General features: G+C 66.3%; 108 protein-coding genes and 3 pseudogenes (1 of these 111 running past the window's edge). 57 read left to right on the top strand and 54 right to left on the bottom strand.

Annotation, left to right across the window (positions count from 1 at the left end; translation table 11 throughout):
- Positions 1-381: the 3' portion of a hypothetical protein gene (locus K6T84_RS08355; RefSeq protein ID WP_224864650.1), read on the top strand. 153 nt of this gene lie to the left of the window's left edge; the window shows 381 of its 534 coding nt (coding positions 154-534); the start codon falls outside the window, past its left edge; it ends in the stop codon at positions 379-381.
- Here the strand turns inward: K6T84_RS08355 and pcrA are convergent.
- A complete protein-coding gene (gene pcrA / locus K6T84_RS08350; RefSeq protein ID WP_224864649.1) occupies positions 378-2,699 on the bottom strand; it encodes a DNA helicase PcrA in 2,322 nt (773 codons plus the stop codon). The two genes, K6T84_RS08355 and pcrA, sit on opposite strands and share 4 nt — an antisense overlap.
- A 72-nt stretch (positions 2,700-2,771) precedes the next feature.
- Here pcrA and K6T84_RS08345 point away from each other — a divergent pair, with 72 nt between their 5' ends.
- Together K6T84_RS08345 and pgi are read left to right on the top strand one after the other, a co-directional pair.
- Positions 2,772-3,023: a chorismate mutase gene (locus K6T84_RS08345; RefSeq protein WP_225401551.1), complete on the top strand. Its 252-nt coding sequence runs from the start codon at positions 2,772-2,774 to the stop codon at positions 3,021-3,023.
- Positions 3,024-3,036: 13 nt separating this feature from the next.
- Positions 3,037-4,698, top strand: a complete 1,662-nt coding sequence (pgi, locus tag K6T84_RS08340; RefSeq protein WP_225401550.1) for a glucose-6-phosphate isomerase — start codon at positions 3,037-3,039, stop codon at positions 4,696-4,698.
- Positions 4,699-4,787: 89 nt separating this feature from the next.
- Here the strand turns inward: pgi and K6T84_RS08335 are convergent, their stop codons facing one another.
- The 5 genes from K6T84_RS08335 to K6T84_RS08315 form a co-directional block, all read right to left on the bottom strand.
- Entirely contained in the window at positions 4,788-5,537 is a 750-nt protein-coding gene (locus tag K6T84_RS08335) for an SDR family oxidoreductase (protein WP_225401549.1), read from the bottom strand.
- Positions 5,538-5,546: 9 nt separating this feature from the next.
- Complete coding sequence (locus tag K6T84_RS08330) at positions 5,547-6,398, bottom strand: Fpg/Nei family DNA glycosylase (protein WP_225401548.1); 852 nt, start codon at positions 6,396-6,398, stop codon at positions 5,547-5,549.
- Positions 6,399-6,403: 5 nt separating this feature from the next.
- A complete protein-coding gene (locus tag K6T84_RS08325; RefSeq protein WP_224864644.1) occupies positions 6,404-6,796 on the bottom strand; it encodes a phage holin family protein in 393 nt (130 codons plus the stop codon).
- Between the two features lie 56 nt (positions 6,797-6,852).
- Entirely contained in the window at positions 6,853-7,128 is a 276-nt protein-coding gene (locus K6T84_RS08320; RefSeq protein WP_224864643.1) for a hypothetical protein, read from the bottom strand.
- 64 nt (positions 7,129-7,192) lie between these two features.
- Positions 7,193-9,937, bottom strand: a complete 2,745-nt coding sequence (locus K6T84_RS08315; protein ID WP_225401547.1) for a helix-turn-helix transcriptional regulator — start codon at positions 9,935-9,937, stop codon at positions 7,193-7,195.
- Positions 9,938-10,131: 194 nt separating this feature from the next.
- Between K6T84_RS08315 and K6T84_RS08310 the strand changes: the two genes are divergently transcribed.
- The 5 genes from K6T84_RS08310 to K6T84_RS08290 all read left to right on the top strand — a co-directional run bounded on the left by K6T84_RS08310 (position 10,132) and on the right by K6T84_RS08290 (position 15,132).
- Positions 10,132-11,034, top strand: coding sequence for an AurF N-oxygenase family protein (locus K6T84_RS08310; RefSeq protein WP_224864641.1), 903 nt, complete (start codon positions 10,132-10,134; stop codon positions 11,032-11,034).
- Complete coding sequence (locus K6T84_RS08305; RefSeq protein WP_225401546.1) at positions 11,031-11,744, top strand: DUF4873 domain-containing protein; 714 nt, start codon at positions 11,031-11,033, stop codon at positions 11,742-11,744. Before K6T84_RS08310 ends, K6T84_RS08305 begins: the two co-directional genes overlap by 4 nt.
- A 39-nt stretch (positions 11,745-11,783) precedes the next feature.
- Positions 11,784-12,656 carry a TIGR03619 family F420-dependent LLM class oxidoreductase gene (locus K6T84_RS08300; RefSeq protein ID WP_224864639.1) on the top strand — a complete coding sequence of 291 codons (873 nt, stop codon included), beginning with the start codon at positions 11,784-11,786 and terminating at the stop codon, positions 12,654-12,656.
- A 126-nt stretch (positions 12,657-12,782) separates the two neighbouring features.
- Positions 12,783-12,929: a hypothetical protein gene (locus K6T84_RS08295; RefSeq protein WP_224864638.1), complete on the top strand. Its 147-nt coding sequence runs from the start codon at positions 12,783-12,785 to the stop codon at positions 12,927-12,929.
- 64 nt (positions 12,930-12,993) lie between these two features.
- Positions 12,994-15,132 carry a cellulase family glycosylhydrolase gene (locus K6T84_RS08290; protein WP_225401545.1) on the top strand — a complete coding sequence of 713 codons (2,139 nt, stop codon included), beginning with the start codon at positions 12,994-12,996 and terminating at the stop codon, positions 15,130-15,132.
- A gap of 6 nt (positions 15,133-15,138) precedes the next feature.
- On the opposite strand, the pseudogene K6T84_RS08285 reads toward K6T84_RS08290, so the two are convergent.
- Positions 15,139-16,086: pseudogene (locus K6T84_RS08285) on the bottom strand (fumarylacetoacetate hydrolase family protein); the annotation flags it as partial.
- A 3-nt stretch (positions 16,087-16,089) separates the two neighbouring features.
- On the bottom strand, positions 16,090-18,354 hold the full coding sequence (locus K6T84_RS08280; RefSeq protein ID WP_225401544.1) for an ATP-dependent DNA ligase: 2,265 nt from the start codon (positions 18,352-18,354) through the stop codon (positions 16,090-16,092).
- Positions 18,355-18,390: 36 nt separating this feature from the next.
- Here K6T84_RS08280 and ku point away from each other — a divergent pair, with 36 nt between their 5' ends.
- The 5 genes from ku (at position 18,391) to K6T84_RS08255 (ending at position 23,250) form a co-directional block, all read left to right on the top strand.
- Positions 18,391-19,236, top strand: coding sequence for a non-homologous end joining protein Ku (ku, locus tag K6T84_RS08275; RefSeq protein WP_224864635.1), 846 nt, complete (start codon positions 18,391-18,393; stop codon positions 19,234-19,236).
- A 65-nt stretch (positions 19,237-19,301) separates the two neighbouring features.
- Positions 19,302-20,087 carry an alpha/beta hydrolase gene (locus tag K6T84_RS08270; RefSeq protein ID WP_224864634.1) on the top strand — a complete coding sequence of 262 codons (786 nt, stop codon included), beginning with the start codon at positions 19,302-19,304 and terminating at the stop codon, positions 20,085-20,087.
- Positions 20,088-20,153: 66 nt separating this feature from the next.
- Entirely contained in the window at positions 20,154-20,945 is a 792-nt protein-coding gene (locus K6T84_RS08265; protein WP_224864633.1) for an SDR family oxidoreductase, read from the top strand.
- A gap of 8 nt (positions 20,946-20,953) precedes the next feature.
- On the top strand, positions 20,954-22,030 hold the full coding sequence (locus K6T84_RS08260; RefSeq protein WP_224864632.1) for an NAD(P)H-dependent amine dehydrogenase family protein: 1,077 nt from the start codon (positions 20,954-20,956) through the stop codon (positions 22,028-22,030).
- Positions 22,030-23,250 carry an Nramp family divalent metal transporter gene (locus K6T84_RS08255; RefSeq protein WP_224864631.1) on the top strand — a complete coding sequence of 407 codons (1,221 nt, stop codon included), beginning with the start codon at positions 22,030-22,032 and terminating at the stop codon, positions 23,248-23,250. Before K6T84_RS08260 ends, K6T84_RS08255 begins: the two co-directional genes overlap by 1 nt.
- Here the strand turns inward: K6T84_RS08255 and K6T84_RS08250 are convergent.
- Positions 23,247-24,164: an acyl-ACP desaturase gene (locus K6T84_RS08250; RefSeq protein WP_408066074.1), complete on the bottom strand. Its 918-nt coding sequence runs from the start codon at positions 24,162-24,164 to the stop codon at positions 23,247-23,249. The genes K6T84_RS08255 and K6T84_RS08250 overlap by 4 nt on opposite strands.
- Before the next feature lie 179 nt (positions 24,165-24,343).
- On the bottom strand, positions 24,344-25,183 hold the full coding sequence (locus K6T84_RS08245; RefSeq protein ID WP_224864629.1) for an SDR family oxidoreductase: 840 nt from the start codon (positions 25,181-25,183) through the stop codon (positions 24,344-24,346).
- Positions 25,184-25,243: 60 nt separating this feature from the next.
- Here K6T84_RS08245 and K6T84_RS08240 point away from each other — a divergent pair, with 60 nt between their 5' ends.
- Positions 25,244-25,984: an SDR family NAD(P)-dependent oxidoreductase gene (locus K6T84_RS08240; RefSeq protein WP_225401543.1), complete on the top strand. Its 741-nt coding sequence runs from the start codon at positions 25,244-25,246 to the stop codon at positions 25,982-25,984.
- On the opposite strand, the gene K6T84_RS08235 is transcribed toward K6T84_RS08240, so the two are convergent.
- Positions 25,880-26,413, bottom strand: coding sequence for a DoxX family protein (locus K6T84_RS08235; RefSeq protein WP_225401542.1), 534 nt, complete (start codon positions 26,411-26,413; stop codon positions 25,880-25,882). The genes K6T84_RS08240 and K6T84_RS08235 overlap by 105 nt on opposite strands.
- 68 nt (positions 26,414-26,481) lie before the next feature.
- On the opposite strand from K6T84_RS08235, the gene K6T84_RS08230 reads away from it, so the two are divergent.
- On the top strand, positions 26,482-26,952 hold the full coding sequence (locus tag K6T84_RS08230) for a nuclear transport factor 2 family protein (RefSeq protein ID WP_225401541.1): 471 nt from the start codon (positions 26,482-26,484) through the stop codon (positions 26,950-26,952).
- A gap of 15 nt (positions 26,953-26,967) precedes the next feature.
- Here K6T84_RS08230 and K6T84_RS08225 read toward each other — a convergent pair whose 3' ends face one another.
- Complete coding sequence (locus tag K6T84_RS08225; RefSeq protein WP_225401540.1) at positions 26,968-28,179, bottom strand: acyl-CoA dehydrogenase family protein; 1,212 nt, start codon at positions 28,177-28,179, stop codon at positions 26,968-26,970.
- 209 nt (positions 28,180-28,388) lie between these two features.
- On the opposite strand from K6T84_RS08225, the gene K6T84_RS23875 reads away from it, so the two are divergent.
- The gene (locus tag K6T84_RS23875; protein ID WP_408066076.1) at positions 28,389-28,697 is read left to right on the top strand and encodes a PPE family protein, SVP subgroup; all 309 of its coding nucleotides are present in this window, start codon (positions 28,389-28,391) and stop codon (positions 28,695-28,697) included.
- Between the two features lie 43 nt (positions 28,698-28,740).
- Here the strand turns inward: K6T84_RS23875 and K6T84_RS08215 are convergent, their stop codons facing one another.
- Positions 28,741-29,136 carry a nuclear transport factor 2 family protein gene (locus tag K6T84_RS08215; RefSeq protein ID WP_225401539.1) on the bottom strand — a complete coding sequence of 132 codons (396 nt, stop codon included), beginning with the start codon at positions 29,134-29,136 and terminating at the stop codon, positions 28,741-28,743.
- A gap of 26 nt (positions 29,137-29,162) precedes the next feature.
- On the bottom strand, positions 29,163-33,326 hold the full coding sequence (locus tag K6T84_RS08210) for a cation-translocating P-type ATPase (protein WP_225401538.1): 4,164 nt from the start codon (positions 33,324-33,326) through the stop codon (positions 29,163-29,165).
- Positions 33,327-33,464: 138 nt separating this feature from the next.
- On the opposite strand from K6T84_RS08210, the gene K6T84_RS08205 reads away from it, so the two are divergent.
- Complete coding sequence (locus K6T84_RS08205) at positions 33,465-33,836, top strand: ArsR/SmtB family transcription factor (protein WP_224864622.1); 372 nt, start codon at positions 33,465-33,467, stop codon at positions 33,834-33,836.
- A gap of 141 nt (positions 33,837-33,977) precedes the next feature.
- Here K6T84_RS08205 and K6T84_RS08200 read toward each other — a convergent pair whose 3' ends face one another.
- A complete protein-coding gene (locus K6T84_RS08200) occupies positions 33,978-35,195 on the bottom strand; it encodes a TetR/AcrR family transcriptional regulator (protein ID WP_225401537.1) in 1,218 nt (405 codons plus the stop codon).
- 82 nt (positions 35,196-35,277) lie between these two features.
- Here K6T84_RS08200 and K6T84_RS08195 point away from each other — a divergent pair, with 82 nt between their 5' ends.
- The 3 genes from K6T84_RS08195 to K6T84_RS08185 are packed head-to-tail and all read left to right on the top strand — an operon-like array spanning position 35,278 to position 39,002.
- Positions 35,278-36,057 (top strand): enoyl-CoA hydratase-related protein, encoded by a 780-nt coding sequence (locus tag K6T84_RS08195; protein WP_224864620.1) that lies wholly within the window; start codon positions 35,278-35,280, stop codon positions 36,055-36,057.
- Positions 36,057-37,586, top strand: coding sequence for a fatty-acid--CoA ligase FadD5 (gene fadD5, locus K6T84_RS08190; protein WP_225401536.1), 1,530 nt, complete (start codon positions 36,057-36,059; stop codon positions 37,584-37,586). Before K6T84_RS08195 ends, fadD5 begins: the two co-directional genes overlap by 1 nt.
- A gap of 24 nt (positions 37,587-37,610) precedes the next feature.
- Entirely contained in the window at positions 37,611-39,002 is a 1,392-nt protein-coding gene (locus K6T84_RS08185; RefSeq protein WP_225401535.1) for a TIGR01777 family oxidoreductase, read from the top strand.
- Here K6T84_RS08185 and K6T84_RS08180 read toward each other — a convergent pair.
- The 7 genes from K6T84_RS08180 to K6T84_RS08150 form a co-directional block, all read right to left on the bottom strand.
- Positions 38,986-39,474: a TspO/MBR family protein gene (locus tag K6T84_RS08180; RefSeq protein ID WP_225401534.1), complete on the bottom strand. Its 489-nt coding sequence runs from the start codon at positions 39,472-39,474 to the stop codon at positions 38,986-38,988. The genes K6T84_RS08185 and K6T84_RS08180 overlap by 17 nt on opposite strands.
- A 27-nt stretch (positions 39,475-39,501) precedes the next feature.
- A complete protein-coding gene (locus tag K6T84_RS08175) occupies positions 39,502-40,842 on the bottom strand; it encodes a cryptochrome/photolyase family protein (RefSeq protein ID WP_225401533.1) in 1,341 nt (446 codons plus the stop codon).
- A gap of 38 nt (positions 40,843-40,880) precedes the next feature.
- Positions 40,881-41,267: a PPOX class F420-dependent oxidoreductase gene (locus K6T84_RS08170; RefSeq protein ID WP_225401532.1), complete on the bottom strand. Its 387-nt coding sequence runs from the start codon at positions 41,265-41,267 to the stop codon at positions 40,881-40,883.
- Between the two features lie 61 nt (positions 41,268-41,328).
- Positions 41,329-41,817, bottom strand: a complete 489-nt coding sequence (locus K6T84_RS08165; protein WP_225401531.1) for a MarR family winged helix-turn-helix transcriptional regulator — start codon at positions 41,815-41,817, stop codon at positions 41,329-41,331.
- Positions 41,814-43,487 (bottom strand): GMC oxidoreductase, encoded by a 1,674-nt coding sequence (locus K6T84_RS08160; protein WP_225401530.1) that lies wholly within the window; start codon positions 43,485-43,487, stop codon positions 41,814-41,816. Before K6T84_RS08160 ends, K6T84_RS08165 begins: the two co-directional genes overlap by 4 nt.
- A gap of 6 nt (positions 43,488-43,493) precedes the next feature.
- Positions 43,494-43,901 (bottom strand): hypothetical protein, encoded by a 408-nt coding sequence (locus K6T84_RS08155; protein ID WP_225401529.1) that lies wholly within the window; start codon positions 43,899-43,901, stop codon positions 43,494-43,496.
- The gene (locus K6T84_RS08150) at positions 43,898-44,650 is read right to left on the bottom strand and encodes an SDR family oxidoreductase (RefSeq protein ID WP_225401528.1); all 753 of its coding nucleotides are present in this window, start codon (positions 44,648-44,650) and stop codon (positions 43,898-43,900) included. The genes K6T84_RS08155 and K6T84_RS08150 overlap by 4 nt, the downstream gene beginning before the upstream one ends.
- 105 nt (positions 44,651-44,755) lie before the next feature.
- Between K6T84_RS08150 and K6T84_RS08145 the strand changes: the two genes are divergently transcribed.
- The gene (locus tag K6T84_RS08145; protein ID WP_225401527.1) at positions 44,756-45,322 is read left to right on the top strand and encodes an ester cyclase; all 567 of its coding nucleotides are present in this window, start codon (positions 44,756-44,758) and stop codon (positions 45,320-45,322) included.
- An 8-nt stretch (positions 45,323-45,330) separates the two neighbouring features.
- Here K6T84_RS08145 and K6T84_RS08140 read toward each other — a convergent pair whose 3' ends face one another.
- The gene (locus K6T84_RS08140) at positions 45,331-46,380 is read right to left on the bottom strand and encodes a zinc-binding dehydrogenase (protein WP_225401526.1); all 1,050 of its coding nucleotides are present in this window, start codon (positions 46,378-46,380) and stop codon (positions 45,331-45,333) included.
- Positions 46,381-46,461: 81 nt separating this feature from the next.
- Positions 46,462-47,334 (bottom strand): alpha/beta fold hydrolase, encoded by an 873-nt coding sequence (locus K6T84_RS08135; protein WP_225401525.1) that lies wholly within the window; start codon positions 47,332-47,334, stop codon positions 46,462-46,464.
- A gap of 80 nt (positions 47,335-47,414) precedes the next feature.
- Between K6T84_RS08135 and K6T84_RS08130 the strand changes: the two genes are divergently transcribed.
- A complete protein-coding gene (locus K6T84_RS08130) occupies positions 47,415-47,939 on the top strand; it encodes a CGNR zinc finger domain-containing protein (RefSeq protein WP_225401524.1) in 525 nt (174 codons plus the stop codon).
- A 67-nt stretch (positions 47,940-48,006) separates the two neighbouring features.
- Here K6T84_RS08130 and K6T84_RS08125 read toward each other — a convergent pair whose 3' ends face one another.
- Positions 48,007-50,274 carry a molybdopterin-dependent oxidoreductase gene (locus K6T84_RS08125; RefSeq protein ID WP_225401523.1) on the bottom strand — a complete coding sequence of 756 codons (2,268 nt, stop codon included), beginning with the start codon at positions 50,272-50,274 and terminating at the stop codon, positions 48,007-48,009.
- 102 nt (positions 50,275-50,376) lie between these two features.
- Between K6T84_RS08125 and K6T84_RS08120 the strand changes: the two genes are divergently transcribed.
- Complete coding sequence (locus tag K6T84_RS08120; RefSeq protein ID WP_225401522.1) at positions 50,377-50,892, top strand: winged helix-turn-helix transcriptional regulator; 516 nt, start codon at positions 50,377-50,379, stop codon at positions 50,890-50,892.
- 231 nt (positions 50,893-51,123) lie between these two features.
- Positions 51,124-52,194, top strand: coding sequence for a DUF6670 family protein (locus K6T84_RS08115; RefSeq protein WP_408066073.1), 1,071 nt, complete (start codon positions 51,124-51,126; stop codon positions 52,192-52,194).
- 5 nt (positions 52,195-52,199) lie between these two features.
- On the opposite strand, the gene K6T84_RS08110 is transcribed toward K6T84_RS08115, so the two are convergent.
- Positions 52,200-53,165 (bottom strand): TetR family transcriptional regulator, encoded by a 966-nt coding sequence (locus tag K6T84_RS08110; RefSeq protein WP_224864604.1) that lies wholly within the window; start codon positions 53,163-53,165, stop codon positions 52,200-52,202.
- Positions 53,166-53,355: 190 nt separating this feature from the next.
- Between K6T84_RS08110 and K6T84_RS08105 the strand changes: the two genes are divergently transcribed.
- Together K6T84_RS08105 and K6T84_RS08100 are read left to right on the top strand one after the other, a co-directional pair.
- Entirely contained in the window at positions 53,356-53,763 is a 408-nt protein-coding gene (locus K6T84_RS08105; RefSeq protein ID WP_224864603.1) for an MmpS family transport accessory protein, read from the top strand.
- A complete protein-coding gene (locus tag K6T84_RS08100; RefSeq protein ID WP_225401521.1) occupies positions 53,760-56,618 on the top strand; it encodes an MMPL/RND family transporter in 2,859 nt (952 codons plus the stop codon). Before K6T84_RS08105 ends, K6T84_RS08100 begins: the two co-directional genes overlap by 4 nt.
- 265 nt (positions 56,619-56,883) lie before the next feature.
- Here K6T84_RS08100 and K6T84_RS08095 read toward each other — a convergent pair whose 3' ends face one another.
- The 3 genes from K6T84_RS08095 to K6T84_RS08085 form a co-directional block, all read right to left on the bottom strand.
- Positions 56,884-57,036: a hypothetical protein gene (locus tag K6T84_RS08095; RefSeq protein WP_225401520.1), complete on the bottom strand. Its 153-nt coding sequence runs from the start codon at positions 57,034-57,036 to the stop codon at positions 56,884-56,886.
- A 156-nt stretch (positions 57,037-57,192) separates the two neighbouring features.
- Entirely contained in the window at positions 57,193-57,774 is a 582-nt protein-coding gene (locus tag K6T84_RS08090) for a nuclear transport factor 2 family protein (protein ID WP_225401519.1), read from the bottom strand.
- 320 nt (positions 57,775-58,094) lie between these two features.
- Positions 58,095-59,198 (bottom strand): CaiB/BaiF CoA transferase family protein, encoded by a 1,104-nt coding sequence (locus tag K6T84_RS08085; protein ID WP_225401518.1) that lies wholly within the window; start codon positions 59,196-59,198, stop codon positions 58,095-58,097.
- A gap of 227 nt (positions 59,199-59,425) precedes the next feature.
- Between K6T84_RS08085 and K6T84_RS08080 the strand changes: the two genes are divergently transcribed.
- Positions 59,426-59,899, top strand: a complete 474-nt coding sequence (locus K6T84_RS08080) for a Zn-ribbon domain-containing OB-fold protein (protein ID WP_225401517.1) — start codon at positions 59,426-59,428, stop codon at positions 59,897-59,899.
- 114 nt (positions 59,900-60,013) lie between these two features.
- Here K6T84_RS08080 and K6T84_RS08075 read toward each other — a convergent pair whose 3' ends face one another.
- Complete coding sequence (locus tag K6T84_RS08075; RefSeq protein ID WP_225401516.1) at positions 60,014-62,167, bottom strand: acyl-CoA dehydrogenase family protein; 2,154 nt, start codon at positions 62,165-62,167, stop codon at positions 60,014-60,016.
- A 404-nt stretch (positions 62,168-62,571) separates the two neighbouring features.
- Here K6T84_RS08075 and K6T84_RS08070 point away from each other — a divergent pair, with 404 nt between their 5' ends.
- Genes K6T84_RS08070 through K6T84_RS08060 form a run of 3 tightly spaced genes read left to right on the top strand, consistent with a single transcriptional unit; the run spans position 62,572 to position 64,831 of the window.
- The gene (locus tag K6T84_RS08070) at positions 62,572-63,738 is read left to right on the top strand and encodes a cytochrome P450 (RefSeq protein WP_225401515.1); all 1,167 of its coding nucleotides are present in this window, start codon (positions 62,572-62,574) and stop codon (positions 63,736-63,738) included.
- Positions 63,735-63,929, top strand: a complete 195-nt coding sequence (locus tag K6T84_RS08065) for a ferredoxin (protein WP_225401514.1) — start codon at positions 63,735-63,737, stop codon at positions 63,927-63,929. Before K6T84_RS08070 ends, K6T84_RS08065 begins: the two co-directional genes overlap by 4 nt.
- Before the next feature lie 20 nt (positions 63,930-63,949).
- Complete coding sequence (locus K6T84_RS08060) at positions 63,950-64,831, top strand: 3-carboxyethylcatechol 2,3-dioxygenase (RefSeq protein ID WP_225401513.1); 882 nt, start codon at positions 63,950-63,952, stop codon at positions 64,829-64,831.
- A 5-nt stretch (positions 64,832-64,836) separates the two neighbouring features.
- Here K6T84_RS08060 and K6T84_RS08055 read toward each other — a convergent pair whose 3' ends face one another.
- Positions 64,837-65,625 carry an SDR family NAD(P)-dependent oxidoreductase gene (locus K6T84_RS08055; protein ID WP_255613078.1) on the bottom strand — a complete coding sequence of 263 codons (789 nt, stop codon included), beginning with the start codon at positions 65,623-65,625 and terminating at the stop codon, positions 64,837-64,839.
- A 236-nt stretch (positions 65,626-65,861) separates the two neighbouring features.
- Between K6T84_RS08055 and K6T84_RS08050 the strand changes: the two genes are divergently transcribed.
- Entirely contained in the window at positions 65,862-67,073 is a 1,212-nt protein-coding gene (locus K6T84_RS08050; protein ID WP_225401512.1) for a CaiB/BaiF CoA transferase family protein, read from the top strand.
- A gap of 33 nt (positions 67,074-67,106) precedes the next feature.
- Complete coding sequence (locus K6T84_RS08045; RefSeq protein ID WP_225401511.1) at positions 67,107-68,261, top strand: acyl-CoA dehydrogenase family protein; 1,155 nt, start codon at positions 67,107-67,109, stop codon at positions 68,259-68,261.
- Between the two features lie 2 nt (positions 68,262-68,263).
- Here K6T84_RS08045 and K6T84_RS08040 read toward each other — a convergent pair whose 3' ends face one another.
- Genes K6T84_RS08040 through K6T84_RS08030 form a run of 3 tightly spaced genes read right to left on the bottom strand, consistent with a single transcriptional unit; the run spans position 68,264 to position 70,500 of the window.
- On the bottom strand, positions 68,264-69,601 hold the full coding sequence (locus K6T84_RS08040) for a TetR/AcrR family transcriptional regulator (RefSeq protein WP_225401510.1): 1,338 nt from the start codon (positions 69,599-69,601) through the stop codon (positions 68,264-68,266).
- Between the two features lie 27 nt (positions 69,602-69,628).
- Positions 69,629-70,069 (bottom strand): MaoC/PaaZ C-terminal domain-containing protein, encoded by a 441-nt coding sequence (locus K6T84_RS08035; protein ID WP_225401509.1) that lies wholly within the window; start codon positions 70,067-70,069, stop codon positions 69,629-69,631.
- Entirely contained in the window at positions 70,066-70,500 is a 435-nt protein-coding gene (locus tag K6T84_RS08030) for an FAS1-like dehydratase domain-containing protein (protein WP_225401508.1), read from the bottom strand. The genes K6T84_RS08035 and K6T84_RS08030 overlap by 4 nt, the downstream gene beginning before the upstream one ends.
- Before the next feature lie 78 nt (positions 70,501-70,578).
- Here K6T84_RS08030 and K6T84_RS08025 point away from each other — a divergent pair, with 78 nt between their 5' ends.
- Both K6T84_RS08025 and K6T84_RS08020 read left to right on the top strand, forming a co-directional pair.
- Positions 70,579-72,042: an aldehyde dehydrogenase gene (locus K6T84_RS08025; RefSeq protein WP_225401507.1), complete on the top strand. Its 1,464-nt coding sequence runs from the start codon at positions 70,579-70,581 to the stop codon at positions 72,040-72,042.
- Positions 72,043-72,060: 18 nt separating this feature from the next.
- On the top strand, positions 72,061-73,194 hold the full coding sequence (locus K6T84_RS08020; RefSeq protein ID WP_225401506.1) for an NDMA-dependent alcohol dehydrogenase: 1,134 nt from the start codon (positions 72,061-72,063) through the stop codon (positions 73,192-73,194).
- Between the two features lie 119 nt (positions 73,195-73,313).
- On the opposite strand, the gene K6T84_RS08015 is transcribed toward K6T84_RS08020, so the two are convergent.
- Positions 73,314-73,817: a cupin domain-containing protein gene (locus K6T84_RS08015; RefSeq protein WP_225401505.1), complete on the bottom strand. Its 504-nt coding sequence runs from the start codon at positions 73,815-73,817 to the stop codon at positions 73,314-73,316.
- Between the two features lie 131 nt (positions 73,818-73,948).
- Positions 73,949-75,037, bottom strand: coding sequence for a Gfo/Idh/MocA family protein (locus K6T84_RS08010; RefSeq protein WP_225401504.1), 1,089 nt, complete (start codon positions 75,035-75,037; stop codon positions 73,949-73,951).
- A 178-nt stretch (positions 75,038-75,215) separates the two neighbouring features.
- On the opposite strand from K6T84_RS08010, the gene K6T84_RS08005 reads away from it, so the two are divergent.
- From K6T84_RS08005 to K6T84_RS07985, 5 genes are read left to right on the top strand one after another with little or no spacing between them, the layout of a single operon-like run.
- On the top strand, positions 75,216-76,469 hold the full coding sequence (locus K6T84_RS08005; RefSeq protein ID WP_225401503.1) for a cytochrome P450: 1,254 nt from the start codon (positions 75,216-75,218) through the stop codon (positions 76,467-76,469).
- Positions 76,466-77,269, top strand: a complete 804-nt coding sequence (locus tag K6T84_RS08000; protein WP_225401502.1) for an enoyl-CoA hydratase/isomerase family protein — start codon at positions 76,466-76,468, stop codon at positions 77,267-77,269. Before K6T84_RS08005 ends, K6T84_RS08000 begins: the two co-directional genes overlap by 4 nt.
- A 2-nt stretch (positions 77,270-77,271) precedes the next feature.
- Positions 77,272-77,697: a Zn-ribbon domain-containing OB-fold protein gene (locus K6T84_RS07995; RefSeq protein WP_225401501.1), complete on the top strand. Its 426-nt coding sequence runs from the start codon at positions 77,272-77,274 to the stop codon at positions 77,695-77,697.
- Positions 77,694-78,617: an SDR family NAD(P)-dependent oxidoreductase gene (locus tag K6T84_RS07990; protein WP_225401500.1), complete on the top strand. Its 924-nt coding sequence runs from the start codon at positions 77,694-77,696 to the stop codon at positions 78,615-78,617. Before K6T84_RS07995 ends, K6T84_RS07990 begins: the two co-directional genes overlap by 4 nt.
- A 9-nt stretch (positions 78,618-78,626) precedes the next feature.
- Positions 78,627-78,890 (top strand): hypothetical protein, encoded by a 264-nt coding sequence (locus K6T84_RS07985; protein ID WP_225401499.1) that lies wholly within the window; start codon positions 78,627-78,629, stop codon positions 78,888-78,890.
- Between the two features lies 1 nt (position 78,891).
- On the opposite strand, the gene K6T84_RS07980 is transcribed toward K6T84_RS07985, so the two are convergent.
- Complete coding sequence (locus tag K6T84_RS07980; protein ID WP_225401498.1) at positions 78,892-79,197, bottom strand: hypothetical protein; 306 nt, start codon at positions 79,195-79,197, stop codon at positions 78,892-78,894.
- Between the two features lie 13 nt (positions 79,198-79,210).
- A complete protein-coding gene (locus tag K6T84_RS07975; protein WP_225401497.1) occupies positions 79,211-80,623 on the bottom strand; it encodes an amidohydrolase family protein in 1,413 nt (470 codons plus the stop codon).
- A gap of 157 nt (positions 80,624-80,780) precedes the next feature.
- On the opposite strand from K6T84_RS07975, the gene K6T84_RS07970 reads away from it, so the two are divergent.
- Complete coding sequence (locus K6T84_RS07970) at positions 80,781-81,389, top strand: TetR/AcrR family transcriptional regulator (RefSeq protein WP_304621324.1); 609 nt, start codon at positions 80,781-80,783, stop codon at positions 81,387-81,389.
- Between the two features lie 24 nt (positions 81,390-81,413).
- On the opposite strand, the gene K6T84_RS07965 is transcribed toward K6T84_RS07970, so the two are convergent.
- Both K6T84_RS07965 and K6T84_RS07960 read right to left on the bottom strand, forming a co-directional pair.
- Positions 81,414-82,778 carry a phosphotransferase gene (locus K6T84_RS07965; RefSeq protein ID WP_225401495.1) on the bottom strand — a complete coding sequence of 455 codons (1,365 nt, stop codon included), beginning with the start codon at positions 82,776-82,778 and terminating at the stop codon, positions 81,414-81,416.
- Between the two features lie 2 nt (positions 82,779-82,780).
- Positions 82,781-83,818 carry a TIGR03857 family LLM class F420-dependent oxidoreductase gene (locus K6T84_RS07960; protein ID WP_225401494.1) on the bottom strand — a complete coding sequence of 346 codons (1,038 nt, stop codon included), beginning with the start codon at positions 83,816-83,818 and terminating at the stop codon, positions 82,781-82,783.
- Between the two features lie 61 nt (positions 83,819-83,879).
- On the opposite strand from K6T84_RS07960, the gene K6T84_RS07955 reads away from it, so the two are divergent.
- Positions 83,880-84,965: a phosphotransferase family protein gene (locus K6T84_RS07955; RefSeq protein ID WP_225401493.1), complete on the top strand. Its 1,086-nt coding sequence runs from the start codon at positions 83,880-83,882 to the stop codon at positions 84,963-84,965.
- A gap of 7 nt (positions 84,966-84,972) precedes the next feature.
- Here the strand turns inward: K6T84_RS07955 and K6T84_RS07950 are convergent, their stop codons facing one another.
- Entirely contained in the window at positions 84,973-86,205 is a 1,233-nt protein-coding gene (locus K6T84_RS07950) for an FAD-dependent oxidoreductase (RefSeq protein WP_225401492.1), read from the bottom strand.
- Positions 86,206-86,279: 74 nt separating this feature from the next.
- Here K6T84_RS07950 and K6T84_RS07945 point away from each other — a divergent pair, with 74 nt between their 5' ends.
- Both K6T84_RS07945 and K6T84_RS07940 read left to right on the top strand, forming a co-directional pair.
- The gene (locus tag K6T84_RS07945; RefSeq protein ID WP_329786664.1) at positions 86,280-86,888 is read left to right on the top strand and encodes a TetR/AcrR family transcriptional regulator; all 609 of its coding nucleotides are present in this window, start codon (positions 86,280-86,282) and stop codon (positions 86,886-86,888) included.
- A complete protein-coding gene (locus tag K6T84_RS07940) occupies positions 86,878-87,222 on the top strand; it encodes a nuclear transport factor 2 family protein (protein ID WP_225401490.1) in 345 nt (114 codons plus the stop codon). The genes K6T84_RS07945 and K6T84_RS07940 overlap by 11 nt, the downstream gene beginning before the upstream one ends.
- 5 nt (positions 87,223-87,227) lie before the next feature.
- On the opposite strand, the gene K6T84_RS07935 is transcribed toward K6T84_RS07940, so the two are convergent.
- From K6T84_RS07935 to K6T84_RS07895, 9 genes are all read right to left on the bottom strand, one after another.
- The gene (locus tag K6T84_RS07935; protein WP_225401972.1) at positions 87,228-88,061 is read right to left on the bottom strand and encodes an NAD(P)-dependent oxidoreductase; all 834 of its coding nucleotides are present in this window, start codon (positions 88,059-88,061) and stop codon (positions 87,228-87,230) included.
- A 98-nt stretch (positions 88,062-88,159) separates the two neighbouring features.
- Positions 88,160-88,519: an acyl-CoA-like ligand-binding transcription factor gene (locus K6T84_RS07930; protein WP_225401971.1), complete on the bottom strand. Its 360-nt coding sequence runs from the start codon at positions 88,517-88,519 to the stop codon at positions 88,160-88,162.
- Between the two features lie 215 nt (positions 88,520-88,734).
- Positions 88,735-90,246 (bottom strand): class I adenylate-forming enzyme family protein, encoded by a 1,512-nt coding sequence (locus K6T84_RS07925; RefSeq protein WP_225401489.1) that lies wholly within the window; start codon positions 90,244-90,246, stop codon positions 88,735-88,737.
- A complete protein-coding gene (locus K6T84_RS07920; RefSeq protein ID WP_225401488.1) occupies positions 90,246-91,397 on the bottom strand; it encodes an acetyl-CoA acetyltransferase in 1,152 nt (383 codons plus the stop codon). The genes K6T84_RS07925 and K6T84_RS07920 overlap by 1 nt, the downstream gene beginning before the upstream one ends.
- Positions 91,394-92,416: an acyl-CoA dehydrogenase family protein gene (locus K6T84_RS07915; protein ID WP_225401487.1), complete on the bottom strand. Its 1,023-nt coding sequence runs from the start codon at positions 92,414-92,416 to the stop codon at positions 91,394-91,396. The genes K6T84_RS07920 and K6T84_RS07915 overlap by 4 nt, the downstream gene beginning before the upstream one ends.
- A gap of 19 nt (positions 92,417-92,435) precedes the next feature.
- Positions 92,436-93,608 (bottom strand): acyl-CoA dehydrogenase family protein, encoded by a 1,173-nt coding sequence (locus K6T84_RS07910; RefSeq protein WP_225401486.1) that lies wholly within the window; start codon positions 93,606-93,608, stop codon positions 92,436-92,438.
- Positions 93,609-93,769: 161 nt separating this feature from the next.
- Positions 93,770-94,540, bottom strand: coding sequence for an aldolase/citrate lyase family protein (locus tag K6T84_RS07905; RefSeq protein ID WP_225401485.1), 771 nt, complete (start codon positions 94,538-94,540; stop codon positions 93,770-93,772).
- Positions 94,537-95,361 (bottom strand): 2-oxo-hept-4-ene-1,7-dioate hydratase, encoded by an 825-nt coding sequence (gene hpaH / locus K6T84_RS07900; RefSeq protein ID WP_225401484.1) that lies wholly within the window; start codon positions 95,359-95,361, stop codon positions 94,537-94,539. Before hpaH ends, K6T84_RS07905 begins: the two co-directional genes overlap by 4 nt.
- 10 nt (positions 95,362-95,371) lie before the next feature.
- Entirely contained in the window at positions 95,372-96,283 is a 912-nt protein-coding gene (locus K6T84_RS07895; RefSeq protein ID WP_225401970.1) for an alpha/beta fold hydrolase, read from the bottom strand.
- 211 nt (positions 96,284-96,494) lie between these two features.
- Here K6T84_RS07895 and K6T84_RS07890 point away from each other — a divergent pair, with 211 nt between their 5' ends.
- From K6T84_RS07890 to K6T84_RS07825, 14 genes are all read left to right on the top strand, one after another.
- On the top strand, positions 96,495-96,749 hold the full coding sequence (locus tag K6T84_RS07890; RefSeq protein WP_225401483.1) for a hypothetical protein: 255 nt from the start codon (positions 96,495-96,497) through the stop codon (positions 96,747-96,749).
- Positions 96,750-96,781: 32 nt separating this feature from the next.
- The gene (locus K6T84_RS07885; RefSeq protein WP_225401969.1) at positions 96,782-97,900 is read left to right on the top strand and encodes a thiolase family protein; all 1,119 of its coding nucleotides are present in this window, start codon (positions 96,782-96,784) and stop codon (positions 97,898-97,900) included.
- The gene (locus K6T84_RS07880) at positions 97,897-98,346 is read left to right on the top strand and encodes a Zn-ribbon domain-containing OB-fold protein (RefSeq protein ID WP_225401482.1); all 450 of its coding nucleotides are present in this window, start codon (positions 97,897-97,899) and stop codon (positions 98,344-98,346) included. The genes K6T84_RS07885 and K6T84_RS07880 overlap by 4 nt, the downstream gene beginning before the upstream one ends.
- Positions 98,343-99,641, top strand: a complete 1,299-nt coding sequence (locus K6T84_RS07875) for an aromatic ring-hydroxylating oxygenase subunit alpha (RefSeq protein WP_225401481.1) — start codon at positions 98,343-98,345, stop codon at positions 99,639-99,641. Before K6T84_RS07880 ends, K6T84_RS07875 begins: the two co-directional genes overlap by 4 nt.
- A 3-nt stretch (positions 99,642-99,644) precedes the next feature.
- Complete coding sequence (locus K6T84_RS07870) at positions 99,645-100,160, top strand: aromatic-ring-hydroxylating dioxygenase subunit beta (protein WP_225401480.1); 516 nt, start codon at positions 99,645-99,647, stop codon at positions 100,158-100,160.
- A 5-nt stretch (positions 100,161-100,165) separates the two neighbouring features.
- Positions 100,166-101,785 carry a class I adenylate-forming enzyme family protein gene (locus tag K6T84_RS07865; RefSeq protein WP_225401479.1) on the top strand — a complete coding sequence of 540 codons (1,620 nt, stop codon included), beginning with the start codon at positions 100,166-100,168 and terminating at the stop codon, positions 101,783-101,785.
- On the top strand, positions 101,782-102,567 hold the full coding sequence (locus K6T84_RS07860; RefSeq protein ID WP_225401478.1) for an enoyl-CoA hydratase/isomerase family protein: 786 nt from the start codon (positions 101,782-101,784) through the stop codon (positions 102,565-102,567). The genes K6T84_RS07865 and K6T84_RS07860 overlap by 4 nt, the downstream gene beginning before the upstream one ends.
- 8 nt (positions 102,568-102,575) lie before the next feature.
- Positions 102,576-104,066, top strand: coding sequence for an aldehyde dehydrogenase (locus K6T84_RS07855; protein WP_225401477.1), 1,491 nt, complete (start codon positions 102,576-102,578; stop codon positions 104,064-104,066).
- Between the two features lie 26 nt (positions 104,067-104,092).
- Entirely contained in the window at positions 104,093-104,683 is a 591-nt protein-coding gene (locus K6T84_RS07850; protein ID WP_225401476.1) for a flavin reductase family protein, read from the top strand.
- Complete coding sequence (locus K6T84_RS07845) at positions 104,684-105,859, top strand: acyl-CoA dehydrogenase family protein (protein ID WP_225401475.1); 1,176 nt, start codon at positions 104,684-104,686, stop codon at positions 105,857-105,859. It begins immediately after the preceding gene.
- 22 nt (positions 105,860-105,881) lie between these two features.
- Positions 105,882-106,778 (top strand): TIGR03619 family F420-dependent LLM class oxidoreductase, encoded by an 897-nt coding sequence (locus tag K6T84_RS07840; protein WP_225401968.1) that lies wholly within the window; start codon positions 105,882-105,884, stop codon positions 106,776-106,778.
- Between the two features lie 20 nt (positions 106,779-106,798).
- A complete protein-coding gene (locus K6T84_RS07835; protein ID WP_225401474.1) occupies positions 106,799-107,536 on the top strand; it encodes an alpha/beta fold hydrolase in 738 nt (245 codons plus the stop codon).
- Positions 107,454-108,977, top strand: a complete 1,524-nt coding sequence (locus tag K6T84_RS07830; RefSeq protein WP_225401473.1) for a class I adenylate-forming enzyme family protein — start codon at positions 107,454-107,456, stop codon at positions 108,975-108,977. The genes K6T84_RS07835 and K6T84_RS07830 overlap by 83 nt, the downstream gene beginning before the upstream one ends.
- Positions 108,978-109,233: 256 nt before the next feature.
- On the top strand, positions 109,234-109,467 hold the full coding sequence (locus K6T84_RS07825) for a TetR family transcriptional regulator (protein WP_225401967.1): 234 nt from the start codon (positions 109,234-109,236) through the stop codon (positions 109,465-109,467).
- Between the two features lie 70 nt (positions 109,468-109,537).
- Here the strand turns inward: K6T84_RS07825 and K6T84_RS07820 are convergent.
- The 4 genes and pseudogenes from K6T84_RS07820 to K6T84_RS07805 form a co-directional block, all read right to left on the bottom strand.
- A pseudogene (locus tag K6T84_RS07820) lies at positions 109,538-109,762 on the bottom strand (transposase); the annotation flags it as partial.
- A gap of 43 nt (positions 109,763-109,805) precedes the next feature.
- Entirely contained in the window at positions 109,806-111,743 is a 1,938-nt protein-coding gene (locus K6T84_RS07815; RefSeq protein ID WP_024442491.1) for a site-specific integrase, read from the bottom strand.
- Positions 111,740-112,792, bottom strand: coding sequence for a tyrosine-type recombinase/integrase (locus K6T84_RS07810; RefSeq protein WP_225401472.1), 1,053 nt, complete (start codon positions 112,790-112,792; stop codon positions 111,740-111,742). Before K6T84_RS07810 ends, K6T84_RS07815 begins: the two co-directional genes overlap by 4 nt.
- Positions 112,793-112,903: 111 nt before the next feature.
- A pseudogene (locus K6T84_RS07805) lies at positions 112,904-113,155 on the bottom strand (transposase); the annotation flags it as partial.
- Positions 113,156-113,231: the final 76 nt, after the last annotated feature.

The following is a 113,231-nucleotide window of genomic DNA, read 5'->3' as shown; positions in this document are numbered from 1 at the left end:
CCGGTCGGTCTCCAACCCTCGTCGGCCGTCCTGCCGATCATCACGTGCGTGCTCGCCCTGCTCGGCTGCTGGGCCACCTCGGTGGTGTCCACCGACCTGATCGCCAGCTGGTGGCACACCGATCGGCTGTTCTGCGTCGCGGTGACATTTTTGAGCCTGGTGTTCGCGACGACGACGGTGTCCGGGGTGATCATGCTGCTGCTGCGCCGCCCGCTGGGCCGCTACCTGATCGCGGTCGGTGCTGTGGTGGCCCTGCTGACCTTCGGTAGCCTGTTCATCGCCGGTGCCCGGGTTCCGTGGATCGTGCAGGTGATCCCGGTCCTCGAGATCGCGACCGTGGTGGCCGCGCTGCACCCGGTCACCCGGCGGTGGCTGCTCTAGAGCTTGCTGACCGGCGCGTGGTTGTGCATCAGTTTGACCCGCCCGGAGCTGCCGAAATCGATCAGCGACATCGCCGACTCTCCCACCCCGGACACCTCCTCGACCCGGCCCAGACCGTACTTGTCGTGCGTGACCCGGTCCCCGGCCGCCAGCACCAGCAGCGGGCGGTTGCCCGACCGCGACGGTGCCGGCCGTGGTGAGCCGAACCGGCCGGCCCCGCTGACCGGGGCGCTCGGCCCGGCGGTGGCTTCGGTGCGCCGCCAGTCGACGAGCTGCTGCGGGATCTCCCGCAGGAAGCGTGATTCCGGGTTCAGCATCGGCTGTCCCCACGACGAGCGCACCTTGGCCCGGCTCAGGTAGAGCCGCTGCTGTGCCCGGGTAAGGCCGACGTAGGCCAATCGGCGTTCCTCGGACAGCTCGCGGGCGTCGCCGAGTGAGCGCATGTGCGGGAACATGCCGTCCTCCCAGCCGATCACGAACACCACCGGGAACTCCAGGCCCTTGGCGGTGTGCAGGGTCATCAACGTGACCATCCCGGAGCCGTGCTCAGGGATCTCATCGGTGTCGGCGATCAGCGAGACCCGCTCCAGAAAGGCTGCCAGCACCCCGACGTCGGGCACATCCTCCGCTTCGTCCATATCGGCGCCGCCGACGGCCTGCTCAGCGAGTGCATTGGCCCGATCGATGCTGAATTCGTGTGCGACGCTGACGAGTTCGTTGATGTTGTCCAGCCGGGCCAGGTCCTGCGGATCGGTGGAGGACTCCAGTTCGCCGCGGTAGCCGGTGCGGTCCAGCACCATCTCGACCAGCCCGCCGAGGTCGTCGTCGCAGGTGTTCAGGTGTGCTCGCAGTTCGTCGAGCATCGCGACGAAACCCGAGATCGCTTTCTGCGAGCGGGTATTGAGCATCGGCACCTGTCCGTCGGCGGCGGCGCGCAGGGCGGCGGCGAATCCGGTGCCGGTGTTCTCGGCGTGCACCGATACGCACGCCTCGGCGCGATCGCCGATGCCGCGACGCGGGGTGTTGAGAATTCGCCGCAGGCTCACCGCATCACCGGGATTGTCCAGCACTCGCAGGTAGGCGATGATGTCGCGGATCTCCTTGCGTTCGTAAAAGCGAACGCCGCCAACGACTTTGTACGGGATACCGGCGCGGATGAACACCTCTTCCAGTGACCGGGACGCATTGTTGGTGCGGTAGAAGATCGCTATGTCGGAGTAGTTGACCGTGCCGGCCTCGGTCAGCGCGTCGATCTCCTGGGCGATGAAGCGCGCCTCGTCGTGTTCGTTGTCGGCGACGTAGCCGACGATCAGCTCACCGTCGCCGGAGTCGGTCCACAGCCGCTTCTCCCGGCGGCCCGAGTTGTAGGCGATCACCGCGTTGGCCGCGGACAGGATGTTCTGCGTGGAGCGGTAGTTCTGCTCGAGCAGCATGGTGACCGCGTCCGGGTAGTCGCGTTCGAAGTCCTCGATGTTGCGGATGGTCGCGCCGCGGAAGGCGTAGATGGACTGGTCGGCGTCACCGACCACGCACAGCTCCGCCGGCGGGATGTCGCCCGTTTCAGAACCGTGCCCCGCCAGCTCGCGCACCAGCATGTACTGCGCGTGGTTGGTGTCCTGGTACTCATCGACCAGGATGTGCCGGAACCGGCGGCGGTAGTGCTGGGCGATCTCGGGGAACGCCTGCAGGATGGCGACCGTCTCGCCGATCAGGTCGTCGAAGTCCAGCGCGTTGGCCGAGCGCAGCCGGCGCTGATATTCGACGTAGACGCCCGCCACCACGCGGCTCAGGTCGTCGGAGTCCTCGGTCAGCTCGGCCAGCGCGCGGTCCGGGTCGATCAGTTCGTTCTTGAGGTTGGAGATCGCATTGGCCAACAGTCGCGGTGTGTGCCGCTTGACGTCCAGGCCCATGTCACGGCCGATCATCAACAGCAGCCGCCGCGAATCGTCGGCGTCGTAGATGGAGAAGTTGGAGTTCAGGCCGGGCACCACCGAGGCCTGGTTGCGCAGAATCCGCACGCAGGTGGAGTGAAACGTCGACACCCACATGACCCGGGCCCGCGGGCCGATCAACGACACCACCCGCTCCCGCATCTCCGCGGCGGCCTTGTTGGTGAAGGTGATCGCCAGCACCTGCCCCACGCCGACATCACGCGCGGCCAGCAGGTAGGCGATGCGCCGGGTGAGCACCGCCGTCTTGCCCGACCCGGCTCCTGCGACGATGAGCAGCGGCGAGCCCTCATGCACAACGGCCTGGCGCTGTTGCGGGTTGAGCCCCTCAAGGAGGTGGTCGGTCTGCTGGGTCGCGTGCACACTCATAACGCAACCCAACGTACCGCCGCACGGTGACACTCTTTGCGCTGGCACGGCCGTTGGTGGCAGACTCGATTCGTGCTCGCCACACCCAACATCGATGAGTTGCGCCGGGAGATCGATCGCCTCGACGCCGAGATCCTGGCCGCGGTGAAACGCCGCACCGAGATCTCGCAGGAGATCGGCAAGGCCCGAATGGCCTCCGGCGGCACCCGTCTGGTGCACAGCCGCGAGATGAAGGTGCTCGAGCGCTACAGCGAGCTCGGCGAGGACGGCAAGGATCTGGCGATGCTGCTGCTGAGGCTGGGCCGCGGCCGGCTGGGCCACTAGCTACTGTCGGAGTATGACTACCGTTCCCCAGATCCCCGACATCTCCACCACGCCGGCCTGGAACGCGTTGCTCAAACACCACCAGCAGATCAACGACACCCACCTCCGCGAGTTCTTCGCCGAAGATCCGGAACGCGGCACCAAATTCACCGTCACCGTCGGTGACCTCTACATCGACTACAGCAAGCACCGCGTCAACGACGAGACACTGCGGCTGCTGGTCGACCTGGCCCGGGCGGCCGGCCTGGAGGACCGCCGCGACGCGATGTTCGCCGGCGCGCACATCAACACCTCCGAGGACCGCGCGGTGCTGCACACCGCTCTGCGGCTGCCGCGCGATGCCGAGTTGAGCGTCGACGGCCAGGACGTCGTCGCCGACGTCCACGCGGTGCTCGACGCGATGGGTGACTTCACCGACCGGCTGCGCAGCGGGCAGTGGACCGGTGCCACCGGAAAGCGCATCAGATGCGTCGTCAACATCGGCATCGGCGGCTCGGACCTGGGCCCGGTGATGGTCTACCGGGCACTTCGCCACTACGCCGACGCCGCGATCTCGGCGCGGTTCGTCTCCAACATCGACCCGGCCGACCTCACCGCGAAGCTGGCGGACCTGGACCCTGCCACCACGCTGTTCATCGTGGCCTCCAAGACGTTCTCGACGCTGGAGACGCTGACCAACGCCACCGCGGCCCGCCGCTGGCTGACCGCCGCCCTGGGCGACGACGCGGTGTCACAGCATTTCGTCGCGGTCTCCACCAACGCCGAGCGGGTCGAGGACTTCGGCATCGACACCGCGAACATGTTCGGCTTCTGGGACTGGGTCGGGGGACGCTATTCGGTGGACTCGGCGATCGGCCTGTCGGTGATGGCGGTGATCGGCCGGGAACGCTTCGCGGAGTTCCTGTCCGGTTTCCACCTCGTCGACTCCCATTTCCGCTCCGCCCCACTGGAATCCAACGCACCAGCCCTGCTCGGCCTGATCGGGGTGTGGTACTCCAACTTCTTCGGCGCCCAGTCCCGCGCGGTGCTGCCCTACTCAAACGACCTGGACCGCTTCGCGGCCTACCTGCAGCAGCTCACCATGGAGTCCAACGGCAAGTCGACCCGCGCCGACGGATCTGCAGTGGTCACCGACACCGGTGAAATCTATTGGGGGGAACCGGGAACCAACGGCCAGCACGCGTTCTACCAACTGCTGCACCAGGGCACCCGGCTGGTGCCGGCCGATTTCATCGGATTCGCAACGCCGGTCGATGACCTGCCCACCGCCGACGGCAGCGGCAGCATGCACGACCTGCTGATGAGCAATTTCTTCGCCCAGACCCAGGTGCTGGCGTTCGGCAAGACGGCCGAGGAGATCGCGGGTGAAGGCACACCCGCCCAGGTTGTTCCACACAAGGTGATGCCCGGAAACCGGCCCAGCACTTCGATTCTCGCCGACAGGCTGACACCGTCGGTACTGGGCCAGCTGATCGCGCTCTACGAGCATCAGGTGTTCACCGAGGGCGTGGTGTGGGGTATCGACTCGTTCGACCAGTGGGGCGTGGAACTGGGCAAGACGCAGGCCAAGGAGCTGCTGCCGGTACTGACCGCCGATGCCGCCCCGCAGCCGCAGACCGACAGCTCCACCGACGCTCTGGTCCGCCGCTATCGCGCCGAACGCGGCCGGGCCTGACACCGCCCCCACCGCGACCGTGCAGAATTGTCCGCCAAAACCCCAGGTGAGGCTGGATATTTCTGCACGGTGGGCGGAAAAATGGGGGCTCAGGCGAAGCGTTTGGTGAACCGCGCCGGCATCAGGCGCAAGAGCCACACCAGCGGAGCCCACGGCCACGGTGGTACCGCCGCCCGCCCGGTTTCGCGCTCGATCGCGCGCACCATCGCCTTGACCCCGGTCTCGTTGTCCACCATCAACATGGTCGAGCCCGACTTGGCCGTCATCTCCGATTCGATGTAGCCCGGCTCCAACACCGTGACCTTGATCGGGCCGTGCGAGTACTCGGCGCGCAGCGACTCCCCCAGCGACGACACCCCGGCCTTGCTGGCGGCGTAGGCGGTCTTGACACCCGGCACGCCCCTGGTGCCCAGCACCGAAGAGATCAGCACCAGGTGGCCGCCGCCGGCGGCGTTGAACATCTCGATCGCTGTCTCGATCTGCACCAGCGCGGCAACCAGGTTGGTCTCGATGGTGGCCTTGTTGGCCCACAGCTTGCCCGACCCCAGCCGGGCGCCCTTGCCGATGCCGGCGTTGACGATTACCCGGTCGATCCCACCGAGCTCATCAGCAAGCTGGGTGAACACCCGGGGCACCTCGTCGTGATCGTTGACGTCGAGCGCCGCCACCGCCACCGTGATCTCGGGATACTTCTGCGTCAGTTCGCTTTTCAGCTCATCGAGCCGGTCGGTACGACGCGCGCACAAGGCCAGGTCACGTCCACGCGCGGCGAATGCGCGGGCCATGCCGGCACCCAGACCGGAGCTGGCCCCGGTGATGAGGATCTTCTGACGGGTCACGGCGGCAGCCTACTTGAGCAGCCGCGACATCCGCCGGTCGGCGAGCACCTTGCCGCCGGTCTGACACGTCGGGCAGTACTGGAAGGACTTGTCGGAGAACGACACCTCGCGCACCGTGTCACCGCAGACCGGGCAGGGCAGCCCGGTGCGCGCGTGCACCTTCAGCCCCGAACGCTTCTCACCCTTCAACGTCGCGGCCTGCTGCCCCACCGAGCGCGTCACCGCGTCAGCGAGCACGGACCGCATCGCGTCGTGCAGAGCGGCAAGCTGTTCGGCGGACAGCTTGGATGCGGTGGCGAACGGAGAAATCCTTGCGGTGTGCAGAATTTCGTCACTGTAGGCGTTGCCGATGCCGGCCATCACTTTCTGATCGGTGATGACGTTCTTGATCCGCCCGGTCTGGCCGGCCAGCAGTCCAGCCAAGTCCTCGGCCGTCAGCGCCAGCGCGTCGGGACCGAGCCCGGCGATGCCGGGCACTGTGGCCGGGTCGTCGACCAGCCACACCGCCAGCCGTTTCTGAGTGCCGGCCTCGGTGAGGTCGAAGCCGGGACCACCCAGGTGCACCCGCAGCGCGATCGGCCCCTTTCCGGGCCGCAGCGGCGCCGGCGCCAGCGCATCCGACCAGCGCAGCCAGCCGGCCCGCGACAGATGAGTGATCAGATACAGCGGGCCGGCCTGCATGCCGAGGTACTTGCCCCAGCGGTGCGCGTCGGTGACGGTCTGGCCGTGCAGTGCGTCGATCGGCGGGGCGAAGGTCTTGAGCACCGACAGCGCCGCCACATCGATGCGGCTGACCACCGAGCCGACCGCATGCCGACGCAGATGGTCGGCAAGTGCTTCGACTTCGGGCAGCTCCGGCACCGCCGTCAGGCCCGGGCCGCGCGCCCCGCCACCAGTGAGAGCACCCAGCTCACCAGGGACAGCACGATCGCCGCCCAGATGGCATCCCACCAGAAGTCGGCGATGTGCAGCCCCCAGTGCGTGGTGTTGTCGGTGATCCACGCAGTGATCCACAGCATCAGCGCGTTCACCACGATGTGGAACAACCCCAGCGTGAGGATGTACAGCGGGATCGACAGCAGCTGCACGACCGGTTTGATGAAGGCGTTGACCAATCCGAAGACCAACGCCACCACGAAGATGATGCCCACCCGCTGCAGCGTGGTGTCACCGCCGACGAACGTGACCCCCGAGACGATCTTGGTGACCACCCACAGTGCGAGTCCGGTGAGGCATGCGCGAACGACGAATGTTCCCATGGGCGCAAAACTACTCGGTGCGGCGTCGGTGCGGGGTGAGTTCGTAGCCGCTCTCGCTAGCCGCCGATCCGGGCCCGCACCCCGGCGGTGATCCGATCGACGTGCCATCCGGCCTGCCGGCACATCGCGATTACGACCTCAGCGGAATCCGCGACGATGACCCCGAACAGCGTTTCGTCGCTGGGCGAGGTCAACGTGAGGAGCAACTGCGCGTGCACGGCAGCCGCGGCGCCTACGAGCCGATCGATGGCAGCATCCACGGCCGATTCGAGAGGATCGGGTTGGTACCACTCGACCAGGAAACACTGACGCGCCGACCGGCTGTCACCCATGGCGCTGACACTAGGGGGAAAACCCTCTCAGCGAACCAGGGATTTCCCTGGCATTGGCTGGACGTCATTCAGCGTTGAGCGCCGCGAACAGTCCACCACGAGACCGGATTCCCAACTTGCGGTACACGCTGCCGAGCGCCATCTCCACGGTCTTGGGGGCGATGAACAACTCGGCGGCGATCTGCTTGTTCGACAGTCCTGCCGCGGCCAGCTGCGCGACTCGATGCTCGGCTGGGGTCAGCCCGCCACCCCCGGCCGCGCGAGTCAGCCGCGCCAACTCCGCACGGGCGCGTTGCGCCCACAACGGCGCACCCAACAACTCGAAGGTCTCCAGCGCCGCACGCAACGTCGCCTCCGCGACCTGCCGGCGCCGGCGTCGGCGTTGCACCTGCCCCAACAACAGCTGAGTCCGCGCCTTCTCGAACGGCATCGGCAGCCGTTCATGATGTCGCAGCGCTTCCTGGGCAGCCTGTTCGGCGGCATTGAGCTCACCACGCGCGGCCAAGAGATGACTGCGGCCACGGGCGCCCACCGCCAGCATCCACGGCCGATCAAGCCGGGCACCGTTACGCTCCAGCGCGGCGACCAACGGCTCGGCCTCAGTTGCGCGCCCCACCGCTGCCAATGCCTCCACGCCGTCAGGCAGATACGAGCCGACGACGATCTCGGTGCCGTGCTCTGGATCGAAGGAAGCCAGCAGCGGCTCCAACAGTTTGATCGCAGCCGCATGATCGCCCAGTGACACCTCGAGAAACGCGCACGTCGCCGTCACCGCCGCGGTGTGCAGTGCGTCGCCGATGGCTCGGGCTGCCTCCAGTGCCGTGCGCGCAACCGAGCGGGCCTCATCGACGCGCCCGGTGTACGCGGCCACCGATGCCTGACGCGCCCACGCGCAGACCAGCACCATCTTGGTGCCCATCAGCTCAGCGCGCTGCACGGCCTCGTCGGCAATGGCTCCCGCCTCGCCGTAGTTGCCCAGCCAGAGTTCGACCATCGCGGCGTAGTCGTCCATCCATAGGATGTCGGTCTCGGTTCCGCCTTCGGCAAGCCGCTGGCGCAGCGCGCGGATCTGTCCGGGAGCATCGACGAGTTCTCCCGCCCAGGAACGGATCACCGGCGCGACGACGCCGGCACGGTACGCCGCCGCGGGACCGCCGGCAGGGTCCTCGGAATCCACCGCCAGCTGCAGCGAGTCCGGGTCCAGTCCCTGACCGAACCAGAAGCGCACCAGGGCCTGAATCGTCAATGCCTGGCTGCGCAATCCGGCTATGCCAAGTTGATCAGCTTGCGCCACAGCAATATTCGCGAGTTCAATCGACTCCTGGCCGTGGCCGATAACCCTGGCCACCGGTACCATCAGCAGGCGGGCCTGTAGCTGTAGCAGTGGGTAGTCGGCGGCCTTGTCGATAGCCTGAGTCAGCAGATCAGCGGCCACCACCAAGCTGCCTTCGTAGCCGGTGATCGCTGCCAGCGCGATCAACGCCGTGCAGCGCAATTCGCTCGAAGTCGACGCCTTGTCCAGGATCGAGTGCAGGTGGGTACGCGCCGACGCGAAGGCTCCGGAACGAAATTGCTGTTCGGCGGCCCGCATTCGCCGCGCCGGCGTGTCGTCGCCGAGTTTGATGGCCAATTCGATCAGTTCGGCGGCGACCGCCGGGGCACCGCGTGTTCGGGTGAACTCGACGGCCACGTCGAGCGCCTCGACGGCGTCCGGATCGTTGGTCGTCGCCGCCAACGCCATGTGCCGCGCCTTGAGCTCGGGCTCGTGGACGAACTCGCTGTACCGGCGATGCATTGCCCGGCGTGCCGACGGCCCGGCCGCGTGGACGACACCGGTGGCGAACAGTGGATGGCGAAATCGGATCCGGCTGCCGTCGATCTGGACCACCCCGCGCGCCTGCGTGGATTCGATCAGTTCGACGACCCGATCGGGGTTGAGCTCGGTGGCCAGACCCACCCGCTGCACGGTCGGAAACGCTGCACAGGCGGCGGCCAACAACACCGCAGCGACCTCCTCGTCGGGCTGACCGATGCGCTCACGCACCAGGGCCGCCAGGCTGTCGGGTAGTTGTACGTCGGACTGTTCCGGGGCCTCCGAGATGAACCGAGCCAGTTCGAGGGCGAAAAATGGGTTCCCACCGGATATTTCGTGAATCCGCGTGATCGCCGGGCGCGGCAAGGTGTGTCCCAGCCGCGCTGACACCACAGTGTGCACACCGCCCAGAGTCAGCGGACGTATCGGCAGACGTACCACAGCGTCGGGGCGCGCGGCACTCAACCAGCTCATGTCGACGGGGTTCACCGAGCCGGTCCGAATTGCGAGCAGCAACCCGACCCGCCCGGTCAGCCGTCGCGCGGCGTACCCGATCACCGCCTGGCTGGAGGCGTCCAACCAGTGGGCGTCGTCGATGCAGAGCAACACCGGCGCTTGCGAACCCGACGCACGTATCACCGCCAGGAACGCGGTGGCCACCATCCGCTCATTGCCGGCGGGTCCGTCACCACCACCAAGCTGGATCTGCTCCAGCGCGGCGCGTTGCGCCTCCGGCAAGTCCCCCGGTATCACGACAGTCGCCAGCAGATCGGCCACCGCGGCGTAGGCGTAGCTGACTTCGGTCGGTGCGCCCGAAGCGGACAGCACCCGGAACCCTCGCTCGGTTGCGGCCTCGGCTGCCTCCCACAACAGGGTGGACTTACCGATACCGGCTTCGCCTTCGAGCACCAGCACTCCGGGCTTTGACAGCGTGCGATCAAGGAAGGCTGTCAGGGCCGTTGACTCGGCCCTTCGATCTGCCAAACCAGCCCGCATGCGCAATATTTTTACAGACAAAAGCCCGTCTTGTTAACAACAATTCCAAGATTTTGGACGATAACGCTCCTGGGCCGCCGAACTGCCGTGACGGCCGTCACGCAAGAACCGAAAGTATCCGGTACCGTCGGTATTGACATGCGGGGTGACGGCTCCTAATTTCTTCAGAACCGAAGCGAGAGAGGACTCCTGCGATGACCACTGTGGTGCGACCCAGCGAACCGACTCGGGAGGAATTCGCCGAGCGGCTCTTGAAGGGTTCGGTCAAGAAGTCCTACGCGCCGGTGGTCGACATCGACTGGGACGCCCCGGTGGACCCGGACAAGTTCTTCCTGCCGCCGCGGATGTGCACCCTCTACGGCACGCCACTGTGGGAGGCGATGACCCGCGAGCAGCAGATCGAGATGTCGCGCCAGGAACTGGTCAACGTGCTGTCGGCCGGGGTGTGGTTCGAGAACATCCTCAACCAGGCACTGCTGCGCGACATGATGCACAAGAACCCCACCGCGCGGACCACGCATTACTCGCTGACCGAGCTGGGCGATGAGACCCGGCACATGCTGATGTTCGGTAAGACCATCGACCGGATCGGCGGCGTACCGGTGCGCCCGAAGCGCTACCAGCGCATCGCCATCAACGCCCTGCCGTTCCTGTTCCGCGGCAGCATCCTGTGGGGCGCAGCGCTGGTCGGCGAGGAGATCTTCGACGCGCTGCAGCGCCAGATCCTCGACGACCCGGACATCCAGCCGATCGTGCGGCGGGTGATGCGCATCCACGTCACCGAGGAGGCCCGCCACATCCAGTACGCCCGCGACGGTCTGCGTCGCAGCGTGCCGGTGATGCCGCGCTACCGCCGGATGCTGCTGGCCAATCTGCAGGGTGTCGGCGGACCGTTCTACCGCCACCTGTTCACCCTGCCGATCGTCTACAGCCGGGTCGGGCTCGACGGTCGCGAGGCCCGCCGGGTAGCGCGGGCCAACCCGCACTTCCATGCCGCGTCCCGCTCGGCGTTCGCGCCGCTGGCGGCGTTCTTCGAAGAGGTCGGGCTGATGGGCGGCCTGGCCCGGCGGATGTGGCGGCGGGCCGGCTTCCTGTGAGCCCGGATGTGATCGTGCTGGGCGACCCGGCACGCCTGCACGGGTTGCTGGAAGGCGCGCTCACCGTCGAGTCGGCGACGAGCACCCGCTTCGACAGCGACACCGAGACGTGGACGGTGACCACCACCGACGGCGACGAGGTGACCGCCCGAGTTCTCATCGACGCGGTCGCCTCGGCCGACGACGTCGTCGCCGCGCACGGCATCCCCAACCGGTTCCGGATCCCGGGGCCGCACACCCGCCGGCAGGCCCGGTACGTGGCCCGGCTCGTCGACGCCCTGCAGCGCAGCGGGGCCGCCCGCATCGAATCCCGCTCGCCAAGGCTGCGGGTTCGGCCCCTGTTGCCGACGCGGGGGCTCTCCCGGTTCTATCTCACCGGGTTGGCGGGCTCCCGCGACGACGACGTCTACGACGGGCCGGCCGTGGTCACCCACAATGGCCAGGACTACCCCTCCCGGGTTCAGCTGGCCGGGCATTTCGACCCGATCGACGGTCAATACCATTGGCAGGGAATGTTTTTCACTGATCTTCCGGGCGCCAATGTGACCGGCTCCAAGGTCAGCATCCGGGTAGGCGAGCACACCGCGCAAGGGCGCATCGCCGAGCGGACACCGTGGGGCACGCTGACGGTGGTGGGTGCCGCGGGCTACCCGCCGTATCCCCTGGAGGACCCCGAACAGGTGCGGATCGCGATACCGCCTCGGGGCTAAGCTGCGGGGAATACCCGTAGCGACCATCGAGGAGACCACGTGCGCTTCACCTACGCCGAGGCGATGACCGACCCGAGCTACTACGTTCCGCTCGCCAAGGCCGCCGAGGCCGCCGGATACCACAGCATGTCGATCCCGGACAGCATTGCATATCCCTTCGAGTCGGACTCGAAGTATCCCTACACCCCCGACGGCAACCGAGAGTTCTTGGACGGCAAGGCTTTCATCGAGACGTTCGTATTGATCGCAGCGCTCGGCGCGGTGACCAGCACGCTGCGGTTCACCCCGTTCGTGATCAAGCTGCCGATCCGCCCGCCGGCCCTGGTGGCCAAGCAGGCCGGCTCGCTGGCCTCGATGATCAACAACCGGCTGGCACTGGGCGTGGGCACCAGCCCCTGGCCGGAGGACTACGACCTGATGGGCGTGCCGTTCGCCCGGCGTGGCAGGCGGATGGATGAGTGCATCGAGATCATCCAGGGCCTCACCACCGGCGACTACTTCGAGTTCCACGGCGAGTTCTACGACATCCCCAAGACCAAGATGGCCCCGGCCCCGACTCAGCCGATCCCGATCCTGATCGGCGGCCATGCCGAAGCCGCGCTGCGCAGGGCGGCACGCCACGACGGTTGGATGCATGGCGGAGGCGACCCGGCCGAGCTCGACGGCCTGATCGCCCGGCTGGGGCAGCTCCGGGAAGAGGAGGGCCGCGCCGGCGATCCATTCGAGATCCATGTCATCTCGGTGGACGGATTCACCCTCGACGGAATCAAGCGCCTGGAGGACAAAGGCGTCACCGACGTCATCGTGGGTTTCCGGGTGCCCTACATCATGGGGCCCGACACCGAGCCGCTGGAGAACAAGATCCGCAACCTTGAGCGGTTCGCCGAGCACGTCATCGCCAAGGCCGGGTGACACCGGTCACACCATGACGCCCGGCGTGGGCAGGCTCACTGCGTCGGTGGGATAGATTTCGCGCCCGCCGACGTTGGATGGGTCGAATAGTGCCGATCTCATCGCATGACCTGCGGGAGGTACACGATGAAGACCCAACCCTGCCTGCCGACTCCCCCCCGGGCCGCTGAGGGCGACTACCAACGAGCCGTTCACGTGCTGCGGGCCGCCGCGTCCGAGGCCGGCCAGAGTGATGCGCGGCGCCAGTGGATCCGCGACGCCACCCAGTGCTGAACCCTTCCGTTTTGTGAGACGAATCGTTTAACATTCTCAGACGCAACTCAGAATTCTCCGCGTCATGGGAAGTGGGGCCACCGGGATGGTTCGTCGCCGCAGCAAGGTCGTCGGTACCCAGGTTGCCGGGATCGCAGCGTTTTTGGCACTGTCGCCTCTGGCCCCCGCGCCGGCCCGAGCCGACGTCGACGACATGATGGACATGCTGTTCGCACCGTTCCTGACCGCCGCGGGCACTCTCGACGGGGACGCGCTGTTCGATGCGGGCGCGTGGGACACCTTCCTGGCCGCCGGGCACTGGGACGCCGCGCTGACCGCCCTGGCCGAGGTGCCCGGGACGGCGGTGGGATTCGACTTCTACACCGGGCTGCATGACGCCGCCGAACAGTGGATCGCCAGCCCGCTGGGCACCCAGGTCAACGCCGTCATCAACCAGATCTTCGGATCGACCGTCATCGGCGACGGCGCGCCCGGCACCGAAACCCACCCCGACGGTGCGGCAGGCGGCTGGCTGTTCGGTGACGGCGGTGCGGGCTGGAGCAGCACCACCGACGGCGTGGCCGGCGGCCACGGCGGTTCCGCCGGGCTCTTCGGCGAGGGCGGCGCGGGCGGAGACGGGGGCGTCGGAGCCGCCGGTGGTGACGGCGGTACCGGCGGTTGGCTGATGGGCAACGGAGGACACGGCGGCGACGCCGGTGACGGTGCCACCGAGGCGGGACTGCCCGCACTCGGCGGCGCCGGCGGCAACCCCGGACTCTGGTACGGAACCCACGGCGCGGCCGGTGATTTCGGCACGCTTCCGGGCGGCATCAGCGGGACGACGGCTCCGCCAGTCGAGGTGTCGGGCGGCTGGCTCACCAATGCCGACGGCCAGGTCGTCATGCTGCACGGACTCAACCAGGTCTACAAAATTCCGCCGTATGAGCCCTCTGCCGACGGATTCAGCGATGACGACGCGGCGTTCCTGGCCGCCAACGGCTTCAACGCGGTGCGGCTGGGTGTCATCTGGTCCGGGGTCGAGCCGGAGCCCGGGGTGATCGACTACACCTACCTGGCGTCGATCCAGAGCACCGTGGACATGCTGGCCCGGCACAACATCATCGCGATCCTCGACATGCACCAGGACCTCTACAACGAGGAGTTCGGCGGCGAGGGTGCACCCGACTGGGCGACCGACGGCGGCGGGCTCTACAACCCCGACATGGGTTTCCCGGGCAACTACTTCCTCAACCCTGCGCAGAACCATGCCTGGGATGCGTTCTGGGGCAACGACAAAGCATCCGATGGCATTGGATTGCTGAACCACTACGCGTTGACGATGCAGGCCGTCGCGAACTACTTCAAGGGTGACCCGAACGTGGGCGGCTACGAGATCATGAACGAGCCGTGGGCGGGAACGAATTGGCTGGGGAGCCTATTCGGCAATCCGTACTTCGAGGCCCAGCAGCTGACCCCGTTCTACAACCAGATCGACGCGGCGATCAGGTCCGTCGACCCGAACAAGACGGTGTTCTTCGAGCCCACCACGCTGTTCGGCAGCCTGCCGGTGCCGACTCACCTCGGCAAGGTCGACGACGAGAACTCCGTCTTCTCGTTCCACAGCTACTGCATCACGACGTCTCTGATCCCCGACGCCAGCTTCGGTTGCGATCTGAACGCCGACGTCGTGTTCGGCAACGCGGCGGATTACGCTCAGGCGCACAACATCCCGGCGCTGCTGACCGAGTTCGGCGCCACCAACACGATTCCGACCATCACCGCGAGCATGCAGGCCGCCAACAAGTACCTGTGGGGCTGGACCGAGTGGGCCTACACCGGCAACGACATCACCAGCGCATCACCGAACGGCCAGGCCCTGGTGCTGGACCCCAGCCAGCCGCCGGTCGGTGACAATGTCAACTTCGACAAGCTGACCGCGCTGTCGGAGCCCTACCCGCAACTGATCTCGGGCACCCCGACCTCGGTGTCGTTCTTCGACGGCGTGTTCTCGTTCAGCTACTCCACCGATCACGCCGACGGCTCCGGTGCGTTCGGCGCGGGTTCGACGACCACCATCTCGGTGCCGACCAGCCAGTACCCGAACGGCTACACCGCGACGGTCACCGGCGGACACGTCACCTCGGGACCGAACGCGTCGGTGCTGACCATCAGCTCCGACTCCGGTGCGTCCACGGTCAGCGTGACGCTCAACCCGCGGTCATAGTGTCTGGGGCCGGGGGCGCTCGGCCAGCGGCACCGGAGCAGCTCCGGCACGCACCGTCTGATGCACCTCACCCAGGCCCTGCACCTGCAGGGTCACCACGTCACCGTCGGTCAGCCAGCCCGGAAATGACTGCGGCGCACCAGGATCGAGATGCTCGATGAGCGTGCAGGTGGGCACCGTGCCGGAGCCGATGACGTCACCGGGTGTCAGCGGCACACCGCGCGAGACGTAGCTGATGATCTCGGCGAAGCTCCAGTCCATGGCGCCGGTGGATCCCATGCCCACGATCACGTCGTTGACGATCGCGGTGGCGTGCAGGCTCAGCCGGCCTTCGCGGTAGTACGGCTCAAGTTCGTCGGGAGTCACCAGGTAAGGCCCCAGCGTGACACCGCTGTCCTTGCCTTTGCCCTGACCGATCGCCAGCCGGCCTTCCATGCCCTGCAGATCGCGTGCCGACCAGTCGTTGAAGATGGTGTAGCCGATGATGGCCCGCTCGGCCTGCTCCACACTCAGGTCGGCCCCGGCAGTGCCGATCACCGCGGCAACCTCCAATTCGAAGTCCTGGCAGGCACTTCCGGGTGCCATCGGCGCATCGTCAAACGGTCCCAGAACCGTTGCCGGGCAGGCGAAATAGAACGCCGGGATGCGGTACCACATGTCGTCTAGCTCGGGGCTGCGGCCGGTGGCCACCAGGCAATTGCGCATGTGCTGCAGAAAGCCCAGGCTGTCCCGGATGGACGGCGGGCGAGGTATCGGCGCCATCAGCGTCGCCTCGTCGATCCGCACCGTGGCCGACGGCGTGCTCAGCAGACGCTCCCCCGCATCACGCAGGCCGTCCGCGCCCAGGCCGATCAACTCCAGCAGCGTCACACCGGGGTCCGCGGCGTGGATCACGTCGCCGTTCAGCACCCCGGTCCGCTCGCCGTCCTCACTTCGATAGGTCACCCATCGCACCGGTCAATCCTCACTCACCACGTCTGCGGGGGTCTTGTCGGGCCGCAGACCGCGCCAGCTCGGGTGCCGCAGCCGCCCGTCGGCGGTTCGCTCGCTGTAGCGCACCTCCCCCACAATCGTCGGTTCCACAAACGTGACGCCCTGGGAATCCGGCCGGGACAGCGGTTCCCCGAACGGTGATTCCTTCGTACGCAATGGCATCAGCATCTTCTTCAGGTCGGCCAATTGGCGCTCGGTGAAGCCCGTTCCCACTCGGCCGGCATACGTCAGCTTGTCCCCGGCGGGAACGCCCATCAGCAGCGAGCCGATCCCGCCGCCCCGTGCCCCTTCCCCAACGCGCCAGCCGCCGATCACCACCTCCTGGGTAAGCCAGTGCTTTTCCTTCACCCATGCCGTCGAACGCCGCCCGGCCTGATAGGGCGAATCCCACTTCTTGGCGACCACACCCTCCCAACCGAGCCGGCGGGACTGTTCGAGGGCGTCGTCTCCGCTGGGACCCAACAGATCGTGGACCACCAGATCCGTGCCTTGCAACAGGGTTTCGAGCAGCCGCCGACGGTCCCGGTAGGACGCCCGCAGCAACGGCCGGCCGTCCAGGTAGAGCAGGTCGAAGGCCCAGAACTGCAAGGGGGCCCCGTGCCGTATGCCCGCGAAACTCGGCACACCGGTGTCGTCGAGGGCGACCAGTTCGCCGTCGAGCACCACGTGATGTTCGGTAAGGCCCTCGGCCAGTGACCGCAGCTGCGGGTATTCGGCGGTGACGTCGCGCCCACTGCGCGAACGCAGCCGCACCCGGCCCCGATCGGCCTCCACCAGCAGCCGGTAGCCGTCCCACTTGCCCTCGAAGGCCCACCGATCTGGATCCAACCGGGCCACGTCGCCGTGAGTAGCCAGCATCGGGGCCAGCTCGGTGAACGCGAACGCCTGCTGGTCCTTCATCCGATGCGCCAGCCACTGGTCACCGCCCGTCCGGATCAGCGCGTAGCGCCCGGAGATCCGGCTGCCGGACAACACCACGATCACCTCACCCTTGGCCTCGGAGTCCTCGAACTTCTCTGTCACGTAGCTGCCGCTGTCCCAGATGCGCACCGTGCCGGCGCCGTACTCACCCTTGGGGATGGTGCCCTCGAACGCCCCGTACTCCAGCGGATGGTCCTCGGTGCGCACCGCAAGATGGTTGACCGACGGGGTCTCCGGCAGGTTCTTGGGCACCGCCCAGCTCACCAGCACACCGTCGCGCTCCAGCCGGAGGTCATAGTGCAGCCGGCGGGCATGGTGCTCGTGGATGACGAAACTGTTGCCCTCGCCCGGAGCCGGCGCCGCGGCCGGTACCGGTTCGGGCGTCCGGCCGGCGTCACGCTTGGACCGATAGACGGCAAGGCGATCTTGGCTTTGCAGGGGGCCATCCAGCGCGGCCAGCAGGTCGCCGTCGCGCTCGAGGCGGGCCAGCACCTCGTCGTAGCGCAGCTGGGCCAGGTCCGGGTCGTCGAGTTCGGCCCAGGTCCGCGGGGCGGCGACCGTCGGGTGTTCCCGGCCCCGCAACGAGTACGGCGCGATGGTGGTCTTCGCGGCATTGTTCTGGCTCCAGTCGAGGAACACCTTGCCGGCCCGTAGCTTCTTGGCCATGGTCGCGGTCACCAGCTCGGGCATCGCGCTTTCGAGTTGCTGGGCGACGCGTTTGGCCACCGTGGCCGCGCCGGTGCTGCTCACCGGGCGCTCCAGGGCGGCGTAGAGGTGCAGGCCCTTGCTGCCGCTGGTGACCGGGAAGGTCTCCAGGCCGAGCTCGGCCATCAGGTCCCGGATGGCCCACGCCACCTCGGCGAGCCGGCTCATCGTCACACCCTCGCCGGGGTCCAGATCGAACACCAGCCGGGTCGCCGGCCCGGGTTTGAGCACCTTGCCGCCGTGGCTCCACTGCGCCTCGAAGCGCCACTGCGGTACGTGAACCTCCAAAGCCGCCTGCTGGGCGATCCAGGCCAGGCCGTCGACGTCTTCGATGATCGGATAGCTGGTGACCCCGGAGCGGTGCTGCAACGCGGCTCGCGGCAGCCATTGCGGCGCCGAAGCGGCCAGCTGCTTTTCGAAGAACGCCGCCTGCGCCACACCGTTGGGCCACCGTTTGCGCGTGGCCGGGCGTCCCGCGATGTGCGGCAGCATCACCGCCGCGATGCGGGTGTAGTAGTCGAAAACCTGGGCTTTGGTGGTGCCGGTGGCCGGATAGAGCACCTTGTCGGCGTTGGTCAGCTTCACCCTCGACGGCGCAACCATGCTGCCAACCTACGTCGAGCTGGGCATACTGGCCTCATGCGTTCCATCTGGAAGGGTTCGATCGCATTCGGTCTGGTCAACGTGCCGGTGAAGGTCTACAGCGCCACCGAGGACCACGACATCAAGTTTCGTCAGGTGCACGCCAAAGACAACGGCCGGATCCGCTACCGGCGAGTGTGCGAGGAGTGCGGCGAAGTCGTCGACTACGCCGACATCGCTCGGGCCTATGAATCCGACGACGGCCGGATGGTGGTGGTCACCGACGACGACATCGCGAACCTTCCCGAGGAACGCGACCATGAGATCGCGGTCCTCGAGTTCGTCCCGGCCGGCGATTTGGACCCGATGCTCTACGACCGCAGCTATTTTCTGGAGCCGGCCTCGAAATCGATCAAATCCTATGTGCTGCTGGCCAAGACACTCGCCGAGACAGATCGGGTGGCGATCGTGCACTTCACCCTGCGCAACAAGACCCGGCTGGCGGCGTTGCGGGTCAAAGACTTCTCCAAGCGCGAGGTCATGGTGGTGCACACCCTGCTGTGGCCCGACGAGATCCGCGACCCCGACTTCCCCGTGTTGGACACCAAGGTGGAGATCAAGCCCGCCGAGCTGAAGATGGCCGGGCAGGTGGTCGAGTCGATGGCAGACGACTTCGATCCCGACCGCTACCACGACACCTATCAAGAGCAGTTGCACGAGCTGATCGCGGCCAAACTCGAAGGCGATGAGGCGTTCACGCCCGAGGACCGGCCCGCCGAACTGGATGCCACCGAGGACGTGTCCGACCTGCTCGCCAAGCTGGAGGCCAGTGTGCAGAAACGGTCGACGAAGGCGCCAGCAAAGAAGACCCCGGCCAAAAAAGCGCCGGCCAAAAAGTCCTGATCTGCTTCGCCGCATCTCCCCGGTTACGGGCGCGGTCTGCCGTGGCGGGTGCGATCCTGATTCTTGTGTCCGACACGAAGCACGTCGTACTCATCCACGGCACATGGGCCCGTGGCGACAGTTGGGACAGCGCCCGGACGGCGTTCGAAGAGCGCGGTTACACCGCGCACACCCCGACGCTGCGTTATCACGAACTACCCGTGGAGGAAGGCGCCGGTAAGGTTGCGCCACTGAGCATGCGCGACTACACCGACGACCTCGTTGCCTTGGTGGACTCGCTGGAATCGCCACCGCTTCTGGTGGGACTGTCACTGGGTGGGCTGCTGGCGCAGCTGGTCGCCGCACGCACCCGCCATGCCGGCGTCGTCGCAGCCTGCCCGTCACCCGCGGCGGGTATCTTCGCCCCGACTCCCGCGACATTGCATAGCTTCGGGAGCCTCTTCGGGAGGCACTTTCTGCAGCCAAGGCCGTGGACCAAACCGCTGTATCCCACTACGTGGCAGCGGTTTCGGCGGTGGGTGGCCAACGCTCAGACTGAGGAAGCCGCTCGCGAGTTCCACGCCGGCTTGGTGTGCGAATCGGGGCGTGCCTACTGCGAGTTGGTGTTCCCGTTCCTGGACCGCGGCAAAGTCACCACCGTCGACTTCGCCGCGGTCACCACACCGGTGCTGGTGATCCGGGGCGAATACGACCGTGTTGTGCCGCCGCAGGTCGCTCCTAAAACAGCAGCTCGCTACCAGCAGGGAAGCTACGTCCAGGTTCCCCGCTCAGACCACCTGGTCTTTTCCGGGGAAGCGCTACCGGCGACCATGGGCCAAATCGACGACTGGACTGCTAGAAATCACCTGTGACCCCGAATTAGAACATGTTTCAGAAAAGGGGTTCAACTGGCGGCCCATCCTTGTTAGCGTACCTAGGTGATCCTCGACAGATTCCGACTCGACAACTCAGTCGCCGTCGTCACCGGCGCAGGCCGTGGCCTTGGCGCGGCAATCGCGGTGGCATTCGCGCAAGCCGGCGCCGACGTCGTCATCGCCGCGCGCACCCGATCCCAACTAGAGACCGTCGCCGAACAGGTCGAACGCGCCGGGCGCAAAGCCCACATCGTCGTCGCCGATCTGGCCCATCCCGAGGAGACCGCGAAGCTGGCAGGCGAGGCCGTCGCCACGTTCGGCAGGCTCGACATCGTCGTAAACAACGTCGGCGGGACGATGCCCAACACGCTGCTGACCACCTCGACCAAAGACCTCAAAGACGCGCTGACCTTCAACGTCGGTACCGCGCACGCACTGACCACCGCCGCGGTGCCGTTGATGCTGGAGCACTCCGGCGGCGGCTCGATCATCAACATCACCTCGACCATGGGGCGCCTGGCCGGGCGTGGCTTCGCCGCCTACGGCACCGCCAAAGGCGCACTCGCCCACTACACCCGGCTCGCCGCGATGGACCTGTGCCCACGAATCCGGGTCAACGCGATCGCGCCGGGTTCCATCCTCACCTCGGCGCTGGATGTGGTGGCGTCCAACGACGAACTGCGCGCGCCGATGGAGAAGGTGACCCCGCTGCGTCGGCTCGGCGAGCCGGACGACATCGCCGCTGCGGCAGTCTATTTGGCCTCACCGGCGGGTAGTTACCTCACCGGCAAGGTGCTCGAAGTCGACGGGGGCATCACGTTCCCGAATCTCGATCTGCCCATCCCCGACCTGTAAAGGACACCATGGCAATTCGCGTCGCCCAGATCGGTACCGGAAACGTCGGCGTCCACGCCCTCAAAGCGTTGATCACCAACCCCGACTACGAACTCACCGCGGTATGGGTGTCCTCGGACGCCAAGGCCGGCAAGGACGCGGGACAGCTGGCCGGGCTTGACGTCTCGACCGGAATAACGGCCACGACCGACCTGGATGCGGTGCTGGCAACCCGACCGGAGTGCGTGGTCTACACCGCGCTGGCCGACAACCGGCTGATGGAGGCGCTGGAGGATTTCCGGCGCATCCTGGCCGCCGGCGTCAACGTGGTCGGCAGCAGCGCGGTGTTCCTGCAGTACCCGTGGCAGGTGCTCCCGCCGGAGATGCTGTCCCCGATCGAAGCTGCTGCGCAGCAAGGCGGTTCGAGCCTCTTCATCAATGGCATCGACCCGGGATTCGCCAACGACCTGCTGCCGCTGGCATTGGCCGGCAACTGCCAGAGCATCCAGCAGATCCGCTGCATGGAGGTCGTCGACTACGCCACCTATGACAGCGCCGCCGTCATGTTCGACGTGATGGGGTTCGGCAAGCCCATCGACGAGATCCCGATGCTGCTGCAGCCCGGTGTGCTCAGCCTGGCCTGGGGCTCGGTGGTGCGCCAGTTGGCGGCCGGGCTGGGCATCGAGCTGGACGAGGTGGTCGAGATCTACGAACGCGAGCCAGCGCCCGAGGACTTCGAGATCGCGTCGGGCCACATCGCCAAAGGCACTGCCGCGGCGCTGCATTTCGAGGTGCGCGGCATGCTCGACGGACAACCGGCCGTGGTGCTCGAACACGTCACCCGGCTACGCGACGATCTGTGCCCCGAGTGGCCCCAACCGGCGCAGCCCGGCGGCTCCTACCGGGTCGTGGTGACCGGCGAGCCGTCGTATTCGCTGGATCTGTGCCTGTCGAGTCCCAACGGCGACCACAACCATGCCGGGCTGGTGGCCACCGCGATGCGGGTGGTCAACGCCATTCCGGCGGTCGTCGCGGCGCAACCCGGCATCCGGACCACCCTGGACCTGCCGCTGATCACCGGGCGGGGGCTTTACGCTCGACCCTGATGACACATGGGGACACGTCGAGTAGGCGAGGCTGGTATCTGCTCGGCCCCGCATTCGTCGCCGCCATCGCCTACGTCGACCCGGGAAACGTCGCCGCCAACGTCAGCGCCGGCGCCAAGTTCGGCTACCTGCTGGTCTGGGTGATCGTCTGCGCCAACGTTATGGCCGCCCTGGTGCAGTACCTCGCGGCCAAGCTGGGCCTGGTGACCGGTCTGTCGTTACCCGAGGTGGTCGGCATCAAGACCCGCCGGCCGACCCGGATCGCCTACTGGTTGCAGGCCGAATTGGTGGCTGTGGCAACCGATCTCGCCGAGGTGGTGGGTGGCGCCATCGCCTTGAGGCTGATCTTCGGCTTACCCCTGGTGCTCGGCGGGCTCATCACCGGAGTGGTGTCGATCGGCCTGCTGCTGATCGGCGACCGGAACGGGCCGCGGACCTTCGAGCGGACCGCGACCGGGCTGCTGGCGATCATCGCGATCGGGTTCCTGGCCAGCCTGGTGGTCGAACCGCCGCCGGTCACCCACGTCGCCGCCGGCCTGCTGCCGCGGTTCGACGGCGCCGAGAGCGTGCTGCTGACCACCGCGATCCTGGGCGCCACCGTCATGCCGCACGCGGTGTACCTGCACTCCGGTCTGGCCCGGGACCGTCACGGGCAACCGGCGCCCGGCCCGGCGCGGCAGCGACTGCTGCGGGTGACCCGCTGGGACGTCGGCCTGGCGATGCTGGTGGCCGGTGCGGTGAACCTGGCCATGCTGGTGGTGGCCGCGGCGCATCTGGCCGGCTTCGACGGCACCGACTCGATCGAGGGCGCACACGCGGCGATCGGTGACGCGCTGGGTCCGACCATCGCGCTGCTGTTCGCGATCGGCCTGCTGGCCTCCGGCCTGGCGTCGACCTCGGTGGGCGCCCACGCCGGAGCGATGATCATGGCGGGCCTGCTGCGGGTATCGGTCCCGATGCTGGCACGCCGGCTGATCACCCTGCTTCCGGCGCTGGCGATCCTGGCGACCGGGATCGACCCCACCCGGGCACTGGTGATCTCCCAGGTGGTGCTGTCGTTCGGCATCCCGTTCGCATTGGTGCCGCTGGTCCATCTGACCGGCGACCGGGAACTGATGGGTGACGACGCCAACCGGCCGCTGACCACGGTTCTCGGCTGGACCGTGACGGTGGTCATCGCGGCGCTGAACGCCGTACTGATCTACCTGACGGTGAGTTAGGCAGTCACGCTCTCGCGCGCCTTGGCCTTCTCCTCGTAGTACGTGGCGCGCTCGTCGACCATCTTCATGAAGCCGATGACCTGCTCACGCGCCTCTTCGCCCTTGGGACCGAAGTCGTTGCGCTCGTTGATCTTCCAGAACCGCAGCACCGGCTGGATGACGTCGTCGTGGTGGATGCGCAGGTCGTAAATGCCGGCCTTGGCGATCATGAGGGCGTTCTCCTGGAAGCCGGGCATACCCATACCGGGCATCGCGAAGCCGAGCACCTCGTCGCGGATCGCGCACATCGCGTCGTCGGGCGAGATGTCCAGCGCGGCCTGCATCAGGTTGCGGTAGAACACCATGTGCAGGTTCTCGTCGAGGGCCACCCGCGCCAGCAGCTGGTCGGCGATGGGGCAGCCCGACGCCTTACCGGTGTTGCGGTGCGACACCCGGGTGGCGAGCTCCTGGAACGAGACGTAGGCCAGGACCCCCAACGCCGACTTGCCGCCGGCGTCGTACCCGGCGATGGTGTGCTGCATCCGCATCTGCTCGAGGTTCACCGGGTCGATACCGCGGGTGACGATCAGGTAGTCGCGCAGCGCGATGCTGTGGCGGCCCTCCTCGGCGGTCCACTGGCCCACCCAGCTGCCCCAGGCACCGTCCCGGCTGAACGTGGTGGCGATCTCACGGTGGTAGGACGGCAGGTTGTCCTCGGTCAGGAGGTTGACCAGCATGGCGGCCTTGGCGACCGGATCCAGCGGCGAGTCCTCGGGAACCCAGTCCTCCCCGCCCAGGAAGGCGAAGTCGCGGCCCTTGCTCCACGGCACGTAGTCGTGCGGGAGCCAGGGCTTGGCGGCCTTGAGGTGGCGGTTGAGGTTCTGCTCGACTATCGGCTCCAGCTCGTGCAGCAGCGCCGTCTGGACATTGGTCATGCTTTGCTCCATCTCGTATCGACATGGGCGTCGATTGGCCCCCCGTCGGCCAAACCTACGGTTCCGTAGGTTCGGCCCACGTTAAACGTCCCCCTTCACGCTTGTCAATAGCGCAAATTACCTGGCCGCACGGTATTCAGGGTGCGTTTTGCAGCCATGGCCTGCAAATAGACAGCATGTCAGTCGCGTTCGGCGGCCACCCGCGCGCGTTCCCGCATCGAGGCCACCACTCCCCCGTCGGCCAGAAGGTCCGCGCCGTGCAGGTAGCTGCACTTGTCGCCGGCACAGAAGGCGAACAGCTCGGCCATCTCCTCAGCGGTGCCCCATCGCGGGATCACCGCGTCGGGCATCATCGCGCCCACCCCGGCCTCCGCTTCGCGTCGGCCCAGTTCGGTGTCGATGTTGCCCGGTGACACCGAGACGATGCGCAGGCCGCGACTGCCGAATCGTTCGGACTGCGACTCGGTGTACCACTTCACGAAAGCCTTGCTGACGGTGTAGGAGAAACCCGACCGCATCTTTTCGGGGGCGTGGTTGCAGTGCGCCGTCATCGCGGCTACGAAGGCGTCGGCGTCGCTGCACGCCAGCGGGAACTGCGCGGTGGGGATGATCTTGTCGGGCAGCAGGTACGCCGACATCGAGGCCACGTTGACGATCACCGCGCCTTCGCCGGCGACGGCGTAGAACGCTTCGTCGACGACGATGGTGCCGTAGGCGTTGGTCCGCATGACGAATTCGGCGTCGCCCGTGCTCGGGCCGATGCCCGCGGTGTGAAACACCGACGCCAGCGTCCCGACACCGGCGGCGACCACGAACAGCTCGGTCACCGCGTCGCGGTCGGTGACATCGCAGTTGACGACGATCGAGGTGATACCTAGGTCTTTGAGCTCGGCCTGCGCCGAGTCGAGCTGCTGTGCACGGACATCGCACAACACCACCGGGTGATCGCGTCCGATGACCTTGGCCGTCGCCAGACCCATGCCGCCCGCACCGCCGGTGATCACCGATACTGAAGCCATCACTGGACCGTATACGGCCGCGTCGCCGCGCGGGCTTACCGGGTGAGACGAGGAATCGACATGACCGATCTGACGGGCAAAGTGGCGCTGGTGACCGGTGCGTCATCGGGGCTGGGCGCCGCCGTGGCCCAGCTGTTCGCCCGGCGTGGGGCGACGGTGTTCGGGCTGGCCCGCGACGCCGACCGGCTGGCCACGGTCTTCGCCGACGTGCCCGGCGGCCACTACGCCCCCACCGACATCGGCACGGCCGAGGCCTGTGCGGCGGCCGTGCAGCAGTGCGTCGAGAAGTTCGGCCGGCTCGACGTCCTGGCCAACGTCGCCGGCGCCCACCAGATGCGCCACACCCTGGCCGTCACCGACGACGAGTGGGCCCACGATCTGGCGGTCAACCTCAACGGACCGTTCTTCCTGTGCCGCGCCGCGTTGCCGCACCTGCTGGAGACGGCCGGCAACATCGTCAACGTCGCCTCGATCGCCGGGGTGGAGGGCCAGGCCTATTCGGCGGGCTACTGCGCGGCCAAGCACGGTCTGGTCGGACTTACCCGGTCGCTGGCCGTCGAGTTCACCGCGGAGAAGCTCCGGGTCAATGCCGTGTGCCCGGGCGGGATGCTGACCCCGCAGGTGACGAACTTCCAGCTGCCCGAGGGCGCCGACGTCAACCTGATCATGCGGGTGGCCTCGCCGCGCGGCATGAGCTCACCGGCCGACGTCGCCGAGGTCATCGTGTTCCTGGCCAGCGACGCCGCGGCCGCGGTGCACGGTGCGGTGTATATGACCGACAACGGGAAGACGGCCGGATAGGGTGCGACCGCGTTCACCCGGCCCGACACACACCAGCCACAGCAGCACCCCGAGCAGCAGCCACTCCGGGGCATAGAACAGGTTGCTCAGGAAATCCCACCAGCCCGGATACTTCTGCGCCAGGTCCGGTCCGACGACGGTGATCAGCGCGCCGATCATCACTGCCGCCAGCACAGCCGAGGCCAGCCGGGTCACCACGCCGAGCATCAGCGCCGCCCCGCCGAGCAACTCCGCCACTGCGGTGGCCGGGGCGATCACCTGTGAGCCGGCAATCCCCAGATCGGCGAACATCCTGGTGAATTGGTCCAGCGCCCTGAGCTTGCCCACCGCGCCGCTGAAGAACATGAACCCGACGGTCAGCCGAAGCACCACGTTCGGCAGCCAGCTGAGCCTGTTCAGTCCGGAGGCGATGCGCCGGTAACTGGTCATTTCCGGCAAGTAGAGCACACACTGGCCAACGGGGACACCAATGTGCCGGCGATCGAAAGGAACCTTCCATGACCGGTTCGGCCGAACACCGACCGCCGATTCCACCGTTCGATCTGGACGGCGCACTCCAGAAGGTGCAAGCCGCCGAGGACGCCTGGAACAGCCGCGACCCGCACACCGTCAGCCTGGCCTACACCCCGGATTCGGTGTGGCGCAACCGCGACCAGTTCATCACCGGGCGTGCGGCGATAGTCGACTTCCTCACCGCCAAGTGGGAACGCGAACTCGACTACGCACTTCGCAAGAGCCTGTGGGGGTTCCGCGGGAACCGCATCGCCGTCCGGTTCCAGTACGAGTCCCGCGACGCCGCCGGACAGTGGTACCGCAGCTACGGCAACGAACTCTGGGAGTTCGACGACCACGGGCTGATGCGCCGCCGCGAGGCCAGCATCAACGATGTGCCCATCGAGGCCACCGACCGGCGCTACTTCGGGCCCCGGCCGGAGTCAGAACGCGGGCAGGACATCGGGTTGCAGTGAGGCGGACGGCGCCGGTCAGCGCAGCGGCAGGCCGGTCAGGGCTCGCGCGATCACCAGCCGCTGGATCTCGCTGGTGCCCTCGAAGATGGTGAAGATCTTCGAATCGCGGTGCATCCGCTCGACCGGGTAGTCGCGGGTGTAGCCGTTGCCGCCGAGGATCTGGATCGCCTCATCGGTGACGTACACGGCGGTCTCGCTGGCGAACAGCTTGGCCATCGAGCCCTCCGCGTTGTCGAAGGCCTTGTTGTTGCGGCCCATCCAGCCGGCCCGCCACACCAGCAGCCGGGCGGCGTCGATGCGGCTCTTCATGTCGGCCAGCTTGAACGCCACCGCCTGGAACTCGCCGATCTTGCGACCGAACTGCTCACGCTGGCAGGCATATTCGAGGGCGTACTCGTAGGCGGCGCGGGCCACCCCGACCGCCATCGCCCCGACAGTGGGCCGGGTGCGCTCGAAGGTCTTCATCGCCGCCTGTCCGCCGGCCGACGCGCCGGATTTCACGCGGGCGACGCGGTCCTCGAATTTCTCCCGGCCGCCGAGGATCATCTCCTCGGGCAGCCGCACGTTGTCCAGGACGATCTCGGCGGTGTGCGAGGCCCGGATGCCGTGCTTCTTGAACTTCTGGCCCTGCGACATGCCCGGCGTCCCGGGCGGGATGACGAAACTGGCCTGCCCGCGCGAGCCCAGCTCGGGATAGACCGAGGCGACCAAGATGTGCACGTTCGCGATTCCGCCGTTGGTGGCCCAGGTTTTGGTGCCGCCCAGCACCCATTCCCGGGTCGCCTCATCGAAGCGGGCCCGAGTGCGGATCGCGCCGACGTCCGAGCCGGCATCAGGTTCCGAAGAGCAGAAGGCGCCGAGTTTGGGATCATCGGCGGTGCCGAACATCTCCGGCAGCCACTGCCCCAGCTGTTCGGGGGTTCCGTTGCCCGCCAGGGCCGCTGCCGCCAATCCGGTGCCCAGGATCGACAGCGCGATGCCGGCGTCACCCCAGAACAGCTCCTCGAACACCGTCAACATGCCGATTCCGCTGGGCTCGGCGGCCTGCGTGACGAACAGTTCGGGTGAGTACAGGCCGACCTTGGCCGCCTCCTGAATGATGGGCCACGGCGTCTCCTCGCGCTCATCCCATTCGGCGGCGGCGGGGCGAACGACGTCGGCGGCGAACTGGTGCACCCAGTCGCGCACCTCGATCACGTCATCACTGAGCTCTACCGAGAACGTCATGTTTCTCCTGGGAATCCGGGGACGGCTTTGAAAGTCAGCCGGCTCGATTGTGGCATCCCGTTCTTGTCATGCACCACGGCCACCACCGATGATGTGCCGCGGCATCGACGACGAGTTCCACGTTCTCGGGGATCTCGATCCAGACCACCAACCACGCGTTGGCGGTCAACGCCTTGCGCGACGAGCACCAGGGCATCGGTCCGTTCATCGTGGGATCGGCCCGCCCGGTGGTCGCGTCCGGCCCGGTAACCGTTGCCCCCCGGCCGGTTTCAGCGCTGGCCGGCCGGGCCAGTCTGGTGGGTGCGTTGTCGGTGCCGCAGGGTTGGTCGGCGGTGGAGACGTCGGTGACGCCCGCTCCGGCCGGCACCGGAACTCCGGCGCCGGCGCTGTCGTCGGCATTGCCCCCGGGGGTGTTCGGCGAGGCGATGCTGGGCACGCTGGCAGGGCGTGGGGCCAACAACGCGGCGGCGAAACGGCGGCGCCCCAGCGTCATTCCCCGATCGCCGGCAGCCGGCTGAGGCATGCCAGATGACGAACAGCGGCAGATTCGCCGGCATCGTGTCAGCCGGCCGCCGCGGCCTCGCGGGTGATCTGCTCGAACTGCGCCCCCATGGCCTCGGCCAGCGCGGTGGCCGCCGACAGCGGCCGCACCATCACCATGAAGTCGTCGATCTTGCCGTCGGCATCGACATGCAGGAAATCGCATCCGGTGAGCCGCTTTCCGGCCACCGTGGCCTCGAACATCAGCGCATGGTCGCTTCCGGTCGGGTCGCCGATCTCCCGGATGTAGCGGAAGTCCTCGAAAACGCGCATCACCGCGCGCAGGATGGCCGCGGTGATCGGCTTGCCCGGATAAGGCTTGAACGCCACCGGACTGGTGAACACCACATCCTCGGAGAGCAACGCCTCGATGGCCGCGGCGTCACGGGCTTCGACGGCTTGCCGGAACGGGTGCATGTGACGCCTCCGTGGAGTTGACGGGATCAGCGTGAGTTGCTGGCCAATACCGTAGACGCACCATCGGCCGCCGCACCCGAAACCCGCGGACGCAGCACCTGCACCGCAGCCACCGGGCCGGCATCGGCGTCGGCGTCCTCGGGCTCGGCGGCACGCCACTTCTCCGGAAGCAGTTGCGGGGCCACCGCTATCCCCAGGACGGCGGCGCCCGTCGCGCCCAGGGCCTGCGCCCAACCCAGCGGGCCGATCGGGACGCAGCCGAGGAACTGGCTGATCCCGGGCACGCTGATCATCGCCGCGAACGCCGCGAACGACCCGGCGGCGGTGAGCCACACCAGCGGCGCATGCGAATCCACCAGGGTTTGGGCGAGTTCGGTGCTGACCAGGGTGATCAACGCGACCGTCGCCGCGCGCTGCGGACCGCCCATCACACCGGTGAGGCGAGCCATCCCCCACGCGGCACTGGCCGCCGCCCCGGTGATGGCGCCGCGGACCACGACCTCGCGCATCAGGCTGCGTTCGTCGATACCGTGCACCACCCGCTGCGCCGGGCCGGCCGGACTGCTGACCGCGACGGCGGTGGCCGGCAGCGCGTCGGTCAGCATGTTCATCAGCAGCAGCTGACGGTTGTTCAGCGGCGAGCTGCCGGTCAGCGCGGTGCCGACGACGCCGAAGATCACCTCGCCGACGTTGCCGCCGAGCAGTCCGGTGACGGCCAGCTGCACCCCGCGCCACAGCCGCCGGCCCTCGTCGATGGCGTCCACCAGGGCGCCGATCCGGCCGTCGGTCAACACGATGTCCGCGGTCGTGTGCGCCGAGTCGCTGCCGCGGGCGACGACCCCGAGTCCGACGCTGGCCGCCCGGATCGCCGCCGCGTCGTTGGCGCCGTCGCCGACCATGGCGCACACCGTTCCGCTGCGCTCCAGGGTCTGCACCACCTGCACCTTGTTCTCCGGTGACATCCGGGCGAAGATCACCCGCTCGGCCACCGCCCGCTCCTGCTGCTTGCGCGAGCACGCGTTCCATTCCGCGCCGGTGATGACCTGATCGGGCCTGACCGGCACGCCCAGTTCAGCGGCGATGGCGGTTGCGGTGACGGGGTGATCCCCGGTGATCAGCCGGATGCCGACGCCGCGCTCGGCCAGCGCGGCCAGCAGTTGCGGTGCCTCGGCGCGCGGGGTGTCGGCGATGCCCAGGAACCCGATCAGCGACAGACCTTCCGCACACAGTCCGGTGATGGCATCCGGGTCGTCCCGCAGCACCTTCCGCTGTGCGGCGGTGAGGCGGCGCTGGGCGACTGCGATCACCCGCAGCCCGTCGGCGGCCAGCGCGGCCACCGTGTCATGGGGGTTGGGACCCAGCCCCGCGCAGGCTGCCAGCACCACTTCCGGGGCGCCCTTGACCATCAGGTCATTGCCCGACGCCGACGCCGAGAACGCCCGGCCGGAACGGAACGGCAGGTGCGCATCCGTCGTCGTCCACAGCGGTACCCCACCGGAGATGCCGGCGGCCGCTTCGGTGACGGCCTGGTCGGTGGCGTGCGCCTGCACTACGCCTTCCGGCGCGGGGGCGGCGTTGGCCGCGGCGCGCAACACGTCGTCGTCGGAGTGCCCCGCCACCGGATGCACCCGGGTGACCCGGAGCCGGTTCTCGCTGAGCGTGCCGGTCTTGTCGAAGCAGACCACCTCGACGCGGCCCAGCGCCTCCACCGACCGCGGGATGCGGACCAGCGCGCCGGTGCCGGTGAGGCGTTGCGCCGAGGCGTGCTGGGCCAGGGTCGCTATCAGCGGCATGCCCTCCGGGACGGCGGCCACCGCAACGGCGATCGCATTGCCCAGCGCCAGCTTCAGGCCGCCGCCGCGCAGCATCCCCAGCACCCCCACCATCGCCCCGCCGGCCGCGCTGGCCGGGAAGGCGCGGGCCATCAGCCGGCTCAGTTGGTGCTGCAAGCCCACCACCGGCAGATCCCCAGCAGCCAGCTCGGCGGCGCGACGGGCCTGGGAGTCGGCGCCGACGGCGGTGACCACCGCGACCGCGGTACCGGCGACGACCGTCGTTCCGGCGTAGAGCATGCAGCTGCGGTCGGCCAGTTCGGCGCCGGACGCCACGGCCTCGATCTGCTTGTCCACCGACAGGGATTCACCGGTGAGCGAGGACTCGTCGATTTCCAGATCGGTGGCCTCGATCAGCCGGGCGTCGGCCGGAACGACCTCGTTGCTGCGGATCTCGATCACCGTGCCGGGCAGCAACCGGTCGGCGACGACGTCCACGTAGGACCCGGCGGCGACGGTGCGCGCCGGCGGGGTCTGCTGGGCCAGCAGCCGGTTGAGCCGGTTCTCGGCCTGCAGCTGCTGACCGGCGGCGAGCATGCAGTTGCCCACCAGCACGGTGCTGACCATCAGCGCATCGATCGGCGAGCCCAGCATGGCGGTGGCCGTCGAGCACAGCGCCAGCACCGGCATCAGCGGATCGGACAGTTCGGTGCGCACGGCCTTGGCGAACTGCCACAGCATGCTCGGCGGTGCTGCTGCTTCGGCGGCCATCGCACCGGCGTCGGGAGCCGGCAGCATGGCGCGGACCTCCTCAACCGGCATGGCGTGCCAGTCGTAGTTCGGCGCCGGGCGCGGTTGCGGGGTGCGGGCCACCTGACGGGCCAGCAGGTATCCCGACACCAGTCCGGCCGCAGCGCCTGCGGTGATCGGGCCGGTGCTGCTGTTGCGCCGGCCCCCCGGGAACCCGCGAACGCCGGGAACCATCAGCAGCGCGCCGAGCGCCGATGCGCCGGTCGAGATCGAGATGCCGCGTTCGGTGGCGGCGCGGGCCGCAGGCAGTGCGTGCAGCACCCGCCAGACGCCGGCCAGGTCGGGCAGCAGTAGGTCGGCCTCAAAAGGAGGACGCACGGCGGTCTCTTCAGTGTCCTCGAAGTCCGGCACGATCCCCACACCGACGTCGGCCGAGCACAGTGCCTGCGCCGCGGTCGCAGACACCACGGCCACGGTGCGCCCGGCCTGCTGCAGGCCGGTCAGTGCGGCGGCCAGCGCGTCGTCAAAGCCTTCGTCCACCGGCGCGAGTTCCTCGAACGCCGGCCGCAGCTCGCCGAGCTCGGGGACATCCAGGGTGATCAGTTGCACGCCGGCCGCCCTGGCCTCCCCGAGCAGGGCTGCCGCCAGCGGGTGGTGCCCGCCGGCCCGGCAGAACAGCCGCGGGTCGAGCAGCACCGCGTCGATGCGGTCGAGCCGGCGTAGTCCCTCGGAGTTCAGTGGCAGCGCCGAGTGCTGTTCGACCAATGAGCGGCTCAGGGTCGCGGCGAACGATTCGGTGGTGATGCGCATGGCCTTGGGGGCGGTCACGATGGTCGCGGTCGCGGCCATGGTGACGTTGCGGGTGATGACGCCGACCAGGCCGGTGCCGAGCAACTGTGCGTAGCCTGTCCGCCGACCGTGCCGGGCGGCGGGCCCTTCGGGCAGCGGCACCGGGCGCGACGGCAGGACCAGTTCGGGCTGGTCGGCGTGCCGGGCCAGCAGCGGCTCGTGACGGCTCCAGGCCTGCGCCGCGGCCTCGACCTCGGCGGCTTTGACACCCTGCAGCGCCAGGTCCACCGCAAGGTTGGCCGGCGACAGCATGGCGATGCGCGCCCCGACGGAGATCACCGAGAGCACCGTGTCGGCGGGCCCGGTACCGATCTTGTCGGCCAGCCCCCGGCGCAACCACGGCTGGTAGTTGGCGAACGTCGCCACCGCGTCCACGGCGATCGGCGCCTGCGGCAGCCGCAGCGCCCACCCGGCGACCGCGACGGCCAGCCCGGCCGCGTGGGCGCCGACCATCACTCCTCGGGCCACCAGCAGCAAGCCGTCACCGGGCAGGCTGACGGGTGCGCTGCCGCCACCACCGCGGTGCAGGCGTTCGGTGTCGTCGATCAGGCCGCACAGGTCTTTGAGCGCGACGTCGTCGGCAAGCTCCACCACCACCCGCGACAGCTGCCGGTTGATACGCGCCTTGACCACACCGGGCTGGGCGAGCAGGGCATCGAGCACCCGCTGCCCGAGTTCGGTGCCGTCGGCGTCGGCCAGCCCACGCACCTCGATCCACGCGCGTTGCTCGCCGCGCCAGCAGCGCCGAGTCAGCGACGCGGTGGTGGCCTCACCGGAGAGCAGGCGGGCACCTCGGAGCAACAGCGATATCGGGTTCAAGGCAGCTACCAATCGTGCGATCTGGCGGCAGGTGGTGGACCTGCACGACGGAAACCGCAATTCTGGCCGATACTTTGATGTTTACGCAACTATGTGAATGTATTGTTCGCCGAATCCGGCCATCGAGGGTGGGTCAAAATGAGTACCGAGATGGCGAAACCAGAAGAACGGCTACCCGAAGATGAACCCACCCGCCCCCAGCTCTCCTCGGCTGCCAGCACGTTCGGGCTGCTGAGCAGTCCGGCCCGTCTGCACGTCATGTGGCTGGCCGCCCAGGGTGGCTACGACGTGACGACGCTGGCCGAGCGCGCCGGTATCAACATCGCCACCATGAGCCAGCACCTGACCAAACTGCGGCTGGCCGGGCTGATCAGCGCGCGCAAAGAAGGGCGCCACCACATCTATACCGTCGACGACCCGCATATCGTGGCGCTGCTGGCGCAGATCTTCGCCCATATCGCCCCGGACGGCACCCTGGCACCGGACCCGCCGAGAAGCACTACCGAGTGACGCCGGTCACGGACCAAAGTCCCCAGATGTCGTGATCGCCAACACTTCTCGGTTTTTCACAGCGGGCGACTGGATTACGTTCTCCAGCTATGAAAGATCCCGTACTCGTACTGCCTGCCCTCGCGGTAATCATCGGACTGCTCATCTTCGGATTCCTGGCCCTTGAGGTCGTGTTCCACCTGGGCTGAACAGCACCGCCGTCATCAAGGTCTGCACCCGGGACCGCTGTTCGTCGGTGTCGTCGAAGTTGACCAGGCGTCCGATATCGACGACGAGTGCCAGCGCGGCGTGCACGCGGAACACCGCTTCGGTCTCTCCTGATCCGACCTGGGTGACCAGGTGCGCCCATTCGTTGACGTTCTGGCGCTGCAATCCGCGCAACTCGGTGCGGTCGCGTTCGGGCAGGTTGGCGAACTCGGCGAAGTAGATGTTGATCAGGTCCGGCGCGGCGAACGACAGCGCGGTATAGCGCTCGGCGATGCCGATGGCCGCCTGCCGCGGGCTGCTGGCCTCGGCCAGCGCATCGGTGATGGCGTGCAGCACCCGGTCGCCGGCGCGATGGAAGGCGGTGGCCAGCAGCGCGGCCTTGCTCGGGTAGTAGCGGTAGGCGCTGGAGCCGGTCAGACCCGCCGCGGTGCCGACCTCCTCCATGCTCACCTCGTAGAAGCCCCGCTGCCCGAACATCCGGATCGCCTCGGCCAGAAGGCGTTCGCGCTTGGAGGTGCTCGGCAACCCGCGCGGCGCCCGCCGCGGCGCCGGACCCGAGGCGGGCGCCGGCAGCTCGGCGTGCAGCACCGACCGGCACAGCTCACCGAGCAGCTCGGCAAGTGCGGCGGCGGACAACCGGGTTCGGTGCGCGGAGATGCTGCCGATGACGCTCAGCGTGGCCGCGGCCAGGGTCGCGGTGTCGGCAACGGGCAGCTCGGGCCGCAGCGCCGCCAGCGGTTCGGCGATGGCGGCGTTGAGCGCGTCGTAACTGGCGCGGATGCGCCTTCGGTCCGGCGGTTGCAGATACCGCCGCTCCCACCGATAGAACGCGCCCTCGCCGCGTTTGCCGATGGTGGTCTCGATCAGCGCGCCGGTAATGGCGCGCAACCGTTCGGCCGGCGGCCGGTCCGGGTCGTCGGCGACGCGGGCCGCGGTCACCAGCGCCTCCACCGTGTATTCGGCGGTGGCGACCAGCAGCGCGTACTTGTTCGCGAAGTGCCGGTAGAGCGCCGGTCCGGAGATGCCGACCTCGGCGGCGATCTCGTCGACACCGACCGCGTGATAGCCGCGCTCGCTGAACGCGCGGGCCGCGGCCCGCACGATCTGGGCCTTGCGGTCCTTGGGGCGGCGCTGTACGGCGGTCGTGGCCACTTTCACCCCCTGGAAGTTGACAGCTCGCTACGACGCCCTAATGTTAACCACAATTTACGTTTCTGATCATCGGAGGCTGACCATGGCCGCAGACCCTGCGACCCCAAAGTTCACCGCCACCCGCGACGGCCGCGTCCTGCGAGTGACCCTGACCAACCCGCAGCGGCTCAACGCGATCGACTACGCCACCATGGCGGGGCTCGGCGACACCGTCACCGCAGCGGCCGACGACGCGGACGTGCGGGCCATCGTGATCACCGGCGAAGGCAAGGCGTTCTGCACCGGCGCCGACCTGTCCGCCATGTCGGGCGGGATCGGCCCCGAGGAGGTGATGGACTGCGCCAGCCGGCTGGTCACCGCGATCGCCGAGACTCCGGTGCCGGTGATCGCGCGGATCAACGGACCGGCCGCCGGCGTCGGCGTCGGCATCGCCCTGGCCGCCGACCTGGTCTACGCCGCCGAGAGCGCCTATTTCCTGTTGTCGTTCACCAACATCGGCCTGATGCCCGACGGTGGCACCACCGCCCTGATAGCCGCCGCTGCCGGACGCGCCGTGGCCAACGAGATGGCACTGCTCGGCGAACGCCTGCCGGCGACAGCCGCCCGGGACGCCGGTCTGATCAACGCGGTGCTCACCGAGTCCGAGCTGGACGACCGGGTCGACATGGCAGCCGAGAAGCTGGCCCGCGGGCCGCGGCGGGCCATCGAGCTGACCAAGCGGGCACTCAACGCCACCAACCTCGTCGCACTCGCGGACGCACTGGCCCGCGAGAAGGCCGGCCAGGTGGAGCTGCTGGGTTCCCCGGACTTCTTCGAAGGTGCGGCGGCCATGCTGCAGAAGCGCAAGGCGGTGTTCTCCTGATGACCGCTCAACCACTGCGTTCGCGTCGCAACCACTGGATGAACCAGGTGGCGATCCACGCCGAGATGCGTCCCGAGGCCGTCGCCTTCCGCTGCCGTGGCACCGACACCACCTGGCGCCAGCTGCACGATCGCTCGCAGTGCCTGGCCTCAGCGCTGTTCCGCCGCGGCATCGGTTTCGGTGACCGGGTGCTGATCGTGATGCTCAACCACACCGAGTACGTCGAGGCGACGCTGGCGATCAACGCCCTGGGTGCCATCGCCGTGCCGGTCAACTTCCGGCTGACCGACCCCGAGCTCCGCTACATCGTCTCCGACAGCGGCGCCAAGGGCGTCATCACCGACCAGCTGCTGGCGCCGCTGATCGACGCGGTCCGCAAGAACTCGCCCGGGCTCGACATCGCCGTGGTGCTCGGCGACGACTACGAGTCGCTGATCGCCGAGTCCGGGGCACCGCATCCGGGCGCCGATGTCCCCGAGGACACCCCGGCGCTGATCATGTACACCTCCGGGACCACGGGAAGTCCCAAGGGCGCCATCCTGTCCCACTCGAACCTGCACGCCCAGTCACTGACCTGCATCCAGGCCCTGCACACCAGCCCGGACAGCGTGTACTTCTGCGCCGCACCGATGTTCCACATCGCCGGGCTGGGCAGCATCGCACCCAACCTGCTGCTGGGCACCAAGACCGTCATCCACCCGCTCGGAGCGTTCAACGCTGCGGACACCCTCGACGCCTGGGAGAGCGAACGGGCCACCTCGGTGTTCCTGGTCCCGGCACAGTGGCAGCTGATCTGCGCCGATCCGACTGTGCGGCAACGGGATCTGGCGCTGGAGGTGATCAGCTGGGGCGCGGCACCCGCGTCGGACACAGTGCTGCGTGCCATGGCCGAGACGTTCCCGGATGCCCTCAACGTCGCGGTGTTCGGCCAGACCGAGATGTCGCCGATCACCTGCGTGCTCAACGGCGCCGATGCGATCCGCAGGCTCGGTTCGGTGGGCAAGGTGATCCCGACGATCGCCGCGAGGGTGGTCGACGACGAGATGAACGACGTGGCGCCCGGCGAGATCGGCGAGATCGTCTACCGCGGGCCGACCATGATGCAGGGTTACTGGAACAAGCCCGACGCCACCGCAGAGGCGTTCGCCGGCGGCTGGTTCCACTCCGGTGACTTGGTGCGCGTCGATGACGAGGGATTCGTCTACGTCGTCGACCGCAAGAAGGACATGATCATCTCCGGTGGCGAGAACATCTACTGCGCCGAGGTGGAGAACGCGCTCTTCGAGCATCCGATGATCCGCGAGGCGGCAGTGATCGGGCGGGCGCACGACAAATGGGGCGAGGTCCCGGTGGCTATCATTGCCACCGTTGCCGCCGAGGCGCCGCTGACGCTGGACGACCTCGAACCCTTCCTCAATAACCGGCTGGCCCGCTACAAGCACCCGAAGGAGCTTGTGCTGGTGGACGACCTACCGCGCAACGCCAGCGGCAAGGTGGTCAAGCATCAGTTGCGCAAGACGTACGGCTGAGCTGCAACAGGTAGCGTCGGGCACATGGGCCTGGTCTTTTCCAGCACCGTCGAGGCGCCCCGCGAGGAAGTGTTCGCGTGGCATGAGAGGCCAGGGGCGTTCGCCCGTCTGAGCCCGCCATGGCAGTCGATGCGGCTGGTCACCGAAGCCGCTTCGCTGCGCGACGGCACAGCCGTACTGGCTCTCCCGGGTGGGCTTCGCTGGATCGCCGAACACCAACCCGACGGCTATGACCCGCCCCGGCGTTTTCTCGACACGCTCGGGGGCCAAGGCCTGGCGTCGCTACCGGCGCGGCTGGTGGGGAGCTGGCAGCACACCCACGACTTCGACGATCTCGGTGACGGAAGGACACGGGTGATCGACCGGGTCGACACCGCTGTTCCCGCGGCACTGCTGCGGCCGATGTTCGCCTATCGGCATCGCCAGCTCGCCGATGACCTTGCGGCGCACCGGCGCGCCGCAGAACACGGTGTGGCGCCCATGACCGTGGCCGTCACCGGATCGTCGGGGCTGGTGGGTTCGGCGTTGACGGCGTTCTTGAGCACCGGGGGCCATCGGGTGATCCGGCTGGTGCGAGGCGCCGCAGCCAATCCCGGTGAGCGGCAGTGGAATCCCGACGACCCGGATCGTGATCTGTTGACCGGCGTCGATGCGGTGATCCACCTGGCCGGTGCGTCGATCGCGGGACGCTTCACCAGCGATCATCGGCGTGCCATCGGTGACAGCAGAATCGGGCCGACCCGCAGACTCGCCGAGTTGATCGGCCGGAGCGACGAGCGGCCCGCCGCACTGATCTGCGCCTCAGCCGTCGGCTACTACGGCTACGACCGGGGCGACGAGCTCCTCACCGAGGACAGCGAGCGCGGTGACGGGTTCCTCGCCGACGTCGTCGCCGACTGGGAGGCTTCGCTTTCCGCGGCAGAGCAATCCGGCACGCGTGTGGTCCGGGTACGCACCGGCATCGTGCAATCACCACGCGGCGGAACGCTGCGGCTGATGCGGCCGCTGTTCTCCGCCGGGCTCGGTGGTCGACTCGGCGACGGCCGGCAGTGGCTGTCGTGGATCGGGATCGACGACTTGATCGACATCTATCACCGAGCGCTATGGGATGCCCGGCTTACCGGGGCCGTGAATGCGGTCACACCGAACCCTGCGCGTAACAGCGACTACACCCACACCCTTGGACAGGTGCTGCACCGACCTACTCTGCTGCCCGTCCCTTCACTCGGGCCACGACTGCTGCTCGGTGAACAGGGCGCTCGGGAACTGGCCTGCGCGAGTCAGCGAGTGCTGCCGGGGCGGCTGCACGATGTGGATCATCGGTTCCGGATGCCCGAACTCGAACCCCTGCTACGCCACCTGCTAGGCCGTGACCCGACCGTCGGCGGTACGACCGGCGCTACCTCCGGCGATTGAGTATCGCGATGTGGCCACACAGCACGGTGGCGAAGGCGCACCACAACGGATACAGCGCCAGCGGCAGGGCGCGCCCGCCTTCGACATCGACCGCCCGGCGGGTCAGGTCGACGCTGCTCGCGGTCAGAGCGGCACTGAGAAACGTCGACGACCCGAAGCGACGCCGGTTGAAGAACAGCCACGACCAGCCGGCGTTGAGCGCGAGATTGATCAACAGCGCGGCCTGATACGCCGCGCGCTTCTTGTTCTCGCCCTGGGCGTTCAATCGATCGATGGTGGCTGCCGAGACGACCGCGACGTCGGCGTAGAGCGCGGGCCAAACCACCGGGAAGACTTGGCGGGGCGGTTGATACGCAGGCTTTCGCAGCCGCTGATACCAACCGCTTTCGACCTCCGGTGTGGTCGCGGCGGCCCCGCTGACCGCAGTGACGGCGACTGCGGCGCCGGTACCGAGCAGAGTGGTCAGACGCACGTTCCCACCTCTCATTCATTAACTGAATTATTCATTCATTGAATGATACCGGCGCAGCGCCTCCGCACGCTCGTCGCGATGATCCACCATCGGCGCCGGGTAATCCCCCGGCCGGGTCCCCTTCGCCAGGTGGGGGTCTTCGACATCGGCCAACTCCGGAACCCAGCGGCGCACGTAACCGCCGTCGGGGTCGAACTTGGCGCCCTGCAGCGTCGGGTTGAAGACGCGGAAGTACGGCGCCGCATCGGTGCCGCATCCCGCGGCCCACTGCCAGCCATGCTGATTGTTGGCCATATCGCCGTCGACCAACTGATCCAAGAACCAGCGCGCTCCCCACTGCCAGGGCAGGTGCAGATCTTTGACCAGAAACGACGCCGCGATCATCCGCACCCGGTTGTGCATGAATCCGGTGGTGCTCAGTTCACGCATCCCGGCATCGACGATCGGAAAGCCGGTCTGCCCGGTCTTCCACCGCTCGAACCGACGTTTCGCCTCGGCATCGGTATCGGTCTGGATCGAGTCGAAATCCTGATTCCAGTTCGCCCAGGCACTGCGCGGCCAGTGATGCAGCACCGCCGCATAGAAGTCCCGAAAAGCCAACTGCCGCAAGTACGCCGCCCGACCGGGACAGCGCGCATCAAGGTCGACTGCCATGGTGCGCGGATGGATGTTGCCGAATTTCAGGTAAGCCGACATCCGGCTGCCGCCGTCGCGATCGGGTCGGTCACGGTCCGACTCGTAGCGATCCGATCGAGCCTCCACGAAAGCTCGCCAGTGCTGCAGTGCCGCGGGCTCCCCGGCGGGCAACTCGAGGTCGACACCGAGGTCGGGGATCTCCGCCGGATCGCAACCGGGCACCTCTGACGGATCGATCCACCGCGCGGATTCGGGGCCGGAGGAGGCAGGCCGTCGCCAGCCGTGTTCGCGCCACCGCCGAAAGAACGGAGTGAACACGCGATACGGGCTGCCGTCGTCTTTCACGACGCGCCCGGGCGAGACCAGGTAGGGCGAACCGGTGGACACCAGCGGCACGCCACCGAGAGCAATCTGCACCTGCTGGTCGCGCCGCTGCCCGAATGGAGTGAAATCACCCGACACATGCACCGCCGAGGCGGCGATCTCCCGGGCGAGCTGCGGGATCCGCTGGTGCGCCGGCCCGCGGGTGATCAGCAGCCGGCCACCGAGATCATCACGCAGTTGCCGCAGGCAGTCACCGAGGAACTGCAGTCGGCGCTGACCCGATGACGCCTGTAACCGTGGATCCAGCACGAAGCAGGCCAGGACTTCGGGGTCATCGGCCACCGCAGCCGACAGTGCCGGCAGATCACCGACTCGCAGGTCGCGGCGAAACCACAGCAAGGTCGGCATCTGACCATCCTGCCTGCGGACGGGTTGCTGCGGGTGGGCTACGAAGTGGGGGGTGTGATCTCCAAGCCGATGTGAACCTTGTCGATGCCACCCCGCACGATCGAGTGCGGTACGAACCACCACGCATGCCACCAGTAGCGTTTGACGACCGCGTCGTAGACCCGCCGGGTCTCGCTCTTGGGCAACACTCGGGCCACCGCTTCGACCGGCTCACCTTTCGGGGCGCCCAGCGCGCCGCACTTCTGGATGGTCACCCGCGGGGTGTTGCGGATCCGCTTGGTCTTCCACGAACCATCGTCGGTGATCACCAGCAGTTTGTCGCCCTCGGGTGCTCCCCACACCGCGGTCGGCTTGGCCCTGCCGTCCTTGGTGAACGTGGTCAGCAGCAGATATTTTTCCCGGGACACCTCGGAGAACGTCGGCACGGCGCCAGGATAGCCGCGCACCGCCGACGGCGCATCGCGACGCTGATCGCCGAGCAACGGTTCAGGTCAGGTCCAACTCGGCGCGGAAATCTCGCATGGCCGCGATGAGGGCGCCGAACACCCGGTGGGCGGTCTCCAGGTCGGCATCGGAGAGGTTCGCCATCGCCCGATGAGTGTGGTTGTGCAGCGGGGTGAAGAAGGCGCTGGCGGTATCCAAGCCTCGTTGGGCATAACGCAATACGACCTTGCGACGATCTGACTCGTGCGCCTCGCGGCGGACGTGACCCGACTCGATCAGCCGATCGACCAGATACGTGGTGCCGGCACCGGACAGCCCCATCCGTTGGCCGAGTTCACCCGGGGTGATCGGCTTGCCGGCCGTCTCGGCGACCATGATGTGCAGCAGGGCGCGAAAATCGTTGGCGCGCACGTCTTGAGATCCGGCGAAACGCTGCCCGATCTGCTCGGCCTCGGCGGTCAACTCCCGCAGATCGGCTGCTATCAGTGACTCCAGCGCGCCTCGGCCACCGGCATCCTCATTCGGCTTCATGGTGCCGGCGGCAGCCGCAGCGCGCCGGGCGCCCCGTCCGGCACGGTCGGGTGAAGCGGTGCTACCGCCGCGATGCGCCGATACGGCCGGCCCAGCGGAGGGCGAGAATCGGGCTCACCGTTGTTGGGCCACAACGCCATCGCCCGTTCGGCTTGCGCGGTGATGGTGAACGAGGGATTCACGCCCAGGTTGGCGGTGATCGCCGAACCGTCGACGACGTGGATGCCGGGGTGTCCGTAGGCCCGCTGATAGGGGTCGATGACTCCGGTCTGCGCCGAATCGCCGATCGGACAACCGCCGATGAAGTGCGCCGTCAACGGGATGTTGAGCGCATCGAGGTAGGTGCCCCCGGCCATCCCGCCGACCTTTTCGGCCATCCGGCGCGCCACATCGTGGGCCGTCGGGATCCAGTCCGGATTGGGTTCGCCCACACCCTGTTTCGCCGTCATACGAGTGCCGAACAGGCCACGGCGGCGGTAGGTGGTCAGCGAGTTGTCCAGCGACTGCATCACCAGCACGATGATCGAGTGCGACGAGGCGTTGCGCGGGAACATGCTGTGCAGCAACATCACCGGATGCCGTGCGATGGTCAGCATCAGCCGGGCGAAACGCCACGGTCCGCCGTCGACCAGATGGGTGCCCATCATCGACAGCAGGTTGGATCCCTTGCCGTAGCGGCATACCTCGACATGGGTGTTGGCCTCGGGGTGGATCGACGAGGTGATCGCCACGCCTTGGGCGAAGTCGTCACGGTCGGGCGCGAACACCACCGGCACCTCTTCGGAATTGGTGCGGGTCAGCTCCCCCAGCCGCGGCGAGAGGTTCGGCAGTGATCCGGTGTCGCGCAGCTTGTGCAGCAGCCGCTGGGTGCCCAGCGAGGCCGCGGCGAACACCACCTGGCCCGCGGTGAAGTCCCGCTTGCGCTTGCGCAGCCAGCGGCCGGTGCGCACCGTGCTGACCAGGTAGCCGTCGCCGTCGGGGCGCACATCGGTGACCATCGTCAGCGGATGGATCTCGGCGCCGGCGTGTTCGGCCAGATACAGGTAGTTGGTCTCGGTGGTGTTCTTGGCGTTGTGCGGGCAGCCGGTGAAGCACTGCGCACACCCGATGCAGCCGGCGCGGTCGGGGCCGGCGCCGCCGAAGAACGGATCCGGGACTGTCTTGCCCGGCTCGTCACCGAAGAACACCCCGACGTTGGTGGGGTGATAGGTGTGCTCGACGCCCAGGTCGCGGGCGACCGCCAGCAACACCTCGTCGGCCGGGGTGGTGTGCGGGGTGGGGGTCACCCCGAGCATCCGGCGGGCCTGCTCGTAATACGGTGCGAGTTCGGAGCGCCAGTCGGTGATGTGTGCCCACTGCGGGTCGGTGTAGAACCGCTCCAACGGCTCGTAGAGGGTGTTGCCGTAGATCAGAGATCCGCCGCCGACGCCGACCGCGCTGGCGATGAAGGTCTTGCCCAGCACGGTCAGCCGTTGCGGGCCGTAGCAGCCCAGTTTCGGCGCCCACATGGCCTTGCGGACATGCCAGTTGTTCGGCGGGAAGTCGGTGGGCGCCCAGCGCCGGCCCATGTCCAGCAGGCCTACCCGATAACCCTTCTCGGTCAGCCGCAGCGCGGCGACGCTGCCGCCGAACCCCGAACCGATCACCACAACGTCGTAGTCAAATGTCATTGGTCCTCAGTGATCTCGTGCCGGCACCAGCAGGGTCAGCGATACCGCCAGCAACAGACTGAGGCTGACGGCGTTGAGTATCGCGTCACGCGGGCCGTACATGTGCAACATGCCGATGTGATAGGTCAGGTGCAGCAGATTGAAGACCGACCAGGTGATTCCCGCGATCACGACGACGGCCCGGTTGCGCAGGTGGTACACCGCGAAGGCGCTGAGCACCCCGAGTGCCAGAAACATGCAGCCGACGTCCTTCACGAAATGCTCGTTGTAGGGGCCGAGAACCGGCAGCCAGTGCATGCCCATGCCGGGAAACGTGTTGTACCAGTTCTGCGGAGCGAGGTAGGCCCACACTCCCAGGCTCAGGCCCACGAGTGTCAGCAGGATCAGAACCGGGCGATGCACGATGAGATTCATGTGTCCTCCGGGGTGAGTGCGGCCAGCCAGTCGGCATACGTCTGGCGCCCCCTGGGGCCGGGATGTGTCGGCAGCAGTGCGCCGCCGGCCATGGCCTTGCCGGCCGCGCCCGGTAACCGAAGTGGAATCACGGGCCGGTGCCGACCGCGTCGACGGATCAACTGCCGGGCCATGTCGACAACCGATTCCACCCGCGGTCCGGCGAGTTCGGGTGCCATCTGCTGGGGATCGCCGGTGGCCAGGGTGCACAGGTGGGCGGCGACCTCACTGACGGCGATGGGCTGCGATCGCATCTTCGGCACCAGCGCGACCGGCCCGGGCACCTGCGCCAGGACCTGGGCGGCGAATTCGTGAAATTGGGCGGCCCGCAGGATCGTCCACGGAACTCCGCCGGCCTTCACCGTCTCCTCCTGGCACAGCTTGCCCTGGTAGTAGCCGGTGGGCGCCCGGTCGATGCCGATGATCGACAACGCGACATGGTGGCGCACTCCGCTCCGCCGTGCGGCGGCCAGCAGGTTGGCCGTCGCCGCGCCGAAGGAGGCCCGCGCCTTCTTGGCGTTCATGGTCGCGAAGTCGGTGACGTCGATGACGGCGTCGACGCCGTCGAGTGCTGCCTCAAGACCGGTGTTCTGCAGCAGATCGACCCCGTGTGAGCGGGCCAGGATCACCGGTTGGTGCCCCTGCGCGTCCAGCTGGGCGACGACCGGGCGTCCGGTTTTGCCCGTACCGCCGGCGACGGCGATCTTCATGGGTGTCCCTTCCCAGCGGGACCAGGGCCATTGCTGATGTGGCACCGCCGAACACGATTAACCTTCCCACTATGGCTGCCCGACGGGCCGTTGTCTGGAGGATTCATGACCGACCGCTTCGCCATCCCACCCGTAGACGTGTTGCGGGCCCGCGAGAAGCTGGTGCTCGATCATTTCCACGACGAGGTGCGCCAGGACTGGAACGACGTGCTGGCCACGTTCCCGCATCCGCACTACGAGATCGTCCCCACCCTGACCGTGCACGACGGCGACGCCGAGGTCCGCCAGTACTACCACGACACCCGGATCGCCTTCCCCAACCAGGACCACGAGATCATCGCGCTGCGGCACAGCGCCGACGCGGTGATCGTCGAGTTCTGGCTCCTCGGAACGCATTTGGGGCCGTTGGGCGGCATTCCGGCCACCGGGTCGCGGCATCGCACCCGGATGACGGCGTACTTCGTCTTCGACGAGGGTGAGCAGCTGGTCGCCGAGCGCATCTACTTCGACACCCTGTCCATGCTCAAGCAACTGATCGGCGGGCTCAACCTGCGCGACCCGCGCAACTGGCCGCTGGTGATCCGCGGGGTGCGGGGGCTGTTGGCGATGTCAGCCGAAGCCGACCCGCGGCTGGTGAACACGCCGCCGGCAGACCTGACCGACTCCCCGTAACCACGATCTCAGTCGTCGACCACCACGACGATTTTGCCGACGGCGTCCCCTGCTTCCATGACCCGATGCGCCTCGCGGATCTGGCCAAAGGAGAAGACATGCGTTGGCCTGGCATCCAGGCGACCGTCGCGGACCTTGTTCGCGATGTCCTGCAGCGGGACATCGGATAGCGCGAACCCGGGGGTTCCGAATACGAAGCTGCCGAAGAAGCTGAGGTTGACGCCGCTGGCCATCTGCAGCAGCGGGTTGAAGTCACCGATCGGATCCAATCCGCCGAGCCAGCCGGCCAGGCACGCCGTACCACCCCTACGCAGCATGTCCAAGGAGTCGAGGATCGTGCTGTTGCCCACCAGATCCAGCACGGCATCGATCTGCTTGGCCTCGGCGATGCGGGCACCCAGATCGGGAACCTCCAGTTCGGCGCGTTCGGCGCCCAGCGAGGTCAGCACGTCGAATCGTGTCCGGTTGCGCGTCGTGCCAATCACCCGAGCACCGGCTTCGGCAGCCAGTTTCACCGCGGCCTGACCGAACGACGATGTCGCCCCGCGAATCACGATGGTCTGCCCCGCAGTCAGGTTGAGGTTGCGGAACAGGCAGGTCCACGCGGTGGCATAGGTTTCCGGAAGTGCGGCCAACTGATCCCACGGCAGGTCTGATTCGATCAGCGCGACGTTGTCGGCGCGCACCCGGGTGAACTGCGCGTAGCTGCCGTTGATGGTGCGGCCAAGCCCACCCATCAGGGCCGCGACTTTGGCACCGACCTGAAACTCTCCCCCGGGGCAGGCGTCGACGATGCCGACGCATTCGATTCCGCTGACTTCTGCGGCCTCGGCCCATTCGCCGCGCCGCATGTGCATCTCGGCGTGGTTGATCCCGAATCCCTTGACCCTGATCACCACCTCACCGTGCTTGGGTCGCGGTTTGGGGATGTCGGCGTAGGCCAAGGCGTCCAATCCGCCGAAGCCGTCGAGCACGATGGCCCGCATGACGGGGCCGCCGCCGGCTTCTCGCACCACCGTGGGTTCGGTTGGGAAGTCCGCTTTCGATGTGGTAGCCATGGTCTCATCTCCGATGAATATCGTTGGTGTGTTCTATTTTTCGAATTCACTCGCCAGTTGGCGCGGGGGTGGCCATCACCGTCACTGCCCGCTCACCCGCTGCAGGAAGTCCTTGATCAGGTCGGCCACTTCATCGACAGCCGTCTCCAGCAGGAAGTGGCCGCCGTCGAGCAGATGGATCTCCGCATTGCGCGCGTCCCGGCCGAATGCCCGGGCACCGTCCGGGCCGAAGATGGGGTCCGACCGACCCCACACGGCCAGCACCGGAACTCCACTGTTGCGCAGGTAGTCATGCAGCGCGGGATACATCGGCGGGTTGGTGGCGTAGTCCCGGAACAGCTGGAGCTGAACCTCGTCGTTGCCCGGCCGCGCCAGCAGCGCACTGTCCAGCGTCCAGGTGTCGGGGCTGACCAGCGACTCATCCGGCGCGCCGGTCAGGTACTGCCATTTGACCGACTCGACATCCAGGGCCGCGCGGATGGCCGCCTCCGTCTCGGCGGTCTGCTCACACTGGTAGTCCCAGACGGTTTGCCAGAAGCCCGCTATGAAGCCCTCGTCGTAGCCGTTGCCGTTCTGCGTGACGATCGCACTGATGGATCCGGGCCGCCGCAGCGCCATCCGCCAGCCGATCGGCGCACCGTAGTCCTGGACGTAGATCGCATACTGGGTCAGCCCGAGCTGATCGAGCAGCTTCTGGGTGAGGTCGGCGAGGTTGTCGAAGGTGTAGTCGAACTCGGTCACCAATGGCATGTCGGAATGCCCGAAGCCCACGTAGTCGGGAGCGATGACGTGGTATTGGTCCGCCAAGCGGGTGACGAGATCCCGGAACATGTAGGAGCTTGTCGGGAAGCCGTGCAGCAGCACGATCGCAGGGGCGTCACCGCTTCCCGCTTCCCGGTAGAACAACCGTCGCCCATCGACGGTGGCGTAGTGGTGACGTACCGAGGAAACCATGTCTAACTCCTTAACTATGTTTTGATAGTTAGAAGTCAAGCACTCATGGTGTAACCTGTCAATAGACGTTTGGAGGTTATATGGAGATCGTGGCGGCGGGCCCCGGCGACGAGGCTCTGCTCCTGGACCTGCTCAACAGCACCCCCGTCATCGACGGCGTACCGCACGACGAACTCGAAGACCCGTCCACGGCACGTGCCTGGCTGAGCGCGCACGACATTTCCCTGAAAAGCGGGCAGCTACAGGAACTCCTCGAGTTGCGGACGGCGTTGCAAACGGTGGTGCGCGGCGACGGTGGACCGCAGACGTTGCAGCCGTTTATCGACGGAGTTGGGCTGTCCCCCAACATGTCTGACGACGGAATCTCCTGGAGCCTGTCGACGCGCGAGACCTCCCACGCCGCCGCGCGCGTCATCCTCGCGTGGGACGCGCTGCGGATCTCCAGTCCCGGACGGCTACGTCCTTGCGCCAACCCCGAGTGCCGGCTGTTCCTGATCGATCGCAGCAAGCCCAACACCGCGCGGTGGTGTTCGATGGCCATCTGCGGCAACCGCATGAAAGCGCGCCGGCATTACCAACGCAACAAAACCACGATCGGCGATTGAGGTCGGACCTCCGAAGACGGCGGTTTGGGAAACACGATTGCGCGGCCGTCGCGCTCCAGGGTGTGCATCAGATCTTCTCCAGTCTCGCCGGGACGGACTTATGCCATGGGGTGCCGACGAATTCGTCGCGGTCTGCGGACGCGGTCAGGTTGTTCAGGCGCACCCCGACCTGTTCGCCGTCTTGGGAGACCAGACCGAGCCCGTTCGGCAGCGAGATGTGCCCCTTCCGCATGGTGTCGACCACCGTGACCACGGCTTCGGCCGAGCCACGGCGGGTACATACCCGCACCCGGTCACCGGTCGCCAGCGACCACGCGGTGGCGTCTGCCTGCGAAACCCGCAGCGCGCCTTCGGGATCGCGCTTACGCCAGGCCGGGTCGCGCAGGATCGTGTTGGCGGTGAAGTCGCGGCGCTCGCCCGCGGAGAGCACCAGCGGATAGTCGGGCTCGGTGATGACGGCTTCGTCGTCGCCGAGTTTGCGCACCACATCGAGCAGTTCGGGTACGTCGAGCTGGATGCGCCGGCCGCCGAGTCGTTGCCAGGACGCGTCGTCTTGGTCGTCGGTGATGACCACCCCGTGTGGGCTGGCCAGGATCGCTTCGAAGAGCCGATCGCCGGCCATCAGCCCCTCGCCGTAGCCGGCCCGCGCGACACCGGCCGGGTTCTCCGTCGCGCACATCAGCGACGCTCCCCACAGCACGGCCGCGGCCGCTGCGCCGTCCGGCAGCGTCGGGCCCAGTGTCCGGTAGAGCAGGACCGGGGCCAGTTTGGCCAGCCGGCGGTCGGCGAGCACCCCCAGCATCGCCTGGGCGAAGGCCTCCCGGCCTTGCGTCAGCGCTGCCCGCAGCGGCGCGTAGTCGGCCTCGCCGACGGCCCCGGACAACTCGCACAGCCGGGCGTGGATCTCGGGCTCGGCCAGCTGGCCGGCCGGGGCGTCCAGCAGCGGATGGCGCAGATGGAACAGGTTGCGCGGGAACTCGAAGTCGAAGAAGGTCGCCTCGTACTTCTCGTACTGGGTCGGCGGCGGGAGTACGTAGTCCGCCTCGCGCGCGGTCTCGGTCAGGGCGATGTCGATGACGACCACCAGCTCCAGGGCCCGGAATGCCTCCGTCATCCGCGCGCTGTCGGCGAGCGAGTGCAGCGGGTTGCTGCTCTCGACGATCGCCGCGCGGAACCGGTCGGGGTGGTCGGTGAGGATCTCGTCGGGGATCGAATTGCAGGGAATCAGCCCGCTGACGATGGCCGCCCCGCTGACCGGGGTGCGAGGGATCTGGTCGAATGGCTGCCCGCGATCGCGGGCGATCGGCGCGAGCCCGGAGAAGACGTATTGCGTTCCGCGCTTGGCGAAATTGCCAGTGAGTAGCCACAACAGCTTCTCGACATAGGACACGGTCGTGGAGTTGCGATTCATCTGGACGCCGAGGTCCTCCAGGATCGCCACCGACCCGGCCGCGGCGATGCGTCGCGCGGCAGCGCGCACGAGATCTTCGGGCACGTCGGCGACGGCGAGGTAGTCCGCGACCGACACGTCGCGCATCACCGCGGCGACTTCGGCCAACCCGTCGGTGTGCTCGGCCAGCCAGGTGTGGTCGATCAGATCCTCCTGCACCAGCACCGCCACCATCGCGGTCAACAGGTGCAGGTCGGTACCGGGACGCAGCTGCAGATGGAAGTCGGCCAGCTCGGCTGTCTGGGTACGGACCGGGTCGATCACGATCATCGATCGGGACGGGTCCTTGCCGATCTCCTTGAGCACCGAGCGGGCTCGTGGGAAACCGTGGGACTGATAGGGGTTCTTGCCGACGAAGACCGCGACCTCGCAGTGCTCGAAATCGGATCGGTGCGGACGGCCGAGCATTCTGGCAGCAACCCAGAATTCACCCGTCTTCTCCTGCGCCAGCGCGCTGGAGCGAAAGCGCGCGCCGTAGGCGGCCATCGTCGCCGGCGCGTAGGCCCCGCCGAGATGGTTCCCCTGGCCGCCTCCGCCGTAGTAGAAGATCGACTCGCCGCCGTGCTCGTCGCGCAGCCGGGTGAGCCCCTCGGCGATCTCGGTGAGCGCGGTGTCCCAGTCGATTTCTTCGAAGGTGCCGTCTTGGCGGCGCCGCAGCGGCGTGGTGAGCCGTTCGTTGCGGCCGTTCTGGTAGGCGTCCAAGCGCAGTGCCTTGTTGCAGGTGTAGCCGGCCGAGGCCGGGTGCGCCTTGTCGCCGCGGATCTTCAGGAACCGTCCGGTATCGGGCTCGACGAGCACCTCGATGCCGCAGTTGCACTCGCACAGGATGCAGGCGGTCGGCTTCAGCGTGGGCTCGCGCCCGGTGGTGAGAGTGACTTCGGACATGCATCGCTCCTCGGCAGTTGCATATTGAAACTGACCCGACAGTAACCCGTCGGCGCCGTCGCCACAAGTCGGTCTCAACACGCAACTGATATGCTCATCGACGTGAAAACGACCTCGTTCGCCAGATGGCCCTGCACCATCGCGCGCACCGCCGACCTGGTCGGTGACGGCTGGACGCTGCTCGTGCTACGCGAGGCCTTCTACGGCGAAACCAGGTTCGACGCGTTCATCGCTTCCCTGGGCATCGCCCGCAACACCCTGACCGACCGACTGCGGGTACTCGTCGGCGCCGGCCTGCTCGAGCGCCGGGAATACCAGACCGAGCCGGTCAGGCATGAATACCTGCTCACCGAATCCGGCCGTGACTTCTTCCCCATCATGGCCGCGATGAAGACCTGGGGCGACCGGTGGATGCATCACGGCAAGGAACTGCCCGTGATCCTGAGCCACGAGCCGTGCGGCCACGACCTGGAGGCCGTCGTGGTGTGCGCGCACTGCGGCGCCGCCGTGGCGTCCGAGCAGACCCACGCCCACGCAGGTCCCGGGTTCCCGGAGCACCTGCTGGACAATCCGCGGATTGCTGCGCGTTTCAACCAGACCGGGCCGTCTCAGGGCTGACCGACCACCGGAAGCCCGCAGGCGACGCGCCCCACGACCGCGCACCGGCGGCCGCCGGCATCCACACGAGTTTTCAACACCTAACCACACAGGTCCCCGTCCCGGGGGCGGGGGACCGATAGGTGCTGAGAAAACTAGCGGATGACTGTCCGCGCTTGTCTCGTGTGGTTGTAGTCTGACGAGACGGCGATATTACCGATCGTTCAATTGCATGCCCCGGGAGGTACGATCATGGATCGAGTGGTGTCGCGCGCGTTGGCGGCGACCGTGCTGCGCGTCACGCCGCCGGTCGACCGGCGGATGGCGAATTCGTGTCGCGCGCTGCCGGCCGGCTACCGGATGCGACCGCATCTGGACTCACGGTTGTGGGCGTGGACCCACTTCGGTGTTTTCGTTCCGCGGCTGCCGGACCCGTATCGGTACATCAACACCATGACACTGCTGGGTGCCACCGGAACGGAGATCTTCGACAACGACGCGCTCGCCGCCCCGGACGTCCGAAATACCAGCACGGTGTTCTCGTCGACCGCGTACGCCGATCAGCATCACTATCGGGCGTACGACGCCGCGACCGAGTGTGCGTTCGCCGACGACGGCTCAATGCTGCGCTGGGGCGATGACCTTGAGCTGGATATTCGACTGCCCGAGGTCAGGGTTCGCGGCAGATACGCCACGTTCTCGCTCGATCTGGACCTGACCGTGACACGACAGGCGTCGTTCTTCGTCGACACGCCGATCTACCAGCACTTGAGTCTGCTGGCGCCATACCGGGGAACGATCACCGATGGCGCCGGTGAGACCGCGATCCGCGGGCTCGGCACGTTCGAGTACGCGCGATGCGCCGGGCATCAGGGGCTGAGCCGAAAACCGGTGCCTGCCCGGCTGAAATTACCTGTGGACTTCTTCACCTACCAGGTTCTGCAATTGGATGATCGAACACAGTTGCTGCTGACCAAGGTCAGCGCTCGGGGGCACACCGCCTGCTTGCTCGCGCACCTGCGAGTCCTCGGCGGCGAGACCACCGTCTTCGATGACGTCGATTTCGATGTCACATATCAGGATGAACCCGCGGTCGATCGCTGGGGCCGCCGGATGCGGCTGCCGGCCGGCCTGCGGTGGGTCGTCCGCGACCGCGGCCAGGAGATTCTCACGGTCGATGGCGCGGTCGATTCACCGATGCGTTTCGGGCATGGCCGCGGATATTCGGGCGCCTACAGCTACACCGCAAAGTTCCGGGGCGAACCGGTGGAAGGGTCCGGATACATCGAGTGGGTGGACGTGCGGCCGGCCACCGGCCCTTAGCGCGGTCAACGCTTGGCCGACCACGCCTTGGCCCATAACTCCAACGGGGCCAGCGCGACGAGCAGGCTGCGACCCAGCGCGGTGAGGGAGTACTGCGCGTTTCGGTCTCGCACGATGCGTGCATCGGTCAGTTCTTGTAGCCGCATTCGCAGCACCCCGGGCGTGACGTCGGTATCTTCTTGCAGCTGCGTGAAGCTCTTTGCCTCCGTTCGTAGTTGCCAGACAATCAGTATCGCCCAGCGCCGGCCGAACAGGTCGAATGCCGCCATCAGCGGCCGCCCGGTCTCCGAGCCGCGCACCCGTACCCCCGGCGCCGGGGTGGCCGGCGCAGCGTCAGCCGTCCACTCGTCGGACAGGCCGGCGCCGGCCACGACGGCGAGGGCCCGGCCGGCCCGTTCGGCCATCTGGTCAGCGGTTTGGTCGGGATGGCGAATCCACCAATTGACGATGGCGCCCACCATGCCCATCCACCCCTGGGTGAGCACCGCGAGATCCTCGCGCTCGCGCAGTTGCATCGCCCGGTCGGCCGGCGCCTCCCCGATCGCCGCGACCCCCTGTCCGGCGAGTTCGACCAGCCTCGAACGCGCGGTCTTCGCGGCAGCGAGTGCGTCACCGCCCTCCGGCAGGGTCTGATCCCAGATGACGAGCCAGTCGGCAGGTCGCGGATCCAAGGCGTGGAAGATGGCGCGGAAAACCTCCTGCGGCAGCGCCAGTGTCGGCGGTACCCGCCCCATGGCGGCCTCGATCTGGTCCCCGACCTTGTCGCTGGCGCGCTTTAGGCAGGCGATATAGAGCTGTTCTTTGGATCCGAAGTACGCCAGGATCATCGGTTTGGAGATATCGGCCCCGGCAGCGACAGCGGCAAGCGACATGCCGGCGTACCCGGCACGCGCGAACTCCCGGCACGCTGCGTCGAGGATCTGCTGTTCACGCTGAGCTCGGGGGACGCCTTTGGTTCCAGCTCTCGCCACCTGTCCCTTCTACCAGGTTCCCCAACCGAAAACCCCCGATCCATCTGCGGATATATCAATGGATGTGACGTGAAACGCACTGTTGGGGCGCTGTGACGTTACAAGCACTCGCTATCAAATGACCGACCGTTCAATTAATTTCGGTACCGCTGGTATCGGGTAAAGGTCGACGGATGAGGAGGCAGGGCACATGCGTCAGGCGTGGGTTCATCTGGTTGTCGCCGCAACCCTGTGCATTGCCGGGGTATACATCGCCCACCTGCGGCTCAGTGATATTCCCGACCCTGCGATCGGGCATTCGGCCCGCCCGCCGTCGGCGGGGAAACTCCGGGAGAAAGTCATCGAGTACCGCCTCGACGGCCCCGTCGGTACCGTCGTGTCCGCGTCGTATCTCGACGCCGACGGCACGGTGCGTGAGGTGTCGAGCACTCTGCCGTGGCTCGCCACGCTGCGAACGCGGCAGCTCACGGTCTCCAGCGGCGTGATCGCCCAGGCCGACGCGGCACCGCTGTCCTGCCGTGTCACCGTCGACGGGCGGATTCGCGACGAACAGGCTTCCGACTCGACCGCGGTGTCCTGCGAGGTCGTGGTCTCGTGAACACGCCGACGATATTGCGATCCAACGGCGACCAGGCCGGGCCGGGACGGCCACTGCCGGCCCGGCTGCTGTACGTCTTCGCGCTGCCGGTCATCGTCTCGTGGCTCGCGCTCGGGGGGGTATTAAATCTCGCTGTCCCGCAGCTCGAGACCGTGATCAAAGGGCACGCCCGGTCATTCCTGCCCGACGACGCGGCTTCCGTGCAGGCCATCGCCAAGATGGGCGATTACTTCGGCGGTGCCGGAACCAACAACTTCGTCTACCTGCTCATCGAGGGCGACGAGCCGCTGGGAGACGGAGCGCACCAGTACTATTCGACGGTTCTCGAGCGAATCGACCAGGACAAAAAGCACGTCAACTCCTCGATGGACCTGTGGTCCGATCCGCAGTTCGCGCCCGCCAACGAAAGCGCCGACGGCAAAGTCGCCTACGTTCTGCTCAACCTGGCGGGCAACATGGGCACCGCACTGGCGATGGAGTCCACCCAGGCCGTTCGGGACATCATCGCCGAATCCCCACCGCCCGATGGGCTCAGCGCACACCTGACCGGGCCGTCGGCGGTGGTCAACGACGAGCTCGTGTCGATCAACGACTCGATCCTGCTGCTGCTGATCTCCTGTGGTCTCCTCGTCGGCGCCATTCTGCTGTGGGTCTATCGGTCGCCGATCACGGTGTCGATGCCGCTGCTGGTGGCGGGCGCCGGGCTCGGTGTCGGGCGGCCCCTGGTAGCGCTGCTCGGTGAGCACCGCGTCATCGGGGTGTCCATATTCGCCTCAGCGCTTCTTGCCGTCATCGTGCTCGGTGCCGGTATCGACTACGGCATCTTCCTGCTGGGCAGATATCAGGAGGCGCGCCGCGCCGGTGAAGATCCCGCCGACGCCTACTACACCGCGCTGGCCGGAGTGCAGCACATCATCATCGCCTCGGGCATGACCGTCGCAGGTGCGACCGCCTGTATGGCCTTTACGCGCCTGGCCATCTTCAGCACGTCGGGGCTGCCGTGCACCATCGCGGTGCTGGTGACATTGGCCGCGGCGCTGACGCTGGGGCCGGCCACACTGGCCGTGGGGAGCCGGTTCGGGTTCTTCGAACCTCGCGAGCAGGGCTCGCTGCGGCGGTGGCGGCGCATCGCCACCCATGTGGTGCGGTGGCCGGGGCCGGTTCTGGTGGGAAGCCTCGCGTTGCTGGCCCCCGCGCTGCTGGTGTTGCCGAGCTACCAACCCAGCTACAACGAACGGATCGCGCAGCCGAGCGACTCGCCGGCCAACCTGGGCTACGCCGCCGCCGACCGACACCTGCCGCCGAACATCATGTCGCCCAGTGTCTTTCTGGTCGAGTCCGATCACGACATGCGTAACTCGTCGGACATGATCGCCCTGGCGAAGCTGACCAACGCGATCCTGTCGATCCCGGGGGTCAACAATGTCCAAGGCATCATCCGACCGCTGGGCGCCCCGCTCAAACAGGGGACGCTGACCTCGCAGGCGGGCTACATCGGTCAGCGGCTGACCCAGGTGACCGACCTGTTGACGCACCGGGCCGATGATCTCAGCGCGCTGTCGGGGCGGGTCGGACAGCTGAGGGTCGCGATCCGCGGCTTGGAGCAGGCGCAGGCGACGGGCAGCCGAGGTCTGGGCCAGATCCGCGGTGGAGCCGCCGAACTGCGCACCGCACTGAGCGGCGTGGTCGAAAAGCTGGATACCCTGCGCGATCTCGCTCAACCCGCCGTCGACTTCGTGGACACGATCCCGCCGTGCCGCGATAACGAGTACTGCCGGGCCGCGCTCGACGGCTTCTCGATCTTCGACGACCTGCACCGCTTCGACGGCTTGATCGCGGAGGTGATCGACGGGACCCGCGCGGCCGACCAGGCGCTGCCCGTACTGTCCGGCCAGTTGGCGACGCTGAGCGACTTCGTCGATCAGGTCGACGCGGTGACGACGCCGCTGCAGGACACCCTGATGGTGCTGATCCCGCAGATCTCGGAGCTCACGCAATTCACCGCGGAACTCCGTGACAACTTCGATGTGGGCGACCCCAACTCCTCGTTCTTCCTGCCGAGCCAAGCCTTCGACAATCCGTTGTTCAAGGACGCGATGACGTACTTCTTCTCCGCAGACGGGAAGGCGACGCGGATGCTTGTCACCCCCCACATGGAAGGGTTCAGCAGCGACGCGATGGCCCTGAGCGCCAAGATCATTCCCACGTCGCTGCAGGCGGTGAAAGGCACGTCGCTGGAAGGCAGCACCGTCAGCATCGGCGGCCCGGGCGGCACCCTGCTCAACATCGAGGCGTTCACCAGGGAGGACTTCACCACCAGCGTGGTGGCCGCGTTCGCCTTCGTGTTCTGCGTGATCGTGATCCTGCTGCGCAGCCTGGTCGCGGCGATCGCCGTGATCGGCACGGTGGCATTGTCCTACCTGTCCGCACTGGGGCTGGCGGCGTTCGTCTGGCAGGACATCATCGGTAACCCGTTGCACTGGTCGGTGGCACCGATCGCCTTCGTGTTTCTGGTGGCCGTGGGTGCCGACTACAACATGCTGCTGGTCGCGCGCTTCAAAGACGAGATACCGGCCGGGATCAAGACCGGCATCATCCGGTCGATGGTCAACACCGGCGGCGTGGTGACCACCGCTGGGCTTGTCTTCGGGTTCACCATGCTGGCGATGCTGGCCGGCTACGCCCACAACATCGCCCAAATCGGGACCACCGTGGGACTCGGGCTGCTGCTCGACACGCTGCTGGTGCGCTCATTCGTCATACCGGCGATAGCGACGCTGGCCGGCCGCTGGTTCTGGTGGCCGATAGTCGTCCACGACAGGCCCCTGCCCACCGGCCAGTCACACCCCCTCTAGGCTTCTCATCAGGCCCATACTCAACCCTGGCAACACCAAAGATCAGTCCCCGGCGCGCCACCACCACCGCGAACCAGGCCCCCGCAGGTCATCCACTAGAGTTTTCAACACCTATTCACACAGGTCCCCCGCCCCCGGGGACGTGTTGAAAACTCCAATTACGCGGGTTAAAGCGGGTGGCGATCTAAGCGCCGGAACGCGTAGGACAGGTTTTGGGAACGCGTCGTGGGATCGGCTCTATCGCGGGTTTGCAATCGATCCGAAATCACTGGATGTTCAGCCTGGTATCGGCCAGCCAGCTGTCCCAGCGCGGCCAGGGAATCTGATAGCTCCTTGATCTGCACATGACCTCCTCGCAGGCCGGGTCTGTCGCGTGGACGACGATCTCGGCATAGACCGGATCGTCGATGCTGAGCATCGGGAGTGGATGTTCCCTCAACTGGAAACCGCCCTGCCGCCAGGGGTCAAAATTCAGATGCCGTCGACATCAGCATTCTTGCGCCGGGGGTTGACCCGTGGATCGATCGCCGCATGCGTTATGAAAGTCGGGGAGTACCAGAACGAGAGGAACAGGTCAGTGGGAACGGATACCGAAATCGATGTCACCGATCCCGCGAAACGGGGTGAAATCTGGCTTGGTTGACCACGACGGACGGGCTTGATGTCCCTGCTGCGGTCTCGCCCAATCCACCCATGGCCCCCAGTCTTGCCGACTGAGCTTGTCCTCAAGGGTCTGGGGAAATCGGCGCTCGGCATCTTGATAGCGCTCCGCGAACTGCTTCATCTCGCCCATGATCCAGATGTCTTCTTCCCGGCTCCATTTGCCGCCGCCGGCATAGTCGACGATCTGATAGGAGGGGAAATCGATCGGTGGCGCCCCCGGCTCCGGGTTATCGGCACGGTTGAGGCATTCGTACACCGCGCGATCTCCGTCGATGACGTACCACTTCAGCACCGTGTACACCATGGGGGACGCGCCCATGGTGCCCTCAAGGTACGGCGCGATCTCACCTGGTCCGGTGAATGTGCCGTAGAAATGGTCGAAGTAGGCGGCGTCGTCGGTGAAGAGATTCGCCCATCCCACCCAGTCCTCCATCACGGGCCCGATCATGTAGTAGCGCCGGAACTCCCGTTCGACCTCTTCGCGGTCCGCCATCGTCATACCTTCCCTTAACCGTCATCGGTGGCCACAGACCGGGGCATTGCCCTGCCCCGCCTCGACGGATTGATGCGCCCTTCCTCCGTGGAGTGTACATACCGTCAGATATCAACATCGGTCTTCGCTGCGGGAACAGTCAACCCGGATCGCGGGACCCCGGCGGGGAAGTATTTATATGTCTGCGCCTTGACATCTCCGTGTTCATGCGACCTCATGTTCCACGTGATCAATGTCCGCTGACTATGGCATTGATGTCAGAGTCGAGCTGGATTTTGTCGACATGGCGGGCCAGCGCCAACCGGCGACACGCGTTACGTTCAGTCCCGCCAAACAGCATTAAGCGCTTCAGCGTTAGGGGGCAGACCCGAGGGCAGTCGCTGCGGGGTTCGGGAGAAGCACGGCGCCGGCGCAGGCTGCGTCACGCCATCGATCTCAATGAACACGCCGCGCTCGGACAAGTGATCGTCAGAAGCCGCTTCAGCCATGCTCAAGACCGGCGTCACGCACGCGTCCGTGCCCGCGAACACCTCGGACCACTCATCGCGGGACCGTTGCGCGAACGCTTCCGATAACAGCGAGTGCATCGCCGGCCACCCCGACTTGTCGCGCTGCGCCCCGACTGCCTCGGGGGCGACACCCAACCCCGCCAACATCTCGGCGAAGAACTCCGGCTCGAGCGCTCCGACTGCAACGTAGCAACCATCGGCGCAGCGGTAGGTGCGGTAGAACGGAGCCGATCCGTCAAAGGTATTGGTGCCCCGATCGTCTGACCATCGACCATCAGCACGCATCGACCAGATCGCCTGCGAGAGTTGGGCTGCACCGTTGACAATGGCGGCGTCGATCACCTGGCCGCAGCCTGAGGTGTGGCGCTCGATGAGCGCGGCCAGCACCCCGATGACGGCGGGCATCGAGCCTCCGCCGTAATCACCGACCAGATTCAACGGCGGGACCGGGGGCTGCTCGGCAGGACCGATCGCGTGGAGCAACCCGACCAGTCCTATGTAGTTGATATCGTGACCCGCCTCTTGGGCGCGCGGACCGGTCTGTCCCCACCCGGTCATTCGCAGATAGATCAGAGCCGGGTTCGTGGCCGAGCAAACTTCGGGCCCCAGACCGAGTCGCTCAGTGACACCGGGCCGGAATCCCTCGATCAGCACGTCGGCCCGGTCGATGAGCCGTCGGACCTCCGCATGGTCGGTTGAGTCCTTCAGATCCGCCTCCACGATCCGTCGGCCCCGCAATTGTGGATTTGCTTGGCCGCCTGTCTGCCCGGGGCGTTGCACACGCACGACGTCTGCGCCCAGATCAGCCAGCACCATGGCGACATGAGGACCCGGCCCCATCCCCGCCAGTTCGACGACTCGTATCCCCGCAAGAGCAGCTGCTCGTAACGCCCCATGCGGCCTGACTTCTGACATGGCGTACATATTAATGATACCGTACTATGACTAATCCATTGGGTTTATAGGACGGTTCAGCGGGTGTGGTAGCACGATCTGACGATCGCGCACACCTGGATGACTGCGCGAGGACGATGTCGTGGTCAGAATCGCTTACTCGCCCGACTGGAATCCCACGGGCACAAGGAGATTCACGTACATGCGCAATCGCAGTCATGCCACGCCGGCCGGATCGGGGCAGCCGCATGTCCGTTGAAACCAAGACCGACGAGTCGGCATACCAGCGACCGAAGCTGCGACTGCCGCCGAACCCGACCGCCGAATCCAAGGCGTTCTGGACCGGCGGTGAGCGTGGCGAGCTACTGATCTTCTGCTGCCACAGCTGTGGACATTTCTTCCATCCGCCGGCCCCGGCGTGCTGGCGATGCCGGAGTACCGACGTGGCACCGGAACCGGTATCCGGCCGAGCCACCGTTGCCGCCTATACCATTAATCGGCAACCGTGGATTCCCGGCTTCGAACCGCCCTACATCGTCGCGATGGTCGCACTTGCCGAGGAACCCGACGTGCGGTTGATTTCCAATGTCGTTGACGTTTCCGTCGAACAGATCAGCGTCGGCATGCCGGTTGAGGTCTTCTTCGAAGACTGGACCGCGTTGTCCGGCGAGGAGGACAGCCGGGTGTGGCTTCCGCTGTTCCGTCCCGTCCCGGTTACGTAAATCAACTCGTAGGAACGCTCGCCACCACCGCGCCGGCGCGCACCAGGCCGGACCCGCCCGTGCGGGCGGTGCGTCCGATTCCGGCGATGGTGCACATCATGGCGATTCTCCGGTCTACTTTGGTTCACGCGGCAGACCGAGAATGCGCTCTGCGATCAGATTCCGCAGAACCTCCGACGTTCCACCAGCGATCGTCAGGCAGCGACTGAACAGATAATCGTGCAGCACGCGTCCTTCACCGCCGATGAGTATCGCCGGACCGGCGATGCGCAGCGCAAGTTCGGCAACACGTTGAGCGTGTTCGGCGCCGAAGAGTTTCGTGACATTGCCCTCAATGCCGGGGCCGGAGTCGAAGACTGATCGGGCGGCCTGTCGAAGATTCAGCGCCGCAACGGAATACGCTTCAACCAACAACGCGCCAACTTCGCGGGCAAAACCGGTGTCGCTGCCGCGATGACGCACCAAAAGTTCGATGAGTTCGTCGGCGACCATTGTTACCGATCCTCCTGCAATGGAGACTCTCTCGTTGCCCAACGTCGCCATCGCCACCGCCCATCCGGCGTTCACCGCACCGACCACGTCTTCGTCTGGCACGAAGACCTCGTTGAAGAACACCTCGTTGAACAGCGTCTCGCCGGTAATCTCGGTCAGCGGGCGGATCTCCACGTTCGGGTCGGCCAGATCGATCATCATCGCCGTGATGCCCTTGTGCTTGGGCGCGGCCGGATCGGTGCGCACGGTGGCCAGCCCGCGTTGACAATTCATCGCATCGCTGGTCCACACCTTCTGGCCGGCCACCAGCCAGCCACCGTCAACCCGAGTGGCCTTGGTGGACACGGCCGCTGCATCGGACCCGGCCCCCGGCTCGCTGAACAGCTGACACCACCGCAACTCACCCTCGAGACTGGGCCAGATCAGGCGATCAATCTGCTCGGAGCTGCCGTGCTGCAGCAGTGTAGGAACCACCCATTCGCCGAGCCCCAAACTGGGTTTGTCGAGGTCGCCGAGCACTTCCTCGATGATGAGCTGCTCGACCGAGCTGGCCGCTCGACCGTAAGGCTTGGGCCAATGCGCTTGAAGATAACCGCTGCGCGCCCAGGCTTTCTGACGATCTGCCTGGTCGGTACGGTCGAGTTCGACGCGAAAATTCTGCGCGGCCTGCCGGTACTGCTCAGCATCGGGCGGCAGGTCCAGCGTTTGACGACGCCGAATACCCCCGGATTGCAGTTCGATAACCCTGTCCCGCAAAGCCTCCGGGCCACCGGCAACGGCAAGCAGCACCGTCGCGCGCCGGACGTAGAGATGTGCATCGTGCTCCCACGTGTAGGCGATCCCGCCGTGCACCTGGATGTTTTGCAGCGCCACCCGCTGATAGGCAGGCAGCACCTGACCGGCCGCCATCGTGGCGGCCAAGTCGGCTTCGGGTCCGGCCGCACGGGCGGCGTCCCAGGTGGCTGCCACCGAGAGTTCCGTGTCGACCAGCATGTTCGCGCAGTGATGTTTCACAGCTTGGAAGGATCCGATCGGCCGACCGAACTGTTCCCGCGTGGCGGCGTAGGTCGTCGCCATCTCGGTGCACGCCGCCAGACCGCCGACCGCCTCGGCGGCGGCAACCAGGCGCAGAATCCGGACTGCCGCGGCAGCGGCACCTGGGAACACATCGCCGATGGGGGTCGACGACAACCCCAGGACAGTGACCGACCGCATCAGCTGGTCGGCAGAGTCGGCCCGGCGGGTGCTGACGGTGTCGCCGGCCTCGACCAGCACCAGGTCGTCTCCGACCGGAATCAGGAACACATCGGCGTCCGGTTCCGCCAAGGCGGCGACGGCGTCGAGTGAAATCTCCGAATCGGTCCGCACAGCAACGGTGGTGGTACCGCCCACCGCGATCCCAGCCACCACGTCACCGGACACGAGCCGCGGCAGCCACCGCTGGCACTGCTGGTCAGTGCCAGCTTCGGCGATCACCGCCGATGCGGCAACGGTGGGCAGGAACGGTCCACTGATCGCCGCCCGGCCGAGTTGCTCGGCGACGATGGTCAGCTCGGGCAGACCATAGCCCTGACCGCCAAATCGCTCATCGATGTGCAAGCCCAGCCAGCCGGTGGACACGATCTCTTTCCAGAGCCCGTCATCGAGCCACCACCGACCGCTCAGCTCCGCGTCGAGTAGCACGCGGCGGGCACCCGCAGTCCCGGCACGCCCGGCGACCACCGCCTTGGCAACCTCGGCAAGCGCACGGTGGTCCTCGGTTATCGCCAATGGCATGAGTGATTCTCCATTCTCATCGTCACCCCGTCAGCAAGGGGCACTGAATGTTTCGCGGAAGGTGGGTTCGATAGCGAGGCAGTGGCGCGCCGGCGCGAGCTTGCGGGCCGGCGAAACCAGGCGGACCGCCTCCAGCGACGGTCCGCTGGACCACCGGAACCACGGTTCGATATTTTCTGACATTAACGTATACCCGCTGAGTAGCACTCGACAATGCGTCGATCTGGTTGTCATACCAGGCATCAAAGCATATTAACGTCACATGATGGATCGGAGTTCGCTGGTCTAGCCTTGTCTCTTTCTGACAGCACTGGCACACTTCGATGTGTCCGGAGGCCTTCGCCAACGCGAGCGGGCCGAGACGGAATCGAGGATCAGATTTGAGTGCTGGCTCCCTACCCAAAGTGGCCACCGACAGCCTCCCTATTCCGGTGGCCCGCGACGACGCCTGGCGCAGCTTGGCCTCCCACCCGCTTCTCGAGGTCGAGGATGGCTACGCCGCCACCCGTCGTGACTTGCTCGAACTGATGCTGAAAGACCCGTTGACGTTCTCGTCGAAGAAGGCCTTCGACGTGCTGGCCAGCCCGGTACCGCTGGTACCGATCGCGTTCGACCCGCCGGAGCAGACTCACTACCGTCGGATCCTGCAACCCGTTTTCAGTCCCAGGGTGATCAAGCCACTGGAACCCGATCTGCGCAAGCAGGCCATCGAATTGATCGAACCGATCGCACAGCGCGGTGAATGCGAGTTCGTCTCCGAACTCGCTGCGGTGTTTCCCACCCAGGTGTTTCTCACCCTGTTCGGCTTCCCGCTCGACATGCGCGACCAGTTCATCGAGTGGAAGAACGCCGTGTTGAACCTCAGTGCCGCCAGTGGCCAGACATCGGTGGACGAGGCGGCCCAGGAAGGCCTAGTCAAAGCCGCTGAACTATTCCAGTATCTCTCCGAACTCGTCGCCAAGCGACGCGGCGTACCGGGCGATGATGTCCTGAGCCAAGTGCTCAATCTCGAGCCCGCTGATGCTCTCTCCGACCAGGAGGCCATCGGATTGTGCTTCCTGTTTGTCCTCGCAGGCTTGGACACCGTCACGGACTCGCTCGGCATGGGTATGCAGCGGTTGGCCCAAAACCCGGACCGACGACGCGAAATCGCCGCGGATCCGTCACTCATTCCGGCGGCGACCGAAGAGCTACTGCGACTGGACCCGCCCGCACCGTTTATCCCCCGCGTGACTTCAGGAGAAACGCAACTGGCGGGCCACAGCCTGCCCGAAGGCAGTCGGATCACGGGCTACCTCGCGGTGGCCAACCGCGACGAGGCAGTCTTCCCGCATCCCTATGAGATCGATTTCCACCGATCCGAGAACCCGCATGTCAGCTTCGGCCTGGGTCCACATCGTTGCCTCGGTTCGCATCTGGCGCGATTGGAAATGCAGATCTTCTACGACGAATGGCACAAGCGGATTCCCAACTACCACATCGCCCCGGGCACAACGCCACAGGTGCACTGGCCACGGGGCACCACCGGACTGGAGTCGCTGCACCTGACGATCGAGGGCCAAACTTCATGAAGGTGTCCATTGACCGGAATAAGTGTATGGGCCATGGCATGTGCTATTCGCTGGCGCCCAGTGTCTTCGTCGATGACGACGAGGGCTACGGCCACGTGATCGGCGACGGCACTGTGCCGCCAGACCAGGTTGAGGGAGCACGCATCGGTGTGGCGAACTGTCCCGAAGGGGCTATATCAATTGAAGATTGAGCGCGTATGGGGGAAACGGCATGACGCCTGATCGACTGGTCGTGTGCGCAAGCCACAGCCCCGGCAAGGAGCGCGACGTCGAGGAACGCTTCGGCCAGAATTTTCGCGCCGCACTGGCTGCGGCAGCCGAGGAGGTCCGGCGCTTCGACCCGGATGTGGTGGTGTTGTTCGGCGGGGACCATCGGCGCGCCTTCCGCCACGTGGTGCCTGCCTTCGCCGTGGCGCTGTCCGCGTCGATTATCGCCGAGGGTCGCCATAGGGCAGGCGAGCTCGCCGTGCCGTCCGCACTCGCCGGCGAGCTGTCCGAGTATCTACTGTCCGCGGGATTCGATATCGCAGTCTGCCGTGACATCGGATTGGACCATGCCTTTGCCCAGCCGATCCGCGATCTGCTGGGCGAGTTGGACACCAAACCCGTGATTCCGCTGCCGGTGAACTGTGCGACGGCTCCCCTGCCGACCGGCCGCCGCGTCGCCGATTTCGGCGCGGCGGTCGGGCAATTTCTCGACGAACATACTCAGCGCGTATTGGTGATCGGCACCGGCGGGCTGTCACATTCGCCGCCGAGCCTGGAGGTCGACACCTACGACCTCAGCGACGAAGATCGCGCCCGGATCATCACCGAGGGGATGGCCGAAGCGCGGACGAAGATCCGCCCGGACTGGGACACTGACGTGCTGCAGGCGATGTCGACCTGGAACACATCGGCTCTGATCGACCTGGTCGATACCGCCCACTCGCGTGCCGGCGCGGGGGCCAACGAAGTCCGCACCTGGCTGGCCGCCGGCGCCGCCGGCGGAGGCAGACCGGTCACACCGCTGGTTTACGAGCCGGTCCCGGAATGGATCACCGGGATGGCGGTCGCCACCTCGGCGTCAAACCCTCGTCCTGATCTCGAATGAAGCCCTTACGGCGCCCCACCATCCACGCCGATCGTCTGGCCGGTCAGGAAGCCGCATCGATCTGACAGCAGGAACGCGATCAGCGCACCGACCTCGTCGGGCTGGCCGGGGCGCAGCAACGCCGCGTCAAAACCGAAATCCTCGACAAGGGCGCGCTCCAACGCCTCCTCGTAGGGATAGCCCTTGTTCTCCGCGATGTATCCGCGAATAGCGTGCAGCGCATCGGTTTCCACCGCGCCCGGTGCGATGCAGTTGGCCCGGATGCCGTCCTTACCGTGGGTGCGGGCGATCCCTCTGGTGAACGTCGACACCGCGGCCTTGAGACTGGCGTACGGCAGCCGCGGCTCCTCCGGCGACCGTGCCGAGTACGCCGCCGTCGTGACGATCGCACCCTTGCTCTCGGCCAGGTGCGGCAGTGCCGCTTGCACGCTGCGGGTGGTCGCCAGCAGCACGTCTCGGAACGCGGCGGTCCACGCGTCGTCGTCGGAGTCGATCGGCATCATCCCCGCGGTGCCCATCGTGATGGCAATCCCGTCCAGGCGACCGAGCAACTCGACAGCCGCGGCGACCGCCTCAACGGCAGCGCCGGGCTCACTCACGTCATAGACCAGACCGTGGGCTGCCACCGCCCCCGAGGCAACAAGGGCCGAAGCGGCGTCCTTCGCCTTTGACTCATTGCGGCCCACTACGGCCACCGCGGCCCCGTCTTCGGCCAGCGCGGTGGCCCCCGCCAAGCCCATGCCGGCTGTGCCGCCGACGACAATGAACGCCTTGTCACGCAGTCTCAGATCCACAGCAGGCACCTCTTCGTTATCGGTTCGATGGCTTCAGGCGACCGACCCACTCGTCGCAATCGCCATGGGGGTAGCATTCTGACATCATCGTCACTTAATCGCAAGCGTCGATCGAGGTCAAGCCCTCGCAGTGCACCTCTTACGACCTCGACTTCGCCGTGAGTTAAGATCGATCTGACGATAATGTCACTCAATGCAGGGAAGCTTCGCATAATGACAATGTCAGTACCGGTCTCATGATCGACGCGCCGTTGGCGGGTATCACCGTGGTAGGTATCGAACAAGCGGTGGCCGCCCCCTATGCCACCCGCCAACTCGCGGACCTCGGCGCCCGGGTGATCAAGATCGAACGCCCCGGTGGCGGCGACTTCGCGCGCGGCTATGACCGGACCGTGTACGGCGACTCGAGCTACTTCGTCTGGCTGAACCGGGGTAAAGAGTCGCTCACCCTCGACCTCAAACATGCGGAGGGTCAAGGTGTCGTCCGCCGGTTACTCGACGGCGCCGATGTGCTGGTGCACAACCTGGGGCCGGGCGCAGCCGCGCGTATGGGGCTGGACGCCGCGGCCATGACGAAATCCAACCCGGAGCTGGTGGTCTGCACGATCACCGGCTACGGCAACGATGGCCCCTGGAGCCAGCGCAAGGCCTACGATCTGTTGGTGCAAGCCGAGGCCGGCCTGTTGTCGTCCACCGGCTCACCCGAAGAGGTCGCCCGAGCCGGAATCTCCGTCGCCGACATCGCCGCGGGAATGTTCGCCTACTCCGGTGTGCTGACCGCACTCTATATGCGGGCCACCACCGGGCAAGTCACACCGGTATCGGTGTCATTGTTCGACGCGCTGGCCGAGTGGATGGGCCAGCCGATGTATTACAGCCATTACGGCACCGGAACCCCCCTGCAGCGCACCGGCGCCCGACACGCAACGATCGCGCCCTATGGACCGTTCACCGCCGGCGACGGCCGCACAGTGCTGCTGGCCGTCCAGAACCAACCCGAGTGGCGTCGGTTGTGCGAGGACGTGCTCGGCAGACCAGAGCTGGTGAACGATCCGCGGTTCGCCGAGAACCCGGATCGCCTGGCGCACCGCGACGAACTCGAGTCCATCATCGCCGCCGCGATCACCAAGTTCACCGCCGCCGAATTCGAACTCCGGTTGGAGAAGGCCCGCGTGGCCAACGCGCGGATAAACAAACCCGATCAGCTGTGGAACCATCCGGCGCTGGCCGAACGAGACCGTCGGCGGCCGTTTCGGGCACCCGGCGGGATGGTCGAGGGACTGCTCCCGCCGGCCACATTGGCCGGTGTCGACGTTCCGGTCGGCGATGTACCCGCGCTCGGTGCCCACAGCGCAGACATCTTGCGCGAGTTGGGTTATTCGCCCCACGACATCGATGACCTGGTACGCCAGCGAGTAACAACACTGGGCGACGCCCCCACCAACTGACGGTCCACCAACGAGCCACTTTCAGGGAGCCTGATGATCACGACACTCAGCGAGGAAGAGACCATCCTGGTCGAAACCATCCGTGCGTTCATCGACCGCGACGTCAAGCCTTCGATCCGCGACGTCGAACATGCCAACACCTACCCCGAGGCGTGGATCGACCAGATGAAGCGCATCGGCATCTACGGATTGGCCGTCCCTGAGGGATACGGCGGCTCGCCGGTCTCCATGCCCTGCTACGTCGAGGTCACCCAGGAGCTGGCCCGCGGGTGGATGAGCCTGGCCGGCGCAATGGGCGGTCACACCGTGGTCGCCAAACTCATCTCGCTGTTCGGCACCGAAGAGCAGAAGCAGAAATACCTGCCGGGGATGGCCACCGGTGAAATGCGCGCCACTATGGCGCTCACCGAACCCGGCGGCGGCTCGGACCTGCAGGCGATGACGACCACCGCGCGCGCCGACGGAGACGATCTGGTTATCAACGGGTCGAAGACCTGGATCAGCAACGCGCGACGATCGGGTCTTATTGCGCTGCTGTGCAAGACCGACCCCACTGCCACCCCGCGCCACAAGGGCATCTCGGTACTGCTGGTGGAGCACGGCGAAGGCTTAACGGTGTCACGCGATCTCCCCAAGCTCGGCTACAAGGGGGTGGAATCTTGCGAATTGTCGTTTGATGACTGCCGGGTCCCTTCCTCAGCGATCCTCGGCGGGGTGCCCGGCAGGGGCTTTGGCCAGATGATGAAAGGACTCGAGACCGGACGTATTCAGGTGGCATCGCGCGCGCTGGGCGTCGCGACCGCCGCACTTGAGGATGCGTTGGCCTACGCCCAGCAACGGGAGAGCTTCGGCCAGCCCATCTGGAAGCACCAATCGATCGGCAATTATCTCGCCGACATGGCGACCAAACTCACTGCCGCGCGCCAACTCACCCGGTATGCCGCCGAAAAGTTCGACAGCGGCCAGCGTTGCGACATGGAGGCCGGCATGGCCAAGCTGTTCGCCTCAGAGGTGGCGATGGAGATTGCGTTGAACGCGGTCCGGATCCACGGTGGCTACGGCTATTCCACCGAGTACGACGTCGAGCGATACTTTCGCGATGCGCCGCTGATGATCGTCGGTGAAGGCACCAATGAGATCCAGCGCAATGTCATCGCCGCGCAACTGGTCTCGCGCGGAGGGATTTAACGCTACGCGCGGCCGAAGAAGCCCCTGGAGATACAGCTCATCAGCAGATCAACGACCTCGTCGTCGCTCATCGGTTCGGGCAGATCCTGGGCCGCTTGCGGGACTCGGGTCACCAGGGCGCGCAGGATGAGCGCCGCGACGATCGGGTCAAATGGGTACGGTCCACGCCGGTGGATCAGCATCCTCGCCGCACCGATATCCATCAGCACTTGGCCATTCTCACCAATCGCAACCACGGTGGGTTCGTCGGCGGTTCCCTCCGCCCATGCCTCGATGCAGCCCGAATAGCGATCATAGAACTCCACATACGTGGCCAGCCAATTCCGCAGCGCCGGCTCCTCGTCCAGCGGGTCGACGTCGGCGATCCGTGCAGCGAAAGTCTTTCCAGCCTCGTAGATTTCGGTTCCTACGGCTGCCAGCAAATCCTGCTTGTCGCTGAAGTACTTGTAAAAGGTGCCACGCGCGACGTCGGCGGCCTCGACGATGTCGTCGACGTTGGTGCTGCGGTAGCCGCGCGCGCGGAACTGCGCGGCGCCGGCGTCGGCTAGGGCGGTGACGGTGCTGATAGCACGCTTGCTCAAATCGGCCGTGCGGTCGGTGATCGACAGTCCGTCGATATCGGGTGCGGGCGGTACCGCAATCGCATCGACGTCCTTGGCGGGGTCTGCGCTGGTGTGTAGCCGCAACGAGGCCAACACCTGCGGCGGCGTGTCCGGGAACAGCGCAAGCTGCAGGAAGACCGACAACGTGTCCACCGCGGCCTTGGCGCTGCGGCCGTAGGCGCGGCCGGTGTGGACGAACAGGTTGATGCGGTGCACCAGTGCGGTCATCATCATGGCCGCGACCTCGGGATCGATGCCGCGGATACCCGACGCGGCCAGCCGTTCGGCGACGCGATGGTTATAGCTGCGGACGAACCGGGTGATTTCCGGGCGCACTTTGGCGTCCGACGATGCGATCGCCGTCCATTGGATGAACATCGTGGAGTACTTCTCGAAGACCCAACTCCACTCACCGAGCCACCAGTTGAGGTTGTCAAAGCCTATTTCGTCAGGCCCTAACGGTCCGATGCGCCGTGCCACCCGGAACAGGGCGCCGCCACACTCGTTGAGCAGTTCGCGGAAGATCTCGTCTTTGCCCTGGAAGTATTGATAGGCCGTCGCGCGGGAAACACCGGCGGCCTTGGCGATCGCGTCGACGGACGTGTCAAAGTAGCCCAGCCGGCCGAACAACTCCAGCGACACCTCGGTGATCCGGTTGCGCGTGGTGGCGCCCCGGACGCCGACCTCCGGGCTGGAGGGGCCGTAGCTGGCACGGCGGACGATGGATGATTCGGACATGTTGAATCCAGCCTATGGCCGAGCGATTCAGCCCGCGCCACACGGCGCGGTGTTTCGCGGAATCAAAAACTCCGCGGTTCCGGTGAGCGCGGCACCGCCCGTTTGCCGGGCCGCGGTCAACTCCACCGTTACCCGGTCCCCCTCCTCTTCGGCGGCGACGTCGGTGATGAGTCCGGAGCAGGTCAGCACGTCGTTGGGCCACACCTGCTCGCGGAAGCGGACGCCGAAGCGGCGGATGGTATGGGCGCCGAGCCAGTCGGTTGCGAACGTGGCGAGCAGCGCGGCGGTGAACATGCCTTGGGCGAAGACGGACGGATAGCCGGCGGAGCGCGCCAACTCGTCGTCGTAGTGCATCGGGTTGAGGTCCCCGGACGCGCCCGCGTAGCGGACGAGCATCTGGCGGGTCACCGGCCCGAATTCGCGCGGCGTGGCCTCGGCGCCGGCCCGCAGCGCGGCAGTAGCGGTCATGGCCGCGCCGTTTCGATGAAGGTAGCCCGCGCCTCGGCCACCAGCACGCCCTGTGGTGAACGGTATTCGGTGACGACGGTCGCGAACCGCATTGTCCCGCCCCGCTTACCGGGCTTGGAGAACCGGTCGACGACCTTTTCGTGCGCGGTCAGGGTGTCGCCAACCCGGGGCAGCTCGCCATGGAAGATGTACTCCTGCTCGCCGTGCAGCAGCCGCTTGCGGTCGAAGCCCACACTGATCCGGGCGCCGGGCGGGGCCCAGCGGCCAGCCGTGGTCAGAAAGGTGGGCGGAATAATGGCGTCGGATCCGCGGTAGTACGGGTGTTCGGATTGCATGGCGTCGGCGAACTCCGCGACCTTCCCGCGTTCGACGACTATCTCCCACGGCTGACCGGCACTTGGCTCGGTGGAGGGTTCCGGCGATCGGCTCATGATGACCAATAGTGTCAGAAAATCACGCGACGCGAAACCCTGTACCAGGATTCCCCAGCTGTAGCCGCTTGAAGAAAGATGACATTACTGCCAGAATTGCCCGATATGTACGAGTTGACGGCGAGCTACGTCGCAGGAAAATGGGCCGCTGGCACCGATGACGGGAAGATCGCGGTGCGGTCTCCGGCGACGGATGAGCTGTTGGGCACGGTGGGCATCGCCGGCTCCGCCGAGGTCGATGCCGCAGTCGCGGCGGCGCGCGCTGCCTTGACCTCGTCACCGTGGGGTGACATCTCGCCGGCGGACCGAGCCGCAGCCCTGGGCCGGTTGGCCGACGGGCTGGCCGCCCGCAAGGGTGTCCTCGCCGATCTGACCACGGCCGAAATCGGCTCGCCACGGTCCTGGAGCACCTTCGGTCAGGTGCTCACCGCCGTCGGGGTACTGCGCGCGTACGCCGCGATCACCCCCGACTACCCGTTCGAATCCATCCGACCGTCGCTGTCCGGCGGAAGGGTGACCGTCCGGCAGGTGCCCGTCGGTGTGGTGGGCGCGATCATCCCGTGGAACACTCCGCTGTTCATCGCCGCGCTGAAGCTCGGGCCGGCGCTGGCCGCCGGTTGCAGCGTGGTGCTCAAGCCGGCACCCGACGCGCCACTGAGCATCGGTGTCTTCACCGAGGTGATCGAAGAAGCCGGCCTTCCCGACGGCGTGATCAACATTGTCAACGGCGGAGCGGCGACCGGGCAGGCACTGACATCGCATCCCGACGTCGACAAGGTCAGCTTCACCGGGTCCACTGCGGTGGGCGCACAGATCGCGGCCTCGTGCGGGTCACAGATCCGCCGCTGCAGCACCGAGCTGGGCGGCAAGTCGGCGGCCATCGTGCTGCCCGACGCTCCGCTGGAATCGACGGTGAGCGGGCTGGTCGGCGGTGTGATGGGCAACAACGGTCAGCTGTGCGCAGCGCTGACCCGAATCCTGCTGCCGCGCAGCCGCTATGACGAGTTCTGCACCGCGCTGATCGCCGCGGTGGAAAAGCTCACGGTCGGCGATCCGGCCGATCGGACCACCGATATCGGTCCGCTGATCAACGAGGCCGCCCGCGACCGGGTCGAGGGCTTCCTGCGGCGGGCGCATGCCGAGGGCGCCACCATCCTGACCGGGGGGGAACGCCCTGCTGGTCGCGGGTGGTTCGTCCGCCCCGCGCTGGTGGCCGCCGGCAACGACATGGAGATCGCCCGCGAGGAGGTGTTCGGGCCGGTGGCGGTGTTAATCGCCTACGACGACTCCCAAGGCGACTCCGCGGCGGTGAACATCGCCAACGACTCGCGCTACGGACTGGTCGGGGCCGTATGGTCGGCCGAAGACGACCGCGCGGCGGCGGTGGCAGCACGGCTGCGCGCGGGCTCGGTGGCGGTCAACTCGACCGCCGTCCTGGACTTCGGCAGCCCCTTCGGCGGCTTCAAGCAGTCCGGCATCGGCCGCGAAGGCGGACCGGAGGGCATCGCCGGGTTCGTCGAATACCAGGCCATCATCCGCTAGGCGGGAAGGAACACTTCAATGCACACGCAGGCAGCGGTGTTGTGGGAACGCAACAGCCCGTGGTCCATCGAGACCGTCGAACTCGATCCGCCCAAGGCCCCGGAAGTGCTGGTCGAATTGCACGCGTCGGGGATGTGTCACTCCGACGATCACCTCGTCACCGGCGATATGCCTATCCGGCTGCCGTGCATCGGCGGCCATGAGGGGGCCGGCGTGGTCAAGGCGGTCGGCGAGCACGTGTCCTGGCTGGCCCCCGGTGACCATGTGGTGTTCAGCTTCATCCCGTCCTGCGGCAGGTGTCCGTCCTGTTCGACGGGCCACCAGAGTCTGTGCGACCTGGGCGCCAAGATCTATTCGGGCATGCAGATTTACGACGAGACCGCCCGCCACCGGGCGAAGGGCCAGGATCTGGCGCTGGCGTGCGGTGTCGGATCGTTCGCGCATCACACCGTGGTGCACGAGGCCAGCTGTGTGAAGATCCCGCAGCACCACCGGCTGGACCTGGCGTGCCTGCTGGGCTGTGGCTTCATCACCGGATGGGGTTCCGCGGTGTATGCCGCCGATGTCCGGCCGGGCGACACGGTGGTCGTCGCCGGGGTCGGCGGAATCGGTGCCGCCGCGGTGCAGGGCGCCCGGCTGGCCGGGGCACGCACGATCACGGTCATCGACCCGTCGGAGTACAAGCGAGCCGAAGCCATCAAGATGGGTGCGACCCACACCGCCGCCGACTGGGGGCAGGCTAAAGACGTTGTCGCCGAGGCGACCTGGAACCGTGGTGCGGACAAGTTCATCTGCGCGATGGGGGTCGGCGACGGCCAGTTGGTCGGCCAGGCGCTGGCGATGACGGCCAAGCGTGGACGACTGGTGATCACCAATATCCATCCGATGCTGGAACGCGAGATCAGGGCGAACCTGATGGACCTGACCCTGACCGAGAAGCAGATCATCGGGACGCTGTACGGGTCCGGCAACCCGCGGGCCGACATCCCGAAGATTCTCGAATTGCACGGCGCCGGCCAGGTCGACCTGGAGTCGATGGTGAGCAGGACCTATCCGCTGGAGAAGGTCAACGACGGCTACGCCGATATGCACGCCGGCGCCAACATCCGTGGGGTGCTGGTCTACCCGGCTGCCGAGGCAGCACAGCGCTGACGCTGCGTCATGAGGATTTGCAATTCGCGGGCACGCGGTTCACCGGCGCACCGTTCACCCAGCGAGCCTGCACGGCAAAGCCGCCGTTCCAGGTTCTAGAGCCGCCACACCTACACGGCTCAGGTCGATGCCTGCCAGTTGGTAGTGGACGAGGTGAACGGCATACCCAGTTTGGCAAGTATCCACGGTGGCAAGCGTTTTGGCATCGGTAGCGGTACCGACCGGGCGCCGCGCGCCTCGAGCAGAGCTTCGTACGCGGTGGTGTCGCCGCCGAACGGTTGCCCCTCACCGGCGATGAACCCATACAGTTCGCATCCCTGGGGGCCGGCCTCCCAAGGTCCGAACACGTCACCCCACTCGAGCATGATGTGCGTACCAGCGCGGGCGACCACGTCACCGCAACGTATCTCGCCGGACAGAATGAAGTTGCTGTGATCGCCGGTGTGACCGTGCTGTGAGGAGATGGCCCCCGGGTCCCACTTGTTCCAGAACGCGAAGTAACGGGGAGACAGCTCAATCCACTTCTCCCAGATCGACGCGGTGCGACCATCTGCGAACTCATAGCGCAGCATCTCCTCGGCGGGTATGTCGTCGAGATGCTTGATCGACGGTCCACCTTTCATTGAGCACTTCCCTTCGTGTGATCGATGGATATTTCCGACGTCCGTACCGCGTGATGTTCTGGCGCCTTGAGAAGTGTGCCTGCGGATTGACGGCTCGAGTTGCCACTGAGATGGGCTGCTTCAACCGCGTCTCAAGCCTGAGCCTGTACCGGTTCCCAGCCACCACCTTCGGCGGACCGTCGGGCGGCATCGATCACCGCGAGACTGAGCAGGCCGTCGTCGAAGGTCGCCGCTGCGCTCGGCGCACCGTCGAATGCCGGCTGCCAGTCCTCCAGCATCAACGCCATCGCCCGGCTGGCGTGCCCGGCCAACCCCTTTGGCAGGTGCTCGGGATAGGCCGGTTCGCGCTCGGCGACGGCCAACGGGCTCAGCCCCCCAGCTGCGGCCGTGCCGGCCAGGTAACCGGTAGAACGCAGATCACCGTCGCCGATGATGGTGCCGTCGGCGCCGAACAACTCCAGGCGGTAGTGATCGGCGTGGGCGCCCATCACCGTCACGCTCAGGACGACGGTCAGCCCGGATTCCATCCGCATCAACACTGCGGCAGTGTCGTCGGCAGTGATGTGCAATGTCTCGCCGTCCGGCAGTTCGCGGATGGGCTCACTGGTGCGAACTTCCGCGCACACGGATAGCGGGCGGCCCAGCACGCTGCACAGGAAATCGAGGTCGTGGACCAGCATTCCGGCGAGGTACCCGCCACCCTGGTCGCGTTCGTACATCCAGCGCGCCTGAGGCGGATGAGTCGGATGCCAATAGGACGCGCTGCGACTGACCCTCGCCAGGTACTGCTTACCCAGGAAACCGGAGCGGACCTTGTCCGCGACGGCCAACCAGTCCGGGTTCCATCGGTTTTCAAAACAACAGGCGGTGGGGCGGCTCGACTTGCGGGCGGCACGCACCATGTCACGAGCAGCGTCAAGGTCTCCCGCCAACGGCTTCTCGCACAGCACCGCCTTGCCGGCGTCCAGTGCCGCCAACGTCATGTCGCGGTGCAGCACGGTCGGGGTCGCAACGGAAATGACGTCCAGATCCTCGCGGGTCACGAAAGACTGCCAGTCGGTGCTGGTGTCCGATATCCCTAGTTTCGTAGCTACCCGGTCCAGTCGGTCCGGGGTACGCGCACACAAGGCGACCGGTTCAAAGCCAGCGGCCGCGCGAAATCCAGGAACCTGCACATGGGCGCCCCAGCCCACTCCCACCACGCCAACCCTCAGCGTCATCTGGCCTCCTCAACGTTGTCGCACCGGCGACCGTAAGTCGCCGACTAGTGACGCGAATGTTAGATATTGACCGAGCGCCAGAGCCGCGGGAGGGATCGGACCCGGACTTCCATAGCTTTCCCAGCAACCCCGGCATTGCCAGATAGTGACACTAGTGCCAGAATCATGCTTTGTGAGCGTGATTGAGACGAATGACCTGGAATTCGCACCGCTGGTCGACCTCAACTGGTGGCAGAACCACACAGCAGAGCGAACAGAGCTGTACCGCAGACTCCGCGAGGCCGGCCGCCCGGCGTTCGTCCGCACCAACAGCGTCAACGCACCGCAGGCGAAGGGCTTCTGGGCGGTGGGAACGCACGCCGACATCGTCGACATCAGCAGACGTGACAGTGAGTTCAGTTCGGCTCAGGGCACCCAGATCTTCGACCAGACTCAGAAGATGCGCGAGTACCGCGGCTCCATCATCGACATGGACGACCCGGAACACATGCGACTCCGCAAGATCATCTCCCGCGGATTCGCCCCCCGCGTACTCGCGCAGATCCACGGACTGGTGGAGGAGACAACGGCGGAGATCCTCGATGCGATGCCGGCATCGGGTGAGTGCGACTTCGTCGAGGCATTCGCGACCCTGCTGCCGCTGCGAATCATCGACAACATGCTCGGCGTGCCCGGCGAGCATGAGCAGTTCATCCTCAAGGCGACCAATGTGGTGCTGGGCGCCTCAGATCCGGAGTACGTGCCCGACCAGACCGCGGCCGGAATCGAAACAGCCGTCGCCGAGATGAGCGAAAAGCTCATCGACCTGTTGAAGGGCATCGCCGAAGACCGCATCGCCCGGCCCCGTAATGACGTCATCAGCAAACTGGTCACCTCCGACGAAGAAAACTTGACCCCCCAAGAACTGGCGAAGTTCTTCATCCTGCTCATCGGCGCAGGCAATGAGACCACGCGTAACGCGTTGACGCATGGCCTACATATCTTCACCCACCATCCCGAGCAGCGTGCCCGACTGCTCGATGACTACGACAACCTGGCCCCCACCGCGATCGAGGAAATCCTCCGCTACGCCAGCCCGGTTATCCACATGCGGCGCACCGTTACCCGGGACGGCGTCAGGCTGGACTCGGGCCACACGTTCAACCGGGGAGACAAGGTGGTGATGTGGTATCCCGCGGCCAACCGAGACCCGGCGGTATTCGATGATCCCGAGATGTTCGACATCGCCCGCACTCCGAACACTCACGTCGCGTTCGGTGGCCCCGGCACGCACTTCTGCCCCGGTTCGCACCTCGCCCGACTGGAACTCAAGGTCGCGTTCAAGATGCTCTACGACCGCTACCCCGACATCACCGCCGTCGGCGAACCGGTGATGTTGCGGTCGAACTTCATCAACGGCATCAAGCACCTACGCGTCACCTATACGCCATGAGCAGCGAACCCGCCATCCTGTCCGACATCGCCGGCGGAGTCCTGACGATCACGCTGAACCGTCCCGACGCCGCCAACGCGTTGCGCCCCGACGACCGCGACGAGCTGATTTTCTTGTTGGCAGCCGCGGACGCCGATGAGAAGGTGCGTGTTGTTGTGCTGCGCGCCAACGGTAAACACTTCTGCGCAGGCGCCGACGTGGGCGCCCTGGCCGTACGTCGCGCGACTGTAGAGAAACGGGTGATGGATCCGATGCGCCGCATCATGAACGGTGCGCAAAAACTTGTGTCCAGTGTGCTGGACTGCAACAAGCCGGTAATCGCCGCTGTGCAGGGTGCCGCGACCGGTATCGGCGCACACCTCGCCTACGCCGCCGATTTGGTTATCGCAACCGAAAACGCCTACTTCGCCGAGTCTTTCGTCAAGCGGGGACTGGTCGTCGACGGCGGCGGCTGCTATCTGCTGCCGCGGCGCATCGGGATGCAGAAGGCCAAGGAGATGACGTTCTTCGGCGATCGCCTCACCGCCGCGGAGGCCGCGACGTTGGGACTGGTGAACCGGGTGGTTGAGGCTGACGAGCTCGATACCGCGGTGGCCGATTTCGCAGGCCGACTCGCTACGGCGCCCACCAGCGCGATCGCGTTCACCAAGCGCCTGCTCAACGACTCCCCCGACACCGACCGGACCGGTGCGTTCGTAGCCGAGGCGATGGCGCAGGAGATCCAATCGTATTCGCATGACTCGAAGGACGGCGTAAAAGCGTTCACCGAGAAGCGCCCACCCGAGTTCACAGGATGGTGAAGATGGCCCGCGCCGACATCCCGACCGTCGACCCGTCCAGCGCGCCATATTGGGAGGGCGCCCGGCAGGGGCGGCTGTTGATCGCCGAGTGCAGGGCATGCGGCAGGGTGCACCACTATCCGCGGCCGTTCTGCCCCCACTGCTGGAGCGACGACGTCAACCCCGTGCAGGCCAGCGGGCGCGCCAGTCTCTATACCTACTCGACGGTCTACACCAACGACCTGGCACCGTTCAGAGATCGGCTGCCCTATGTCGCGGCGATCGTCGAATTGGCCGAAGGGCCACGACTGATGACGGTTCTCGAGGGCGTCTCACCCGACCAGCTCAGCATCGGCATGGCGGTCACGGCCTCGTTTCGCCCCGTCGATGAGCACGACCCCAACAGCCCCTACCTGACGGTGTTCGCACCGAGCGAGGAGACAGCATGACCGGACTACTCGATGGCAAAGTCGCACTGGTGACCGGTGCCGGGCACGGCATCGGTCGCGGGCATGCGCTTGAGCTCGCCAAACACGGCGCAACCGTGATCGTCAACGACCTGGGCACCACGTTGACCGGTGAAGGCACCGGCAAGGTCGCCGACGAGGTCGTCCAGATCATCGAAAGCCGCGGCGGCAAAGCGGTTTCCGACTTCGCCGATGTCGGCGACGAGGAGCAGGTCGAGCTCGCCGTCGAACGGGCCTACTCCCAGTTGGGCCGGCTGGACATCGTCGTCAACAACGCCGGCATCGTCCGCGACAAAGCGATTTGGAACATGACGGTCGACGATTTCGACCTGGTGATGCGAGTACACGTGCGGGGCAGTTGGCTGAGCAGCCGTGCGGTGGCCCGCAAATGGCGCGCGGCAGCGAAAGCCGGCGACGGCAAAGTCTATGGCCGCATCATCAACACCACCTCCGGGGCGGGGTTGCACGGCAACTTCGGGCAGACGAATTACAGTGCGGCCAAGTCCGCGATCGTCGGGCTGACGCAGACACTGAGTCTGGAGTTGGCGTCGATCGGCGCGACTGCCAACGTCATCAGCCCCGGCGGCCGGACTCGGATGTCGGCTTCGATGCCCGGGGCCGCGGCCCCGATCGAACCCGGCGAACGCGACGACGAGGAATTCGACCCCAAAGACCCGTCGCTGGGCTCCCCGGTGGTGGCCTGGCTGGCCAGCCCGGAGGCCGGCCACATCAGCGGACAGGTGATTCGGGCACTGGGCGAAAACCTTCAGCTGCTCAAGGGCTGGCATCCGGTGGCGACGGTGTCCAACGGCCAGAAGCGTTGGGACGCTGACAAACTCGGCGTGATCATGGCCACCGACGTATTCGGCACCCGCAACACCGGTCTGCGCCTGGGCGGCTGAGACGCCGCGGTGCGCAAAGCCGAACTACTCGACCGGTTGCGTCTGCCGCTGATGGCCGCGCCGATGTCGATTGCATCGACGCCGGACCTGGTCGCGGCCTGTTGTCGAGCCGGGGTGCTCGGCTGCTTTCCCACCCACAACGCGTGGAAGGACGCGGGCCTGACGCACTGGCTCGAGCTCATCGGCAGCTCCCGTCAGCGGCACGCCGACATCACTGTCAGCGGCCGCCCCGTTCGCGGTCAACATCAATGTGTCGCGCGCGAAACCCGCTGAGCTACTCGCACGAGAGCTCGACCTCTGCCGGCGTCACGACGTCCAGATCGTCACGACGAACGTCGGTGATCCGTCCGACGTCGTTGCACGAGTGGGGCGGGATGCTCGTCGAGGCGGATCTCGCCGACATCGTCTGGACGGACGCCGTCTGCGGCGTCTCCGGAAATTTTCTTCGGCCGTCGCTGCTGGAGCACGGACTCGATCCGGACTGCCTGCCGCCGCTGGACGCCGCCGGCCGACCGACCATGCCCCGTGAGGTCAGACCGTGGCGGATGATCTTCAGCGGTGGGCACAGCGTCGCGGGCATCGCCGCGGTCTCCTCAGTGGGCGACGAGATCTTCGTCCGCCAGCCGCATGACGGCGTCGTGGTCGACCCGCTCGGCGGGACGCAGGAAGCCTCCTCGCCGATGGTAGTGCTCGACGTGCTCGGTCGGCACGGCGTCACTTCCACTGAGCAGGTTGCGCGGATCCGGGCCGATCCGGTCGGCGACCGCCCGCAGATGCGCGCCGTCCACCGGGAAGGCGCGTAGCGCGTTCTCGCCGAGAATCATTCGCGCCTCTTTCTCCGGTACTCCGGCGAAAGCCACCTTGATCCAGTTCCAGGTGTCAGGCCACATGCCTTCTGGATGCGGGTAGTCGATTCCCAGCATCAGCCGGTCGACACCGACTGCGGCGCGCGCCTCGACCTCTGCCTGGTGGATCGACGACGGGGTCGCGAAGCAGTGCCGTGCCCAGTATTCGCTCGGGCGCATCTTCAGTGGGGTGTCCCGCTGCTCGTACCAGGAGTCGAGAGTTTCCAGCGTGGCCGGCAACCAGTCCGACCTGACCTCGGCCAGAACGAACCGCAGCGTCGGGTACCGGTCGAACACACCGGCCAGCATCAACTGCCAGAGCAGACGTCGAGGGCCGAAGTCCAGGCGGAACGGCGAAGCCGGTGACTCGGCGAACTCCTTCTCCAGTGCCGCTCGGGCATCCTCGTCGAGTCGCTGTTGGGCGGCCATGATCTCGCTGGCCTCCTCACCACCCAGGTGCGTCGCCACGAACGCCGAGATGAACTCCTGGTAACGGCCCTGGGGGAAACCCCACCCGGCATGCACCATGAGGGTGAGATCCAAGTCGGCGCACGCCTGCCAGAACGGTTCGTAATGGCCGCTGAGAAGAGACGGTAGCGCGGGATCCTCGATGATGCCGGGCACCCCGACGCTGACGAAACCGTGTTCACGAGCCCACCGCAGGTCTCGGACCGCGGTGTCCATGTCGTGGCAGCAGCCGGGATCGGCCATGCCGTAAAGACGTTGCTCGCCGCCGGCCATGAAATCAGTGAGCCAGCGCTGGTATGCCCTCATGCCCGCATCGCGCAGCGTGGCCTCAAACGGCTTGTTTACGACACTGAACAGCGGCAGCGAGGAGAATTGGTGGCCGGGCACCAGCAGTTCGCCCGCTACGCCTTCGTTGTTCAGCTGCGCCATCCGAACGTCGATGTCCCAGCCGCCGAAACGCTCCGGCGCCGCCGGAGACCATAGCCGGTCCGCACCGTCCGACGTGTCTTCTTTCGGCCGGGACGTGAAGTCCGGGGCCAACATTCGCCGATAGGCCTGTTCCTCGTCGGTCAGCAAGTCCCGAACGGTGTCGCGAATGTCCGGGTCGAAGTAAGGCAGGTAGTCCGCCATCCGCTTGGCGCCGACGTGCCCATCGGCCGAAAAGATCACCACGCTCTTGTCCGCCTCGCTCATACTTCCTCCTCGCTCACCGCCGGCAACGCATCCGCGGGATACCGTTTTGGCATATCGACGACCCAACCCGAACAGGTGCCGCCGCGCACGCAGTAGATACAACGTGTATGTAGAGGATACAAACTGTATGTCCAAAGGTCAATCACCCACAACGCCCGTGAAGCGCGCGGTCCGCGCTGCTGAGGTCGCTGACCGTGCCGAAGCCACCCGTGCCGCCCTGATCGCGGCCGGACGTCAGCTCTTCGTGGACAAGGGGTACTTCGCCACCGGCACCGAAGAGATCGTCGCGGCCGCCGGCGTGGGCACCCGAGGAGCGCTCTATCACCACTTCGCGAATAAGGAGGCGCTGTTCCTGGCGGTGTTTCTCGCCGTCCAAGAACAGGTGAACAGCCAGGCGCCCAGCCCGGAAGACACCGACGACGCCCTGGGCGCGCTGCGTACCGGACTGCGCTCGTACCTGAAGTCGTCGCTCACCGGCGAGGTTCAGCGCATCCTGATGGTCGATGGCCCGGCGGTACTCGGGTGGCAGCGGTGGCGCGAGCTACAGGTCCAGTTCGGACTCGGGTCGATTCGCGCACTGCTGGCCAAGGCCGTCGAGCAGGGCGCCGTTGCTCCCCAACCACTCGATGTGCTCAGCCACGTCTTGCTCGCAGCCGCGGACGAAGCCGCCCAGTTCGTGGCCAATGCATCCGATCCACGCCAGGCTCGCGACGATGCCATCCAGGTCGTCGACGGGCTGCTGCAGCGACTTGGCCCAGCACGCTGAGCGGCGCTACCCGCCGCGAGGCTGTCAGACCGTGAAAGGCTGCACCTTCCGGTGGACGATCATCGCCGAACCGGCCGGGCCCAGTACGGCGTTCGCGCGCAGGAACCGGCGGTAGAACAGCTGCACGAGTGCCTCATCGTGGTGACCGTCGTCGGACAGCACGAAATGCTCGAGTTCGGCGTCGGCGGAGGCGACATCGGTTGGGCGGTGTCCAAGCAACCGTGCCAGGTCGTCGAGATCCTGCTCGTCGAGCAGTGCACCGATCTCCTGGCGGCGGAGTAGATGTCTGGCCAGTCGGAATGCGTTGCGAACCTCGTAGCGGCCGAACGGCTCGTCGATCGTGACCGACCCCAGCGTCTGGACGAGGTGGCGGAATGCGATCTCGTTGCTGAACTGGGCCGGTTCGGGCAGATCGATCGTTTCGTCGAGGTCATACCCCAACAGTTCGGCGAAGGCTTCGACGGCATGCAGGTTGGTTTCGGTGCACCATTGCAGATTGGTCATGTAGGCCGAGCCCGGCGCCGGGTCCGCCAGGGCGCCGTGAAACGCCAATTCGTTGGTGAGCGTGAAAGCCAGATGGTGATGGCGGATCGCCGCCATATCGAGCTCGACCCCGGCCGCGTCGGCGTAGATGGCGTAGAGCGTGTCGAAGTCGCCGAAATGCAGCACCGTATCGCGCATCCGGAAGGCCGCCAGGTCCATCATCGGATCGCCGATGTGGCCGATCTCGAGGTCCAACAGTGCAGTGATCCGGCCGCCGCGATGGTGGAACTGGCCCGAGTCCCACACGATCGGCGCCTCGCGGCTGCTGGCGGGCAGGGGGTTTCGGCGCAGCCAGCCCAATGCGAACTCCACGAAGGGGTCCGGCCTGCGTTTGGTCTGCCGGAAAAGCTTCTCGAAGTACGCCATGCCGACCGAAGCCGGTGTTGAGGCGGGCGCCGCGGCACGGGTGATGCCAGCCGCCGCGAACTCATCGACGTTCAGCGCGTGAATACGCGCGAGCACACGCATGTACTCGGCCATCACCGCGTCACGCTCCACCACGGTGCACTCGGCGAAGTCCGGTCGGCCGCCGACCCGCTCCATGACGTAGGCCGGCAATGCATCAAGCCAGCCATAGACCCGGGGTACTGGAATCTGGTTGCGATGCAACAGATCTTGGAAAGTCATCTCGTGATGTAACGGGAACACCAGAGGCGAGTCGATCCGTTGCCCACGCACCATGAGTTCGATCCGCCGACCATCGACGACGACATCAGCCAGCCAGTTCGGCCGCCATCGCGTCTGGCGCTCGAGGGCGACGACCTCACCACCCCAGTCGCTGCAAATCCATTGTCTGATCAGATCGATTTCACGAGTGGGATTCTCGTCATTCAACGTGTGGCTCATACTCAGAACCCTTCCCTACTCGCCCGAAACAGCGGGCCTAGCCGATCGGGCGTGCTGCCGTGCAAAACCAGTTCGTCGGCGCCCGCCTCGCGGTACCTGTCGAAGGTGTCGTGGCAGGAGCGCGCCGATCCGATGGCCGCCGCCGCGGTCCACGCCGTGGGCAGCACCGACGCCACCTCGACGAGTTCTTCGCGGGTGAGCACCGAGTCCGCCGCTCCCCGGATGCCCACCAGCCGCGGATGAGTGCGCAACCGCGCCAAAGGTTCTGGATCCCAGCCGTTGACCGCGGCCAGCCTTTCGCCGAAGCCGGGAATCTGGTAGTAGGTCACCGCCCGCGCGCCCACCACGGCGAGCTCCTGTTCGGCCGGCAGATCGCAGGCCGCCACCACCGTGGCATACACCCGTACACTGCGGGCCGGTCGACCGGCTTGTTTCTCTGCCTCACGAACAGCTGCCACCGAGCGCCGCACCGCCTCCGGTGTCAGGAAGGGGTGCAGCAGCACACCGTCGAAGTGGCGACCGGCCAACGCCAGGGCTTTCGGGCCGATCGCCGCGAACACCAGCGGCGGTACCGGCTGATCGGGAACATCGTTGAGGCGCAACGACGGAAAGGTGCCGGCTGGCCCGTCGTAGCGCACCTTCTCGCCGCGGCACAACCGCCGGAAGATGTCGGCATGGTCGATAATCGACGCGTTGGTCGACTTCGGCAATCCCACAGCAGCCCACATGGCATCGACCGAGCGACCGATCCCGATGATCATGCGTCCGCCCGACAGCGCCTGTGCGGTCATCGCCAACGACGCCAGAATGGCCGGGTGCCGCGCCTGGAAGTGCGTGATGCCGGAAGCGATCCGAATCGTCGAGGTCACCTGGCTGATCGCACCGGTGAGCACACCCAGATCCTTGGTGCCCCAGCGTTCGCTCAGCCACAGCGTCTGTAGCCCGAGTTGCTCTGCCGCCTCCGCCTGACCGATTGCCGCCCGCGGATCGGTAACCCGTCCGGGCAGGGTATAGGCGCCGAGCGGGATCGGACTGGCCATGCGGTCCTCCATCACCCTATTCTGACAGTAGTGTTCAGTTATGTTACGGGAAGGGGTACCGATGGCTTACCTGCCGTCACGCGGTGACGTCGGTGCGGATGTGGGCGAGATCATGCGCGTCTGGCTGCCACCGCGGATCGCACCGGGTGCCGTGACGTCTTTCGACGTCTCCGAGTTCAGCGCTCCGGACGCCGGTTACTCCGGTAAGACCGCCTTCTTCACGGCATCGTGGAACGATCCGGCCGGGCGGTGTCACCGCGAACAGCTCGTGCTGCGGATGCAGGCCAGCGATCATCAGTTGTTCACCACGCCCGATGCCCCGCGGCAGGCTCGGGTGATGCAAAGGCTTGGCAGGCACCAGATTCCGGTGCCGGACATCGTTGCGATCGAAACCGATGCGTCGGTACTGGGTGCGCCGTTCTACCTGATGCGTCGCGTCCACGGCCGAACCCCGTCCGACGTCCCGAGCTGGCACAAGCGCGGGTGGACTGCGGAGTTGTCGGGTGTCGAGCGGGAGTTACTGTGCGGCAACGCCCTGCGCGCGCTGGTCGGCGTCCATCGCATCGACAGCGAGGATGACTTGGCGTTCCTTCGCGCTGATCGCAGCGTCGAGACAACCGCGCTGCAGCGCTACCTGCACACGCTGACCGGTTGGTACGACTGGTGTCGCGACGACCTGAATGTCGGTGGCGACACACTCGGCCGTGCGCTGCGGGTTATCCAGGATTGCGCTCCCGACAACAAGGCCGAGACCGTCGTCTGGGGCGACGCGCGCGTCGGGAATATATGCTTTGCCGACGATCTGTCGGTGGTGTCACTGTTCGACTGGGAGACCGCCACCACCGGTCCGCCCGACATCGACCTGGGCTGGTGGCTGATGTTCGAGCGTTTTCTCTGCGAATCCCTCGGCTTCACCCGACTGCCGGGCATCCCCGACGACGACGAATTCGTCCGCCGCTACCAGGAATTCGGTGGGACTCTGGGCGGCGACATCGTCTATTACCAGCTGCTGGCGGCGTTCGTGCTGTCGCTGATCAACAACCGGCTCGCGGTGTTGCTGGTTCGCGACGGTCTCGCCCCGGACACAGCCCGGCGCTACCCACAGGCCGCGGTTGACCTGGTCGAGCGTTATCTGCGGCAGCTGTAAGCCTCGCTCAGGCCAGCGCCAGCGTCGTCAGAATGTCGGGCGTGTAGGCCTCGGATGACAGGGCCCACGGCCCGGCGTGCACCGCGTCCAGCGCCGCACCCAGCTCGGGACGCTGACGGAGCAGACGCAGCATGCGTGATCGCCGCGTCATCCGGTCGGGCATGCCGAAGCCGGTGAGCAGATCCGTCAGGGCACTGGCGAAACGCAACCGCGCCATCCGGGTTCGTCGTTCCGCTGCGTAACCGGCCAGACCCCGCGGTGTCCAATCATGGTTGTCCAGTAGAGCCTCCGAGAGCACGCGCGCGTCGCGCATCGTGATGCTGAGACCCTGCGCCGTCACAGGATTGCTCCACCCCGCGGCGTCGCCGATCAGGGCCGCGCCGGGCACCACCGGCTCGTCGACCCAGGCGTCATCCATCGGGAAGGTCGCGCAGGGGCCGATCGGCGCGGCTGTCGCCATCGCATCAGAACACGGGAAGATCGGTGTGCGAAACGATTTCAGAAACTCCACCACCGCGGTGGACCCTTTCAGCGGTTCCGGGTCGTCGACGCGGCGGGCGACGTAGAGCCGCAGCCTGTTGTCGGCCCGCGGGATCACGATGAACTGGTTGCGACCGTCTACGGAGATGGCGGTCTCGGCCCGGTCCCAGGCGCCACCATCGTCGACGAGCATGCCCGACAGCCGGACCCTGGCCTGCGTCGTCGACAGCGATAGGCCGAGAGCCGTCCGAGTGCCCGATTGTTTGCCGTCGGCGCCGATCACCAGGCGACATCGCTGGGTGTGGGTACCGCCGTCGGTCTGGTAGCTGACCGCGGGAGTTTCGCCGGTCTGCACCGAGGACTTACGTACGCCGCGGACTACCTCGGCTCCAGCCTTGGCGGCTGCGGCGGCCAATGCCTCTCGAAGTTCGGGATGGCCGACGCCGACCACGCCCGGAGCGCCCGGGACGACGGTGGACAGGTCACGCGAGTGTCCCTTCGCCTGCTCGACGGTGAGGCCCTCGTCGTACGGGACCATCTTCGTCATCACCGAAACACCGTCGGTCTCCAGAATCGTGTCGGCGATCCCCAATTCCGCGGCTTCACGAAATCCCCACGGCACCATGGCTTCCCCACGCACGATGTCGCGGTAGACGGCCTCGCGCTCCAGGACCTTCACCGCGATGCCGGCCCGTGCCAGACGGATCGCCAACGCACATCCAGCAATACCTCCGCCAACGATGACGACCTCGGCGTTCATGAACGCCCCCTTTCCCGAATCTCATTTACTATGACATAATGGGCTGTCCGCAGACCAGGGGGAAAGGGGGCGCGATGATGCGGCGCCGCGGCGGTACGCAACCGTCTCCGATCTCGGAGGCCGACGTACTCGACGCTGCGCTGCGTGTCGTCGCACGCTCTTCGCTGGACGACCTGACGGTGCGGGCGGTGGCCGAGGAGTGCGGGGTCACCGCTCCCGCCATTCACTACCATCTGCGCGGCGGTGCTGACCTCGCCGACCGGGTCGTCGAGGCTGTCGCCGCGCGAATCGACGTTCGGGTGGATCCGGACGTGTCGTGGGTCGATCAGTACCTAGGCTTGGTTGCCGCAATGGACCAAGCTTTCCTGGCATACCCGGGAACCGGAGTACGCGCGCTGACCTCGACGGGCGCCTCGGCCGCGGCGACCCGGCTGACCAACGCCGCACTGTCCATCCTGCGCCGCGCCGGCTTCGCCGAAGACGTTGCCGTGCATATCTTCACAGCAACCTACTTGATATTTGTCGGATGGTTGGCCACCCGCAATCGCGCCGAAGGCAATACCATCCACCCCGCGCTGGCTGCTGCCGGGACGACCGGCCTGGGCCGCGACGGTGGCCAACCTCTCGAAGAAGCGATGCGCCGCATCCTCATAACCGCAGAAGGAGATCGCAATGACCGATGACGCGTTCTGGGTGAAGGACTACTACGCAGCTTGGGATACCGGTGACGTTGAGGCGATCTGCGCATGGTTCGACGAGGACGTCGTCCTCGAAGACGTCCCGACCGGGCATGTTGCGCGCGGTCGCGGCGCGGCCCGCGGATTCGTCGACGGCGCACTCAAACTCGCGCCGGGAGCCAGCTATGAAGTCCTTGCCGCACTGGTGAGTGGCGAGCAGTTCGCCGTCGAGTGGGTGATGCAGCCGGCCGGTCTGCATGGCGCATCAATTGGAACCGTGCGTAACGGCAAAGTGGCGACCAACCGGGACTTCTGGGATGCCTCACCGGCGAAGAAGTGACAGCGTCAGTGGTGAGCCACGCCCCCGTCGGCCGACAGGGCTAGCGGGGGCGCTCGCACGACTCTACCCAGCAGGCCCAGATCGACAGCAGCCTCGGCGGCAGCCTGGTGGCAGGCAGTGATGTCCTTGCGCAGGAACGGTCCCGCCATTTCGGCGAACCGGTCTGTCCCGCCGATACGCTCGGCATGCGAAACGACACCGCTTTTTGCGCTGCACACCTGAGGAGCCGACAACAGCGCAACCGGATCGATACCCAGATCATCATCCAATTGCGTTGCTGCGGCGAGAAGTTGGGCATTGGCGGCGAACAGCAGATTATTGATCAGCTTGATGGCCAATGCGCTGCCCAGCTCACCGGTGGCGATCACCGGATCAGCATAGGCCGCCAACACCGGAGTCACCGTCGCCACGGCATCGTCGGGGCCACCGACCAGCACGGTCAACGTGCCTGCGGCGATATTCTCTGCGGTGCCGCTGACCGGTGCGTCGAGGATGACCGGTGCCGCGGCCGAACTGTCCCGCAACGCCTCCAGGGTGGACACAGTGCCGGTGGTGTGGGAGACGAAGATCGAGCTGGACTTCGCGTTGGCGATGAAACCGTCGCGGCCCAGGCCGGTTTCGCGTAACTGCGCGTCAGAGAACAGACACGAGATCAGAAGGTCGCTCTCGGAAGCCAATTCGGCCACCGAGCCGGCCGATCCGGCACCGGCCGCCAGCAGCCGGTCCCGCACGTCGTTGCGGCGGCTGTACACCAGCACGCGGTGCCCGGCACCCAGCAAGCGCATCACCATCGGTCCCCCGAGCTGGCCCGCGCCGATAAATCCAACCGTCTGACTCACTTTGCGCTCCTCAACATCAGCCGGGTGAGATGCGGGATCGGTCGTCCATGCCGCCGACGATGCGCCGACCGCAATCAACCCTAACCTGATCGACTCAGCTACTGGTCGGGCTTCGGCCGGATACCGATCGTGTCGAGGCGAGCAAGGATGTCGAAGGCCTGGCCGAAGGACCGCACGAGGTCGTCGGCGCGGCCGGAGCACCACTGGTCCAGCGCGGCGGTGAGCGCGTTGCGCACGGCCCCCGCGACGATGATCGGACGCAGATCCATCGCCGGATCGACGCCGAGCCGCTCGGCGTTGGTCCGCACGAACCGCTCGGTCAGGTCGGCATCACCGTTGATGGTCTCGACGAGGTCGGGATTGTCACGGACCAGCGTCTTGAGCTGCTCGATCAAAGCCAGGTCCACCTCGTTGCCGCCGCCGAGCGCGATAGCGGCTTCTCGCCAGGAGGTGAGCAGGTCCTCGTCCGCGGGCCGCTGATCGACGGCTTCGCAGAGCAGCGCGAGACTGCGACGGGGGACGGCCAGCAGCAGGTCGCGCTTTGCGCCGGGTCCACTCGCACCGCAACGGCGACCCAGCCGCGACCTCGTGCCGGATCGCCAACTTCGCCCAGGTCCGAGTGGTTGTCACCTGACCGTGATCGACCTCAGCCGGCCGGTACGCCTGCGCCCGGCTATCGCTGCGATCCGATCGTTCGGCGACGCTGAATGTCGTTATCGCGCCGGGCGATCAACTCACGCAGCGCGACGCGGTCGAGTTTGAGCATGGCGGTCAGCGGCAGTTCGTCGACGACGAGCAGTTCATCGGGTGCTTTGTAGTCGGCAAGCTCGCTGGCCACGTACACGCGTAGCTCGGCGAGGCTCGGCGGGGTGGCGGGGTCGTCCGCCACCACACAGGCGACGCCGATCTCCCCGATCATCGGCGCGGGCCGCCCCACCACCGCGGCTTGTTTCACACCGGGGTGGCCCGCCAGCACCCGTTCCACCTCCACCGGATGCACGTTGTAGCCACCACGGATGTACATGTCGCCGCTGCGACCGACGATCGACAAGTTGCCGTCCTCGCCCAGCATCCCCATGTCTCCGGTCCGCAACCAACCGTCCCGCAGCACCGACGCCGTCAGGTCCGGGTCACGCCAATAGCCGCGCATCAGGCAAGGACCGCTTATCTCGATGACACCGTCGGCGGCCACGCGCACCGCCATACCCGGCGCCGGGCGCCCGACCGTCGTGGCCTGAACTTCGGGGGGATCGTCGGGGTCCGTGCCGCAGATCGTCGGGCATTCGGTCATCGCGTACCGCACGACCAGCGGAACCCCGATCCGCTCGGCGACCCGGCGCACCAACTCCGGCGAGGCCGGCGCGGTCGCCACGACTCCAACCCGCAAGTGTGACAATGCCTCCGGGCACACACCGTCGACCTCGAGCAGCTTTGCCCACTGTGTCGGCACCGCTCCGGCCACGGTGACCCGCTCGGTACGCAGGATGTCGAACATTCCCGTTGCCGACCACGGCACCGGTGGAATCACCAGCGTGGTGCCCCAAACCAGCTGGTCCCACAGCTTGAACATGTAGCCCGCATGCGAAAACGGCGTCGACGTGAGTCGCCGGTCATACGGCGCGCTCATCACACCGGCCGCTAATGCGCCGGCCTGCATTCCGGCCGCATCGAACACGGCCCCTTTCGGCGTCCCGGTCGTGCCACTGCTGAAAAGAATGGCGACCGGATCATGTTGATCTAGCGTCGTTTCCGGGACTGCATCGGCGGCCGGCGGAGCCCAGCGGAGCGATCCCCGCAGCAGAACCGGGCATCCGCCCGCCGGAAGATCACCGAGCGCCGGATCAGCCACTATCAACGAAGGTTCAGCTCGGGCGATCACGGCGTCAATCTCGCGGAAACCCAGCCGAGGATTCAGCCCGGTCGTGATGGCACCGATCATCGCGGCCGCGGCATAACACGTGGCGTAGTCGATCCCCGATGGCAGCCACAACACCACCACGTCGCCTTTGCCAACACCCAGCTCGGCGAATTGAACAGCGACGCCACGTGCCCGGTCGACCCATTCGGCGAAGGTCATCCGCCCACCCGGTTCGACATAGGCTTCCCGGTCACCATAGATCGCGGCAGCGGCCTCCAACAGCGCTCGGGTGTCGCCAAACACCTTGTGCAGTGGCGGATGTGCCACTACGGCTCCTCGCTACCGAGAATCATCGTGCCGCTGGAACAGAACCAGCCGCCGGTTCCGCTGACACAGGCGATCTTCGCATCGGGGACCTGACGCGGTCCGCATTCGCCGCGCAGCTGACGAACCGCCTCGACCAGTAGGAAAAGGCCGCGCTGGCCGGGGTGGCAGGCCGACAGCCCACCGCCGTCGGTGTTGGTCGGCAGTTCCCCTCCCAGACGCAATGTTCCGTTCTCGACGAAGCGGCCGCCCTCCCCCTTCGGGCAGAAACCGAGATCTTCCAAGGTCAACAGCAGCATGTAGGTGAACGCATCGTAGAGTTCTGCGACGTCGACGTCGGCGGGCCGCACTCCGGCGCGCGCGAATGCCAGCGGTCCGCTGACGGACGCTGGGCCGACGGTCATGTCGTCCCACTGCGAGGTCAACATGTGCGAAGTGGTTTCGGCGGCGCCCAGCACCCACACCGGGGCCGATCGCAGGTCTTTGGCTCTATCGGCGTTCACCAGCACGACGGCGGCGCCACCGTCGCTGCGGATACAGCAGTGCAGCTTGGTGAATGGGTCCGCGATCATCGGGCCGGCGAGCACATCGTCGATCGTGATGGGGTCGCGGTAGTACGCCTCGGGGTTGTCGGCGGCATTGAACCGAGCCGAGACGGCGACCTCGGCGAGTTGCTCGATGGTGGTGCCGTACTGATGCATATGCCGCCGGGCCGCCATGGCGTACTTGGAGATCAAGGTGTGCCCGTAGGGCGCCTCCCACTGCAGCGGTCCACGCGCACCCCAGTTGATGCTCGCTCCGCGCAGTCCTTTCCGAAGATCCGACCGAGCCGTGGAACCGTAGGTGAGCAGGACGACGTCGGCGTGGCCCGCGGTGATGGCGTCGACGGCGTGCGAGGCCATCACCTCCCAAGCCGCGCCGCCCACAGCTGTCGAGTCCACCCACCGTGGCCGTAGCCCCAGGTATTCGCCGACATCGACCGGCGGCAGCGTGCCCTGCCCGGTCGACGCCAGGCCGTCGACGTCGCCGGGTGACAAGCCCGCGTCCGCCAGGGCCCGCCGACTGGCCTGGGCGATCAGCTCGTACGGACCTTTGTCGTCAACACGGCCGACGTCCGAGAGTGCGACGCCGGCGACCGCGACTGCCCCGCTCACTGCGCGCGTTCCTGGGCCAGCAGTTCGGCCAATACGTCGGTGGGCTCGGCGAACAGGTGACGAAACACTTGCGCGCGTTTGAGATACAGATGCATGTCGCTTTCGAAGGTGTATCCCATCCCGCCGAAAACCTGGATACCGGCGGCGGCGTTGTCGACCGCCGCCGACCCCGCCACCGCGACCGCCGACAGCACTTGAAGCAAGGCGTCGTCTCGGCCACTGTCCAATGCTATTGCCGCGAACAGGGTTTGCGCGTGGGCGGCCTCGGCGGCGAGTTCCATGTTGACGCAGCTGTGTTTGATGGCCTGGTGAACGCCGATCGGCTTGCCGAACTGCACCCTCGTCTTGGCATGCTCGGTGGCCAGGGCGGTGGCCGCGGTGGCCAGTCCGGTGAGGAACGCCGCCGACAGCACCATGGCGCGTCCCCAAACCCAGTCCTCGTCGGAGGCCAACCAATGCAGCGGTTGCGCGGACTGCACTGTCGCCGACGCTATCCGAGTGCCAGGATCGGCGGATTCGACGACGACGGGTTCACCGAACTCGGCGATGTCGACCAGCGCGGCACCGCTGCGCGCAAGCACCAGCGCATAGCTTGCCCCAGCGGGCTCCAACAGATCGAATGTGCCCTTGACCGGGCGGATCTCGCCGTTACCGCGCAATACCGCCAGCGCGACCATGGCTTTGCCGGTGCCGATCTGCTCAGCCAGTTCGAGATCGCCGCATCGGGCCGCGACTCGGGCGGCGAGCGTGGCGGCCAGGAACGGCCCCGGGGCAAGCCGCCGGCCCAGTTCCACGTGCAGCAACACCTCGTCGTCGATGTTGCGGCCCGACCCGCCGAGCTCTTCTGGTAGCGCCAACGTCAGCAGTCCGAGCTCCGCACCTTCAAGCCAAACGCTCTGCGGGATCGAAGATTCTGCGCCACGGCTGGAGCGGATGCGTTCCACCGGCATCCGCTCGGTGAGAAAGTCGCTTGCGGCCGCGATGATTTCAAGCTGTTCGGCGTCAGGCAGCAGATTCACGAAGTACTCCCGGCTCTGTTCATCGAGGTAGTCCCAACACGCGTTCGCCGATGATGTTGCGTTGGATTTCCGAGGTGCCACCACCAACGGACTGCGAGAACGCGTAGTAGTAATAGCCCACCCAACCGTCGGGATCCCATCGCGACGAGCCCCGGATCGCCCCGGGGCCGAGGATGTCCATGGCCAGCTTGCCGATCTCCTTGGCCAACTCGGCGTACATCAGTTTCACGATCGAGCCCCGCGGGCCGGGGGTTTCGGTCTTCATCGCCTCACAGATATTGGTGTAGGTCAGTGCCCGCAGCGAGGCGACCGATGCCCGGGCTCGGGCCAACCGCCGCGCGATCTCGTCGTCGGCGATGGCCGGACGACGACCGTCCGGGCCGACATGATCCCGGGAGTAGTCGATGAGGTCTTCGATGATCTTGGCCAGCCGCACCTGGTGAGCGGTGAAGGCGGTGCCCCGCTCGAACGACAGGGTCGCCATCGCGACCGACCAACCGTTGCCGATGTCGCCGACCACATTCGCCAGCGGGATGCGGACGTCGTCGTAGAACACTTCGCAGAACTCGGAGCCACCCTCGATGGTCTCGATCGGGCGGATATCGATCCCGGGTGTCGCCATATCGCAGATGACCCAGGTGATCCCGGTGTGTTTGCTGCCGGTGTTGTCGGTGCGCACCAGCAACTCCTGGTAATCGGCGAGCGTGGCGAAACTCGTCCACACCTTCTGCCCCGAGACGACGAGTTCGTCACCGTCGATGACCGCCTTGGCGCGCAGCGCCGCCAGGTCCGACCCGGCGTCCGGCTCGGAGAAGCCTTGGCACCAAATCACCTCACCGCGCAGGATTTTCGGCAGATGAAACGACTTCTGTTCATCGGTGGCGCGGGTGATCAGGGTCGGTCCGGCATGGGAGAGGCCGACGAAGCACGCGTCAATGCCCGGAAAACCGCGGGCGGCGTACTCCTCGTACCAGATCAACTGCTGCAACAGGGTCAGTCCCCTGCCTCCGTACTCGGTCGGCCAGGCGATGCCGGCCCAGCCACCCTCCCACTGGGTCCGCTGCCAGGCCAGGTCGTACTCGCGGATGCCGGCATCGTCCCGCGGCCGCGGTTCGGTGGGCTTGTTCTCATCCAGCCACGTTCGGACCTGATCACGGAAGTCGATCTGGTCAGGAGTGAAGTCCAGGTCCATAGCCGTTGAGTATAGGTGACAAGACAGTCAGAAATAAAGTTCACCCGCGCACTGCACGCCTCGGATTCAGGGACAGGACGCCAATTCTGACCGTTGACCCTGATGAGATGCGGTTGAATCGAGCGAGATTCACGATGGTGACACTACCGTCAGAATTCTTGTTATCGCGCCGGCTGCCGGTATCGGGTGGCCAATTGCTCAGCGCCCCGGGCCAGCAGGGCCACATCGGCGCCGACAAGGACAAAGCTCGCCCCTGCGGCCACATATCGCCGCGCGTTCGTCTCGTTGAACGCGTTCACGCCGGCACTCTTGCCGTGCGCGACGATCGTCGCCAGAGCGTTCTCGATCGCGCTCACCACATCCGGATGTTCGGGCTGGCCCAGTCTGCCCATCGAAGCGGCCAGGTCGGCCGGGCCGATAAACACCGCGTCCACCCCATCGACTTCGGTGATCGCCGCCAGTCGATCCAGACCCGCCACCGTCTCCACCTGAACGGTCAGCGACACCGACGCGTCCGCGGTGGCGAGGTAGTCCGATATGCGGTTCCACCGGGATGCGCGGGCCAAGGCGCTGCCGACCCCGCGGATCCCCGCCGGGGGATAGCGGGTGGCGGCCACCGCCGCGGCGGCCTCTTCGGGGCTGTCGATCATCGGGACGATGATGTTGTGCGCCCCGATGTCGAGGAGTTGCTTGATCGCCACGGGGTCGGCCGCAGGCGGACGCACCACCACGTCGACGTCGGGGTAGCCGGCCAGCACCTGCAGTTGCTCCAGGATGCTGCGGGTGTCGTTGGGCGCGTGCTCCTGGTCCAACAACACCCAGTCGATGCCCGACCCGGCGCAGATCTCGGCGACGTAGCCGCTACCCGAGGCGATCCACATACCGAACCGGGGACGCTCGCCGGCGATACGCTGCGTCCATCGGGTGGTCATGCCGCGGCCTCGCGGTCGAATACCACCGAAACAGTGCCGAGCGGGCCGTAGTCGGCGACGAAGGTGTCCCCCGGTTCGGCGAACACCGGCTTGGTGAACGAACCGGACAGAATCACCTCACCACGTTGTAGCGAAACCCCATGCGGAGCAAGCCTGTTCGCCAACCATGCCACGCCGTTGCCGGGGTGGTTGAGCACCGCGGCGGCCACTCCTGACTCCTCAATGGTGCCGTTGCGTGACAGCAGTGCCGCCACCCAACGCAGGTCGACGTCGAGCGGCCGGAACACCCGCCCGCCGAGCACCAGCCCCGCGTCGGCGGCATTATCGGCGATGGTATCGACGATGGTGCGCAGATGACCCGTATCAGGGTCGGACATCTGTACGCGGGCATCGAGGATCTCCAATGCGGGGGTGACGAAATCGGCGGCCCGCAGCACGTCGAACAGCGTCACGTCCGGTCCACGCAAAGTCTCACCGAGCACGAACGCCAACTCCACTTCGACGCGGGGGCGAATGAAGCGGCCTGCCGGTACCCGTCCGCCGTCTTCGACGAACATGTCGTCGAAAAGCGCGCCGTAGTCCGGCTCGTCGATGGACACCGCACGTTGCATCACCTTGGAAGTCAGACCGATCTTGCGCCCCTTGAGCACCCGTCCGTCGGCGACCTTGAGGTCCACCAACGCCCGCTGCACCGCGTAGGCGTCGTCGATGGTCATCTCCGGATAGTCCAGGGACAACTGCCGGATCGGCGTGCGGGTCCGCTCAGCCGTGTACAGGCGTCGCGCGATGTCGTCTATCTCGTCGGGGCTCGGCCGGCTCATCGACACAGTCTCACTTGGTGAGGAACGCTACGGCGGCTGGATTGAACAATTCGGGATCCTCGAAATGCGGCCAGTGCCGCACATTCGGCATCTCAAAGACCTCCGCGTGCGGGATCAGTTTGGCAACCGAGGTGGCCGTCTCCTGATAGACACCGTGGTCGCGGCCCGACGCGACGACCATGACCGGCGCGGCGATCGTCGTCCAGTCTGATTCGGGAATCAGGTTGCGATCGCGGGCCTCGGCATCTTGCAAGATCAGTAGATGATCGATCGTTTCTCTGGTGTCGTCCCGCTGGTAGATCGCCTGTCGTAGCCCGATGAGGTCGGGCAGCCGGTTCGCCTCGTCGGCGATCAAGTGGGCAAACACCGCGTGCAACGAGTCCCAGCTGGGTTCGTTGACGGCCTTGGTGCGTTCGGCCCGAATCCGCGCCATGTTCGCGGCGGCAGCCTCCTTACCCGCCGGCGACATCAGGATCACCTTCGATACCCGGTCCGGGTGGGATACCGCGATCGTCGCGGCGACCCAAGCGCCGAGCGACATCGCAACGAAGTTCGCCTGCGCCATGCCGAAGTGGTCCATCACCCTGAGCACATGCTCGACATAAACGGGGACCTCGTAATCGAAGTCGGGCTTGTCAGAGAAGCCGTTCCCGATCATGTCGATGGCCACGCAGTGGAAGTGCTCGGACAGTGCGGCCAGGTTGGGCGCGAACGTCTCCCAATGTCCACCGGTTCCGTGCAGGAGTATTGCCGCCGGCTTATCGGGCGATCCCGCCTCGGCGTACCGGGTGCGCACCGGAGCGCCGTTGACCTCGATATCGACGTAACCCTGCCGGAACGCGATCTCCTTCAGATACATCCAGATACTGCGGTAGTCCTCGGTATCGATCGCCGGCGCCTGCGACGCTGCCGTTGTGCTCATCTTGACCTCTCTCAACACATCCTGTCGACCCAAATTTCTGACACTGATGTCGCCTATCGACACCGGCCACCGTCGGTCGTTGCCCGATTCCTCTAGTCTGCATGTTCGCATGTAGAGAACGCAACGACTGCACCGCATCGCTCAACGCCAACAGCTCTCCCTCCCGCATGACTTATTGATTCTGACAGTCCTATGCGGTAATACTGGGAGGGTGAGCAGCTCCACAGCAGGACGCCGAGCGCTCGCGGACTTGGTCAACGAGTTCGCGGCCGTACGGTTGTCGCTGGACATCAGCGGCAACGGTCCCCGACTGCTGATCGAGGACCTCGAAAGCGGCGGCCAAATCTTCTTGTGTCCGCTGGAGTTGTCGAGCTTCACGCTGGCCACCCCGGAGGACCGGGAGGACTGGCTGCGAGTGGGCGACTACCGAGCCGACCGTCAGCCCCGCGGCGGTGAGGGGTCGTGACCCCGCCACGTGTCGCTCTTGTCGGGCTCGGGATGACCGCCATGTCGCTGCGGCCCGGCGCGACTCCGCTTGAGCTGGCCTGCCAGGCGACCGCCGCTGCGCTTGCCGACGCAGGCATCGTGCACGCAGAGGTCGACGGGCTGCTGGTGGGTTCATCCCAGGGTGTGCGCCCTGATCGGTTGGGCGTCGGCTTCGCCGCTCAGGGCGGCTTTGCAGACTTGCGCCTGCTCGAGCACGTCGAGATCAAAGGCGCGACCACGATCGCGATGATCCAGCGCGCCCGGCACGCCATCGCGTCCGGTGAGGCGTTAACGGTCGTGTGCGTGTTCGCCGACGCACCGCTGGTCGAAGGCAAGGGGGCAGGCTCGGCGTACGCGCACAGCGGCGGCAATACCGGGCTGCGCGGGCTGGAGCGAGCTTCCGGCCTGTTGGGTTCGGTGCCGACCTACGCGCTGCTGGCCCAGCGTTGGCTGCACATCACCGGAACCAGCGCCGACGCGCTCTGTGCAGTGGCGACCACGGCGCGGCGCTGGGCGACGGGAAATCCCGACGCCGTCAACCGCGAACCACTTGATGACGAGGGCTACGCCGCGAGCCCGATGGTCGCCGAGCCGTTGCGCCGGCTGGATTGCGCGCGACCGGTCAACGGCGCGGTCGCCGTCGTGCTCACCGGTCAAGAATCGGTCGGCTCCACGCGGCTCGCGATCCGCGGTACTGGTCGCAATCATCCGGTGCGTCGCCGCCGCGCCGGAGCGGAGTCGTGGTTCGGCGGCGGCTGTCGCGCCGTGGAAGATGCACTGCAGGAAGCCGGCGTCACTCGGGCCGACCTCGACATCGCCGAGCTCTACGACCCGTTCTCCATCGTCACCCTGGCGTTGCTCGATGAGTACCGGCTTACCGGTGACCTGCCCGCAGGAGCCTTCGTCCGAGACGGTCAGACCGGCCCGGGCGGGAAGCTGCCGACCAACACCGGTGGTGGTCAGCTGTCCGGTTTCTACCTGCAGGGCATGACGCCCCTTGCCGAGGCTGTGATCCAATTACGCGGAACCGGCGGTGACCGTCAGGTTCCCGACGCGACCATCGCCCTGGTTGGCGGTATCGGCGGTCGGATAGACCATCACGCCGCCCTGGTGCTGGAGCGAGCAGCATGACGGTCGTCCCCGATGTCACCGGACAGGACTGGCTGTTGGAACCGGCCCTGGCTCCCGCGGTCTACCTGGATGCGATTCGCCCGCTCTACGATGCCGCCGCACGCGGTGAGCTGGCGCTGCCGTTCTGCACCTCCTGCGCCTTGGCGCTCGAGCTCGAGCAGCAGGTCTGCGACGGGTGCGACAGCACGGAACGTCAGTGGAGCACAGTCGAACCGTACGGCGTCGTGCACGCCGCGACCCTGATGCACCGCCGCGAGCGGGGACTGGTGCGTGCCACAGAGCCTTACCCGATCGTCGACGTCGAACTGGACAGTGGGCACCGGATCGTGATGACCCTCACCGCGCCCGGTTCAGCACCCGGCATTGGCGAGCGCGTTCGCGTCGGGTTCCGCCGCCTCGCCGACGTTGCACTTCCCGCCATCGAGATTCTGGAGGACCCAAAGTGACGATTACGGAAAACCCGATTACGGTCGATACACCTGACGATTTCGATGTCACCACGGTGGTGCAGACCGCCCGTGTGCACGGGTCGGTGTACACCTCGCCCGAGATCTTCCGCCGCGAAATGGACACCATCTTCACGACGGGCTGGGTCTACGTTGCGCACGAGAGCGAAGTCAGCGAGCGCGGCGACTACCTGACCCGGATGATCGGTCATAACCCGGTCGTGGTGGTACGCAGCAAGGACGGCATCGTGCGGGTGCTGATGAACCGCTGCACCCACCGTGCCAACAAGTTGTGCAATGCCGAGAAAGGTAACGCCAACTCGTTCCGTTGCCCGTACCACGGCTGGACATTTGGCAACAACGGTGCGCTGCAGGGTGTTCCGATGCGCGAGGGCTACGGCGCCCAATTCAACCAGGTGCGGTCCGAACTCGGCCTCGTCCCCGCACCCCGCGTCGACAGCTACGGCGGATTCATCTTCGCTTCGCTGGCAGCCGACGGCATCTCACTGACCGAACACCTCGGTAAGTCGACCCATGCCATCGACCGGCTACTCAACCTGTCGCCGACCCGCAAGATCGATCTGCGGGCGAACTGGATGAAGCATCTCCACCACGCCAACTGGAAGATGGTGGTCGAGAACAATGTTGACGGATACCACGCCCTGTTCACCCACGCATCGGTCTATGAAGCGGTCAAGCCGGCCAAGGTATCGCACGTTCCGACCAAAGTCGACGTACTCGTCCGCGATATCGGAAATGGACACTCCGAGATCGACTACAGCAACGAATACCGCAAATTGGACGAGGAATTCGTCTGGTACGGACGCATTCCCCGCGCCAAGCTCGCCGGGTATGTCGAGGCCCTGGAGCAGGCTTACGGACCTGATCAGGCACACGACGCGCTGGTGGTCGGTCCTCCGCACACCCTGATATGGCCCAACCTATTCCTGGCGGAGATGAACGTGATGTTCGTCGAGCCACAGGCAACCGACCGCACTATCGCCTACACCACCCCGGTATTGATACCCGGCCAGGACGATCTCAACGATCGCACGATGCGGCGTTCCGAAGGCGCGATGGGGCCGGCGGGGTTCCTGATCGCCGACGATGGCGAGATCGGCATGCGCAACCAGGCCGGGCTCGCCGCAAAGCTTTCAGACTGGCTGGTGCTATCGCGAGGCATGGAAAGCGACATAACGGATGAAACCGGAATCATCAACCGGGACAAGAGTGCCGAGACACCCCAGCGGGGTTTCTACTCGCAGTGGGCTGCGGTCGTCGGCGGGAAGGCGTAACGGATGAGTGTGGAAGCCCAGTCGGAAGCCCATCCGGTGCTGCGGGCGCTGCCCGAGCCCGACGTCATGTCTTTTCTCTACCTCGAGGCTCGTCTCGCCGACGAGGGTCGCTACTCCGAGTGGGAAGCGCTGTGGGCCAATGACGACGACAGCGTGCAGTACCGGGTTCCCATGCACCCGGACGATGACCCACGTATGAAGCTGGCCTACGTCAATGACAATCGGCGCCGGATCAAAAGCCGGATAGCCCAACTCAACACCGGAAATCGGCATTCCCAAACGCCACCGTCGGTAATGCGCCGCGTGATCTCCAACAGCGAGGTCGTCGACCAGAGCATCGACACCGTCACGGTCGAGTCCAACTTCGCTATCTTCGAATACCGCTTGCATCAACGATTTTGGGCCGGACGCGTCATCCACACGATACGTCGGTCCGATAACGGCCTGAGTCTGGTCCGCAAGATCGTGCACCTGATCGACGCAGGCGGGCCGCTCGACACCCTCTCCTTCCTGGTCTGACCGTCATGCTTATCGGAGACATTGCGACTAATAACGCGCGCCGGTACCCCAACAAGCGGGCACTCGTCGATGCCGATCGGATGCACACCTGGTCGCAGGTGGACGCACGCGCCCGACGGCTGGCCAACTTCATGACCGACAGGGGCCTGAACCGCGGCGACCGGGTGATGGTGATCGCCCGCAACTGCATTGAGTGGCCAGAGATCTCGTTCGGACTGGCCAAGGCCGGACTCGTGGCAGTCCCGGTCAACATCCGACTCGCACCCGACGAGGTCGCCCACGTCCGTGATGACTCCGGGGCACGTGCGGCGATCATCCACGCCGACCACGTCGTGAAGTTCGTCGGCGAATTGGCGGAGTTGGCCGTCCTACTCGGCATTGGCACGCAGAAAACGATCGGCGACAACGACCTCATCACCGACTACGACACCGCGTTGGCACATGCCAGGCAGAGTGTGCCGCCGAAGGGCATCTCCCCCGACGACACCGCGGTCATCCTGTACACCAGCGGGACCACCGGTCGGGCCAAGGGCGTGATGCACACTCACCGCGGGCTGCTCTACCAAGCCGCCGACACTAACCTGGTCACGGAGGCCAACCGTTCCGACGTCATGCTGGCGACAACCCCGTTTTTCACCGCTGGCGGCATGGTGCGCACCGTGTCGTGGCTCTACCTCGGCCAGACCATGGTGATCCACCAACGGTTCGATCCCCAGGCCGTGATCGACGAGATCGAGCGAAGCAGAATAACTTTCACCACCTTCATCCCGACCATGCTGCACCGCACGCTGGCCATTCTGGAAGACGGTCCGCGTCGCGACATGTCGAGCCTGCGCCGGATCTCCTACGGCTCGGCGCCGGTACCGCCCGGACTGGCACGCAAGGCGATGGATCTGCTCGGCTGCGATCTGCAGCAACGCTATGGGCTGACCGAGTGCGGAGGGCAGGCCACCATACTGACGCCCCAGGACCATCGCGACATCGTTGACGGCAAGACGTCGATCGCCACCTCCTGTGGCCAGGAGACCCCGATGTGCTCGATCCGCGTCATGTCCACCGAAGAGGGAGCCGACGGCAACGACGCGCGCATCGGCGAGGTCGGCGAAATCGTCATCGTCAGCCCGGCCAACGCGATCGGGTACTGGAACCGGCCTGAGCGGACCGCCGAGACGTTCCGGCCCGACGGATTGCGCACCGGCGATCTCGGTTACCTCGATGCCGAGAACTACCTGCACATCACTGGCCGCAAGACAGACATGATCATCTCCGGCGGATTCAACGTCTACCCCGCCGAGATCGAACGGGTCATCGCACAGCACCCAGGTGCCGACCTGGTCGCGGTGGTGGGGGTGCCGCACCCGGAGTGGGGTGAGACGCCCATCGCGGTGGTGATCCCCAAGTCCCATATCACCGATCTGGACGAACTTACCGCCGAATTGACCGTGCTCTGCAGGGCGGAGTTGGCCGGCTACAAGCAACCCCGCCGGTTCGAATACCGCACCGAATTCCCGTTGGGGCCGGCGGGCAAGATCCTCAAACGTGAGATCGCAAACCAGTTGGTTCAGGTGAGCGAAATGGCGGCGAGTGTGCCAGCGGCAACCGGCCCGAGCAAGGAGCGCCCATGATCGACCTGAGCAACCCGACCACCATCGAATTCGAGGTAAGCGAACACGTCGCCACGGTGACGCTGAACCGGCCGGAGAAACTGAACAGTTTCAACAAGCGGATGGCTGACGAACTCACCGCGGTGTGGGCAACGGTTCGCGAGGACAACGACATTCACGTCGCGGTGCTGCGTGCCAATGGCGACCGCGCGTTCTGCACCGGTATCGACGTCTCCGAGGGCACCTGGTGGACCCATCAGCCGATCTTCAACCAGGAGGATCCCGGCGCCGTCCTCGGCCCGAAGAAGCACCAGGTGTGGAAGCCGGTGATTGCGGCGCTGCACGGGATCGTCGCCGGCGGTGCAATGTATTTCGTCAACGAATGCGACTTCGCCATCTGCAGCGAATCCGCCACCTTCTTCGACCCGCACACCAATGCCGGGATCGTCTCGGCGCTGGAGCCGATGGGCATGCTGGCACTCGGTGTGCCCTACGGCGAAGTGATGCGGTGGGCGCTGCTCGGCAGCGAGGAACGGCTGACCGCTCAGACCGCGTTACGGATCGGCCTGGTCACCGAGATCGTGCCCGATGACCAGTTGCGTTTCCGGGCAATTGAACTCGCCTGTGAAATCGCGTCCCGGCGGCCCGCGGGCATCCAGGGCACGGTGCGCGCGATGTGGGAGGCCCGCGACCTGCCGCCGACGGTCGCGGCGCGGCACGGTATGTCCTATACGCATCTCGGCAATGCCGGCGACGGGCGTACTGACTCGCGCACCAATAAGAAGCCTGCACGGACGCGTTGAGGACGACGATGACTGACGCCGCGGCCGAAGAACTGACTGCCTTCACCTTGCTGATCGGCGGCGAGCAGAGCGCTGCCGCCTCCGGTGCGACCTACGACAGCGTTGATCCGTTCACCGGCCGTCCTTGGGCCAGGGTCCCCGACGGGGGCACCGACGACATCGACCGCGCGGTGGCTGCCGCACGGGCTGCTCTGAACGGGCCGTGGGGTCAGCTCACCGCCACCGCTCGCGGCAAGCTGCTGTGGCGGCTCGGCGAAATCATCGCGCGTGAAGCCGAGTTCCTGGCCGAACTGGAGGTGCGCGACGGCGGAAAACTGGTGCGCGAGATGGTCGGTCAGATGCGCTCACTGCCCGACTACTACTTCTACTATGCGGGCTTGGCCGACAAGCTCCAGGGCGAGGTGATTCCAACCGACAAGCCGAACTACCTCGTCTACTCTCGCCACGAACCGGTCGGAGTCGTCGGCGCGATCACGCCGTGGAACTCGCCGCTGTTGCTACTGACCTGGAAACTGGCGGCCGGCCTGGCGGCGGGCTGCACATTCGTCGTCAAGCCCAGTGACCACACACCGGCCTCGACGCTGGCGTTCGCGACGTTGTTCGCCGAGGCGGGCTTCCCGCCCGGGGTGATCAACGTCGTCACCGGATGGGGGCCCGAGACGGGTGCGGCACTGGCGGCGCACCCGGGCGTGGACAAGATCGCGTTCACCGGCTCGACCGCGACCGGCATTCAGGTCGGCAAAGCCGCGATCGAGAATATGACGCGGTTCAGCCTGGAACTGGGCGGCAAGTCGGCGCAGGTGGTCTTCGATGACGCCGACCTCGGTGCGGCGGCCAACGGTGTGATCGCGGGCGTATTCGCCGCCACCGGCCAGACCTGCCTGGCCGGGTCGCGCCTGCTGGTGCACGAGGACGTGGCCGATGCATTGGTGGACAAGATCGTCGCGCGGACATCAACGATCAAACTGGGCGACCCGAAAGATCCCAGCACCGAAATGGGCCCGGTGGCCAATGCACCCCAGTACGAAAAGGTGCTGTCGCATTTCGCTTCCGCGCGCGAGCAGGGCGCAACGATTGCCTACGGCGGCGACCCCGCCAGCGACCTCGGGGGTTACTTCGTCAAACCCACCGTGCTCACCGGGGTGAACCCGTCGATGCGGGCGGTCGCCGAGGAGATCTTCGGCCCGGTGCTCACCGTGATGACCTTCCGCGACGAGGACGAAGCCGTCGCCGCGGCAAACGCCACCGAGTTCGGCCTCGCCGGGGCGGTATGGACCAAAGACGTCCACCGTGCCCACCGGGTGGCGGCCAAGCTACGAGCGGGGACCGTGTGGGTCAACGCATACCGCGTTGTCGCACCCCATGTGCCATTCGGCGGCATCGGGCACAGCGGCATCGGCCGTGAGAACGGCATCGAGGCGATCAAAGATTTCACCGAGACCAAAGCGGTGTGGGTGGAGCTGTCCGGGGCAACCCGTGATCCATTCACGCTCGGATGAGCGTGAAGACAACCAGGGAGAACACCATGAGCTTCGACATCGATGCGGCCAACAACGTGCTGGCCGGCCTGCGACCCTTTCCGGTCGCCGTCACCACGACCGACAACGGCATCGCCAACGGACTGATGTCACTGTCGGCCGGCTCCGCCAGCATTGTGCCGGAGTTGCCGCGAGCGACCGTCAGCCTGACCAAGTACAACAGGACCCATGACATGCTGCTGAATTCAGGGGTTTTCGCGATGCACATGCTGTCGGCAGGCCCCGATGAGATCGACAAATCGCTCGAGATCCTGATGACCCTCGGCGGTAGCTCGGGCCGCGACGGCGACAAGATCTCAAAGCTGCGGACCAAGCCGGGCGTCACCGGCGCTCCGATCCTGCTGGATGCACACAGTTATGTGGAATGCCGGATCACCGGCACGCTCGACAACGACGAGAACACTATATTCGTCGGCGACGTGGTGGCCGCCGAAGTGTTCAGCTCTGCGCAACGGCTGCGGATCGGCGAGGCGTGGGGCAAGCTGCCGAAGGACTGGATCGAGCAGTACGAGGCCAACCACGTTCCGCAGCTCGAGAACGCCCGCCAACACCGGGCCGGCGCGGCGCAGCGGGCATAGATGACCCGCCCGGAACCCGGAACGACGGGAGCCTGGCAGCTTCCGGACGAGCTGGTCATGCTGCGCGACACTGTGCGGCGGTTCATGACGGCACACGTTCATCCCGTTGAGGAGAAGCTCGAGCACGACACCGTCGGCCTGCCGCGCGAACACCTCGTCGAACTGCAGGCCAAGGCGCGCGAGCTCGGACTGTGGGCACTACAGACCCCCGAGGAATTCGGCGGTGCCGGCCTGAGCGTCCTCGGTCAGGTCGTCGTCGCCGAGGAGGCATCCAAATGCCGGATGGGGGCATTCTTCCCGGCGCTCGGCGCGTTCGGCGGAAACCCCCCCAACGTCATGTTCAAGGCGTCACCCGAGCAGTTCGACAAGTACGCTCGCCCCATCATCGACGGCACGATGACCAAGGCGTACACCGCGATCACCGAGGCGTCCGGCGGATCCGATCCGGCGCGGGCGATCCAGCTCAAGGCTGTGCGAGACGGCGATGCATATGTGCTCAACGGCTCGAAGATGTGGATTTCGCACGCCCCGGGCGCCGACTGGGGTGTGGTGTACGCCCGTACCGGCGAGGGCCGCAGCGGGATCTCGTGCTTCATCGTCGAAAAAGACACGCCGGGAATCACTTTCAATCGAATCGGAGTGATGGCCTCATTTGCCCCCTACGAGCTTCACTTCGACGACGTCCGTATTTCGGCTGATCAGCTGATCGGTGAAGAAGGTCATGGATTCGCCATGGCAAGTGACTTCCTGGTGCATGGCCGGATCATCTACGCCGCCGGCCCGATCGGTATCGCGCAACTGGCGCTCGAGAAGGCCTGTCAGTGGGCCCGCGAGCGGGAAGTCTTCGGCGGCAAGCTCGCTGACAAGCAGGGTATTCAGTGGATGCTCGTCAACAGCGAAGTCGAGTTGCGTGCCGCACGGCTGCTGATGTATCAGGCGGCGTGGAACGCCGACCTGGCACGCCCTGATATACGCACCGACGCGTCCATCGCCAAACTGTACGGCACCGAGGTGGCCTACCAAGTACTTGACCGGTGCATCCAGATCCATGGCGCGTTAGGCCTTTCCACCGAACTCCCGCTAGAACGCTGGTTCCGCGACCTGCGGGTCAAACGCCTCGGTGAAGGTGCCAGCGAAGTACAGCGGGAAGTCATCAGCCGTTCACTCTTGCGATAGGAGTCCTGTGCGATACAACCTGATGTTCCCGATGCGCGCGGTCAAGCACTGGCCTCAATGGAGCCAGGGAGCGAGTCTCGCCGACGTCGCCAGAATGGTGGAACAAGCTGGCTTCGAGGGCTTTTCGATGTCAGAGCACCCGTATCCCGACAAAGAGTGGCTGGCCCAGGGCGGTCACCACGCGTTCGACCCCTTCGTATCGCTGAGTTTCGCTGCGGCCGCCACCACTCGCATCCAGGTGATGACCTACATCCTGGTGTCGGGATACCGCAGCCCCTACCTGACGGCCAAATCGGCTGCCAGTCTGGATCTGTTGTCCGGCGGTCGGTTCACGTTGGGTACGGGTGCGGGCTATCTCAAATCGGAATTCGACGCTTTGCATGCCGACTTCGGCCGCCGAGGCGCATTGCTGGACGAGGCGATCGACGCGTGGAAGGCGACCTGGATCGGCGATGAGCACCGCGGTCCGGAGTTCGGGGTGAGCGACCACATCGCCCTTCCGTTGCCACTGACCCCGGGCGGCCCGCCCGTCTGGATCGGTGGAAACAGCGCCGCCGCCCAGCGCCGGGTTGTCGAGGTCGCCGATGGCTGGATGCCGATGGCGGCGTCCGGTGAGATGGCGACCATAACCCGCGCCCGACCGTTGGAAGATGTTGGCACGCTGGGCGAGTGGATCGTGGATGTGAACAAGCGGCGCGCCGAACTGGGCCGCGGCCCGGCCGACGTGTCGTTCGTTCCGTTCGAAGCTAGCCTCCTGGCCGGCGGCGACTGCGGTGCCTTCTGCTCGGCGGTACGGCCGCAGCTCGCCACCTACGCGGAGGCCGGCGTCACCTGGATCACCATCGAGCCGACAAGTCGAAGCCTCAGCGACTTCCGCGTCGACGTCGACACGCTGGCATCACAACTGATCCATCGCTGACCATCGAAGGAGCCTCAGCCATGGCACTGCCGGACTTGGTCCTCGTCCACGGCGGCGAACACGCCGGAGACTGCTGGGATCCGACGGTTGCCGAGCTGCGGCGGCAAGCACCGGAACTGCGCACGCTGATCGTCGATCTCCCCGGTCATGGCGGTAAGCCAGGAAATCTGTGGACCGCCACCATCGGTGAGTGGGTGGATTCTGTGGTCGCCGATATCGAGGACGCCGGTCTCGGTGACATTGTGATCGTCGGTCATTCGATGGCTGGGGTGACAGTGCCCGGCGTCGTCACCAAACTCGGCTCGGCGCGGATTCGGGAGATGATCTTGGCGAGCGCGTTCGTTCCGCCGCAGGGCTTGGCGATCGTGGACACTCTCGACGGCCCACTGGCCTGGTTCGCGCGGCGCGCCGCGAGGATCGGCAAGCCGATGAAGGTTCCGATGCTCGCCGCGAGGTACGCGTTCTGCAATGGCATGACTCGAGAGCAGCGCGAATTTACGTTGTCACGGTTGCATGCCGAGTCGGCACGCATCCCCGCTGAGCGCGTCGACCGCAGCGGTCTCCCTGACGACGTGGCACGTACATGGATTCTGACCACCCGAGATCGGGCGCTGTCGGCTCGGTCCCAGCAGAAGAGCATCGAGGCACTGGGTCAGGTCCAAACGGTGATTCCTCTTGACGCGTGTCACGACGTCATGGTCAGCCATCCGCAGCAACTGGCACGCATTCTGGCTGAACGGTGCCGACGGTATTGCTGACCTCATCATGACCTGGCTGCAGCAAATGGTGGCGGTGCACGCCAACAGTGACCGGTCCGCGGTGATTGACGACTCATCAGATGTCAGCGGCCGTGAATTGATCCGAAAAGCCGTGTGTGCCAGCGACTTCCTGACCGAACTAGCACCCGCCACCAACTGTTCCGTGCCGGCATTGCTGACAACCAATGCCGACGCACTGGCACTGCTGCTGGGCGGGGCTGCGGTCGGAAAGCCACTCGCTCCGCTCGGTCCCCGACTTACTGCCGGTGAACTAGCACCGGCGGTACGCAACACCGGTTCGTCGATCTTGCTGACCGAGCCCGCGTTCCTCGCGACAGCGCATGCGGTCGCCGAGGTCACGGGTGTGCGGGTCATCGCGGTAACTACCCTGCCGCTATCGGGCACGCCGCTGGCGTCGGCACCTGCCGGACCTGCGTTCTACCTACACACGTCGGGAACGACGGGGTTGCCAAAGGCGGTCCCGTTCACCGGCCCGGTCCTTGAGAATCGGGCCGAGTTATTGCGCGAACTGATCGCCATCGGCCCGGATGACCGCTACGCAACTGGCTCGCCGATGCATCATATCGGCGGGCTGGGCAATACGCTGGTCGCACTACAGGCCGGCGCTACCGTCATTGCCACACAGCGATTTTCTATCGAATGGTGGCGGAGTCTGCGCGGACTGGGCGCGACGCACTGCCTGCTGGTCCCGTCGATGATCGAGATGTTGCTGGCGGAAAATCTCCTCGATGCGGTCTCGTTACGAACTCTGATCTACGGCGCATCTCCGATCTCTCCGACAACGCTGCGCCGGGTTCTCGACGCACTGCCCGACGTGGACATGGTCAACATCTTCGGCCAGACGGAGGGCAGCCCCATCACATCGCTGTCACCACTGGACCATCGAAGGGTGGCTGCGGGTCGTAGCGAATTGCTGCGATCGGTCGGCAGGCCGGTCCCCGGACTGCGGTTACGCGTCGACAACCCGGACGAATCGGGAACCGGTGAATTGCTGGCCGCGGCAACGCATCTTTCGGTGCATGATGCCGACGGGTGGCTGCATACCGGCGACTTGGGCGCAGTCGACTTTGACGGCTACGTACACTTGCGAGGGCGACGCCACGACATGGTGATCCGGGGTGGGGAGAACGTGTACCCGCTCGAAATCGAGAACGTCCTCACTGCCCATCCCGCCGTCGCGGCGGCGGCTGTGGTGGGGGTCCCGGATGCACGACTCGGCGAGAACCTGGCGGCGTTCGTTGTCGCGGCCGACCCCGAACGTCCACCCAGCCAAGGCGAACTACGGTCGCTTCTCCGTACGCGGCTGGCCGGTTTCAAAGTTCCGGCCTACTGGTATGACGTCGACGCCCTGCCACTCAACCCTTCCGGAAAGATCAACCGCGCCACTCTGCGCAATCAGCACGAAAACCCAACGGCGTGAGTCGGCGATACGATCCATCAGCACGTCGTTTGGCCCGACGACGAGCGGCCATCAGCCAGCAAAAGACTGCCACATAGTCGAGGTGCCTCGGCATTGACCAGGTCAGCAAAGCGGGGTGCATATTCATCATCAACCCGCGCCAAGGCTGGACCCGCAGGTCGGTGCCTGATGCCCGTTGATGCTCCGAGACCACACGATCACCGCACGAGGTGCAGGCACACCTGAGAGAAAGATGCAGAATGTGCCGGTGTCGGAAATGCCGAGGATCTCGGGATGGCAGCGGCGGCGACTCGCGCTGTTTGACGAGTACGAACGAATCGCACTCACACTGTTCGCCACCCGCGGCTTCCGCAGTGTCACGATCGAAGACATCGCCGAGGAAGCTGGGGTTTCGGCGCGGACGCTCTTCCGGTACTTCCCGACCAAAGAAGACTTCCTACTCGCCTACGCACGGCGCGAATTAGCGGCCACCGTCGACACTATCGGATAGCGTCCCGCTGAGTGGTGGACTTCGGATCTGGCGTGGTTCACGCGTTGCGATCAACGAGTCATGTTGAACGCTAGGCGATTTGGTGTTGTTTGGCAAGTGCTTCCGCGGCGTGTTTCTTCGCGATGACCCCCCGTAGTTCGTCCATGGAGACATCGGAGAGATAACGCCGGGTGACTTGCCATTCGTCGTGGGCTTCGATGACCACCGCGGTCGCCAGGCGCAGAAACGAAGCCGGGTTGGGGAAGATCTCCACGACATCGGCGCGGCGTTTGATCTCCTTGTTCAACCGCTCGATTATCCGGCCCTCGTGAGCAGGGCAACCCGTTGTGGTCGGGGGTTCAGCGGTTGAGGCGTTGGAGGTGGTCAGTGAGGGCGTCCGCGACGCGGTCGTGGCGGGCTGCTTCGTCGGTCCAGCCGCGGGTCTCGGCGTCGGTTTTGAGGGCTTGGACATCGACAAGTTGATCGGTCAGGGCGTCACGGAATTCTGGGGCGGTGATGTAGTTGTCGCAGGTTTCGCAGATGTTGGCATAGGGGCAGGCGCCGGCGGCTGGGTGGCGGGCGCAGTAGCCGTGTGCAACACGGGTTTTGAGCATCTCGCTATGCAGCCAGCCGACCTTGTCGGGCAGGATGGGTTTGCCGACCGGGGTGAGGGTGAACTGGCGGCGCATCTTGCCCATCGCCTCGTCGTAGGCGGCCTTCAGAGTCGGTGAGGCCAGCCTGGCGTAGCGGATCGTCATCTGTGGGGTGACATGCCCGAGCAGTGCCATCAGTGCTTGCAGGCTCATCCCGGCATTGGCGAGTTCGGTTGCCCAGGTGTGGCGCAGCTGGTGAGGGGTGATGACGAGAACGCTGCCGTCGGGTGCGCGCAGGCCGGCGGCTTGGGCAGCGGCCAGCAGCCCGTTGCGCAATCGGGTGTAGCCGAGGCGGCGCCCATGGTGGGTGAACAGGAAGTCTGTAAGCATCCCGGTGCGTGGATGGGCCAACGGCCGGTGCGACCCGCGTTGGGATGCCCACTCATCCAGGGCGGCGATGGTGGCTGCCGATAGCGGCACCATGCGTTCGGTGGCCAGCTTGCCCAGCGGCACCTTCAACCAGGTGCCGGCGGGCCCGTAGTCGACGATGCTGCCCAGTTCCAGGTCGAGTAGCTCGCCGACTCGCAGCCCGGCACCACGCAGCACGGTCAAACCAATGCGGGCAAACGGATCATCGAGGCTGGCAACGGCATTCATCACCGCTGTATCAGCGTCGGGGGCCAGTGCACGCGGCAGCGGCTGATCCAATTTGGGGACGTCGGCAGCGAAAACCAGCCGGCGCGGTGGTGCCTGCTGCCAGCCCCATCCGGTGATGTCATCGAGCAAGTTGCGCAGGCTCAGCACCGCCGATTGTGCGACCGCGGTCGAGATGGTGCGCCCGCCGCCGGCGGCGGCGCGTTGCCCGCGCCAGCCGCGGGTGCGGTTCCAGACCAGGTAGTCCTCGATGCAGGCCCGGTCCAGCAAGCTCAAGCAGGTGATCTCGGGATGGTCGGCGGCGAGGTATTCGGCGAACGGTAACAGGTCGTTGATCAGCGACTCCACCGATTTCGGGCGCAGCACCGCGGCACGAACACGGATGTAGCGCAGCAGGGTCTCGCGGATAGGTCCGGCTATCGCGACGTCGGTGAAGCGCTGCTCAAGGCTGCGCGCCCACGCTCGCCGCCGCGGTGCGGTGTCGAGTACCCGGGTCTCGAACAGCAGTTGGCGCAGGCTGGCCAATCGCGCCCGGTAAGCACGCCGCGACGAGGGCGGGATCGAGCTGGCGGCCAGCGCGGCATCGAACTCCTCGATCGCTTGCTCGGTCAGGTCGACGACCAGCCCTCCCCGGCAGGCCAGTACCACCGCCAGGCATTCACCGAGCACGGTTTCGACCCAGGAGCTGGTCCAGCCCAGCCGATGCCCCGCATCTCGTATCGTCGCGAACCCGACCGGGTCCCGCGCTTCGAGCACCGCGCCGAGTCCGGTCAGCTGCTTGATCGCGGCCAACTCGACATCGAGCCGGATTCGGTCGGTGCCGATCGCGTAACACACCAGGGGCCACGCTCGGCTCGACCGTAGTTCGGCGGCCCGCTGGGCAGCGGGTAGAACCATCCACTGCGCAAGGTTCGGGTTGCGGGACACGAATTCGCGTGCGATGCGGGTCCGGTCGCGGACCGACCGCTCAGCAAGACCCAGACCCGCGACGTAATCGAGGTAGTCACCCAGCAGGGCATCGGTGTCAACACCCACGGCGGTCACGGTCATCGTGGTACTCCCGCCAACGTCGCGCGGGCAGCACCATATTCAGCGGCGAGCTGCTCGACCGAGAGATGCACGTAGCGGGATGTGGTCTCCGGCGAGACGTGTCCCATCAACGCCCGCAACGTCAGTAAATCGATTCCCGCCGAAGCCAATTCAGTGCCGTAGGTATGCCGCAGACGGTGCGGACGCACCCGGGTCGCCCCGGAGAGCTCCCGGTGGCGGCGAAACAGGCTGCGCAGCCCGGCCGCACTGATCGGCGCGCCGGTCGTTGGACCGCGCAGCACCACAAAGCACTGCGGTGTCGCCAGCCCGGGTGGGCGTTCCCACCGCAGATAGGCCGCGACCTCGGTGAAGAACGCCGCATCCACCGGCAGGTGGCATTCCTTGCCGCCCTTGCCGATCACCCGCAGCCGGCGCCGACCCATGTCCACATCGGCCAGCAGCAGGCCACGAACCTCTGCTGAGCGCAACCCGCCCAGCAGCATCGCCAGCACCATCGCCCGATCCCGATGCGTGCCCAGCGTGGCAAGGAAGTCCTCGATATCACTGGCCGGCAGCGATTCGGGAAGCAGCCGCGGTTGGCGCACCAGCCTGCCACCGGTGCGGGCCCTTCCGGGACCAAGGTGGCCCAGTAAACCACGCTCTGAGCGGCGCAGTCCCTGGCCGCGGCGCGGCGATGGCACCGGATTATCGCCACGACGCCCGGTCATCACCAGGTACTCGAAGAACGCGCGTATTGCCGCGACCCGGCGGTTGACCGTCGACGCCGCGGCCGAGCGCGCCCGCTGCGTGTGACCCGAAGGGCCGCGGCGGCGCACTCCCTGCCAATCGATCCAGTCGAACACCAGCGGCGCATCCACTGCATCCAGCACGACACCGTGCTCGCTGAGGAACCTCGCCAGATTCACGACATCAAATGCATACGCGCGCACCGTGGCCGGGCTGAAACCGCGACCGCTCAGGTGTGCCAGGAATGCGTTGGCCGCATCCAGACCATCCCAGTCGCCATCGACCCGATACTCACCGTCACACTCCCGCATACGAACAGCCATGCTCGTCCCGCCTTCCCGTAACGCCTGCCCCCAGCATCGACCCGGCGCCGCGGGCGGACCGGAATCTCACGCTGCAACGAGTCGCGTGTCCCCCGAGGGCCGGTTAACGGATATCGGATTGTTCGACCAAATCTTCTGCCAATGGGCCTTGGGGAACGCGGTGAACGCCAGCACATCGGTCTTGGCCTCGCCCATCATTGCTGCGACCTTCGGGAAACTGTCCGCCAGGGTGTCAGCGACGCGGTCCCGCTGCTCGGCCACCTCCTCGGGGTCGGTGTGAGCGAAGATCGTCTTGACCGCCGCCGTCACCGCTGGAGCATGCTTGGCCGAGACCGCAGTGTGCAGATTCCGCATGAAATGCACCTAATGCCGATGTCGGCATTAAACCCATTACTCCGATCTTCCGGTTATGCCGACATCGGGGTGGCCCGTGCTGGTA

This window comes from Mycobacterium zoologicum (assembly GCF_020181635.2).
Lineage (GTDB): Bacteria > Actinomycetota > Actinomycetes > Mycobacteriales > Mycobacteriaceae > Mycobacterium > Mycobacterium zoologicum.
The sequence above is the reverse complement of the archived record's forward strand: the minus strand, read 5'-3'. Positions and strand labels throughout refer to the sequence as shown.

Excerpts from the sequence above, each read along its gene's own strand:
- K6T84_RS08315 (WP_225401547.1), bottom strand. The coding sequence starts at position 9,937 with ATGCGGGCTGGTTTGGCAGATCGAAGGGCCGAGTCAACGGCCCTGACA.
- K6T84_RS08105 (WP_224864603.1), top strand. The coding sequence starts at position 53,356 with ATGCGTCAGGCGTGGGTTCATCTGGTTGTCGCCGCAACCCTGTGCATT.
- fadD5 (WP_225401536.1), top strand. The coding sequence starts at position 36,057 with ATGACCGCTCAACCACTGCGTTCGCGTCGCAACCACTGGATGAACCAG.
- K6T84_RS08325 (WP_224864644.1), bottom strand. The coding sequence starts at position 6,796 with ATGGGAACATTCGTCGTTCGCGCATGCCTCACCGGACTCGCACTGTGG.
- K6T84_RS08020 (WP_225401506.1), top strand. The coding sequence starts at position 72,061 with ATGCACACGCAGGCAGCGGTGTTGTGGGAACGCAACAGCCCGTGGTCC.
- ku (WP_224864635.1), top strand. The coding sequence starts at position 18,391 with ATGCGTTCCATCTGGAAGGGTTCGATCGCATTCGGTCTGGTCAACGTG.
- K6T84_RS07845 (WP_225401475.1), top strand. The coding sequence starts at position 104,684 with ATGACCCGCCCGGAACCCGGAACGACGGGAGCCTGGCAGCTTCCGGAC.
- K6T84_RS07940 (WP_225401490.1), top strand. The coding sequence starts at position 86,878 with ATGACCGATGACGCGTTCTGGGTGAAGGACTACTACGCAGCTTGGGAT.
- K6T84_RS08125 (WP_225401523.1), bottom strand. The coding sequence starts at position 50,274 with ATGTCCGAAGTCACTCTCACCACCGGGCGCGAGCCCACGCTGAAGCCG.
- K6T84_RS08080 (WP_225401517.1), top strand. The coding sequence starts at position 59,426 with ATGTCCGTTGAAACCAAGACCGACGAGTCGGCATACCAGCGACCGAAG.
- K6T84_RS08310 (WP_224864641.1), top strand. The coding sequence starts at position 10,132 with ATGACCACTGTGGTGCGACCCAGCGAACCGACTCGGGAGGAATTCGCC.
- K6T84_RS08030 (WP_225401508.1), bottom strand. The coding sequence starts at position 70,500 with ATGAGCCGATCGCCGGAACCCTCCACCGAGCCAAGTGCCGGTCAGCCG.
- K6T84_RS08135 (WP_225401525.1), bottom strand. The coding sequence starts at position 47,334 with ATGGTTTCCTCGGTACGTCACCACTACGCCACCGTCGATGGGCGACGG.
- K6T84_RS08145 (WP_225401527.1), top strand. The coding sequence starts at position 44,756 with ATGACCGACCGCTTCGCCATCCCACCCGTAGACGTGTTGCGGGCCCGC.
- K6T84_RS07850 (WP_225401476.1), top strand. The coding sequence starts at position 104,093 with ATGAGCTTCGACATCGATGCGGCCAACAACGTGCTGGCCGGCCTGCGA.
- K6T84_RS07825 (WP_225401967.1), top strand. The coding sequence starts at position 109,234 with ATGCCGAGGATCTCGGGATGGCAGCGGCGGCGACTCGCGCTGTTTGAC.
- K6T84_RS08165 (WP_225401531.1), bottom strand. The coding sequence starts at position 41,817 with ATGAAGCCGAATGAGGATGCCGGTGGCCGAGGCGCGCTGGAGTCACTG.
- K6T84_RS07810 (WP_225401472.1), bottom strand. The coding sequence starts at position 112,792 with ATGGCTGTTCGTATGCGGGAGTGTGACGGTGAGTATCGGGTCGATGGC.
- K6T84_RS08025 (WP_225401507.1), top strand. The coding sequence starts at position 70,579 with ATGACATTACTGCCAGAATTGCCCGATATGTACGAGTTGACGGCGAGC.
- K6T84_RS08010 (WP_225401504.1), bottom strand. The coding sequence starts at position 75,037 with ATGACGCTGAGGGTTGGCGTGGTGGGAGTGGGCTGGGGCGCCCATGTG.
- K6T84_RS07975 (WP_225401497.1), bottom strand. The coding sequence starts at position 80,623 with ATGAGCGAGGCGGACAAGAGCGTGGTGATCTTTTCGGCCGATGGGCAC.
- K6T84_RS08195 (WP_224864620.1), top strand. The coding sequence starts at position 35,278 with ATGGCCGCAGACCCTGCGACCCCAAAGTTCACCGCCACCCGCGACGGC.
- K6T84_RS08060 (WP_225401513.1), top strand. The coding sequence starts at position 63,950 with ATGACGCCTGATCGACTGGTCGTGTGCGCAAGCCACAGCCCCGGCAAG.
- hpaH (WP_225401484.1), bottom strand. The coding sequence starts at position 95,361 with ATGAGCCGGCCGAGCCCCGACGAGATAGACGACATCGCGCGACGCCTG.
- K6T84_RS07840 (WP_225401968.1), top strand. The coding sequence starts at position 105,882 with ATGTTCCCGATGCGCGCGGTCAAGCACTGGCCTCAATGGAGCCAGGGA.
- K6T84_RS07885 (WP_225401969.1), top strand. The coding sequence starts at position 96,782 with ATGACCGCCATGTCGCTGCGGCCCGGCGCGACTCCGCTTGAGCTGGCC.
- K6T84_RS08160 (WP_225401530.1), bottom strand. The coding sequence starts at position 43,487 with ATGACATTTGACTACGACGTTGTGGTGATCGGTTCGGGGTTCGGCGGC.
- pcrA (WP_224864649.1), bottom strand. The coding sequence starts at position 2,699 with ATGAGTGTGCACGCGACCCAGCAGACCGACCACCTCCTTGAGGGGCTC.
- K6T84_RS08130 (WP_225401524.1), top strand. The coding sequence starts at position 47,415 with ATGGAGATCGTGGCGGCGGGCCCCGGCGACGAGGCTCTGCTCCTGGAC.
- K6T84_RS08115 (WP_408066073.1), top strand. The coding sequence starts at position 51,124 with ATGGATCGAGTGGTGTCGCGCGCGTTGGCGGCGACCGTGCTGCGCGTC.
- K6T84_RS08175 (WP_225401533.1), bottom strand. The coding sequence starts at position 40,842 with ATGCCGACCTTGCTGTGGTTTCGCCGCGACCTGCGAGTCGGTGATCTG.
- K6T84_RS08000 (WP_225401502.1), top strand. The coding sequence starts at position 76,466 with ATGAGCAGCGAACCCGCCATCCTGTCCGACATCGCCGGCGGAGTCCTG.
- K6T84_RS08140 (WP_225401526.1), bottom strand. The coding sequence starts at position 46,380 with ATGGCTACCACATCGAAAGCGGACTTCCCAACCGAACCCACGGTGGTG.
- K6T84_RS08215 (WP_225401539.1), bottom strand. The coding sequence starts at position 29,136 with ATGCACCCGTTCCGGCAAGCCGTCGAAGCCCGTGACGCCGCGGCCATC.
- K6T84_RS08280 (WP_225401544.1), bottom strand. The coding sequence starts at position 18,354 with ATGGTTGCGCCGTCGAGGGTGAAGCTGACCAACGCCGACAAGGTGCTC.
- K6T84_RS07910 (WP_225401486.1), bottom strand. The coding sequence starts at position 93,608 with ATGGACCTGGACTTCACTCCTGACCAGATCGACTTCCGTGATCAGGTC.
- K6T84_RS08040 (WP_225401510.1), bottom strand. The coding sequence starts at position 69,601 with ATGTCCGAATCATCCATCGTCCGCCGTGCCAGCTACGGCCCCTCCAGC.
- K6T84_RS07880 (WP_225401482.1), top strand. The coding sequence starts at position 97,897 with ATGACGGTCGTCCCCGATGTCACCGGACAGGACTGGCTGTTGGAACCG.
- K6T84_RS07815 (WP_024442491.1), bottom strand. The coding sequence starts at position 111,743 with ATGACCGTGACCGCCGTGGGTGTTGACACCGATGCCCTGCTGGGTGAC.
- K6T84_RS07905 (WP_225401485.1), bottom strand. The coding sequence starts at position 94,540 with ATGACCACCCGATGGACGCAGCGTATCGCCGGCGAGCGTCCCCGGTTC.
- K6T84_RS07990 (WP_225401500.1), top strand. The coding sequence starts at position 77,694 with ATGACCGGACTACTCGATGGCAAAGTCGCACTGGTGACCGGTGCCGGG.
- K6T84_RS08090 (WP_225401519.1), bottom strand. The coding sequence starts at position 57,774 with ATGGCGGACCGCGAAGAGGTCGAACGGGAGTTCCGGCGCTACTACATG.
- K6T84_RS08260 (WP_224864632.1), top strand. The coding sequence starts at position 20,954 with ATGGCAATTCGCGTCGCCCAGATCGGTACCGGAAACGTCGGCGTCCAC.
- K6T84_RS08075 (WP_225401516.1), bottom strand. The coding sequence starts at position 62,167 with ATGCCATTGGCGATAACCGAGGACCACCGTGCGCTTGCCGAGGTTGCC.
- K6T84_RS07960 (WP_225401494.1), bottom strand. The coding sequence starts at position 83,818 with ATGGCCAGTCCGATCCCGCTCGGCGCCTATACCCTGCCCGGACGGGTT.
- K6T84_RS08320 (WP_224864643.1), bottom strand. The coding sequence starts at position 7,128 with ATGGGTGACAGCCGGTCGGCGCGTCAGTGTTTCCTGGTCGAGTGGTAC.
- K6T84_RS08240 (WP_225401543.1), top strand. The coding sequence starts at position 25,244 with ATGACCGATCTGACGGGCAAAGTGGCGCTGGTGACCGGTGCGTCATCG.
- K6T84_RS08035 (WP_225401509.1), bottom strand. The coding sequence starts at position 70,069 with ATGACCGCTACTGCCGCGCTGCGGGCCGGCGCCGAGGCCACGCCGCGC.
- K6T84_RS08185 (WP_225401535.1), top strand. The coding sequence starts at position 37,611 with ATGGGCCTGGTCTTTTCCAGCACCGTCGAGGCGCCCCGCGAGGAAGTG.
- K6T84_RS08085 (WP_225401518.1), bottom strand. The coding sequence starts at position 59,198 with ATGTCAGAAGTCAGGCCGCATGGGGCGTTACGAGCAGCTGCTCTTGCG.
- K6T84_RS07835 (WP_225401474.1), top strand. The coding sequence starts at position 106,799 with ATGGCACTGCCGGACTTGGTCCTCGTCCACGGCGGCGAACACGCCGGA.
- K6T84_RS07965 (WP_225401495.1), bottom strand. The coding sequence starts at position 82,778 with ATGAGCCACACGTTGAATGACGAGAATCCCACTCGTGAAATCGATCTG.
- K6T84_RS07980 (WP_225401498.1), bottom strand. The coding sequence starts at position 79,197 with ATGCCCGCGACGCTGTGCCCACCGCTGAAGATCATCCGCCACGGTCTG.
- K6T84_RS08250 (WP_408066074.1), bottom strand. The coding sequence starts at position 24,164 with ATGACCAATGTCCAGACGGCGCTGCTGCACGAGCTGGAGCCGATAGTC.
- K6T84_RS07860 (WP_225401478.1), top strand. The coding sequence starts at position 101,782 with ATGATCGACCTGAGCAACCCGACCACCATCGAATTCGAGGTAAGCGAA.
- K6T84_RS07995 (WP_225401501.1), top strand. The coding sequence starts at position 77,272 with ATGGCCCGCGCCGACATCCCGACCGTCGACCCGTCCAGCGCGCCATAT.
- K6T84_RS08230 (WP_225401541.1), top strand. The coding sequence starts at position 26,482 with ATGACCGGTTCGGCCGAACACCGACCGCCGATTCCACCGTTCGATCTG.
- K6T84_RS07950 (WP_225401492.1), bottom strand. The coding sequence starts at position 86,205 with ATGAACGCCGAGGTCGTCATCGTTGGCGGAGGTATTGCTGGATGTGCG.
- K6T84_RS08050 (WP_225401512.1), top strand. The coding sequence starts at position 65,862 with ATGATCGACGCGCCGTTGGCGGGTATCACCGTGGTAGGTATCGAACAA.
- pgi (WP_225401550.1), top strand. The coding sequence starts at position 3,037 with ATGACTACCGTTCCCCAGATCCCCGACATCTCCACCACGCCGGCCTGG.
- K6T84_RS07855 (WP_225401477.1), top strand. The coding sequence starts at position 102,576 with ATGACTGACGCCGCGGCCGAAGAACTGACTGCCTTCACCTTGCTGATC.
- K6T84_RS08095 (WP_225401520.1), bottom strand. The coding sequence starts at position 57,036 with ATGCTCAGCATCGACGATCCGGTCTATGCCGAGATCGTCGTCCACGCG.
- K6T84_RS08015 (WP_225401505.1), bottom strand. The coding sequence starts at position 73,817 with ATGAAAGGTGGACCGTCGATCAAGCATCTCGACGACATACCCGCCGAG.
- K6T84_RS08225 (WP_225401540.1), bottom strand. The coding sequence starts at position 28,179 with ATGACGTTCTCGGTAGAGCTCAGTGATGACGTGATCGAGGTGCGCGAC.
- K6T84_RS08295 (WP_224864638.1), top strand. The coding sequence starts at position 12,783 with ATGAAGACCCAACCCTGCCTGCCGACTCCCCCCCGGGCCGCTGAGGGC.
- K6T84_RS07865 (WP_225401479.1), top strand. The coding sequence starts at position 100,166 with ATGCTTATCGGAGACATTGCGACTAATAACGCGCGCCGGTACCCCAAC.
- K6T84_RS08205 (WP_224864622.1), top strand. The coding sequence starts at position 33,465 with ATGAGTACCGAGATGGCGAAACCAGAAGAACGGCTACCCGAAGATGAA.
- K6T84_RS08045 (WP_225401511.1), top strand. The coding sequence starts at position 67,107 with ATGATCACGACACTCAGCGAGGAAGAGACCATCCTGGTCGAAACCATC.
- K6T84_RS07955 (WP_225401493.1), top strand. The coding sequence starts at position 83,880 with ATGGCTTACCTGCCGTCACGCGGTGACGTCGGTGCGGATGTGGGCGAG.
- K6T84_RS08155 (WP_225401529.1), bottom strand. The coding sequence starts at position 43,901 with ATGAATCTCATCGTGCATCGCCCGGTTCTGATCCTGCTGACACTCGTG.
- K6T84_RS08245 (WP_224864629.1), bottom strand. The coding sequence starts at position 25,183 with ATGGCTTCAGTATCGGTGATCACCGGCGGTGCGGGCGGCATGGGTCTG.
- K6T84_RS08065 (WP_225401514.1), top strand. The coding sequence starts at position 63,735 with ATGAAGGTGTCCATTGACCGGAATAAGTGTATGGGCCATGGCATGTGC.
- K6T84_RS07895 (WP_225401970.1), bottom strand. The coding sequence starts at position 96,283 with ATGAGCACAACGGCAGCGTCGCAGGCGCCGGCGATCGATACCGAGGAC.
- K6T84_RS08290 (WP_225401545.1), top strand. The coding sequence starts at position 12,994 with ATGGGAAGTGGGGCCACCGGGATGGTTCGTCGCCGCAGCAAGGTCGTC.
- K6T84_RS08235 (WP_225401542.1), bottom strand. The coding sequence starts at position 26,413 with ATGACCAGTTACCGGCGCATCGCCTCCGGACTGAACAGGCTCAGCTGG.
- K6T84_RS07945 (WP_329786664.1), top strand. The coding sequence starts at position 86,280 with ATGATGCGGCGCCGCGGCGGTACGCAACCGTCTCCGATCTCGGAGGCC.
- K6T84_RS08255 (WP_224864631.1), top strand. The coding sequence starts at position 22,030 with ATGACACATGGGGACACGTCGAGTAGGCGAGGCTGGTATCTGCTCGGC.
- K6T84_RS08150 (WP_225401528.1), bottom strand. The coding sequence starts at position 44,650 with ATGAAGATCGCCGTCGCCGGCGGTACGGGCAAAACCGGACGCCCGGTC.
- K6T84_RS07870 (WP_225401480.1), top strand. The coding sequence starts at position 99,645 with ATGAGTGTGGAAGCCCAGTCGGAAGCCCATCCGGTGCTGCGGGCGCTG.